This window comes from Clavibacter rahimiani, from assembly GCF_052654495.1.
Genome location: NZ_CP199790.1, coordinates 664,638 through 777,859, shown reverse-complemented (window position 1 = coordinate 777,859; position 113,222 = coordinate 664,638). Strand labels below are relative to the sequence as shown.

General features: G+C 74.1%; 103 protein-coding genes and 1 pseudogene (2 of these 104 cut by a window edge). 48 read left to right on the top strand and 56 right to left on the bottom strand.

The window, feature by feature from the left end; translation table 11 throughout:
* The 5 genes from ACT7CP_RS03880 to ACT7CP_RS03860 all read right to left on the bottom strand — a co-directional run.
* Window positions 1–387, bottom strand: the 5' end (the start) of a protein-coding gene (locus ACT7CP_RS03880; RefSeq protein ID WP_445443452.1) for a glycosyltransferase family 4 protein. 855 nt of this gene lie to the left of the window's left edge; the window shows 387 of its 1,242 coding nt (coding positions 1–387); the start codon lies at window positions 385–387; the stop codon falls past the left edge of the window.
* Complete coding sequence (locus ACT7CP_RS03875; RefSeq protein WP_445443451.1) at window positions 384–1,193, bottom strand: CDP-alcohol phosphatidyltransferase family protein; 810 nt, start codon at window positions 1,191–1,193, stop codon at window positions 384–386. The genes ACT7CP_RS03880 and ACT7CP_RS03875 overlap by 4 nt, the downstream gene beginning before the upstream one ends.
* The gene (locus ACT7CP_RS03870; RefSeq protein WP_413962566.1) at window positions 1,190–2,422 is read right to left on the bottom strand and encodes a DUF1972 domain-containing protein; all 1,233 of its coding nucleotides are present in this window, start codon (window positions 2,420–2,422) and stop codon (window positions 1,190–1,192) included. The genes ACT7CP_RS03875 and ACT7CP_RS03870 overlap by 4 nt, the downstream gene beginning before the upstream one ends.
* Window positions 2,423–2,424: 2 nt before the next feature.
* Entirely contained in the window at window positions 2,425–3,969 is a 1,545-nt protein-coding gene (locus ACT7CP_RS03865) for a sugar transferase (protein WP_445443450.1), read from the bottom strand.
* A gap of 403 nt (window positions 3,970–4,372) precedes the next feature.
* Window positions 4,373–7,012 (bottom strand): right-handed parallel beta-helix repeat-containing protein, encoded by a 2,640-nt coding sequence (locus tag ACT7CP_RS03860; RefSeq protein WP_445443449.1) that lies wholly within the window; start codon window positions 7,010–7,012, stop codon window positions 4,373–4,375.
* A gap of 376 nt (window positions 7,013–7,388) precedes the next feature.
* Here ACT7CP_RS03860 and ACT7CP_RS03855 point away from each other — a divergent pair, with 376 nt between their 5' ends.
* Together ACT7CP_RS03855 and ACT7CP_RS03850 are read left to right on the top strand one after the other, a co-directional pair.
* Window positions 7,389–7,877 carry an FAD synthase family protein gene (locus ACT7CP_RS03855; protein WP_445443448.1) on the top strand — a complete coding sequence of 163 codons (489 nt, stop codon included), beginning with the start codon at window positions 7,389–7,391 and terminating at the stop codon, window positions 7,875–7,877.
* Entirely contained in the window at window positions 7,874–8,950 is a 1,077-nt protein-coding gene (locus tag ACT7CP_RS03850) for an acyltransferase family protein (protein ID WP_445443447.1), read from the top strand. The genes ACT7CP_RS03855 and ACT7CP_RS03850 overlap by 4 nt, the downstream gene beginning before the upstream one ends.
* Here the strand turns inward: ACT7CP_RS03850 and pip are convergent.
* The gene (gene pip, locus ACT7CP_RS03845; RefSeq protein ID WP_445443446.1) at window positions 8,947–9,921 is read right to left on the bottom strand and encodes a prolyl aminopeptidase; all 975 of its coding nucleotides are present in this window, start codon (window positions 9,919–9,921) and stop codon (window positions 8,947–8,949) included. The two genes, ACT7CP_RS03850 and pip, sit on opposite strands and share 4 nt — an antisense overlap.
* 89 nt (window positions 9,922–10,010) lie before the next feature.
* Between pip and ACT7CP_RS03840 the strand changes: the two genes are divergently transcribed.
* The gene (locus ACT7CP_RS03840) at window positions 10,011–10,262 is read left to right on the top strand and encodes a ribbon-helix-helix domain-containing protein (protein WP_413962561.1); all 252 of its coding nucleotides are present in this window, start codon (window positions 10,011–10,013) and stop codon (window positions 10,260–10,262) included.
* Window positions 10,259–10,603: a type II toxin-antitoxin system PemK/MazF family toxin gene (locus ACT7CP_RS03835; RefSeq protein ID WP_445443445.1), complete on the top strand. Its 345-nt coding sequence runs from the start codon at window positions 10,259–10,261 to the stop codon at window positions 10,601–10,603. Before ACT7CP_RS03840 ends, ACT7CP_RS03835 begins: the two co-directional genes overlap by 4 nt.
* A 481-nt stretch (window positions 10,604–11,084) precedes the next feature.
* On the opposite strand, the gene ACT7CP_RS03830 is transcribed toward ACT7CP_RS03835, so the two are convergent.
* The 19 genes from ACT7CP_RS03830 to ACT7CP_RS03740 all read right to left on the bottom strand — a co-directional run bounded on the left by ACT7CP_RS03830 (window position 11,085) and on the right by ACT7CP_RS03740 (window position 36,506).
* Window positions 11,085–13,301, bottom strand: coding sequence for an acyl-CoA dehydrogenase family protein (locus ACT7CP_RS03830; protein WP_445443444.1), 2,217 nt, complete (start codon window positions 13,299–13,301; stop codon window positions 11,085–11,087).
* 182 nt (window positions 13,302–13,483) lie between these two features.
* Window positions 13,484–14,989, bottom strand: coding sequence for an aldehyde dehydrogenase (NADP(+)) (locus ACT7CP_RS03825; protein ID WP_445443443.1), 1,506 nt, complete (start codon window positions 14,987–14,989; stop codon window positions 13,484–13,486).
* A gap of 25 nt (window positions 14,990–15,014) precedes the next feature.
* Window positions 15,015–16,016 (bottom strand): proline racemase family protein, encoded by a 1,002-nt coding sequence (locus ACT7CP_RS03820; RefSeq protein WP_445443442.1) that lies wholly within the window; start codon window positions 16,014–16,016, stop codon window positions 15,015–15,017.
* Between the two features lie 7 nt (window positions 16,017–16,023).
* Window positions 16,024–16,941 carry a dihydrodipicolinate synthase family protein gene (locus ACT7CP_RS03815; protein ID WP_445443441.1) on the bottom strand — a complete coding sequence of 306 codons (918 nt, stop codon included), beginning with the start codon at window positions 16,939–16,941 and terminating at the stop codon, window positions 16,024–16,026.
* Window positions 16,938–18,578, bottom strand: coding sequence for an FAD/NAD(P)-dependent oxidoreductase (locus ACT7CP_RS03810; protein ID WP_445443440.1), 1,641 nt, complete (start codon window positions 18,576–18,578; stop codon window positions 16,938–16,940). Before ACT7CP_RS03810 ends, ACT7CP_RS03815 begins: the two co-directional genes overlap by 4 nt.
* Window positions 18,575–18,916, bottom strand: coding sequence for a (2Fe-2S)-binding protein (locus ACT7CP_RS03805; protein WP_445443439.1), 342 nt, complete (start codon window positions 18,914–18,916; stop codon window positions 18,575–18,577). Before ACT7CP_RS03805 ends, ACT7CP_RS03810 begins: the two co-directional genes overlap by 4 nt.
* On the bottom strand, window positions 18,913–20,157 hold the full coding sequence (locus ACT7CP_RS03800; RefSeq protein WP_445443438.1) for an NAD(P)/FAD-dependent oxidoreductase: 1,245 nt from the start codon (window positions 20,155–20,157) through the stop codon (window positions 18,913–18,915). The genes ACT7CP_RS03805 and ACT7CP_RS03800 overlap by 4 nt, the downstream gene beginning before the upstream one ends.
* Window positions 20,158–20,270: 113 nt before the next feature.
* Window positions 20,271–21,011, bottom strand: a complete 741-nt coding sequence (locus ACT7CP_RS03795; RefSeq protein ID WP_445443437.1) for a GntR family transcriptional regulator — start codon at window positions 21,009–21,011, stop codon at window positions 20,271–20,273.
* Between the two features lie 19 nt (window positions 21,012–21,030).
* A complete protein-coding gene (locus tag ACT7CP_RS03790) occupies window positions 21,031–22,503 on the bottom strand; it encodes an aminopeptidase P family protein (RefSeq protein ID WP_445443436.1) in 1,473 nt (490 codons plus the stop codon).
* Window positions 22,500–23,825 carry an alpha/beta fold hydrolase gene (locus tag ACT7CP_RS03785; protein WP_445443435.1) on the bottom strand — a complete coding sequence of 442 codons (1,326 nt, stop codon included), beginning with the start codon at window positions 23,823–23,825 and terminating at the stop codon, window positions 22,500–22,502. Before ACT7CP_RS03785 ends, ACT7CP_RS03790 begins: the two co-directional genes overlap by 4 nt.
* Complete coding sequence (locus ACT7CP_RS03780) at window positions 23,822–24,802, bottom strand: ATP-binding cassette domain-containing protein (protein WP_445443434.1); 981 nt, start codon at window positions 24,800–24,802, stop codon at window positions 23,822–23,824. Before ACT7CP_RS03780 ends, ACT7CP_RS03785 begins: the two co-directional genes overlap by 4 nt.
* Window positions 24,799–25,665, bottom strand: a complete 867-nt coding sequence (locus tag ACT7CP_RS03775) for an ABC transporter ATP-binding protein (protein ID WP_445443433.1) — start codon at window positions 25,663–25,665, stop codon at window positions 24,799–24,801. Before ACT7CP_RS03775 ends, ACT7CP_RS03780 begins: the two co-directional genes overlap by 4 nt.
* Complete coding sequence (locus ACT7CP_RS03770) at window positions 25,662–26,654, bottom strand: ABC transporter permease (protein ID WP_413962547.1); 993 nt, start codon at window positions 26,652–26,654, stop codon at window positions 25,662–25,664. Before ACT7CP_RS03770 ends, ACT7CP_RS03775 begins: the two co-directional genes overlap by 4 nt.
* Window positions 26,651–27,613, bottom strand: a complete 963-nt coding sequence (locus ACT7CP_RS03765; protein ID WP_413962546.1) for an ABC transporter permease — start codon at window positions 27,611–27,613, stop codon at window positions 26,651–26,653. Before ACT7CP_RS03765 ends, ACT7CP_RS03770 begins: the two co-directional genes overlap by 4 nt.
* A 3-nt stretch (window positions 27,614–27,616) precedes the next feature.
* Entirely contained in the window at window positions 27,617–29,302 is a 1,686-nt protein-coding gene (locus ACT7CP_RS03760; RefSeq protein ID WP_445443432.1) for an ABC transporter substrate-binding protein, read from the bottom strand.
* A 158-nt stretch (window positions 29,303–29,460) separates the two neighbouring features.
* Window positions 29,461–31,476 (bottom strand): glycoside hydrolase family 127 protein, encoded by a 2,016-nt coding sequence (locus tag ACT7CP_RS03755; RefSeq protein WP_445443431.1) that lies wholly within the window; start codon window positions 31,474–31,476, stop codon window positions 29,461–29,463.
* Between the two features lie 409 nt (window positions 31,477–31,885).
* Window positions 31,886–33,760 (bottom strand): DNA helicase RecQ, encoded by a 1,875-nt coding sequence (gene recQ, locus ACT7CP_RS03750; RefSeq protein ID WP_445443430.1) that lies wholly within the window; start codon window positions 33,758–33,760, stop codon window positions 31,886–31,888.
* A 113-nt stretch (window positions 33,761–33,873) separates the two neighbouring features.
* Window positions 33,874–34,275, bottom strand: a complete 402-nt coding sequence (gene trxA / locus ACT7CP_RS03745) for a thioredoxin (RefSeq protein ID WP_307503311.1) — start codon at window positions 34,273–34,275, stop codon at window positions 33,874–33,876.
* An 83-nt stretch (window positions 34,276–34,358) separates the two neighbouring features.
* Entirely contained in the window at window positions 34,359–36,506 is a 2,148-nt protein-coding gene (locus ACT7CP_RS03740; protein WP_445443429.1) for an ExeM/NucH family extracellular endonuclease, read from the bottom strand.
* 320 nt (window positions 36,507–36,826) lie between these two features.
* On the opposite strand from ACT7CP_RS03740, the gene ACT7CP_RS03735 reads away from it, so the two are divergent.
* The 14 genes from ACT7CP_RS03735 to ACT7CP_RS03670 all read left to right on the top strand — a co-directional run bounded on the left by ACT7CP_RS03735 (window position 36,827) and on the right by ACT7CP_RS03670 (window position 49,143).
* On the top strand, window positions 36,827–37,744 hold the full coding sequence (locus ACT7CP_RS03735) for a sugar phosphate isomerase/epimerase family protein (RefSeq protein WP_445443428.1): 918 nt from the start codon (window positions 36,827–36,829) through the stop codon (window positions 37,742–37,744).
* A 61-nt stretch (window positions 37,745–37,805) separates the two neighbouring features.
* Window positions 37,806–38,813, top strand: coding sequence for an inositol 2-dehydrogenase (iolG, locus tag ACT7CP_RS03730; protein ID WP_413962540.1), 1,008 nt, complete (start codon window positions 37,806–37,808; stop codon window positions 38,811–38,813).
* 250 nt (window positions 38,814–39,063) lie between these two features.
* Window positions 39,064–40,041 carry a sugar ABC transporter substrate-binding protein gene (locus ACT7CP_RS03725; protein WP_445443427.1) on the top strand — a complete coding sequence of 326 codons (978 nt, stop codon included), beginning with the start codon at window positions 39,064–39,066 and terminating at the stop codon, window positions 40,039–40,041.
* A gap of 82 nt (window positions 40,042–40,123) precedes the next feature.
* Window positions 40,124–41,167: an ABC transporter permease gene (locus ACT7CP_RS03720; RefSeq protein ID WP_307503324.1), complete on the top strand. Its 1,044-nt coding sequence runs from the start codon at window positions 40,124–40,126 to the stop codon at window positions 41,165–41,167.
* Window positions 41,164–42,081: an ATP-binding cassette domain-containing protein gene (locus tag ACT7CP_RS03715; RefSeq protein WP_445443426.1), complete on the top strand. Its 918-nt coding sequence runs from the start codon at window positions 41,164–41,166 to the stop codon at window positions 42,079–42,081. Before ACT7CP_RS03720 ends, ACT7CP_RS03715 begins: the two co-directional genes overlap by 4 nt.
* Window positions 42,082–42,134: 53 nt before the next feature.
* Window positions 42,135–42,896, top strand: a complete 762-nt coding sequence (locus ACT7CP_RS03710; protein WP_413962537.1) for a GntR family transcriptional regulator — start codon at window positions 42,135–42,137, stop codon at window positions 42,894–42,896.
* Between the two features lie 77 nt (window positions 42,897–42,973).
* Window positions 42,974–43,318: a hypothetical protein gene (locus ACT7CP_RS03705; RefSeq protein ID WP_445443425.1), complete on the top strand. Its 345-nt coding sequence runs from the start codon at window positions 42,974–42,976 to the stop codon at window positions 43,316–43,318.
* A gap of 485 nt (window positions 43,319–43,803) precedes the next feature.
* The gene (locus tag ACT7CP_RS03700) at window positions 43,804–44,148 is read left to right on the top strand and encodes a DUF7882 family protein (protein WP_413962535.1); all 345 of its coding nucleotides are present in this window, start codon (window positions 43,804–43,806) and stop codon (window positions 44,146–44,148) included.
* Window positions 44,149–44,210: 62 nt separating this feature from the next.
* The gene (locus ACT7CP_RS03695) at window positions 44,211–44,498 is read left to right on the top strand and encodes a hypothetical protein (protein ID WP_445443424.1); all 288 of its coding nucleotides are present in this window, start codon (window positions 44,211–44,213) and stop codon (window positions 44,496–44,498) included.
* A gap of 89 nt (window positions 44,499–44,587) precedes the next feature.
* Window positions 44,588–45,289 (top strand): ANTAR domain-containing protein, encoded by a 702-nt coding sequence (locus tag ACT7CP_RS03690; RefSeq protein WP_445443423.1) that lies wholly within the window; start codon window positions 44,588–44,590, stop codon window positions 45,287–45,289.
* 79 nt (window positions 45,290–45,368) lie between these two features.
* Window positions 45,369–47,105, top strand: a complete 1,737-nt coding sequence (locus ACT7CP_RS03685) for a dihydroxyacetone kinase family protein (RefSeq protein ID WP_445443422.1) — start codon at window positions 45,369–45,371, stop codon at window positions 47,103–47,105.
* 31 nt (window positions 47,106–47,136) lie between these two features.
* Window positions 47,137–47,598 carry a ribose-5-phosphate isomerase gene (locus ACT7CP_RS03680; protein WP_307503343.1) on the top strand — a complete coding sequence of 154 codons (462 nt, stop codon included), beginning with the start codon at window positions 47,137–47,139 and terminating at the stop codon, window positions 47,596–47,598.
* A gap of 3 nt (window positions 47,599–47,601) precedes the next feature.
* Window positions 47,602–48,414 carry a triose-phosphate isomerase family protein gene (locus tag ACT7CP_RS03675; RefSeq protein WP_445443421.1) on the top strand — a complete coding sequence of 271 codons (813 nt, stop codon included), beginning with the start codon at window positions 47,602–47,604 and terminating at the stop codon, window positions 48,412–48,414.
* 18 nt (window positions 48,415–48,432) lie between these two features.
* On the top strand, window positions 48,433–49,143 hold the full coding sequence (locus ACT7CP_RS03670) for a GntR family transcriptional regulator (protein WP_445443420.1): 711 nt from the start codon (window positions 48,433–48,435) through the stop codon (window positions 49,141–49,143).
* A gap of 30 nt (window positions 49,144–49,173) precedes the next feature.
* Here the strand turns inward: ACT7CP_RS03670 and ACT7CP_RS03665 are convergent, their stop codons facing one another.
* From ACT7CP_RS03665 to ACT7CP_RS03625, 9 genes are all read right to left on the bottom strand, one after another.
* Entirely contained in the window at window positions 49,174–50,127 is a 954-nt protein-coding gene (locus tag ACT7CP_RS03665) for a 3-hydroxyacyl-CoA dehydrogenase family protein (RefSeq protein WP_445443419.1), read from the bottom strand.
* On the bottom strand, window positions 50,124–51,140 hold the full coding sequence (locus ACT7CP_RS03660; RefSeq protein WP_445443418.1) for a sugar phosphate isomerase/epimerase family protein: 1,017 nt from the start codon (window positions 51,138–51,140) through the stop codon (window positions 50,124–50,126). Before ACT7CP_RS03660 ends, ACT7CP_RS03665 begins: the two co-directional genes overlap by 4 nt.
* Before the next feature lie 85 nt (window positions 51,141–51,225).
* Complete coding sequence (iolD, locus tag ACT7CP_RS03655) at window positions 51,226–53,142, bottom strand: 3D-(3,5/4)-trihydroxycyclohexane-1,2-dione acylhydrolase (decyclizing) (RefSeq protein WP_445443417.1); 1,917 nt, start codon at window positions 53,140–53,142, stop codon at window positions 51,226–51,228.
* A complete protein-coding gene (gene iolB / locus ACT7CP_RS03650) occupies window positions 53,139–54,113 on the bottom strand; it encodes a 5-deoxy-glucuronate isomerase (protein WP_445443416.1) in 975 nt (324 codons plus the stop codon). Before iolB ends, iolD begins: the two co-directional genes overlap by 4 nt.
* Window positions 54,114–54,168: 55 nt before the next feature.
* Complete coding sequence (locus ACT7CP_RS03645) at window positions 54,169–55,674, bottom strand: CoA-acylating methylmalonate-semialdehyde dehydrogenase (RefSeq protein WP_445443415.1); 1,506 nt, start codon at window positions 55,672–55,674, stop codon at window positions 54,169–54,171.
* Window positions 55,675–55,735: 61 nt separating this feature from the next.
* On the bottom strand, window positions 55,736–56,677 hold the full coding sequence (locus ACT7CP_RS03640) for a Cgl0159 family (beta/alpha)8-fold protein (protein ID WP_445443414.1): 942 nt from the start codon (window positions 56,675–56,677) through the stop codon (window positions 55,736–55,738).
* Window positions 56,674–57,612: a 5-dehydro-2-deoxygluconokinase gene (gene iolC, locus ACT7CP_RS03635; protein ID WP_445444010.1), complete on the bottom strand. Its 939-nt coding sequence runs from the start codon at window positions 57,610–57,612 to the stop codon at window positions 56,674–56,676. The genes ACT7CP_RS03640 and iolC overlap by 4 nt, the downstream gene beginning before the upstream one ends.
* Before the next feature lie 166 nt (window positions 57,613–57,778).
* The gene (locus ACT7CP_RS03630; RefSeq protein ID WP_445443413.1) at window positions 57,779–58,270 is read right to left on the bottom strand and encodes a GNAT family N-acetyltransferase; all 492 of its coding nucleotides are present in this window, start codon (window positions 58,268–58,270) and stop codon (window positions 57,779–57,781) included.
* 10 nt (window positions 58,271–58,280) lie between these two features.
* Entirely contained in the window at window positions 58,281–58,916 is a 636-nt protein-coding gene (locus ACT7CP_RS03625) for a TetR/AcrR family transcriptional regulator (protein ID WP_445443412.1), read from the bottom strand.
* Between the two features lie 90 nt (window positions 58,917–59,006).
* On the opposite strand from ACT7CP_RS03625, the gene ACT7CP_RS03620 reads away from it, so the two are divergent.
* Window positions 59,007–59,729, top strand: coding sequence for an SDR family oxidoreductase (locus ACT7CP_RS03620; protein WP_445443411.1), 723 nt, complete (start codon window positions 59,007–59,009; stop codon window positions 59,727–59,729).
* A gap of 75 nt (window positions 59,730–59,804) precedes the next feature.
* Here ACT7CP_RS03620 and ACT7CP_RS03615 read toward each other — a convergent pair whose 3' ends face one another.
* Together ACT7CP_RS03615 and ACT7CP_RS03610 are read right to left on the bottom strand one after the other, a co-directional pair.
* Window positions 59,805–62,027, bottom strand: a complete 2,223-nt coding sequence (locus ACT7CP_RS03615) for a DEAD/DEAH box helicase (protein WP_445443410.1) — start codon at window positions 62,025–62,027, stop codon at window positions 59,805–59,807.
* 316 nt (window positions 62,028–62,343) lie between these two features.
* The gene (locus tag ACT7CP_RS03610) at window positions 62,344–65,613 is read right to left on the bottom strand and encodes an efflux RND transporter permease subunit (RefSeq protein ID WP_445444009.1); all 3,270 of its coding nucleotides are present in this window, start codon (window positions 65,611–65,613) and stop codon (window positions 62,344–62,346) included.
* Between the two features lie 188 nt (window positions 65,614–65,801).
* Here ACT7CP_RS03610 and ACT7CP_RS03605 point away from each other — a divergent pair, with 188 nt between their 5' ends.
* Together ACT7CP_RS03605 and ACT7CP_RS03600 are read left to right on the top strand one after the other, a co-directional pair.
* Window positions 65,802–66,200, top strand: a complete 399-nt coding sequence (locus ACT7CP_RS03605; protein ID WP_445443409.1) for a DUF3253 domain-containing protein — start codon at window positions 65,802–65,804, stop codon at window positions 66,198–66,200.
* Window positions 66,201–66,217: 17 nt separating this feature from the next.
* Window positions 66,218–66,616, top strand: coding sequence for a hypothetical protein (locus tag ACT7CP_RS03600; protein ID WP_445443408.1), 399 nt, complete (start codon window positions 66,218–66,220; stop codon window positions 66,614–66,616).
* Window positions 66,617–66,669: 53 nt separating this feature from the next.
* Here the strand turns inward: ACT7CP_RS03600 and ACT7CP_RS03595 are convergent, their stop codons facing one another.
* From ACT7CP_RS03595 to yczR, 4 genes are all read right to left on the bottom strand, one after another.
* Entirely contained in the window at window positions 66,670–67,737 is a 1,068-nt protein-coding gene (locus tag ACT7CP_RS03595; protein WP_445443407.1) for an FUSC family protein, read from the bottom strand.
* A 133-nt stretch (window positions 67,738–67,870) separates the two neighbouring features.
* On the bottom strand, window positions 67,871–69,952 hold the full coding sequence (gene glgX, locus ACT7CP_RS03590) for a glycogen debranching protein GlgX (protein WP_445443406.1): 2,082 nt from the start codon (window positions 69,950–69,952) through the stop codon (window positions 67,871–67,873).
* 109 nt (window positions 69,953–70,061) lie between these two features.
* On the bottom strand, window positions 70,062–71,063 hold the full coding sequence (locus ACT7CP_RS03585) for a trypsin-like serine peptidase (protein WP_445443405.1): 1,002 nt from the start codon (window positions 71,061–71,063) through the stop codon (window positions 70,062–70,064).
* A gap of 170 nt (window positions 71,064–71,233) precedes the next feature.
* The gene (gene yczR, locus ACT7CP_RS03580; protein WP_445443404.1) at window positions 71,234–72,682 is read right to left on the bottom strand and encodes a MocR-like transcription factor YczR; all 1,449 of its coding nucleotides are present in this window, start codon (window positions 72,680–72,682) and stop codon (window positions 71,234–71,236) included.
* A 62-nt stretch (window positions 72,683–72,744) separates the two neighbouring features.
* Here yczR and yczE point away from each other — a divergent pair, with 62 nt between their 5' ends.
* From yczE to ACT7CP_RS03555, 5 genes are all read left to right on the top strand, one after another.
* Window positions 72,745–73,410 (top strand): membrane protein YczE, encoded by a 666-nt coding sequence (gene yczE / locus ACT7CP_RS03575; protein ID WP_445443403.1) that lies wholly within the window; start codon window positions 72,745–72,747, stop codon window positions 73,408–73,410.
* Window positions 73,411–73,498: 88 nt separating this feature from the next.
* Window positions 73,499–75,559: an APC family permease gene (locus ACT7CP_RS03570; RefSeq protein ID WP_445443402.1), complete on the top strand. Its 2,061-nt coding sequence runs from the start codon at window positions 73,499–73,501 to the stop codon at window positions 75,557–75,559.
* 157 nt (window positions 75,560–75,716) lie between these two features.
* Window positions 75,717–76,577: a hypothetical protein gene (locus ACT7CP_RS03565; RefSeq protein WP_413962509.1), complete on the top strand. Its 861-nt coding sequence runs from the start codon at window positions 75,717–75,719 to the stop codon at window positions 76,575–76,577.
* Complete coding sequence (locus ACT7CP_RS03560) at window positions 76,574–76,993, top strand: phage holin family protein (protein WP_413962508.1); 420 nt, start codon at window positions 76,574–76,576, stop codon at window positions 76,991–76,993. The genes ACT7CP_RS03565 and ACT7CP_RS03560 overlap by 4 nt, the downstream gene beginning before the upstream one ends.
* Window positions 76,990–77,553: a DUF3618 domain-containing protein gene (locus tag ACT7CP_RS03555; RefSeq protein ID WP_413962507.1), complete on the top strand. Its 564-nt coding sequence runs from the start codon at window positions 76,990–76,992 to the stop codon at window positions 77,551–77,553. The genes ACT7CP_RS03560 and ACT7CP_RS03555 overlap by 4 nt, the downstream gene beginning before the upstream one ends.
* Before the next feature lie 326 nt (window positions 77,554–77,879).
* On the opposite strand, the gene ACT7CP_RS03550 is transcribed toward ACT7CP_RS03555, so the two are convergent.
* Window positions 77,880–79,010: an FAD-dependent oxidoreductase gene (locus tag ACT7CP_RS03550; RefSeq protein ID WP_445443401.1), complete on the bottom strand. Its 1,131-nt coding sequence runs from the start codon at window positions 79,008–79,010 to the stop codon at window positions 77,880–77,882.
* A gap of 207 nt (window positions 79,011–79,217) precedes the next feature.
* Here ACT7CP_RS03550 and ACT7CP_RS03545 point away from each other — a divergent pair, with 207 nt between their 5' ends.
* A complete protein-coding gene (locus ACT7CP_RS03545) occupies window positions 79,218–79,427 on the top strand; it encodes a DUF3073 domain-containing protein (protein ID WP_012037444.1) in 210 nt (69 codons plus the stop codon).
* Between the two features lie 111 nt (window positions 79,428–79,538).
* Here the strand turns inward: ACT7CP_RS03545 and purM are convergent, their stop codons facing one another.
* Window positions 79,539–80,648, bottom strand: a complete 1,110-nt coding sequence (purM, locus tag ACT7CP_RS03540) for a phosphoribosylformylglycinamidine cyclo-ligase (RefSeq protein WP_413962505.1) — start codon at window positions 80,646–80,648, stop codon at window positions 79,539–79,541.
* A gap of 90 nt (window positions 80,649–80,738) precedes the next feature.
* Here purM and purF point away from each other — a divergent pair, with 90 nt between their 5' ends.
* The gene (purF, locus tag ACT7CP_RS03535; protein WP_413962504.1) at window positions 80,739–82,199 is read left to right on the top strand and encodes an amidophosphoribosyltransferase; all 1,461 of its coding nucleotides are present in this window, start codon (window positions 80,739–80,741) and stop codon (window positions 82,197–82,199) included.
* Window positions 82,200–82,235: 36 nt separating this feature from the next.
* On the opposite strand, the gene ACT7CP_RS03530 is transcribed toward purF, so the two are convergent.
* Both ACT7CP_RS03530 and ACT7CP_RS03525 read right to left on the bottom strand, forming a co-directional pair.
* Complete coding sequence (locus ACT7CP_RS03530) at window positions 82,236–82,544, bottom strand: hypothetical protein (protein ID WP_413962503.1); 309 nt, start codon at window positions 82,542–82,544, stop codon at window positions 82,236–82,238.
* A 94-nt stretch (window positions 82,545–82,638) separates the two neighbouring features.
* Window positions 82,639–83,019, bottom strand: coding sequence for a sterol carrier family protein (locus tag ACT7CP_RS03525; protein ID WP_445443400.1), 381 nt, complete (start codon window positions 83,017–83,019; stop codon window positions 82,639–82,641).
* Window positions 83,020–83,399: 380 nt separating this feature from the next.
* Here ACT7CP_RS03525 and purD point away from each other — a divergent pair, with 380 nt between their 5' ends.
* Window positions 83,400–84,650 carry a phosphoribosylamine--glycine ligase gene (gene purD / locus ACT7CP_RS03520; RefSeq protein WP_445443399.1) on the top strand — a complete coding sequence of 417 codons (1,251 nt, stop codon included), beginning with the start codon at window positions 83,400–83,402 and terminating at the stop codon, window positions 84,648–84,650.
* On the top strand, window positions 84,647–85,579 hold the full coding sequence (locus ACT7CP_RS03515) for a phosphoribosylaminoimidazolesuccinocarboxamide synthase (RefSeq protein WP_445443398.1): 933 nt from the start codon (window positions 84,647–84,649) through the stop codon (window positions 85,577–85,579). Before purD ends, ACT7CP_RS03515 begins: the two co-directional genes overlap by 4 nt.
* Before the next feature lie 75 nt (window positions 85,580–85,654).
* Here ACT7CP_RS03515 and ACT7CP_RS03510 read toward each other — a convergent pair whose 3' ends face one another.
* Window positions 85,655–85,945 (bottom strand): hypothetical protein, encoded by a 291-nt coding sequence (locus ACT7CP_RS03510; RefSeq protein WP_445443397.1) that lies wholly within the window; start codon window positions 85,943–85,945, stop codon window positions 85,655–85,657.
* Window positions 85,946–86,184: 239 nt separating this feature from the next.
* Here ACT7CP_RS03510 and ACT7CP_RS03505 point away from each other — a divergent pair, with 239 nt between their 5' ends.
* Together ACT7CP_RS03505 and ACT7CP_RS03500 are read left to right on the top strand one after the other, a co-directional pair.
* Window positions 86,185–88,827: a PIG-L family deacetylase gene (locus ACT7CP_RS03505; protein WP_445443396.1), complete on the top strand. Its 2,643-nt coding sequence runs from the start codon at window positions 86,185–86,187 to the stop codon at window positions 88,825–88,827.
* Complete coding sequence (locus ACT7CP_RS03500) at window positions 88,824–89,630, top strand: glycosyltransferase family 2 protein (protein WP_445443395.1); 807 nt, start codon at window positions 88,824–88,826, stop codon at window positions 89,628–89,630. The genes ACT7CP_RS03505 and ACT7CP_RS03500 overlap by 4 nt, the downstream gene beginning before the upstream one ends.
* 52 nt (window positions 89,631–89,682) lie before the next feature.
* Here the strand turns inward: ACT7CP_RS03500 and ACT7CP_RS03495 are convergent, their stop codons facing one another.
* Entirely contained in the window at window positions 89,683–90,102 is a 420-nt protein-coding gene (locus ACT7CP_RS03495) for a hypothetical protein (RefSeq protein WP_445443394.1), read from the bottom strand.
* A 75-nt stretch (window positions 90,103–90,177) separates the two neighbouring features.
* Between ACT7CP_RS03495 and ACT7CP_RS03490 the strand changes: the two genes are divergently transcribed.
* Window positions 90,178–90,378 carry a hypothetical protein gene (locus ACT7CP_RS03490; RefSeq protein WP_445443393.1) on the top strand — a complete coding sequence of 67 codons (201 nt, stop codon included), beginning with the start codon at window positions 90,178–90,180 and terminating at the stop codon, window positions 90,376–90,378.
* Complete coding sequence (locus ACT7CP_RS03485; RefSeq protein WP_445443392.1) at window positions 90,375–91,691, top strand: hemolysin family protein; 1,317 nt, start codon at window positions 90,375–90,377, stop codon at window positions 91,689–91,691. The genes ACT7CP_RS03490 and ACT7CP_RS03485 overlap by 4 nt, the downstream gene beginning before the upstream one ends.
* A 60-nt stretch (window positions 91,692–91,751) precedes the next feature.
* Here the strand turns inward: ACT7CP_RS03485 and ACT7CP_RS03480 are convergent, their stop codons facing one another.
* The 4 genes from ACT7CP_RS03480 to ACT7CP_RS03465 all read right to left on the bottom strand — a co-directional run bounded on the left by ACT7CP_RS03480 (window position 91,752) and on the right by ACT7CP_RS03465 (window position 95,156).
* Window positions 91,752–92,204, bottom strand: coding sequence for an HTH domain-containing protein (locus ACT7CP_RS03480; protein WP_445443391.1), 453 nt, complete (start codon window positions 92,202–92,204; stop codon window positions 91,752–91,754).
* Between the two features lie 245 nt (window positions 92,205–92,449).
* Window positions 92,450–93,190: a PhzF family phenazine biosynthesis protein gene (locus tag ACT7CP_RS03475; RefSeq protein ID WP_445443390.1), complete on the bottom strand. Its 741-nt coding sequence runs from the start codon at window positions 93,188–93,190 to the stop codon at window positions 92,450–92,452.
* On the bottom strand, window positions 93,187–93,987 hold the full coding sequence (locus ACT7CP_RS03470) for a DUF1206 domain-containing protein (protein ID WP_445443389.1): 801 nt from the start codon (window positions 93,985–93,987) through the stop codon (window positions 93,187–93,189). The genes ACT7CP_RS03475 and ACT7CP_RS03470 overlap by 4 nt, the downstream gene beginning before the upstream one ends.
* The gene (locus ACT7CP_RS03465; protein ID WP_445443388.1) at window positions 93,984–95,156 is read right to left on the bottom strand and encodes an AI-2E family transporter; all 1,173 of its coding nucleotides are present in this window, start codon (window positions 95,154–95,156) and stop codon (window positions 93,984–93,986) included. The genes ACT7CP_RS03470 and ACT7CP_RS03465 overlap by 4 nt, the downstream gene beginning before the upstream one ends.
* Window positions 95,157–95,253: 97 nt before the next feature.
* On the opposite strand from ACT7CP_RS03465, the gene ACT7CP_RS03460 reads away from it, so the two are divergent.
* Together ACT7CP_RS03460 and ACT7CP_RS03455 are read left to right on the top strand one after the other, a co-directional pair.
* Window positions 95,254–95,829: a GNAT family N-acetyltransferase gene (locus tag ACT7CP_RS03460; RefSeq protein WP_445443387.1), complete on the top strand. Its 576-nt coding sequence runs from the start codon at window positions 95,254–95,256 to the stop codon at window positions 95,827–95,829.
* Complete coding sequence (locus ACT7CP_RS03455; RefSeq protein ID WP_445443386.1) at window positions 95,826–96,347, top strand: GNAT family N-acetyltransferase; 522 nt, start codon at window positions 95,826–95,828, stop codon at window positions 96,345–96,347. Before ACT7CP_RS03460 ends, ACT7CP_RS03455 begins: the two co-directional genes overlap by 4 nt.
* Before the next feature lie 83 nt (window positions 96,348–96,430).
* On the opposite strand, the gene ACT7CP_RS03450 is transcribed toward ACT7CP_RS03455, so the two are convergent.
* Window positions 96,431–97,960, bottom strand: coding sequence for a catalase (locus ACT7CP_RS03450; RefSeq protein ID WP_413962487.1), 1,530 nt, complete (start codon window positions 97,958–97,960; stop codon window positions 96,431–96,433).
* A gap of 80 nt (window positions 97,961–98,040) precedes the next feature.
* Complete coding sequence (locus ACT7CP_RS03445) at window positions 98,041–98,526, bottom strand: Fur family transcriptional regulator (RefSeq protein ID WP_445443385.1); 486 nt, start codon at window positions 98,524–98,526, stop codon at window positions 98,041–98,043.
* A 124-nt stretch (window positions 98,527–98,650) separates the two neighbouring features.
* Here ACT7CP_RS03445 and ACT7CP_RS03440 point away from each other — a divergent pair, with 124 nt between their 5' ends.
* The 3 genes from ACT7CP_RS03440 to ACT7CP_RS03430 all read left to right on the top strand — a co-directional run bounded on the left by ACT7CP_RS03440 (window position 98,651) and on the right by ACT7CP_RS03430 (window position 100,485).
* Window positions 98,651–99,640, top strand: coding sequence for an aldo/keto reductase (locus ACT7CP_RS03440; RefSeq protein WP_445443384.1), 990 nt, complete (start codon window positions 98,651–98,653; stop codon window positions 99,638–99,640).
* 162 nt (window positions 99,641–99,802) lie between these two features.
* Window positions 99,803–100,279, top strand: coding sequence for a DUF2975 domain-containing protein (locus ACT7CP_RS03435; protein ID WP_445443383.1), 477 nt, complete (start codon window positions 99,803–99,805; stop codon window positions 100,277–100,279).
* Window positions 100,279–100,485, top strand: a complete 207-nt coding sequence (locus tag ACT7CP_RS03430; RefSeq protein ID WP_413962483.1) for a helix-turn-helix domain-containing protein — start codon at window positions 100,279–100,281, stop codon at window positions 100,483–100,485. Before ACT7CP_RS03435 ends, ACT7CP_RS03430 begins: the two co-directional genes overlap by 1 nt.
* 5 nt (window positions 100,486–100,490) lie before the next feature.
* Here ACT7CP_RS03430 and ACT7CP_RS03425 read toward each other — a convergent pair whose 3' ends face one another.
* The gene (locus tag ACT7CP_RS03425; protein WP_445443382.1) at window positions 100,491–101,330 is read right to left on the bottom strand and encodes a carbon-nitrogen hydrolase family protein; all 840 of its coding nucleotides are present in this window, start codon (window positions 101,328–101,330) and stop codon (window positions 100,491–100,493) included.
* A gap of 28 nt (window positions 101,331–101,358) precedes the next feature.
* On the opposite strand from ACT7CP_RS03425, the gene ACT7CP_RS03420 reads away from it, so the two are divergent.
* Window positions 101,359–102,033: a GntR family transcriptional regulator gene (locus ACT7CP_RS03420; protein WP_445443381.1), complete on the top strand. Its 675-nt coding sequence runs from the start codon at window positions 101,359–101,361 to the stop codon at window positions 102,031–102,033.
* Between the two features lie 108 nt (window positions 102,034–102,141).
* On the opposite strand, the gene ACT7CP_RS03415 is transcribed toward ACT7CP_RS03420, so the two are convergent.
* Window positions 102,142–103,530, bottom strand: coding sequence for an MFS transporter (locus ACT7CP_RS03415; protein WP_445443380.1), 1,389 nt, complete (start codon window positions 103,528–103,530; stop codon window positions 102,142–102,144).
* Between the two features lie 165 nt (window positions 103,531–103,695).
* Here ACT7CP_RS03415 and ACT7CP_RS03410 point away from each other — a divergent pair, with 165 nt between their 5' ends.
* The 8 genes and pseudogenes from ACT7CP_RS03410 (at window position 103,696) to ACT7CP_RS03375 (ending at window position 112,012) form a co-directional block, all read left to right on the top strand.
* The gene (locus tag ACT7CP_RS03410; RefSeq protein WP_445443379.1) at window positions 103,696–104,379 is read left to right on the top strand and encodes a DUF2848 domain-containing protein; all 684 of its coding nucleotides are present in this window, start codon (window positions 103,696–103,698) and stop codon (window positions 104,377–104,379) included.
* Window positions 104,380–104,474: 95 nt separating this feature from the next.
* Window positions 104,475–104,714 (top strand): annotated as a pseudogene (purS, locus tag ACT7CP_RS03405) (phosphoribosylformylglycinamidine synthase subunit PurS); the annotation flags it as partial.
* Between the two features lie 152 nt (window positions 104,715–104,866).
* Complete coding sequence (gene purQ / locus ACT7CP_RS03400; RefSeq protein WP_445443378.1) at window positions 104,867–105,562, top strand: phosphoribosylformylglycinamidine synthase subunit PurQ; 696 nt, start codon at window positions 104,867–104,869, stop codon at window positions 105,560–105,562.
* Window positions 105,559–107,922: a phosphoribosylformylglycinamidine synthase subunit PurL gene (purL, locus tag ACT7CP_RS03395; RefSeq protein WP_445443377.1), complete on the top strand. Its 2,364-nt coding sequence runs from the start codon at window positions 105,559–105,561 to the stop codon at window positions 107,920–107,922. The genes purQ and purL overlap by 4 nt, the downstream gene beginning before the upstream one ends.
* A 2-nt stretch (window positions 107,923–107,924) precedes the next feature.
* Window positions 107,925–108,722, top strand: a complete 798-nt coding sequence (locus ACT7CP_RS03390; RefSeq protein WP_445443376.1) for a dienelactone hydrolase family protein — start codon at window positions 107,925–107,927, stop codon at window positions 108,720–108,722.
* Between the two features lie 183 nt (window positions 108,723–108,905).
* Window positions 108,906–109,958, top strand: coding sequence for an endonuclease/exonuclease/phosphatase family protein (locus ACT7CP_RS03385; protein WP_445443375.1), 1,053 nt, complete (start codon window positions 108,906–108,908; stop codon window positions 109,956–109,958).
* 210 nt (window positions 109,959–110,168) lie between these two features.
* Entirely contained in the window at window positions 110,169–110,882 is a 714-nt protein-coding gene (locus ACT7CP_RS03380) for an SGNH/GDSL hydrolase family protein (protein ID WP_413962474.1), read from the top strand.
* Window positions 110,883–110,974: 92 nt separating this feature from the next.
* On the top strand, window positions 110,975–112,012 hold the full coding sequence (locus ACT7CP_RS03375) for an acyltransferase family protein (RefSeq protein ID WP_445443374.1): 1,038 nt from the start codon (window positions 110,975–110,977) through the stop codon (window positions 112,010–112,012).
* Window positions 112,013–112,034: 22 nt separating this feature from the next.
* On the opposite strand, the gene ACT7CP_RS03370 is transcribed toward ACT7CP_RS03375, so the two are convergent.
* Window positions 112,035–112,466: a MepB family protein gene (locus tag ACT7CP_RS03370; RefSeq protein WP_445443373.1), complete on the bottom strand. Its 432-nt coding sequence runs from the start codon at window positions 112,464–112,466 to the stop codon at window positions 112,035–112,037.
* A gap of 127 nt (window positions 112,467–112,593) precedes the next feature.
* Window positions 112,594–113,222, bottom strand: partial view of an acyltransferase family protein gene (locus ACT7CP_RS03365; protein WP_413962471.1) — the 3' end only. 1,606 nt of this gene lie beyond the right edge of the window; the window shows 629 of its 2,235 coding nt (coding positions 1,607–2,235); the start codon falls outside the window, past its right edge; its stop codon occupies window positions 112,594–112,596.

The window sequence follows — 113,222 nt, the reverse complement described above, 5'->3', positions numbered from 1 at the left end:
CGGGATGGTGACGGTGTTCACGTACACGGCGTCCGGGCGCGTGCGGCGCACGAGGCCGAGCCCGGCGGACAGGCCGCGGACCGACTGGCCGACGAGGGCCGCGAAGCCGCGCGGGCGCAGCATCGACTTCCGCAGCACGGGCGTGGGCGCGTGGTGCACGACCGCGCCGACGCCGACGAGCGCGTCGACGAGCGGGCCGTCGGACGGCAGGGTCACGACCGTGCGGGCGCCGGCGGCCACGAGGCCCGCGACGCTCTCGAGCAGCACGCGGTCGGATCCGTAGAGCTCGGCGCTCGGGTGCGCGACGAGGATCGTGCGGCCGCGGAGGTCCGCGCCGTCGTCGTCGGCCTGCACGAGCGCGCGCGCGGTGTCCGCGAACGCGGTCACGCGGTCACCCGCGCGGACTCGACGGCGGAAGCGGCGGCCTCGGCACGGCGCGCGTCGAGCGCGCCCATGTCGCGGAACCACTTGACCGACGCGAGCGCGAGGTGGCCGGCGTTCGCCAGCATCATCAGCGCGTAGACGGCGAGGAAGACGACGGGGGCGCCGAGCAGCGCGAACACGATGCAGAGGAAGCCGTAGTCGGTGGGGATCACGAGGAGCGAGCGCACGAGCGTCGAGCGGCCGGCCTCGGGCGCGGGGGCGCCGGAGACCTGGTGGACGCGCTTCAGCTGGTCGTTGAGGATCATCGCGAAGAAGCTCCCGGCGGCCACGATCGCGTAGACCACGGGCACGAGGAGCCATGCGTCGGAGTCCGTGGCGGGCCAGCGGAACATGGACACGAGCACCGCGAGGTGCAGCGACGAGATCTTGATGCAGTCGACGACGTGGTCGAGCCACTCGCCCGAGAGCGATCCGCCGCCGCGGAGGCGCGCGACCTGTCCGTCGGCCGAGTCGAACGCGTAGCCCACCGCGAGCAGCAGCCATACGGCGATGCCGACCCAGGCGGCCGGCTCCACGAGGGCGATGAGCGCGATGCCCGTGAACGTGAAGGCGGCGCTGATCGCGGTCACCTGGTTCGGGGTCAGCCCGGCGCGGTAGGCCCACGCGGCGAGCAGCCGACCCGCGGGCCGGTTGACGCGGATCGAGTACGCGGGCGCGCCCCGGGCCGCCTTCTTCTGCGCGGACGCCAGGCGGCGCACGACGTCGAGGTACGACTCCGTGCGCGCGTCGGCGGCGTTCGCGGCGCTCATCGGCTCTCCTCGAGGAGGAAGGAGGTGCGGCCGGCGTCGCTGGCGCGGAGCTCGGGCTCCCAGCGGGTGGCCGAGCGGACGCCGCGGCTCATGCCGCGCGTGGAGTAGCCGCGCGTCATGCGGGCGGCGAGCTCCTCGTAGCCGTCGGCGATGGCGTCCCAGTCGTAGGTCTCCTCGGCGCGCTCCTGCAGGCGGCGGCCGATCGCGACGGCCTCGTCGGCCGCGGCCTCCGCGCCCTCGACGAGCGCGGCGACGCCGGCGGCGTCCGACCAGAAGCGGCCGTCCTCGCCGAGCACGTCGCGGTTGAAGACGTTGTCGTTCGCGAGCGTCGCGGTCGCGGCGCCCATGGCGCGCAGCAGCGACGGGTTGGTGCCGCCGACCGAGTGGCCGTGCAGGTAGGTGAGCGCGTGGGCGTAGAGCTGGTCGAGCTGCTCCTGGTCCCACACCCCGCCGAGGCGCTGGATGCGCGGGTCGGCGGACGCGACCTGCTCGATGCGGTCGGTGTACGCGGCGCTGTACGGCGCGGATCCGACGACCACGAGCGGCAGGGTCGCACCGGAGGCCGTGTAGCCGTCGACGATGACGTCGACGTGGTTCTCCGGCTCGAAGCGCGCGACGACGAGGTGGTACTGGCCGGGCTCGAGGCCGAGCTCGGCGAGGCGGTCCGACGCGGGGTCGCGCAGGATGTTGGCGCCGTACGTGAGGAGCTCGGTGGGGATGCCGAACTCGTGGTCGTAGTAGTCGGCGATGCCCTGGGCGTCCGAGATCAGCGCGTCCGCGTTCTTCACGGCCATCTGCTCGGCGATGCGGTAGTACTTCTTGCCCATGCGGCCCCACTTGCCGCGCTTCCACTCGAGGCCGTCGACGTGCACGGCGGTCGCCGCGCCGCGAGAGCGGATGAGGGGGACGAACGGCGCGTTGGCGGCATTGAACACGAAGGCCGCGTCCTGGCGCTTGCCGAAGGCCAGGTGGATCGCGGACAGCGCGGTGTGGCTGAGCGTCTCGATCGACTTGGTCTTGAGCGCGGGCAGGTGCACGAGCGTCATGCCGAGGTGGGTGCGGGGACGCGAGCGGTTCGCGGAGCGGCAGTAGACGGTGACGTCGTGGCCGCGGGCGGCGAGGCGCTGCCCGATCTCCTCGATGGCGGTCTCGAATCCGCCGTACGCGGCGGGGACCCCCCGGGTCCCGACCATGGCGATGCGGAGTCGACGCGGTTCGATAGCAGACATTGTTAGTAGGCCCCCACGGGTCGGGTGAGCACACGGAAGGTGCGCCACATGATCATGACGTCGCCGGTCAGGGACCAGTTCTCGACGTAGTACAGGTCGAGCCGGACGCTCTCGTCCCAGCTCAGGTCGCTCCGGCCGTTCACCTGCCACATGCCGGTGAGGCCCGGCTTGATGAACAGACGGCGGTGCACGTGGCTCTCGTAGCCCTGCACCTCGCGGCGCAGCGGCGGGCGCGGCCCCACGAGGCTCATGTCGCCCACGAGGATGTTCCACAGCTGCGGCAGCTCGTCGAGCGAGTAGCGGCGGAGCACGGCGCCCACGCGGGTGACGCGCGGGTCGTTCCTCATCTTGAACAGCGGGCCGGAGCCCTCGTTCGCCGCCGTGAGCGCCTCGAGCTCCGCCTCGGCGGTGACCCGCATCGAGCGGAACTTGAGCATGTGGAACTCCTGGCCGCTCTTCCCGACGCGCTCCTGGCGGAAGATGGCGCCGCCCGGGCTGTCGAGGCGGACGACGACCGCGACGACGAGCATCACGGGCGAGAGGACCACCAGCGCGAGGCCGGCGACCGCGATGTCGAGGGCCCGCTTCATCACGTGCTTGCCGCCTTCGAACTGCGGGATCTCGACGTGGATGAGCGGGAGGCCCTCGACGGGGCGGAAGTGGATGCGCGGGCCGGCGACGTCGGTGAGCCGCGACGCGAGCACCAGCTCGATCGACGAGCCCTCGAGCTCCCAGCCGAGCGTGCGGACGGCGTTGCTGCCGGCGCGCGGCTGGCTCGCGACGATGACGGCGTCGGCCGCGGTGCGGGCAGCGGCCGCGGCGACGGATCCGAGGTCGGAGACGACGGGGATCGTGCGCCCGCCGACCTCGAGGCCGTCGAGGTGGTCGTCGATCGCGACGCCCACCACCGTGTAGCCGGAGGCGGGGCGCAGCAGGATCTGCGCCGCGACGTCCTCGACGTCGGCGCGGCTGCCCACGACGACGACGCGGGAGAGGTGCGCGCCCTGCATGCGGCGGCGGATGAGCCACCGGCGCCAGCTCCACCGGGCCAGGAGCAGCGCCACGACGCCGAGCGGGAAGGCGAGGACGACGTAGCCGCGGGCGATGTCGACCTTGAGGAGGAGGAAGCCGATGGCGAGCGCCCCGAAGGTGATGGCCGACGCGTTGACGACGCGCTTGTACTCGGCGACGCCGACGCCGACGATGCGGACGTCGCGGGTGCGGAATGCGCCGAGCACGGCGATCCAGACGCCCACGACGATCACCGAGACGACGCCGTAGTCGACCTGCACGGATGCGGCCTCGACCGCCGCGTCCCCCGTGCCGAAGCGCGTGAGCTGGGCGGCGAGGACGGTGGCGATGATGATCGCCCAGTCCGTCGCGATGAGGCGGGTGCGGTAGTCGCGGGCCCAGCGGCGGCCCGACGGGATGGCGGGGACGGCGGGTGCGATGCCGGATCCGATGATCGGGCGGTGCGCGGAGCGGCGCTCCGGGCGCACGCGGCTGCGCTCGCCCCGGGTCGCGGGGCGGTTCCTCGTGGTGCTCATCGCGTGCCGGGCAGCGCGTCGAGCGATCGCGGGGCGTCGTGGGGTCGGGTGGGTGCGGGGAGGCGCGGCCGACGGGTTCGGTCCAGCGCCGATGACGGGTTCATCGGGTGAGTGCCTGCGTTTCGGGTTACAGGTGGGTGATGCGGCGTGCGACGGGGTCCGGGTAGACCTCGTCCGGTTCACGGCTCCGTGGTGGACGCGGCTGGGTGGGCCGGTCCGGGAGTGACCGTCGCGGGTACGACGGGTGAACACCGGGTGGTGACGGTGGCAATGCTAGATGCTGCCCGTGCCCCCTCGCCCCTCCCCCTTCGGGGGGCGGACTGCCCCCCGCCGGTCGTGCGGGGCGCACGCGACGACGGGCCGGCCCCGGAGGGACCGACCCGTCGTGGTGACGCGAGGTGCTCTAGCCGATCGACGCCCCGAGGGGTCGCGCTCCGGTCGACGTGCCCAGGAGGGCGGCGACCGCGGCGGGGACGGCGACGGGGACCGTCGACGCGAGCGCCTGGACCTCCGCGGTCGGCCGGAAGCCCGCTCCGAGGACCTTCCTGCCGGTGACCTCGACGCTGGTGCGGTCCTGGCCGGTCGCCGCCGCGAAGGCCGCGACCGTCTTGTAGACCGCGGGATCCCCGACGCCGCGGGACCAGACGATGGACCAGCGCGGAGCTCCGGCTGCGTCCCTCTGGTAGACGTTCCCCGACGCGCGGATGCCCATCTGCGCCGCGGACCGCTGGTGCGAGTGGTCCTCGACGGCGAGCATGGCGTTGCCGGTCCCGCCCTCGAGCACGTTGTTGGAGACCGTGATGTCGGTCACGATCCAGGTCACGGTCGGGTCCGGCAGCTTCTGCCGCGGGTCGTGACCCGCCGTGGCGAGGTTCGAGGCCCGACGGTCGCCCTGCCCGATGTTGATGTTCCGGGTGTTGCCCGTGATCGTGTTGTTCCAGATGCTGATGTGGCCGCTGTCGCCCACGAGGATGCCGTCGAGCGCGTTGCGCGCCACGATGTTGTCGACCACCTGGATCGTCGCGGAGAGCTCCAGCACCATGCCGTGGCCCGTGCCGTCGATGATGTCGTTGCCCGACGCGACGATGTCGTACACGGACTCGTCGAACCAGAGCGAGTTGCCGCGGTTGCGGACGAAGGCGCTGTCCTTGACGTCCACGTCGCGGCTGCGCGTGATCTTCAGGCCGCCCGCGACGGGCGCGCGGTTGAAGCCCTCCACGTTGTTGTCCGCGACGAGGACCCGCGAGACGCGCAGGCCGTCGGCGTAGTTCGCGTGCATCCCCAGCATGCCGTTGCGGGCGACGGTGAGAGCGGTCGCGCGCACCCCGGTCCCGGTGAGCGAGATGCCCGTGGTGGCGTTGTCGGTGATGACGACGTTCTCGATCGTGATGTTCCGACCGGACACCGTGACGGCGCCCATGTCCGGCACCGACGGCGCGTACCGGCGGATGCCGATGCCCCGGACCGTGCTCCCGTCGCCGCGGACGCTGAGCGCCTTCACGAGGTCGCTGGAGCGCACGGGCTGGCTGCCCGGGTCGGCGCCGAGGTAGAGGCGGTCGGCCGCGGTGTCCACGAAGAACGTGCCGGCGACGAGCTGCGCCCGCGAGCCGACCTGCTTCTGGGCGACCGTGCCGACCCAGACCTGGTCCGGGTGCGCGGCCATGGGGTACGCGGGGTTCACGAAGGCCCATCCCACGGCGGTGTTGTCGGGCTTGCCGCGCGTGTAGGTGGGGCTGGTGTCGAAGGTCAGGTCCCAGCCGGTCGCGTAGCGGGTGGATCCGGAGGCGACCCAGGAGGACACCTGGCGGCTGCCGTCGAGCCAGACCTTCTCGCCCGGGTGGGACTGGAGCGTGATGGCCTTGCCCGCGGGCATGATCACGGACTCGTGGTACGTCCCGGCGCGCACGACGACCGTGCGTCCCGCGGGCGCCGCGTCGACGGCCTTCTGGATGGTGGCGTACGGCGCGGACCTCGACCCGGATCCGGCGTTCGAGCCGTTGGGGGCGACGAACACCGCGTCCGCGGGGACGGCGTAGCCCGTGGAGCCGACGGGGGCCGAGCCCGAGCCGGGGCGGGCGTCGCCGGAGGAGACGCCCTGCTCGGAGTCGGACGAGCCCGCGCCCGGCACGGGGGCAGGAGCCGGCGCGGGGGCCGGCGCGGGGGCCGGCGCGGGGGCCGGCGCGGGAGCCGGCGCGGGGGCCGGCGCGGGAGCGGGCGCAGGCACCGCCGCTGCCGTCAACGGACGGACCGCGACGTCGTCGAAGGCCACGGACTGCGGACCGGAGGACTTGGAGAGGTACGACCACAGCCGCGTTCCCGTGCCGGAGGAGAGGCGCTGCGCGCTGGTGTCGACGGCCGCCGCCTGCCACGCGGGGACGGCCTGGCCGTCCATCCACGCGCGCGCGTCGAGGGCGACCGCGCTCGAGCCGGAGACGCGGGACTGGATGTTCACGACGCGACCCGGGACGATCCCCCGGGCGATGACCGTGTCACCGACCACGGCGGTCTGGCTCGCCGTCGACCCGTTGACGCGGACGACCGAGAGGCGGGCGTCACCCGCGCTGTCGACCCGCACGCTCGACTGGTAATAGGACGTCGCGGTCACGCGCTGCTGGATGCCGGCGTAGATGCCGTTGCCCTGCGCGGGCACCCGCGGGATCATGACGCGGACCGTGGTCTCGCTGTCGAGGGGCGCCTTCACGGGCACGCCGGCCGAGGCCGCGGTGCCGGAGCGGGCGAGGTCGATGACCCCCTGCGCGCCGTTCGCGCGGAACGCCGAGACCCCGTCGTACGCGTAGGCCGCCGCGCCGGATGCGGTGCCCCAGCCCCCGGTCGCGGTGCGGGTGAAGGAGTCGGAGAAGACGGGGGTCCCTGCGGTCATGTCCTGCCCGGGCGCCGCGTGCGCGGCCTCCGGGGCGACGAGGACGGCCGGGACGGCGAGCCCGACGACGACCGCGAGCGCGATCAGGTGCCGGGCGGGCGAGGGGCGGGCGGGTGCGAGGTGCGTCGGGATTCGGCGGGAGACGGGCGTTGCGTGGCGCATGCGGGCGGGTCCTTGCTCGGATCGGTCCGTCAGACAGGCTGATGAAAACCCACCAGACAGGCGGGGTTCGATGAATGTAACCCAGAATCGTCCTGCGGTGTCCCCCGAAAGGAGGTCATGGAACCGGTAGCGGGACCAGTACCCCGGGATTCGGGGCGCTGCCCCCCGTTCGGGTATCCTCCTTCCGCCATCGGGCAGGAGGGCCGTAGGATCACCGGGAGTCCACCGCTCCCCGTCGCCCCCACCCAGGGCGGCCGACGTACCCGCGTCGCGTGAGCAGGTGGATCTCCGCCCGGCGTACCCGCACCGGGCTGCACCCGATCCCGCATCCGGCGTACCCGCGCCCGGACGCGGACTACACGAGACACGACGAGCCATGACCCGAATCGGCTACGCCGCTGGAGCATTCGACCTGTTCCACGTCGGCCACCTCAACATCCTCAAGCACGCCAAGAGCCAGTGCGACTTCCTCATCGCGGGGGTCGTCTCGGACGAGATGCTCGAGCGCAACAAGGGCATCACGCCCGTGGTGCCGCTCGCCGAGCGCCTCGAGATCGTGAGCCACATCAGCTACGTCGACGAGGCCCGCGCGGAGACGCTGCCGGACAAGCTCGACACCTGGCGCGACGTGCGCTTCGACGTCTTCTTCAAGGGCGACGACTGGCGCGGCACCCCGAAGGGCGAGCGCCTCGAGGCCGAGTTCGCCGCGGTCGGCGTGGAGGTCGTGTACTTCCCGTACACGATGCACACCTCGAGCACGCGGCTGCGTCGCGCGCTCGACGTCCTCAGCGGAGTGGGCGCGACCGCGGCGAGCCCGCTGGCGACGCTGCCGCAGCCCGTCCTCGCGCACCAGGGCCTGCAGTGACCGCGTCGACCCCTCGAGCCGCCGAGCGGCACGAGTGGGTCGACGCGGCCAAGGGCGCGGCGATCGTCCTCGTCGTCCTGTACCACGCCATCGTCTTCGCCGACGAGGCGGGCATCCCGTCGCGGTGGTCGACGATCGCCGCGACCCTCAGCACCTTCCGGATGCCCCTGTTCTTCTTCGCCGCCGGGCTGTTCGCGGCGAAGGCCCTGAGCTGGTCCCTCCCCGTCCTCCTCCGGCGCCGGCTCCTCCGCCTGCTGTGGATCTACGTCCTCTGGTCCGCGCTGTGGCTGGCCGTGGCCGCGCTCGTGCCCGCCGCCGACCTGGGGACGGGCGGCTCCGCGCTGCTCGACCTCGTCCTCCTGCCCGTGCGTCCGAACGCCAACACGTGGTTCGTGTACGCGCTCGCGGTCTACTTCGCCGTGGCCTGGCTGATCCGCCGACTGCCCGTCTGGGCGCAGCTCGCTCCGGCCGTGGTCCTCACGGTCCTGCTGCAGACCAACGCGCTCCGCTCGGGTGACGTCACCGTCGACAAGGTGGGCATGTACCTGACCTTCTTCCTGCTCGCCGTGCACCTCGGCGTCCGGGTGCTGGCCGTCGCCCCCCGGGTGCGCGCCGGGCACGCCGTCGCGCTCGCGCTCGCGTACGTCGTGCTGACCGGGATCGCCTCGGTGGCGTCGCTGTACTACGTCCCGGGGGTCCAGTTGCTCCTCAGCGTGGTCGCCGTGGCCGCCGGCACGGCCGTCGCCGTCGTGCTCGCCCGCGCCCGGTGGGCGCACGGGCTCGTGGCGCTCGGCTCCCGGACGCTGCCCGTCTACCTGCTCCACTTCGCCCCGGTGCTCGTGCTCACCGCGCTCGCGGCGCCGATCGCGGAGCAGCTCGCGCCCGTAGCCCTGGCCGTCCCCCCGGTGCTCACGGTGGTCGCGATCGCCGTCTCGCTCCTCGTCCACCGCGTCACGCGCGGCATCCCCGGGCTCTACGGCCTCCCCCGTCGGCTCGAACGGTGGACGCAGGACGCGCCGGTCGCGGACGCGGGTCGCAGACGCCGGCCGGTGGCGGGCGCGACCGCTCCCTAGCCCCTCGCGTCCAGCCGGTCCGCCGCGCGCTCCGTCGCCTCGAGCAGCGCGTCGAGGATGCCGGGCTCGTCGAACGCGTGCCCGGCGTCCGGCACCATCGTGAAGCGCGCCTCGGGCAGCGCCCGGTGCAGGTCCCACGCGGTCGCGGGCGGCGTGCACATGTCGTAGCGGCCCTGCACGATCTCCGTCGGGATCCCGCGGAGCAGGTGCGCGTCGCGGATCAGCTGGCCGTCCTCCATCCACCCGCCGTGCACGAAGTAGTGGTTCTCGATGCGCGCGAACGCGAGCGCGTAGGTCGGCTCGGCGAAGCGCGCCACCAGCTCGGGCCGCGGCAGCAGCGTGATCCCCGACGCCTCCCAGGTGGACCACGCGACCGCGGCCGGGCCGTGCACCGCCGGGTCGGGATCCGCGAGCAGCGCCGCGTAGGCCGCGATGATCCCGCCCCGGGCGACCCCGGGGACGGGCGCGGTGAACGCCTCCCAGCCGTCGGGGTACACCATGCCGGCGGGCCCCTCGTAGAACCAGTCGAGCTCGGACGCCCGCAGCGTGAAGATCCCGCGGAGGAGGAGGCCGGTCACCCGGCTCGGGTGCGTCTCGGCGTAGGCGAGCGCGAGGGTCGAGCCCCAGGAACCGCCGAAGACGAGCCACCGCTCGACGCCGAGGTGCTCCCGCAGGCGCTCGAGGTCGGCGACGAGGTGCCAGGTCGTGTTGACCGAGAGGTCCGCGTCGGGCGACGAGACGTGGGGCGTGCTCCGCCCGCAGCCGCGCTGGTCGACGAGCACGATGCGGTACCGGGCGGGATCGAAGAGGCGGCGGTGGGTCGGGCTCGTGCCGCCCCCGGGGCCGCCGTGCAGGAAGACGACGGGGATGCCGTCGGGGTTCCCCGACACCTCCCAGTAGAGGAGCTGGCCGTCCCCCACGTCGAGCATGCCGGTGTCGTGCGGGTCGATCTCGGGGAACAGGGTGCGCATGGATCGAGCCTAGGCGCGGGGCACCATGGCCTCTGCTTCGCGCCGAGGGAGGCCGGGCCCTCCTTGGTATGACCCGTCATACTCCCACCATGAAGACCGCGATCTCCGTCCCCGACGCCGACTTCGATAGGTTCGATCGGATCGCCAAGCAGCACGGCATGACCCGGAGCGAGTTCTACCGCACCGCCGGTCGGATGCTCGCCGACGAGCTGGAGGGGGCGGGCGAGGCGGAGCTGACGCGGCTCGCGGACGCGGCCATCGCCGAGGTCGGGCAGCCGATCGCGGACACCGACTTCCTCCGCGAGTCGGAGCGGATCGCGCGGACCGGCAGCGGCTGGTGATCGCGCGCGGCGACGTGGTGCGGGTCGACTTCGGGAGTCCCCGTGGCTCGGAGCCCGCCGAGGTCCGTCCCTCGGTGGTCATGCAGGCCGATTGGCTCAACGCCAGCGACATCGCCACCGTCATCATGGTCCCGCTCACCTCGAACCTGCGGCTGCAGGTCTTCCCCGGCAACGTCCTCGTCCCCGCGACCGCGACGGGCCTGGATCGGGACTTCGTCGCGATCGTCAGCCAGGTGGGACCCGTGAGCCGCGAGTTCGTCGAGCCCCATCCGGTCGGCACGCTGCCTGCGTACATCATCAGCGCCATCACCGCGGGAGTCCGCCTGACCCTCGCGGTGTGAGTCCGGGCGGAGGCGCGTGCAGGATCACCTCGCGGCCGGTCCCCTGGCTCACCCGCTGCCCGCTCACGTCCGCCGCGCACCGCGCGCGGACCGTCGATGCCATGCGCGGCATCCCCACGACGGACGCCCCCGGACCGAGAGGACATGGTCGCCGGGCTCGACACCCGACTGGCGCAGGACGCCACCTTCACGGATGCCGTCGCCACGGCGACGGCCGCGAAGGTGAGTGCATGACCCCGCGCATTCCGTGAGAGACCCGGGCCGCCTCCCGCGTGGTGGCCCGGGTCTCTTTCGCGGAATTCCGGAGGCTGGCTCCCCGCGGCTCCGCTTCCGCCCAGTCAGGACTCCGTCGACGCATTCGACGGCATCCGCTGCGCCGCGAACGCCGAGCACGCCCGCATTCACGCGCGGGAGGACGGCGAGACCGCCCGGACGCCGCGCGCCGACGCGGCGGAGACAGGCCCCGGCGTCCCGGCCGCCCCTACCGCCCCTTCTTCTCGGCCTTCTCCATCCGCGGCGCCGAGCCGTCCGCGAGGGCCGCGTCCCGGTAGGCGCGCGCCTCGTCCTGGCGCTCCCGCTCCTCGCCCGACGCGACGGCCGCCCGGACGTGCGCGGGCGTGTACCCGAAGGAGTCCACGAGGTCCTGCGCGTGCGGGCGGAGGCGCGCGACGAGCCGGTCGATGTAGGCCGTCACGGCCCGGGCCCGCGGCGCGCTGATGCGCCCGTGGATCAGGTACCAGGCGAGGTCCTCCTCGATGAGGCGCAGGCCGAAGAGGTCGCGGGTCCAGGTGAGGATGCGGCGGGTGCCGTCGTCCATCGCCCGGCCCGACGCCGACGCGGGGTCGAGCGCCTCCGTGAACGCCTCCCACTGCAGCAGCTGCGCGTGCGCGCGGGCCGCCTCGATGAGCGCGTCCTGGTGCCGGTTGAAGAGGGCCGCCGCCTCCGCGGGCGGCATCTTGCGGGCGCCGCGGAGGGCGGTCGCGATCTCGGCGACCATCGTCTCCACGCGGCCCGTCAGCAGGGCGCGCTGCGTGTCGGGCTCGCGGAGCTGGCCCACGGAGCGGGCGGTGGATCCGCGGTCGGCGAGCGCCTGCCCGAGCGTCCGGAGGCCGGTGGAGCGCAGCGTGCGGTCGGCGGCCTGCTCCACGGCGTAGCGCGCCAGGACGCCGAAGTCGGCCTTCGCGAACCGGCGGTTGACGTCGGTCAGGAGCCGCTTGGCGACGAGCTGGAGGAGCACGGTGTTGTCGCCCTCGAAGGTCGCGTAGACGTCGAGGTCGGCGCGGAGCCCCACGAGCCGGTTCTCCGCGAGGAAGCCCTGGCCGCCGCACGCCTCGCGCGCCTCCTGGATCGTGTCGAGGGCGTGCCACGTGCTGAGCGGCTTGAGCGCGGCCGCGAGGGTCTCGAGGTCCTGCCGGGCCTCGTCGGTGTCGGTCGCGCCGGAGAACACCGAGTCGAACTGCCCGAGGAGCTGCTCGTGCGCGAAGGAGGCCGCGTAGGTCGTCGCGATGCGCGGGATCAGGCGGCGCTGGTGGCGCTGGTAGTCGAGCAGCACCTCCTCGTCGGTGCCGCCGGCGACGAACTGGCGGCGCTGGTTGCCGTAGGTCACGGCGATCTGCAGGGCGATCTTCGCGGCCGCGGTCGCGGCGCCGTCGAGCGAGACGCGGCCCTGCACGAGCGTGCCGAGCATGGTGAAGAAGCGGCGGCCGGGGCTCCCGATGTCGGAGGAGTAGGTGCCGTCCTCGGCCACGTCGCCGTAGCGGTTGAGGAGGTTCGCACGCGGCACGCGCACGTGGTCGAAGTGCAGCCGGCCGTTGTCGATCCCGTTGAGGCCGCCCTTCAGGCCGTCGTCCTCGCCGCCGATGCCGGGCAGGAACGCGCCGTGCTCGTCGCGCAGGGGAACGAAGAAGCAGTGCACGCCGTGGTTCACGCCCTGCGTGATGAGCTGCGCGAACACGGTGGCGGCCCGCCCGTCGACCGCGGCGTTGCCGAGGTAGTCCTTCCACGCGGCGCGGAACGGGGTGTGCAGGACGAAGTCGCCCGTCGCGGGGTCGTAGGTCGCGGTGGTGCCGATGCTCGCGACGTCGGAGCCGTGGCCCGTCTCCGTCATGGCGAAGGCGCCGGGCGTCTCGAGCGTCATGATCCCGGGCAGGAGGTCGCGGTGGTGGCGCTCGGTGCCGAGGTGCATCACGGCGGAGCCGAACAGGCCCCACTGCACGCCGGCCTTGATCTGGAGCGACGGATCCGCCGCCACGAGCTCCTCGAAGCCCGCGATGTTGCCGCCGTGGTCGTCGAGCCCGCCGACGCTCGCGGGGAACGCGCGGTGCACGCCGCCGTGCTCGACGAGGACCCGGAGCTGCTCGGTGACGCGCGCCCGGTGCTGGTGCATGTCGAGGCCCTCGACGCGGTGCAGCTCGGGGCGGCTCGTGAGCTCGCGGGCGGAGACGCGGACGTCCGCCCAGCGACCGAGGAGGATCCGGCCGAGCGCCTCGACGTCGACGCGCGGGCCCGCCCCCGCGTCCGCGCGTCCGTCGGTGCGGTCGAGGTCGCGGGCGACCTCCGCGTCCACGTCGCTCGCGACGGGCACGTCCGCCTCGCGGAGCGCGCCCTCGTCGGGGGCGCCGGCGGGCTCCGGGACCGCGGCGGGGCCTCGTCCCCTCGTGCCGCGGGTGGTGCGTCCTCGTGCCGCCGTGTCGACCATGGATCCTCCGTGCCGTCGCCTGGGCCGGCGTCCCTGCCGGCACCGGCCACGCTATGCACGGATCCTCCACCCGCCGAATAACACGTCGCGGGCCTCCAACGCGCTCCCGCGGAGCGCCGCCGGGGGTTGTGGGAACCCTCAGCGCGGGCGGCCGGGCGGCGGGGCGCTGGGCGGCCGGTCGGCTACGCGCGGGCGCCGCGCGCGCTCACCCGCTGCGGGATGCCCCACGGGTTGGCGGTGCGGAGCGGCTCGGGGAGGAGCGCGTCGGGCACGCCCTGGAACGCGACGCCGCGGAGCAGCCGGTCGAGCGACGCCGTTCCCACGCTCGTGCCGCGGTCGAGCGTGGTGGCGGGCCAGGGCCCGCCGTGCTGCTGCGCGTCCGTGACGGAGACGCCCGTGGGCCAGGCGTCCACGAGCACGCGGCCGGCGCGGGCGGCGAGCACGCGGATCAGCTCGGCCGTCGCCGGCTCCCCCGCGTCGCCCTCCTCGGATCCCAGGTGGACGCTCGCGGTCAGCTCGCCCGCGAAGGTGCGGGACGCGAGCGCGGCGAGGTCCGTGCCCGCCGGGTACTCGACGAGGAGCGCGAACGGGCCGAACACCTCGTGCCGCAGCGCCTCGCCCGCGGCCTCGAACGCGTCGAGGGGCACGGCGGCGATGGTGGGGGTCACGGATCCGTCGTCGCCCGCGGGCGCGCGGCCCTCGGCGACCAGGCGCACGCCGTCGACCGCGATCGCGGCGGCCCGGCCGCCGGCGTACCCCTCCGCGATGCGCGCGTTGAGCATCCCGTGCGGCGCGACCTGCCCGGCCTCCTCCGCGAGGACGGCGTCGAGCCCGTGCCCCGCCGGGACGAGCACGATGCCGGGCGCGGTGCAGAGCTGCCCGGCGGATCCCGCGGCGCTCGCCACGAGGGCCCGCGCGATGTCGTCGCCGCGCTCGGCGGCGGCGCGCTCGGTGATCACGACCGGGTTGACGCTGCCGAGCTCGCCGAAGAACGGGATGGGGTCGGGGCGCGCGGCGGCGACGTCGGCGAGGAAGCGGCCGGCGCGGAGGGATCCGGTGAAGGTGGCGGCGCGGATCCGGGGGTCGCGAAGCATCGCGAGCCCGGCCTCCTCGCCCTCGACGAGCTGCAGCGCGCCCGCGGGGAGCCCGGCCGCGACGAGCGCGGCGGACGCGGCGGCGGCGACCCGGCGCGACAGCTCCGGGTGCCCCGGGTGCGCCTTGACGACCACCGGGCAGCCGACCGCGAGGGCGGACGCCGTGTCGCCGCCCGCGACGGAGAACGCGAACGGGAAGTTCGACGCCGCGAAGTTGAGCACGGGGCCGACCGGCACGAGGTACCGGCGGAGGTCCGGGCGCGGGGCGGGCGCGGCGTCGGGGTCGGCGTGGTCGATGCGCGCGTCGAGGTAGCGGCCGTCGCGCACGGCGGCCGCGATGATCCGCAGCTGCACGGTCGTGCGGGTCAGCTCCCCGGCGAGGCGGCCGGGCGCGAGCGCCGTCTCCCGCTCGGCGACGGGCAGCAGCTCGGGCCGGATCGCCTCGAGCGCGTCGGCGACGGCCTCCAGCGCCCGGGCGCGCGCGGCCGGGGCGAGGGCGGCGAGCGGGGCGGCGGCCTCCGCGGCGCGCGCGGCGATCGCCTCCACGGTCCGGGCGACGGTCGGGCCGGTCGGGTCGGTCTCGTGCGGGGTCATGTCTCTCCTCAGGATGCGCGCCGGCCTAGAACCGGAAGCCGCTCGGGAACGGGTCGGTGGGGTCGAGCAGGTACTGGCCCATGCCCGTGATCCAGGCGCGGCCCGTGATGGCGGGCACGATGGCGGGCCGGCCGGCGACGGTCGTCTCCCGGACGATCCTCCCCGAGAAGCGGCTGCCGATGAAGGACTCGTTGACGAACTCGTCCCCCACCCCCAGCTCGCCGCGCGCCCACAGCTCGGCCATGCGCGCGGACGTGCCGGTGCCGCAGGGCGACCGGTCGAACCAGCCGGGGTGGATCGCCATGGCGTGCCGGGACAGCCGGGCGTCCGATCCGGGGGCCAGGAACTCCACGTGGTGGCAGTGGTCGACGCCCGCGATCTCCGGGTGCGAGGGCGGCGCCTGATCGTTGACGGCCGCCATGATCGCGAGCCCGGCCGCGAGGATCTCCTGCTGCCGCTCCCGGTCGAAGGGCAGCCCCACGTCGTCCAGCTCGACGACCGCGTAGAAGTTGCCGCCGAACGCGAGGCTGTACGGCACGGTGCCGTAGCCCGGCACCTCGATCTCCGCGTCGAGCCGCTCCACGTAGGAGGGCACGTTCTCGATCGTCACCGACGCGGCGCGGCCGTCCTCCACGTCGACCCGCGCGATCACGAGCCCGGCGGGGGTGTCCAGCCGGATGGTCGTGACCGGCTCCTGCACCTCCACGAGCCCGGTCTCGACCAGCACCGTCGCGACGCCGATGGTGCCGTGGCCGCACATGGGCAGGCAGCCGGACACCTCGATGTAGAGGACGCCCCAGTCGCAGTCGTCGCGCGTGGGCGGCTGCAGGATCGCGCCGCTCATCGCGGCGTGCCCGCGCGGCTCCGTCATGAGGAGGAGCCGCAGGTGGTCGAGGTGCTCGATGAGGTGCAGGCGCCGCTCGTTCATGGTGGCGCCGGGGATCACGCCGAAGCCGCTCGTGATGACGCGGGTCGGCATGCCCTCGGTGTGCGAGTCGACGGCGTGGAAGACGCGGGAGGACCTCATCCGTCGATCATCGCCCGGCGAGGTGGTCGAGCGCGCGGCGGGTGTCGCGAGTGACCTGCTCGGCGACCGCGGCGGGCAGCGGGGCGCGCGGCGGACGCGTCGGGCCGCCCGTGCTCTCGCCGGCCACGTCGATCGAGAGCTTGATGGCCTGCACGAACTCGGTGCGCGAGTCCCAGCGGAAGACGGGGACGAGGTGACGGTACAGGTCCTTCGCCTCCTCGATGCGGCCGGCGGTCGCGAGCCCGTACAGCTCGACGGCCTCGCGCGGGAAGGCGTTCGGGTAGCCGGCGAACCAGCCGACCGCGCCCATCACGAGCGACTCGAGCAGCAGGTCGTCGGCGCCCGCGATGACGTCGAGGCCGGTGAGGTCCTGGATCTCCGTGACGCGGCGGACGTCGCCCGAGAACTCCTTGACGGCCACGACGTTCTCGAGCGCGTCGAGGCGCTGCAGGAGCTGCGGGGTCAGGTCGACCTTGGTGTCGAAGGGGTTGTTGTAGGCCATGATCGGCAGGCCCACCTCGTCGACGCGCGCGTAGTGCTCGACGACCTCGTCGTCGCTCGCCCGGTAGAGCGTCGGCGGCAGGAGGAGCACGCCGTCGGCGCCGTCCTCGGCCGCGATCTCCGCCCACTTCCGCGCCTGGTGCCAGCCGACGCCGTGCACGCCGGCCACGACGATCCCGCGCCCGCCGACCGCCTCGACCGCGACCTGCACGACCCTCCGGCGCTCGTCGTCGGTGAGCGAGGAGTACTCGCCGAGCGAGCCGTTGGGGCCGACGCCGCGGCAGCCGTTCGAGATGAGCCAGTCGCAGTGCGCGGCGTAGGCGTCGTAGTCGACGGCGAGGCCCGCGGGCGCGGACGCGTCCTCGCGGAACGGCAGCGTGGTGGCGACGACGACGCCTCCGAGGTCAAGGGCGGGTGCGGTCATGGCATGTCCTTCCGGTCGGTGGTGCGGGGCGGTGCGGGGGTGGTCGGGGGCGCGGGATGCGCTGTCGCCGCAGGATCCCGCGGGGCGTCGTCGACGCCGGGCGCGGCCGCCGCGAGGGACGGGGGTCCGGCGTCGCGGCGGTCGTACGCGGCGGCGAGCTCGCCCAGGCGCACGGGCGAGGCGATGGGGCGGCGGTCGGAGCCGGGGGCGGGGGGCGACGCGGGGGCGGATCCGGCGGCCGCGGATCCGGCGGTCGCGGATCCGGCGGTCGCGGATCCGCACGCTGGCCCCTCCCCCGCGAGCAGCTCCTCGACGGTCCGCCCGCACACGCGTCCCTGGCAGATGCCGAGGCCGGCGCGCGTGGCGAGCTTCATGGAGCGGAGGTCGGTGGAGGAGGCGGCGCGGGCGGTCGCGCGGATCCGGCCGACGGGCACCTCCTCGCAGCGGCAGGCGAGCGTGTCGTCCCGGAGCCAGCCGGTCCAGCCGGGGCGGATCCCGTGCGCGGCCTCGATGCGGCGGGCCACGTCGTGCGCGACCGCGCGGCGGCGGACCGCGGGGGCGCAGGCCGCGTCGGACGGGGATCCGCCCGCGGCGCAGTGCCCGGCCACCTCGCCCTCCGCGAGCGCCTGGTCCACTCCCCCGATGCCCGTGATCTCGCCCGCGGCGAAGACCCCGCGGGGCCCGGCGCCCTGCGCGGCGTCGACCTCGACGAACCGGTCGGACCCTATGCGGCAGCCCGCCGCGATCGGCAGCTCGAGCCGGGGCGTGAAGCCGTGGCCGACGGCGACCGCGTCGACGGCGACCCGCCGCTCGGTGCCCGGGATCGGCGCCCACGACGCGTCGAGGCGCTGCACCGTGACGGCCTCGACCCGGTCGACGCCGTGTGCCTGGACGACCGCGCTGCCGGTGGAGTACCCGATCCGCTCGCGCGCCAGCACGGACACGTAGCCGGCGAGCTCGGCGGCCTTGTGCGGCGCGCGGGCGAGGCCGAGCGGATCCCGCAGCCAGCCGCGGGCGAGGCCCGGCACGCGCGCGGCCTCGTGGATCCCGACGACGCGCGCCCCCGCCTGCACGAGCGAGACGGCGACGGGGAGGAGGAAGGGGCCGGCGCCCGCGACGATCACGCGGTCGCCTACGCGCACGCGCTCGCCCTTCGCGAGGGCCTGCGCGGCGCCCGCCGTGAAGACGCCCGGCAGGTCCCAGCCGGGGAACGGCAGCGTGCGGTCGTGGGCGCCGGTCGCGAGCACGAGCGCGTCCGGGTGGAGGGTCCGGGGCGCGCGACGGGATCCGTCGAACGGGCCGACGAGCGCGTGCACGACGGCGGCCGGGCCGTCGGCCGCGCCGTCCGCGAGCCGCTCGATGGCCCACACCTGCGCGCCGGTCACGATCTCGCAGCCGCCGTCGGCGGCGAGCCGCGCCCGGAGCGCGGTGAACGCGTCCCAGCCGTGGTGCAGGATCCGCTCGCGCGCGGCCGGCCGCGACGCCGGCAGGTGCCGCCAGTACTGGCCGCCCAGCTCGTCGGACGCGTCGAGCAGCGTGACGCGGGCGCCCCGGCCGCGCGCGGCGACCGCGGCGGCGAGCCCCGCGGGACCCGCGCCGATCACGACGACGTGGCGCCGGTCGTCCGCGGCGCTCACGGGGCCTCCCCCGCGCGCTCGCCATCCGGCACGGTGGCGCCGGGCCCGGTCTCGACGACGTCGCCCTCGACGGCCCGGCGCCGGCAGGCGCGGACGTCCGACAGCCCGTTGACCGTGACGGTGCAGTCGAAGCAGACGCCGATCCCGCAGAAGACGCCGCGCGGCCGCCCGGCGCTCGCGGTGGTCCGCCAGGCGAGCGTGCCGGAGGCGAGCAGCGCGCCCGCGATGGTCTGGCCGCGGACGCCCTCGACCGGATCCCCGTCCACCGTGAAGCGCACGGCCTCCGCGGGCCCGGGCCGCGCGGGGTCGCGCGCGGGGTCCACGCGCCGGGGCGTCATGCGCGCACCCGGGCAGCAGCGTCGGCGTCGGCGGCGGCGAGCGGAGGAGCCGGGGCGCCCGCGCCGTGCGGCATCGCGAGCCCGAGGGAGGCGCGCGCGACCGAGAAGGGCTGCACGTCGAGCGCGGGCGCGGATCCGGTCATCAGCGCGGCGATGAGGTCCGCGGTCGCGACGGACAGCCCGATGCCGGCGCCCTCGTGCCCGCTCGCGTGCCAGAGGCCCGGCAGCCGCGGATCCGGCCCGACGACGGGCAGGTGGTCGGGCAGGTAGGGGCGGAAGCCGCCGTAGGACCGCATGGCGCTCGCCTCGGCGAGGAAGGGGAAGAGCCGCACGGCCTTCGCGGCGAGCTCCTCGAGCACGGCCACGCGCAGCGACGCGTCGAAGCCCACGCGCTCGCGGCTGGATCCGATGAGCACGGTCCCCGAGGGAGTCGACTCCACGACGCCCGAGGTCTGCAGCGCCCCGTCGGCGGATCCGACCGCGCCCACGTAGTCGCCGTCGTAGACCTTGTGCAGGATGCGGTGCGGCATGCGCGTCGTGACGAGCACGACCCCCCGCCGCGGCAGCACGGGCAGCTCGACGCCGAGGGCGCGCGCCACCTCACCCGACCAGGGGCCGGCGGCGACGAGCACGTCGTCGGCCGCGATGTCGCCCACGGTCGTCCGCACGCCGCGGAGGGCGCCGTCGGGTCCGAGGATCGGGCCGGTGACCGCGACGCCCGTGCGCACGACGGCCCCGGCACGGCGGGCGGACGCGGCGAGCGCCTCCGTCGCGATGGCGGGCTGCACCTGGGCGTCCTCGGGGTAGTGCACGGCGGCGGTGATCGCGGGGTTCAGCCACGGCTCGAGCTCGAGCGCGCGGCGGACGTCGACGGGGACCGCCTGGACGCCCGCGGTGCGCTGCGCGGCGGCGAAGGCGAGGAGCGGATCCGCGCCCGCGTCGGTGGTCGTGACGACGAGCCCGCCCTTGGGCTCGTACTCGATGGAGGGGAGCGCGTCGCCCAGCTCGTCCGCGAGCTCGGCGGCCACCTCGGGCCAGCGGCGCGCGGCCAGCTGCGCGAGCTCCAACTCGGCGCCCGGTCCCTTGTCGGACACGAGGATGTTGCCCTCGCCCTGCGCGCTCGTGCCGGACGCGACCGCGGCCCGCTCGACGACCGTGACGCGGATCCCCGCGCGGGCGAGCGACCGGGCGCACGCCGCGCCCACGATGCCCCCGCCGACGACGACCACGTGACGCGTCATGCTGTCCTGCTCTCACGGGTCGGTGCGCCTCGGGAGGCGGGATGGTGGTCGGCCGTGTCAGTAATATGTCACACATCGTGGCGGAGCGGAAGTCCCCGTCCGCAAGGGGATGCTCAGGCGCCGGCGCCCACGGGATCCGAGTCCGACGCGGCACCGTCGACGGGCTCCGCGGTCGGATCCTCGCCCTCGCCCTCGCCGCGGCCGGCCCACCAGCCCGTGGCGTGCCGGATGTGCCGCACCATGAGCTCGTGGGCGGCCGGGCCGTCGCCCCGGACGAGCGCCCGCAGCAGCTCGTGGTGCTCCGCGGCGGAGGCGTCCAGCAGGCTGCTCTCCTTCATCGACGCGAGGCCGACGAGGCGCGTGCGCGAGCGGAGGTCGGCGATGGCCTCGGTGAGGACGGGGTTGCCGAGCATCCGCGTGAGGGAGAGGTGGAGCTCCTGGTCCGCCTGCAGGTAGGCCCGGAGGTCGCCCTCGCGCGCGCCCTGCTCGATGCGGTCGGCGAGCGCCTCGAGGCCCGGCAGCGCGCCCTCGGGCAGCTTCCCGGCGAGCCGCTCCATGGCGGGCGCCTCGAGGAGCTGGCGCACCTCCACCAGGTGGGCGAGCTCCTCGTCGCTCACCGCCGTGACCCGGAAGCCCTTGTTGCGCACGGTCTCGACGAACCCGCGCTTCTCGAGGTCGAGCACCGCCTCGCGCACGGGCGTGGCCGAGACGTCGAAGCGCACCGCGAGCGTGGGGACGGTGATCAGCGTGCCCGGCTCCAGCTCGCCGGAGACGATGGCGGCGGACAGGGCCTGGTGCACGTGCTCGCGCAGGCTCTCGCGCGGGGGTGCGGGACGCAGTGCGGAGAGGCTCACGCGGGTCCTCCTCCTGGGGTCAGGACGGGGACCGCTGCATGCTCATCCAGGACTCCAGGCCCCGGGCGTCGATCGGCAGCGCGTCCGACATCACGTCGGACCCCGTCTGCGTCACCACGATATCGTCTTCGATCCGCACGCCGATGCCCCGGAGCTCGGGCGGTACCATCCCGTCGTCCGGCGGGAAGTAGAGGCCCGGCTCGACCGTGAGCACCATGCCCGCCGCGACCCCGCGCCGGTACGCCGCGGTGCCGGCGCCCGAGCAGTCGTGCACGTCGAGGCCCAGGTGGTGCCCGATGCCGCAGACCAGCCAGCGCCGGTGGTGCTGCCCCGCCGGCGAGAGGGCCTCGTCGACCGAGACCGGCAGGATCCCCATGTCGTGCAGGCCCTGGGCGATGACCTCCATGGCGGCGTGGTGGAAGTCGACGAGCGGACGCCCGGGGGCGACGGCGTCGAGGCCCGCGCGGTGGGCGCGCTCCACCACGTCGTGCACGAGGCGCTGCTCGGGCGAGAAGGCGCCGGAGACGGGGATCGTGCGGGTGACGTCGGCCGTGTAGAGGCTCCGGGCCTCCACGCCCATGTCGAGGAGCACCAGCTCGCCGTCGCGGAGCGGCCCGTCGCAGCGGACCCAGTGCAGGGTCGTCGCGTGCCCGCCGCCGCCCACGATGGTGGCGTAGCCGGGCCCGTTGCCGACCGTGCGCGCGTGCCGGTCGAAGGTGCCCTGCAGCCAGCGCTCGCCGCCGTGCTCGCGGGCCCGCGGGATCTCCCGCACGACCTCGGCGAAGCCCGCGACCGTGTCGTCCACGGCGCGGCGGAGCTCCTGGATCTCCCACGCGTCCTTGATCACGCGCAGCTCGCCGAGCGCCGCCACGAGCGCCGCGTCGCGCGGCACGTCGGCGAGGGCCGACGGGACGCCCGTGACGGCGCCCGCGCGGCGCACGTCGCGGATGCCGGCGAGGTCGGGGGCGATGCGGTCGGGGCCGCGCACCGGGATCCCGAGCGCGGCCTGCCAGTCGGCGTGCGCGGGAGCGGGCCCGACCCAGAGCTCGCCGTGGTCGGCGTCGGAGAAGAAGCGCGGGTCGCCCGGGTGCGCGGGTGCCGGCACGTGCAGGACCGCGTCGTGGCCGCCCGGCACGGCGTGCATCACGAGCACGGCGCCCTCGATGCCGACGCCCGTGAGCCAGACGAAGTCGCTGTCGGGACGGAAGGCGTACCGGCAGTCGTCATTCCGGGTGGGCGCGTAGCCGCTCACGACCGCCAGCGTGACGCCGGGCATCGCGGCGCTCAGCCGGTCGCGGTGCTCCGCGGCGGCCTCGACGGCGCCGGGCACCGTCGTGGGCGTGCGGTCGGGCGTGATCCAGCCGCCGGCCATGAGCGCGCGGAACGCGGGCACCTCGGCGAGGCGGGGCGGGCGGCGGGCGGGGTCGTCGGCGGCGGCAGGCGCCGTCGGGGTCGCGTCGGAGGGCGTCGTGTCGGGGGTCGTGTCGGTCATCGGGGGATCCCTCCTCCATCGCGGGCGATCATGTCCATCAGCCGCCCGAGAACCCCGCCGTCATGTGATCTGGCGGGCGCTCCCAGGCCGTCGTGCTCGTGCTCGTTCGTGATCCACGCGCGGGCGCTCCCCACGCGCGCGACCGTCTCCTGCTGCAGCTGCGCGTCCACGAACATGTCGTCGTGGTAGATCGCGGCGGCGAGCGGCACCTCGTTGGCGGCGAGCCGCGCGGGGTCGTAGAGCTCCGGCCAGCCCTCGCGTCGGGCGAGCGCCTCGACCGCGCCGCGGAAGGGGCGGAGGAGCCGGATCTCCTCGAACATCCAGGGGTACATCATCTCGCCGGTGAGCAGCAGCGGCCGGGCGGTGGGCGCGAAGGCCGGGTGCCGGCCGCGCTCCCGCTCGGCGGCCCAGGCGGTGGCGGGCCGGTTCCCCGACGCGTAGATGCTCTCCTGGAGGGCGGCGAACAGCGGGTTCCCCGCGTACGACGTGAGGCGCAGCGCCTCGGCGAGCAGCAGGTCGGTGGGCTCGCCGCGGTCGTCGAGCGCCTCGTCGAGGAGCGCGTGGATCCGCTCCCGCCCCGGCCCCATGCCGAGGTCGATCCCGATGGTCTGCAGGCGCCGCACCGTCAGCACGTCGCCGTCGGGCAGCGCGACGTCGCCGACCGCGAGCCGGTCGGCGAGGCGCGACAGGATGCCGACGTCGCCCGGGTAGCGCGCGTGGTAGCCGGCGTTCTTCGCGACCGTCCGCGGGTAGGTCCGGCGGTAGACCTCCTCCGCGTCCGGGTCGAGGGAGGCGAGGCCGCCCGTCACGTAGCAGGCGGTGAGGGCCTCGGGCGCGAGCGACAGGTAGGTGAGCGTGAGGAAGCCGCCGTAGCTCTGGCCGAGCGTCGACCAGCGGCGCCCGCCCTCGAGGTGCTGCCGCAGCGCCTCCGCGTCCCGCACGATCGAGTCCGCGCGGAACAGCGCCAGGTGCGCGGCCGCGGCGGCGTGGTCGTCGCCGAAGCGGAGCATCGTGCGCGCCGTGACGGGCGTGCTCCGCCCCGTGCCGCGCTGGTCGAGGAGGACGACGCGGTGGGTGCGGAGGGCGTGGCCGATCCAGCCGCCGTCGTCCATCACGCGCGGCGACTTCCCGCCCGGCCCGCCCTGCAGGTAGAGGAGCGCGGGCAGGTCGTCGGCCCGGCGTCCGGGGGCGACGAGCTCCCGGGCGAAGACGGTGATCGACGGGCTCGGCTCGCCGGCGCGCGCGGCCGCCCAGTCGAGCGGGACCTCGATCTCGTGGTCGGTGACGTGGACGCCCGGCACGGTGGCCGATCCGACGATCACGCGGCCGACCCGTCCGCTGCGTCGCGGGTGTCCGGGCGGGACGAGCCCGCGTCGAGCGCGCCCGCGTCGAGCCCGGCGGCCCGACGCGCGGCCGACCGCCTGCGGTCCCACTCGGAGTCGATGCGCGGCACGGCGTCGAGCAGCGATCGCGTGTACGGGTGCTGCGGGCGCTCGAATACGTCGTCGCGCGTCCCCTCCTCCACCACCTTCCCGGCGCTCATCACGGCCACGCGGTCGGAGAGCTGCCGCACGACGGCGAGGTCGTGCGCGATGAAGACGTAGCTGAGGCCGCGCTCGCGCTGGAGGTCGCGGAGGAGCGCGATGACGCGCGCCTGCACCGTCACGTCGAGCGCGGACACCGCCTCGTCGCACACGATGAGGCCCGGGCTCACGGCGAGCGCCCGCGCGATCCCGATGCGCTGGCACTGGCCGCCCGAGAACTGCGCCGGGTAGCGCTGCGCGTGGTCGGGATCGAGGCCCACCCGGTCGAGCAGGTCGCGGACGAGCCGCCCGTGCCCGCCCGGCGTCGTGATGCCCTGGTACCGCAGCGGCGCGCTGATGATCTGCTCCACCGTGTGCCGCGGGTTCAGCGACGACGCCGGATCCTGGAACACGACCTGCACCTGCCGCCGGAACTCCCGCAGGAGGGCGCCGGACGCGTGCGTCATGTCCTCGCCCCTGAGCGCGAAGGTGCCGGAGGTGGGGTCGAGCAGGTGCGCGATGATCCGCGCGGTCGTCGACTTGCCGGATCCGGACTCCCCCACGATGGAGAGCGTCTGCCCGGTCGGCACGTCGATGCTCACGCCGTCGACGGCCAGGAACCGGCGCGCGGACGGACGCAGCCCGCGGCCGCCGCGCGTCACGTACTCCTTCGTGAGGTCGCGCGCGGAGAGGAACGGCTCGGGCGACGGCGCGGGCGCGGGCGCGGGCCCGGCGGCGGCCTCGGGGGCGGTGGGCGATGCGGCGTGCTGGCTCATGAGGCGGATCCCGTCGTGAGGCGGTCGTAGGCGGCGTCGATGCGGGGGATCGCCTCGAGCAGGGCGTGCGTGTACGGGTCCTCCGGCGCGGTGAAGACGCGCTCGGTGGTCCCGCTCTCGACGCGGTGCCCGCCCCGCATGACGAGAACCTCGTCGGCGAGGGAGGAGACCACGGCGAGGTCGTGGGTGATGACGAGCATGCCCATCCCCGTCTCGGCGCGGATGGAGCGCAGCAGGTCGAGGATCTGCGCCTGCACCGTCACGTCGAGCGCGGTGGTCGGCTCGTCGGCGATGAGGAGCTCGGGCTCGAGGCAGAGCGCCATGGCGATCATGATCCGCTGCCGCATGCCGCCCGAGAACTGGTGCGGGTAGTGGTCGACGCGCGTGCCGGCCTCGCGGATGCCCACGCGCTCGAGCGCGTCCACGACGCGCGTCCGCACGGCCCGCCGGGACCCGGGGCGATGCGCCCGGTACGCCTCCTCGATCTGCAGCCCCACCGAGTAGTAGGGGTTGAGCGAGGAGAGCGGGTCCTGGAACACCATCGCCATGCGGTCGCCGCGCATCGCGCGGAGCTCCCGGTCGCTGCGGCCGACGAGCTCCTCGCCCGCCAGCCGGATGCTCCCGGTGACCGTCCCGCCGCGGGGCACGAGGCCCATCACGGCGAGCGAGGTCATCGACTTGCCCGAGCCGGACTCCCCCACGATCCCGAGGGTGCTGTCCGGCTCCACCCGGAACGAGAGGTCCTCCACGACCCGGACTGGCCCGCGCGAGGTCGGGAAGGCGATGGTGAGCCCCTCGACCTCGAGCAGCGGCGTCCCGGGGACGGCGCGGGCGGGCGGCTGGTGCGGTGCGGTGGCGGTCACGCGGTGATCCTCACTCGGGGGTCGAGCACGGTGTACAGCACGTCGACGACCACGTTCCCGACGACCACGAAGGCCGCGGCGAGGAGCGTGACGCCCATGATGACGGGCTGGTCGTTCTTGGCGATGGAGTCGGCCGCGAGCTTGCCGACGCCGTTGAGGCCGAAGACCGTCTCGGTGATCACGGCGCCGCCGAGCAGCCCGGCGAAGTCCATGCCGAACAGGGTGACGACGGGCGTGAGCGACGGCCGGAGCGCGTGGCGGCGGATCACGAGCCCCGCCGACAGGCCCTTCGCGCGGGCGGTCCGCAGGTAGTCCTCCTGCAGCGTGTCGATCACGTTGGCCCGCACGATGCGCGCGTACACCGACGCGTAGCCGAGCGCGAGCACCAGCCACGGCATGATGTACGACTGCAGCCAGGCGACCGGGTCCTCCGTGAACGGCACCGACTGCGGGAACGGCAGGATCTGCAGCTGCACCACGAGCACGTACTGGAGGAGCAGCGCCGCGAAGGAGATCGGCACGCTGATCCCGGTGAGCGCCCCCGCCATCGCGGCCCGGTCCCACACGGTGCCCTGCCGGATGGCGCTGACGAGGCCGCCGACGACGCCGAACACGACCCAGAGGACCGCCGCGCCGACCGCGATCGTGACGCTCACGGGGAGGCGGGACAGCATCAGGTCGAGCACCGGCTGCTGCGTCTGGAAGCTGAAGCCCAGGCAGGGCGCGGCGCACTGGATCGCCGTCGGGCCGTCCCCGTAGGTGCGGCCCGTGAAGATACCCGTCACGAAGTCCCCGTACTGCGCCCAGAACGGGCGGTCGAGGCCGAGGAGCGCGCGGATGGAGTCGATCTTGTCCGGCGTGCAGGTCTTGCCGCAGATGGTGACGGCGGGGTCCGGCTGGAGCAGGAAGAAGATCATGTAGGTGAACAGGCTGATGAGCGCGAGCACGATCAGCGCGGATCCGGCCCGGCGGGCGAGGTAGCCGATCATGCCGCCTCCCCCTGCTCGAGCGCGGTGCGGAGGTGGTCGCCGAAGACCGTGAACGACAGCACCGTGAGGAAGAGGAACGAGCCCGGCACGATGAAGTACGCGGGATCGACCGTGTACCAGGTCACCGAGTCGGCGATCATCTGGCCCCACGACGGCGTCGGCGGCAGCACGCCCACCCCGAGGAACGACAGGCTCGCCTCGGTGCCGATGTAGCTCGGCACCGAGAGCGTGGCCAGCACGATCACGGTGCCGCGCAGGTTCGGCAGCACCTCCCGGAAGATCACGCGCATCGAGGAGGCGCCGGACGCGCGCGCGGCCTCCACGAAGTCGCGCGTGCGGATCGTCATGGTCTGGCCCCGCACGATGCGCGCGGTGTACGGCCAGCCGAAGACGCTGAGCACCAGGACGAGCAGCACCGGGCGGTTGCCCGCGGGCAGCGCCGACAGGATCGCGATCATGAAGATCAGCGCCGGGAAGGCCATGAGGAAGTCCATGACCCGCGACACGACCTGGTCGACGATCCCGCCGAAGTAGCCGGCGACCATGCCCGCGACCACGCCGATCGTCGTGGTGACGACCGTGGCGGAGACCGCGATGAGCAGGGACACCCGGGCGCCGTACGCGATCCGGGCGAAGAGGTCGCGCCCGTTCTGCGGCTCGACGCCGAACCAGTGCGAGCCGCTGACGCCGCCGAACGGGCCGATGGGCAGGCCGCCGAGGACGGGATCCACGGCCGTCGCGTCGAAGGTCGTCGGTCCCCAGCCGGTGATCCCGGACAGGAGCGGCGCGAACACCGCGAGGACCATCACGAGCACCACGAACGCGGTGCTGAGGACCACGGACGGCGTCGACCGGAGGGCCTGGACCACGCGCTTCGCCGGCGTGACGGCGGGCGGCCGCCCCGTCGGGTAGGCGGAGGCCGAGTCGGGCGCCGACGCGCCCTGCAGGGTGGCGGTCACCGCCTACTCCCCCGTGGCGAGGCCGATGGTGGCGTAGTCGATGCCGCCGGCGAACAGCGGGCTCGAGTAGGCGTTCCGCACGTTCTCCCCCACCACGAGCACCGACTGCGCGAACAGCAGCGGCACGGTCGGCGCGAGCTCCTGGATCTGCTCGTCCAGGTCGCCCCACGCCGTCTTCGCGGCGTCGAGGTCGGTCATCGCGGAGACCTCGTCGATCTTGGCGTTCACCGCCGGGTCGTCCAGCTGGGCGATGTTGTTGTTGCCCTTCTCGCTGATCTGGCGGCCGTCGAACAGGGTCGGCAGCACGGTGCTGGCCGACAGCCAGTCCGGGCACCAGCCGGTGACCGCGGCGTCGTGCTGCTGCGTGGTGGTGCCGATGGTCTCGTAGTAGGTCGAGGTGTCGATGATGTTGAGCTCGAGCGTGATCCCGACCTTCGCGAGCGACTGCTGCAGCGCCTCGGCCTGCTTCTGCGACGAGGGCAGGTTCCGCACGTCGAGCGTCATGGAGAAGCCGTCGGCCAGGCCCGCCTCGGCGAGCAGGGCCTTCGCCTTGTCGACGTCGCCCGCGCTGTCGGCGCTCGGGTACAGGTCGAAGTCCTTGTGCCCGGGGATCGAGGGGGTCAGCATCGTCGAGGCCGGCGCGGCGATGGACGGGCCGCCGGCGACGTCGGCGAGGGACTTCTTGTCCACGGCGTAGGCGATCGCCTGGCGGACGCGGACGTCGTCGAGGTGCGGCTTCGTCGTGTTGAGGCCGAGGTACGTCGTGCAGGCCTGGTCGCCGCTCACCGTGCGGGCCTTGATCTGCGGGGTCTGGATCCGGGAGACGCTCGCCGCCGTGATCGTGTACGCGATCGCGTCCTTGTCGTCGCCCTGGCCGGCGAGCATGCGCTCGTCGATGGTGGCCTGGTCGAGGCCCACGGTGAACTGCCACCCGTCCGGCTTGGCGGTGCGGACCTCGTCGGTCGCCTGGTCCCACTCGGGGTTGCGCTCGAGGGTGAGGGAGGATCCGGGCGTCCGTGCGGTGACGCGGTAGGGACCGGAGGCGATCGGCTGCTGGTCGACGCTCGTCGTCGTGACCTTCGCGGTGTCCGCCGGGAAGGGCGTGAACGTGCTCTGCGCGGCGACGCTCGCGAACTCCGGCACGGAGCGGTTGAGGTGGAACACGATGGTCCTCTCATCCGGCGTCTCGATGGAGGACAGGTCACCCGACTCGTACGGCCCCTTGTAATCCTCGCCGCCGGCGAGGTAGAGCCGCGTGTACGGCGTCCCGATCGCGAGCGCGGGGTCGAACGAGCGCTCCACGCCGAACTTCACCGACTCGCTCGTGATGGGCGACCCGTCCTCGAACTTCAGGCCGTCCTTCAGCGTGAAGGTCCAGACCGTCGCGTCGGCGTTCGGCGTGCCCGTGTCGGTCGCGAGGTCGGGGGCGATAGTGGCGCCGTCCTTCCCCGAGGGGGTGGTGAGCGTGCGGTAGATGAGCCGGTAGAGGTCGGCGACGCCGGTGTCGTAGCCCATCGTCGGGTCGAGGTGGGAGAAGTCGGTGCTGGCGAGCACCTGCATGGTGCCGCCCGTGTCCGCGGGGCCGGTGACGCCGCCCGCTGCGGCGCCGCCTCCCCCCGCTCCGGCGCAGGACGTGAGGGCGAGGCTGGCCGCGAGGGCCAGCCCGATGGCGGTGGTTCGTCTGTTCATCGGACTCTCGATTCGTGGAGGGCGGCCGAGGCGCACCGGGTGGGGAGTGACGGACGGGTCGTGCGATGGGGAAGGGGAAGCGGGACGGGTGCGCGCGTCCGTCCCGGCCGGGTCGGCCGGGTGCGGGCGTGCGCGCGGGGCGGGTCGGGGGTGCCGCGTCAGCCGGTGTCGGCGGCGCGGATCCAGACCCGCATGGCGCCCGCGCCCCGGTTGCCCCAGAGGGCGTACGGGACGAGGACCGCGTCGACGGGATCGGCCGACGCGGCCGGGGCGGTGGTGCCGGGGACGACCTCGGGGTAGAGCTCGTCGGGTGCGGCGACGGCGCGGCGGAGGCGCACGGCGAGCGCGACGCCGGAGCCGGGGCGGGCGGGGCCCGCGGCGACACCCGTGCCCCACGGGTCGGCGAGCGGCAGCGGCACGGGTCGCGCGGTCGCGAGGTCGCGCGGGTCGAGGAGGAGGTCGTCGACGGGCGCGCCGGCGTCCTGCTGCTCGACCGCGTACACGATCGGCCCGCGCGCCACCGCGAGGGTCCCCCGGGTGGCGTCGAGGTGGGGGTGGGATCCGAGGGCGCGCACGGGCATGTCGAGCTCGACCACGAGCGCGTCGCCCACGGCCCAGGGGCGGGTGACGCGGATCCACCCGTCGTCGGCCGTCGCGTCCACCTCGACCGGGGCGCCGCCGTCGGCGTCCTGCACGACGGCGGTCGCGGAGCGGCACCAGCCGGGGCGGCGGACCACGAGGCCGGACGCGGCGCCCGACGCGCGCAGCACCTCGACGCGCACGGTCCCGTCCCACGGGTACGCGGTGGTGACGCGGACGTCGAGGGCGTCGGTGCGGAGGACGCACGCGGTCGGGTGCGCGATCACGAGGTCGTCGCCGTCCTGCACCGCCACGTGGTCCTGCAGCTCGCTCATCCAGCGCACGATGTTCGGCGGGCAGCACGGGCAGGTGAACCAGGGCCGGCGCAGCAGCTCGCCGTCGGTCTCCGCGCCCGACCGCGCGTGGTGGTCCGGGCGGCGCTGCAGCGGGTTGTCGTAGAAGAAGCCCGTGCCGTCGGCGGACAGCCCCACCGCGTAGGCGTTCAAGAGCACCGTCTCGTAGGCGTCGAGGAAGCGCGCCTCGCCGGTCGCGAGGTGCAGGCGCCAGGCCCACTGCATCACGGCGATGGCGGCGCACGTCTCGCTGTAGGACCGCTCGCTCGGCAGCTCGTACGCGTCGCCGATCGCCTCGTCCGAGTGGCGGCTGCCGAGCCCGCCCGTGACGTAGAGGCGCGTGCGCACGGCGTCGTCGAACAGGCGGACGGAGGCGGCGAGCAGACCCGCATCGCCCGTCTCCGTCGCGACGTCGGTGGCCCCCGCCGCGAGGTACGCCATCCGCACCGCGTGACCCGTGACGGCGGGCATCTCGCGGAAGGGGTCGGCGTCCTGGAAGTACTCGGCCGGGAAGATCCGCGTCGCCACGGTGCCGTGTCCGCGTCGGTCCACGAAGGCGGCCGCGAGGTCGAGGTACGCGCGCTCCCCCGTCTCGCGGGCGAGCTCGACGAGCGCCATCTCCACCTCGGGGTGGCCGCACACCTCCGCGCGGCCGGCGGGTCCGAATTCCCGCACCGCGGCGTCGGCGAAGCGGCGGGCGACGGCGAGGAGGCGGCCCTCGCCGCCCTGGCGGGAGTCCGCGACGGCGGCCTGGATCAGGTGCCCGAGGTTGTACAGCTCGTGGCCCCAGGCGAGGTCCGACCAGGGCTCGCGGCCGGATCCCGGCCGCTGCACGTACGAGCCGATGTAGCCGCCCTCCGCCTGGACGCGCTCGAGGACGTCGGTGGCCTCCGCGAGGAAGGCGCGCATCTCGGCCGAGGCGGATCCCCGGCCGACCTCGTACGCGATCCCCTCGAGCGTCTTGTAGACGTCGGTGTCGAGGAACGGGTAGCGCGGCACGGGGCGCTCGCCCGGCCCGTCGACGGCCGCGCACAGGTCGTCGAGGTTGCCCGCGGCGGCGAGGGAGGCGAGGGCGTGCGGGATGGTCCGGGCGCGGTTGCGCTCCTGCCAGTCGGCGAGGAGGCCGCCCTCGAGGGTGACCGCGCCGGCGCCGAGCGGGCGACGCGATCCCGTGCTCGGGAGGACGGCGGGGCGCCGGGCCTCGCCGCGGATCGCGTCCGCATCCGCTCGTGTGACTGCCATGCCGCCCCCTCGTCCGGTCTCGGGTGACCGGTGATAGGTGACATATTACAAATACGCGCACGGGTGTTGGCAAGGGCGTCGACCCGATTCCCGCGTCCTGTTACACGCTGTTCACACGCGTCGGCCGGAGGGACGGCGGACGCGCGGGCGCGCACCCCGCGCGATGCCGGCTCCTCACAGCTCGCATGGGGCGCACGGTCGGACCAGTACGATCGTGGGCAACGGCGACAGCTCTTCGGGTGAGCTGTCCCGCCAGCGCCGGGCCGGTCTTCGGGTAAAAGTCGGCCGTGTGCGCGGCCCGGTCCCGCAGCCCTCGAGGCTCGGGGCCGGGTCCCTCTCCCCTCCGCGCGAGCGCGGACGCCGGCGTCCGCACCGGGATCGGCCGACGCGGGACCCGTCGACGCGGGCGCTATCCGACGGCCGCGCCCTCCGCGGCGACGACGCCCAGCAGGCCCTCGCCGTAGGTGTCGAGCTTCTTCTGGCCGACGCCCGTGATCCCCGCGAGCTGCCCGAGGTCCTGCGGGCGGACGGTGGCGACCTCGCGCAGGGTGACGTCGGCGAACACGACGTAGGCGGGCACGCCCTGCTCCTTCGCCTGCTCCGAGCGCCACGCGCGCAGCGCCTCGAACAGGCCCTGCGCCTCCTCCGGGAGGTCGACGACCTGCCCGCCCTTGGCCCGGGTGGTGCGGGTGCCCCGGCCGCGCACGAGGCGCTCGGGCTCCTGCCGCATGGGCACCTGCCGGGCGCCCGTGAGCACGTCGCCGCTGCCCGCCGTGATGACGAGGGTGCCGTAGCCGTCGTCGCTCACGCCGAGGAGCCCCTGCGCGAGGAGCTGGCGGACGACGCCGCGCCACTGCACGTCGGTGAGCTCGGTGCCGATGCCGAAGGTGGCGAGCTGGTCGTGCCCCTGCTGCCGCACGCGGTCGGTCTCGTTGCCGAGCAGGATGTCGATGAGGTGCGCCGCGCCGAAGCGCTGGTTCCGCTCGCGCTGCAGTCGCACGATGGTGGACAGCAGCTTCTGCGACGGGACGGTCGCGTCCCACGTGGCGACCGGCTCGAGGCACGTGTCGCAGTTGCCGCAGGGGCCCGTCTCCTCGCCGAAGTAGCGGAGGAGCTGCACGCGCCGGCAGCCGACGGTCTCGCAGAGCGCGAGCATCGCGTCGAGGTGCTGCGAGAGCCGGCGGCGGTGCTGCGCGTCGCCCTCGGACTGGTCGATCATGCGGCGCTGCTGCACCACGTCCTGCAGGCCGTAGGCGAGCCAGGCGGTGGACGGCAGGCCGTCGCGGCCCGCGCGGCCGGTCTCCTGGTAGTAGCCCTCGATGGACTTGGGCAGGTCGACGTGGGCGACGAAGCGCACGTCGGGCTTGTCGATGCCCATGCCGAACGCGATGGTCGCGCACATGACGATGCCGTCCTCGCGGAGGAAGCGCGCCTGGTTGCGCTGGCGCACGGCGGCGTCGAGGCCGGCGTGGTACGGGAGCGCCGTGATCCCCTGCTTGTTCAGCGCCTCGGCCGTCTGCTCGACGGTCTTGCGGCTCAGGCAGTAGACGATGCCGGCGTCGCCCGCGTGCTCGGTGCGGATGAGGTCGATGAGCTGCTTGCGCGGCTCGGCCTTCGGCACGATGCGGTACCGGATGTTCGGCCGGTCGAACGAGGAGACGAAGTGGCGCGCGTCCTGCAGGCCGAGTCGCGCCGTGATGTCGGCGTGCGTGGCCTCGTTGGCCGTGGCCGTGAGGGCGATGCGCGGCACGTCGGGCCAGCGCTCCTCGAGCATGGACAGCGCGAGGTAGTCCTTGCGGAAGTCGTGGCCCCACTGGGAGACGCAGTGCGCCTCGTCGATGGCGAACAGCGCGATGCGGGCCTCGTCGAGGAGGCGGCCCATGCGGTCGAGGATGAGGCGCTCGGGCGCGAGGTAGAGCAGGTCGAGGTCGCCCGCGAGGAGCGCCCGCTCGACCTCGCGGCTCTCCTCGAGGTCCTGCGTGGAGTTGAGGAACGCGGCGCGGACGCCGACGGCCCGCAGCGCGTCGACCTGGTCCTGCATGAGCGCGATGAGCGGCGAGATGACGACGCCGGTGCCCTCGCGGACGAGGCTCGGGATCTGGTAGCAGAGCGACTTGCCGCCGCCGGTGGGCATGAGCACGAGGGCGTCGCCGCCGCCGATGACGTGCTCGACGATCTCCTGCTGGTCGCCCCGGAAGGCGTCGTACCCGAAGACCGTGCCGAGGCGCTCGAGGGCGGGGGCCAGCGCGGTGCCGCCGGCGGGAGCGGGAGGGGTGGAGGTCATCGGGGCAATCGTATCCGCCGGCCGCGCGGGGCGACGGGGCGGTGCGGGCGGTGGGGACGCGGACGGCCCCTCCCCGGGTGGGGAGGGGCCGTCCGTCGCGGTGCGGGTGCGGATCAGACGGCGGTCGGGTCCGCGCTCGCGCCGGGCGTCGCCGCCGCGGCCTCGGCGGCCGCCTGCTCCTTGAGGGCGGCCACGTCGACGGCGCGCACCTCCTGGATCAGCGACTCGAGCGCCGGGGCGGGCAGCGCGCCGGCCTGGCTGAAGATGAGCGTCTGGTCCTTGAAGATCATCAGCGTCGGGATGGCGGAGATGTTCGCCTGCTGCGCCAGGAACTGCTGCGCCTCGGTGTCGACCTTGCCGTGGACGATGTCGGCGTGCTTCTCGCTCGACTGGTCGAAGACGGGGGCGAACTGCTTGCACGGGCCGCACCAGTCGGCCCAGAAGTCGACGACGACGATGCCGTTCTGGTCGACGATGCTCTCGAAGTTCTCGGCGGTGAGCTCGGTGGTGGCCATGGTGCGTCCTCTTCTCGTGTCGCTCGTGCGGTCACGGGGTGCAACCGGGACGCGCCCCCGCGCATTCCACGCGGGGGCGGCGGCTACCAGACGAGGACGATGGACGGCCAGACCGTGCTCGACCCGCGGGCCTGGTCGCCGCCGGCGTACGACGCGGTGAGCAGGTGGATGCCGCGGGAGAGCTTCGGGAGCGTCACGGTGGCGCGGCCCGCGTCGGCCGCGGTGAGGTCGACGGAGGCGATGGCGCGACCCCGGTCGAGGATCTGCACGCGGCCCGTGGGCACGGCGCCGCCCGCGGTGAGCCGCACGGAGTACTTGACGGGCTGACCGCTCCGGACGAGCAGGCGGTCGGCGTACCCGACGAGCGTCGACGCGTCGCGGACGGTGTCGAGGCCCACCTTCACGGGGTCGTGGTCGCTCGAGCGGAAGGCGCTGGATCCGTCCGTCGCCCAGCCGGAGTACTCGCGCTCGGCCCACTCCGGCGCGTTGACGTCCCACACGCCCACGCCCGTCACGCTGGCGGCGCCCGCGCCGGTCGCGAGGACGTGGTCGAGGGATCCGACCTCGCCGTCGAACGAGTACGTGCGCTCGCCCGGCGCGCGGTCGGCGACGAGGTCGACGAAGCCCGCATCGCGGAGCACCTGGATCGGGTCCTCCTGCGCGTAGGCGTTGAAGTCGCCGAGGAGGTAGAGGAGGTCGGATCCGCTCGAGGCCTGCAGCTCGACGGCGAGGCGCGCGACGGCCGTCGCCTGCGCCACGCGGTCGGCGTTGAAGAAGCCCTGGCCGTCGGCCGGCTGCGTGCCCGAGCCGGACTTCGACTTGAAGTGGTTCGCGACCACCGTGAACGTGCGGTCGTCCCCGCGGAACGACTGCGCGATCGGCTCGCGGGCGTTGCCCCACACCGTCTCGTCGACCTGCGTGGCGGCGGCGCCGACGGGCGTCACGGCGTCCGCGCGGTAGATGATCGCGTTCTGGATCTCGTCGGTCGGCGTGGTCGCGAGCACCGCGGGGGTGCGCACGTAGTCCCACACCGCGGATCCCGCGGCGTCGTTGAGGCCGCGCACGAGGTCGGCCGTCGCGGTGTCGGCCGGCTCGCCGAACCGGGTCGAGTTCTCGATCTCCATGAGCGTCACCACCTGCGCGTCGAGCCCGGTGATGGCCGTCACGATCTTGGCGCGCTGGGACCGGAGCTCCTCGGCGGTCTGCGCGCCGCGCTCCCCCAGCGTCGTGAAGTAGTTGAGGACGTTGAAGCCGGCGATGCGGACGTCGCCGCCGACCTCGGGCGAGGACGCGGGGCGCGGGTTCCCGCTCGTGAAGGTCGGCACGCGGCCGGCGGCGCCGAGCGAGGTGAGGGGCGTCGTGGGTTGGAGGCGCCAGTCGTCGAAGCCGTAGGCGAGCACGTAGGGCGTCTGCGGGAAGACCGGGACGTCGCCGTTCCGGACCACCTGCTCGGCCGTGTAGTACGGCTGCGTCGCGCCGGCCGGGTAGGCCGCGTTCGACAGCTGGATGTTGAAGCCGTCATCGAGGAGGAGCCGGCGAGCGCGGTTGTCGGCGGCGATGCGGTCGGCCTCGGCGCCGGGGCGCACCTGGTCGGTGGACTTGACGGGCAGCTCGGCGCCCGCGCTCAGCCACAGGGTGCCGAAGTTCTCGAGCTGGTGCGCGGATACGACGCGGTACTCGCCCGTGGGCGTGACGAGCATGCTCTCGAGCGACTCGCGGTCGGCGCCGCGGAGCGTGTCGGGCAGCGGGGTGGCGGCGGGGACGCCGACGGCGGCCTGGACGAGCTCGGTGGCGGTCGCGGCGACCTGGGTCTGGCCCTGGCGCTCGGAGGCGGTGCCCGTGACGCGCACGAGGTCGCCGATCGCGACGGCGGGGGCGGCGCTGCCGAGGTAGACGAAGACGCCGTCGGAGGCGCCCGGCGTCGCGTCGGCCGCGCCGCCGCTGCCCGCGGTCTGGATCACGATGCCCGCGTAGCCGCTGACGCCGCGGTAGTCGGCGGTGACGACGCCCTCGACGGTCACGACCTGGCCGGCCAGCGGCGTCGCGCTGCCCGTGCCCTGCACGTCGGCGATGGAGACGGTCGCGGCCTCGGCGGGCGACGCGACGAGCGCGGACAGGCCGAGGGCCAGGGCGGTGGCGACGGCGAGCGGGCGGGCGGCGCGGCGGGCCGTGCGGGATCCGGGCCCCCGGCCGGCGGATGCGCGTGCGGTCTCGGTGTCAGTGTCGGTCATGGCGTCGGCCCCCTCGGCGTCGCGGGTTCCCCCGTATGGGGGATCACCGGTCGAGCGTAGGCCGGGCCGTACCCCGGACGACGGGCCGCAACCGGATCGTCACCGGCCGGACATGCGATGGCCGCGCCGACGCGCGGCCCGGGCGAGGCCGTGGCGGAGGGCGTCAGCCACGTACTATCGTCAGGACAAACATCCGCCCCGGCCCGAGGAGCAGTGCGACGCCGCATGGTCCAGACCCGCATGATCCCCGACTCCCGCGCCGCCGCCGGCACCGCCGCCCGCGCCGCCTCGACCGCCGCCCGCGCGACCGGATCCGCCGCGTGAGGGCCACCGTCGCCGGCGCCCCCGTGAGCTTCGGCGTGTTCGAGCTCACGCCCGAGGGCGCCGAGGTGGTCGGCCCCGACGACATGGTGGAGGCGCTGGCGGAGGCCGGCTACGCGGGCATCGACCTGGGACCGGTCGGCTACCTCGGCCGCGGCCGGGAGCTCCGCGACCGGCTCGCCGGCGCCGGCCTCGAGCTCGCGGGCGGCTGGATCCAGCTCCCCCTCTCCGACGACGAGGCCTTCGAGGCGTCCCTCCCCGAGCTGCACGCGTCGCTCCGCGTGTTCCAGGAGGCCGCGGAGGCCGGGCCCGCGCGCCTGCCGCTGCCGACGCTCGCCGACGCCGGATCCGCGGTGCGCGCCGCCGCCCCCGGCCGCGGCGCCGAGGCCGACCCGCTCGACGACGCCGCCTGGTCGCGCCTCGTCCGCAACACGGCGCGCGCCGCCGCGATCACGCGCGCCGCCGGCTTCGAGCCGACCTTCCACCACCACGCGGGCACGTTCGTCGAGTCCCCGGCGGAGGTCGACCGGTTCCTCGACGCCGTCGACGTGGGGCTGACGCTCGACACCGGCCACCTCGTGATCGCGGGCGGCGACCCGGTCGAGGCGATCGCGCGGTGGGGGTCGCGCATCACCCACCTGCACCTCAAGGACGTCGACGGCGCGGAGCTCCGGCGCGTGCTCGCCGCGGGCGGCGGCATGCGCGAGGTGTGGTCGTCGGGCGCGTTCGCGGCGTTCGGCCGCGGCGACGTCGACCTCGCGAGCGTGATGACCGCGGTCGACGCGCTGGACTACGACGGCTGGGTGGTCGTGGAGCAGGACGTGCTCAACGCCCCCGACGCCGACATCGGCGCCTTCCGCGCCGAGCGCACGGAGGACCAGCGCGTCAACCGCGAGGCCCTCTGCGCGTGGGCCTGAGCCGCACACGCACCCGCACCCGCACGACCCCCGCACCACCACGAGACACGAGGACGGCGACATGACCACCACCCCCCTGCGCTTCGGCCTGATCGGCACCGGCCGCATCGGCCAGGTCCACGCCGCCAACATCGCCGCGGACCCGGACGCCGAGCTCGCGTGGATCTGCGACCCGTTCGCCGACGGCGCCCTCGCCCTCCAGGCGCGCTTCGGCGGCACGGTCACCGAGGACGCCGTCCGGATGATGGCGTCCGGCGAGATCGACGCGGTCCTCATCGCGTCGCCCACGCCCACGCACGTCGACCTCATCGCCGCCGCCATCGACCACGGCCTGCCGGTGCTGTGCGAGAAGCCCATCGACCTCGACATCGCGCGCGTCGACGCCCTCCTCCCCCGCGTCCGCTCCTCCGGCGTGCCCGTCGCGCTCGGCTTCAACCGGCGCTTCGACCCCGCGTTCGCGGAGGCGCGCGCCCGGGTGGCCGCGGGCGAGATCGGCGAGCTGGAGCAGCTGTCGATCGTGAGCCGCGACCCGGCCGCGCCGCCGGCCGCCTACGTGGCCGTCTCCGGCGGGATCTTCCGCGACATGACCATCCACGACCTCGACATGGCGCGCTCCTTCCTGCCCGACATCGTCGAGGTGCAGGCGACGGGATCCACGACCTTCGATCCGGGCGCCCGCGAGCACGGCGACTTCGACACCGCGGTCGTGACCCTCCGCGCGTCGAGCGGCGCGCTCGTCGTCATCACGAACTCGCGGCACAGCGCGGTGGGCTACGACCAGCGGATCGAGGCGTTCGGCGCGCGCGGGTCCCTGCAGGTCGCGAACGCGCTCACGAGCCTCGTCAGCGTCTCGACGGCCGTGAGCGTCGAGGGCAAGCCGCCGTACCAGGACTTCTTCCTGGAGCGCTACGCCGCGGCGTACGTGGCGGAGCTGCGTGCCTTCATCCGGTTGGCGCGCGGCGAGGCGTCCGACAGCCCGACGTTCGAAGACGGCCGCGCGGCGCTCGTCCTCGCGGACGCGGCGCAGCGCTCGGCCGTCGAGCGGGTGGCGGTGCCCGTCTCCCTCTGACGCCGATCCGGTCCCTCCGACGACGCCCTCCCGCGCGACCGCGGGCCGGGCGTCGTCGTCGCGCGCGGACGCGGGCCTGCGGCAGGGCAGACTGGCAAGTCGGACCGGTCGAGCCGGCCGGACGACGCGGGTCACGACACGGACTCGTCTTGTCAGTATGTATTGACAATCGGCACGGCCGGGGCGAGGATCGCCCCGACGACGACGTCCAGGACCCCCCTGCGGGCGTCCGCCCGACAAGGAGCATTCGATGAAGAACAGATCCCTGGCCTCCCTCGGCCTCGTGGCCGCGGCCGGCCTCCTCCTCACCTCGTGCGCGGGCACCGGCCAGGAGGCCGCGCCCACGGCCGGCGGCGGCAGCGGAGGCGGCGACCTCACCTTCGCGGTCGTCACGCACTCGGGCCCCGGCGACGCGTTCTGGGACCGCGTGAAGTCCGGCGCCGAGAAGGCGGGCGCCGACTACGGCGCGACGATCACCTACAACGCGGACCCGGATCCGGCGAAGCAGTCCCAGCTCATCGACAACGCGGTCGCGCAGCAGGTCGACGGCATCGTGGTCTCGATGGCCAACCCGGACGGCCTGAAGGACAGCATCGAGAAGGCGGTGGCCGCGGGCATCGCCGTCGTCACCATCAACTCCGGCATCGAGCGGTCGGCGGAGTTCGGCGCGATCACCCACATCGGCCAGAGCGAGACGGTCGCCGGCGAGGCGGTCGGGAAGCGCCTCGGCGACGCGGGGCTGACGAACGCGCTGTGCGTCATCCAGGAGGCCGGCAACGTCGGCCTCGAGGAGCGCTGCTCCTCCGCGGCGAGCGCCTTCCCCGGCCAGATGGCGAACCTCCAGGTCGACGGCACGAACGACGCCGAGGTGAAGGCGACCATCAAGTCGAAGCTGCAGGCCGATCCCTCCATCGACGGCGTGCTCACGCTCGGCGGCCAGTACGCCATCGACGCGGTCGGCGCGGTGGAGGAGTCGGGCAGCGACGCGCAGGTCGGCACGTTCGACCTCTCGGAGGACGTCGTCAGCGCGGTCGAGGCCGGCACGATCCTCTTCGCGGTCGACCAGCAGCCGTACGTGCAGGGCTTCCTCGGCATCACGGCGCTCGACCTGAACGCCACCAACGGCAACGTGATCGGCGGCGGCCAGCCCGTCTACTCCGGCCCCGCGTTCGTCACGAAGGACGACGCGGCCCAGGTCGCCGAGTTCGCGAAGAACGGCACCCGCTAGGCGACCGGGCCGGTCGCACCCGACGCGACCGGCCCGCCCCACCCGCACCGCCCTCCCCCACGCTCACCGAAGGAGCCCCACGTTGACCACGACGGACATCGTGACGATCGCCACGAGGCCGCGCCTCGAGAACAGGCCGATCCGCAAGATCCTCGCCCGGCCGGAGATCGGCGCCCTCGTGGCCGCCCTCGCCGTGCTGGTGTTCTTCTCCCTCTACACGCCGCAGTTCCTCACGCTCGCCGGCGCGGGCGTGTGGCTCGAGTCGGCCTCGACGTTCGGGATCATGGCGGTCGCCGTCGCGATGCTCATGATCGGCGGCGAGTTCGACCTCTCCGCCGGCGTCATGACGGGCTTCTCGGCCCTGGTGGTCGGCATCCTCACGTCGCACTACGGGCTCAGCATCTGGGTGGCCGTGGTCGTCTCGCTCGCCGCAGCCCTCGCGGTCGGCGCGCTCAACGGCTTCCTCGTGATGAAGACCGGCCTGCCGAGCTTCATCGTGACGCTCGGCACGTTCTTCGCCCTCGCCGGCGTCGACCTCGCGGTGACGAAGCTCATCACCGGCCAGGTCGCGATCCAGGGCATGACGAAGGTGCCGTCCTACGACGCCATACAGCCGGTCTTCGGCTCGTCGCTGCAGATCGGCGGCGGCACGTTCTACGTCTCCGTGCTGTGGTGGTTCCTCGTCGCGGCGGTCGCCACCTGGATCCTGCTGCGCACGCGCGCCGGCAACTGGATCTTCGCGGTCGGCGGCGCCAAGGAGTCCGCCCGCCAGGTGGGCGTCCCGGTCTTCAAGACGAAGGTCGGCCTCTTCATGGGCACCGCGGGCGCGGCCTGGCTCGTCGGCATGATCTCGCTGTTCCGCACCTCGACGGTGCAGGCGAACACGGGCGTCGGCCAGGAGTTCATCTACATCATCTGCGCGGTCGTCGGCGGGTGCCTGCTCACGGGCGGCTTCGGCTCGGCCATCGGCGCCGCGCTCGGCGCCCTCATCTACGGCATGGTCTTCCAGGGCATCACCTTCGCCCAGTGGGACACCAACTGGCTGCGCACGGTGCTCGGCGGCATGCTGCTCGCCGCGGTGCTCCTCAACAACCTCGTGCGGACGCGGGCGGGAGGCGGACGATGAGCACCGACGTCGATCCCGCCGCCGCCTCCGCGCCCCTCGCCGGCGCCGTCCCCGGTGCGGCGGAGCAGGCCGGCGGACGCCCGACCCCGGCGCTGCCGCCCGTCGGCGCGACGATCCTCGAGGTCCGCGACATCGGCAAGAGCTACGGCGCCGTCAACGCGCTGACCGGCGTCTCGACCGTGGTCAACGCCGGCCAGGTCACCTGCGTGCTCGGCGACAACGGCGCCGGCAAGTCGACCTTCATCAAGATGCTCGCGGGCGTGCACGCGCCGAGCGAGGGGACGATGCTCCTCGACGGCGAGCCGGTCGTGCTGGGCTCCCCGCGCGCCGCCCTCCAGGCCGGCATCGCGACCGTCTACCAGGACCTCGCGGTCGTGCCGCTCATGCCCGTCTGGCGGAACTTCTTCCTGGGCTCCGAGATCACCAAGGGGAAGGGGCCGTTCCGCCGGCTCGACGTGGCGGCCATGAAGGCCATCACGCACGAGCAGCTCGCCCAGATGGGCATCGACCTCCGCGACGTCGACCAGCCCATCGGCACGCTGTCCGGCGGCGAGCGCCAGTGCGTCGCCATCGCCCGGGCGGTGCACTTCGGCGCCCGCGTGCTGATCCTCGACGAGCCGACCGCGGCACTCGGCGTCAAGCAGTCGGGCGTCGTGCTCCGCTACATCGCGCGCTCCCGGGATCAGGGGCTCGGCGTGGTCTTCATCACCCACAACCCGCACCACGCGTTCCCGGTGGGCGACCGGTTCCTGCTGCTCAACCGCGGATCCAGCCTCGGCACGTTCGAGAAGGACGAGATCACGCTCGGCGAGCTCACGAGCCTCATGGCCGGCGGCGCGGAGCTCGACTCGCTGGCCCACGAGCTCGCGCGCGACGCCGGCCCGGACGGGGGCCGGGGACCGGCGGTCGCCTGAGCCGCCCCGTGGAAGGATGAGACGTTGACCTGACCAGCGAGGGAGCGATCCACGTGACGCAACCGGAGCAGATCCTGCCCCCCGACCTGTTCCTCGCGCTCGACCGCTCGGGCCCGGTGCCGCTCTACTACCAGGTGGCCAACCTGCTGGAGACGGCGATCCACGACGGCACGCTGCCGGCGGGCGCCCGGCTCGAGAACGAGATCGCGCTCGGCAACCGGCTCGGGCTCTCGCGCCCCACCATCCGCCGGGCGATCCAGGACCTCGTCGACAAGGGCCTGCTCGTGCGCCGCCGCGGCATCGGCACGCAGGTCGTGCACGGCCGCGTCACCCGCAACGTCGAGCTCACGAGCCTCTACGAGGACCTCGAGCGCCAGGGGCAGACGCCGCGCACCGAGATGCTGTCGTCCTCGCGCGGCACGGCCGACGACCGGATCGCGGAGTCGCTCGGCGTCGAGGTCGGCAGCCCCGTGCTGCACCTCACGAGGCTCCGCACGGCCGACGGCGTGCCGCTCGCGATCCTCGACAACGTGCTCCCCGAGCCCTTCGTCGACCTGGATCCCGCGGACCTCGCCACCCACGGCCTCTACCAGCTGCTGCGCGGGCGCGGCGTGATCATGCGGGTCGCCAAGCAGCGCATCGGCGCCCGCGCGGCGACCGCGTCGGAGGCCCGCCTCCTCGACCTCCCGCGCGGCGGCGCCGTGCTCACCATGTCGCGCACGGCGTTTGACAGCTCGGGCCGCGCGGTGGAGCACGGGCAGCACTGCTACCGGCCCGACCTGTACTCGTTCGAGATCACGCTCGTCGACCGGTAGGCGCCCCGCCGCCCTGCTCCTCCCCCCGGGAGTCAAGGCCCGATGCGATCCGCGGACCCGCGTCTAGCCTCGCGCCCATGAAGCACATCACCTACGCCGAGAAGTCCCTCCTGCTGGGCGACGACGCCGCCGATGCCCTCATCGCGTACGCCGCCCTCCTCGCCACCCACGGCCGCGGCGACAGCGTCACCCTCCGCGCCCTCAGCTCCGACGGGGACGAGGTCGACGCGACCTTCCTCCTCACCGCGGGAGCGCCGCTCATGGCCGAGACCGCGTCGACCCGGTTGCCCGAGCCCGAGAACGCCGACGCCGTCGCGCGCATGCGGGCGCAGATCGACCGCATGGAGTCGCCGGACCCCGTGGTCGCCGGGGACGCGGACTGGAACGCGGAGATGGACCGGGAGGTCTTCTCGCTGGAGTGAGGCTTGTACCCGGTCGCGGGTTCGCGAGTCAAGGGTCGACCCCATACCGGCAGGATCACGTCACCGCGGCTACCTTCGGTCTCAGGATCGTGTACCCGCACGAACCCGATCGGAGACCGTGACCGCCCTCCTCCCCCGAGGGCCATCGTCGCGCGATCCTGCCTGCGGCGTACCCGGATGACGCCGCGGGACGAGCCCGGGACGACGCCCCCCCCCCCGCGTCGCCCCGGGCTCCCTCTCCCATCGCGCCCGGGCTCCCGCTCGCGCGACCCGGATGGATCCGGACCCGCGGTCGGGATGTCAAGGGTCGGGACCGGATGCGGCGTCCCGGGAAGGGCGTGATTAGGCTCGATCCACGCCCTGGAGCAGCGCCCTGCGCCCTCATCGCGTCGACGCGTCCGGGCACATCCGTCCCGGGATGCAGGGTGCACCGTGCTCCCACGTGGGACGTCCCCGCGGAACGAGACCCCGAGAGAGAGCCGCGCATGGGCCACCTCATCTACGACTCCCGCACCCGCACCGAGCTGGACGACCGCGCGCTCGCGCACCTGCAGATCGTGATCGTCAACAAGCTCCGTCGTCGGGAGTCCTTCACCTTCTCGTGGAAGAACCCCGCCTCGGAGGGCGACGGCCGCCGCACCATCTGGATCGCGCCGGAGATCCCCCTCGAGTTCGTGTACCTCGGCGGGCGCGCGCCCGCCATCAACATGGCGTGGGTCGAGGCCATGATGCTCGCGGCCAACACCTCCGCCGGGCTCCACCTCGTGCGGGAGCCCGCGGCGGCGCCCGCATCCTCCTCCCCACCCGCGTCGCCGCACGCCTCCAGCTGACCCCTCCACCCGCCGGCGCGCCGCGTCCGGCCGGACACGAACGACCCATAAGAAAGGCCTCCATGGCCCTCACCAACCTGCCGTACGACGACGAGCGGATCGTCGAGGGCGTCACCGCGGCCACGGCCCGGCACACCGAGACGCGCGACGTGAAGGTCGACTTCACGGGCGTCGGGGTCACGGCGGACGACACGGCCACCATCACCGCGACGCTCACCTGGACGGTCTCCGCGGCGGACGCCGTGCGGATCCTCGACGCCGCGCGCGTCGGGCCGGAGGAGGTCGCCGGCTCGGACGCCGACGACCACGCCGTCGCGCTCGACCCGTCGGCCGCGGCCGGCACCGCCTAGGAGCACGCGTGGGGCGGATCGGCGGCCCGCCCCGCCTCGTCGCGATGCCGCCGGAGCCGCACCGGCCTGACCTGGATGGAGTGACCCCCATGCCCGACGACATCTTCAGCACCCTGGCCGACTCCCTCGCGGGGGCCGACGTCCTCGACGTCCTGGCCGACCTCGTGCACGCGAGCACGCGGCTCACCTCCGCCAGCGAGGGCGGCATCGTGCTCGTCGACGGCGCCGGCGACCTGCACGTCGTGGCCTCCACCAGCGAGCGCGCGGCCGACGTCGAGGAGGCGCAGCTCGGCACCCTCGAGGGCCCGTGCCTCGACTGCGTGCGGGACGGCGTGGTCGTGGAGGTGCCGGACCTCGACGACCGCCTCGAGTCCTGGCCGCGCTTCTCCCGCATCGCGGAGGAGAGCGGCTTCCGGGCCGTGCACGCGACGCCCCTGCAGCTCCGCGGCCGCACCCTCGGATCCATCTGCCTGTTCTCGTCGGAGCCCGGCGCGCTCAGCGACCGGGACGCCGCGCTGGTCCAGACGCTCGCCGACATGGCGACCTTGAGCATCCTGCAGCAGCACGCGCTCGACCGCAGCACGGCCCTCGGCGACCAGCTGCAGCGCGCGCTCGACAGCCGCGTCGTCATCGAGCAGGCCAAGGGCGCGATCGCGCAGCGGCTGGGGATCTCGGTGGACCAGGCGTTCGGCCTGCTCCGTCGGCAGGCCCGGTCGACGTCGCGCCGGCTCCACGACGTGGCCGAGGAGGCTCTCCGATCCGAGGGCCGCGTCGAGGGTCGCACCGGCTGAGACGGGTCCCGCGCCCTTCCGGTGCGGATCCAATATCCTATAGGATCTCCTCACGTGCTCGACGAGGAGGACATGGCGGATGACCCGACTGTGGAACGACCCGGCGGACTTCGCCGACGACATGACGGCCGGCTTCGTCCGCGCCAACGGCCGCTGGGTGCGGCGGGTGCACGGCGGCGTCTCGCGCTCGACCCGCTCCGCCGAGCCCGAGGTGGCGGTCGTCATCGGCGGCGGCTCGGGCCACTACCCCGCGTTCGGCGGGCTCGTGGGCCCCGGCCTCGCGCACGGCGCCGCGATGGGCAACCTCTTCGCCTCGCCCTCCGCGCACCAGGTCGAGTCGGTGATCCGCACCAGCGAGCAGGGCCGCGGCGCGCTCCTCCTCTACGGCAACTACGCCGGCGACGTGCTGCACTTCGACGACGCCCAGGAGCGCGTGCGGGCTGACGGGATCGACTGCCGCACCGTCGTCGTCACGGACGACATCTTCAGCGCCGGGCCCGACGAGCAGGCGAAGCGCCGCGGGATCGCGGGCGATCTCACCGTCTTCAAGGCGGCGGGCGCCGCGTCCGCCGCGGGTTACGACCTCGACGGCGCCGAGCGCGTCGCCCGGCTCGCGAACGAGCGCACCCGGTCGATGGGCGTCGCCTTCACGGGCTGCACGCTGCCGGGCGCCGACGAGCCGCTGTTCTCCGTGCCCGAGGGGCGGATGGCGATCGGGCTCGGGATCCACGGCGAGCCCGGCATCGACGAGACCGACATCCCCTCCGCCGACGGCCTGGCCGAGCTCTTCGTGCGGCACCTGCTCGCCGAGGCCGAGGTGCCGGACGGCGTGGAGGTGCGCGGCGCCCGGGTGGTCCCCGTGCTCAACGGCCTCGGATCCGTGAAGAACGAGGAGCTGTACGTCGTGTTCACGCGCGTCGCGGACCTGCTGGAGGAGGCGGGGATCACCCTCGTGGACCCGCAGGTCGGCGAGTTCTGCACCAGCTTCGACATGGCCGGCGCCTCCCTCACGCTCTTCTGGCTCGACGAGGAGCTGGAGCGGCTGTGGAGCGCGCCCGCCGACACCCCCGCCTTCCGCAGCGGCGCGTTCGACGGATCCGCGCTGCAGCCCGTCGACGCCCGCGAGGACGACGAGGTGGACGCGGCCATCCCGGACGCGACCGAGGCGTCCCGGCGCACCGCCGCCCGCGTGGCTCAGGCCCTCGACGCCGTGCACCGGGTCGTCGCCGAGCACGCCGACGAGCTCGGTCGCCTCGACGCGGTCGCGGGTGACGGCGACCACGGCATCGGCATGCTGCGCGGATCCCGCGCGGCGTCCGAGAAGGCCGCCACGGCAGTCGAGGCGGGCGCCGGCGCGCGCACCGCCCTCCGGCTGGCCGGCGACGCCTGGTCGGACAAGGGCGGCGGCACGTCCGGCGCGCTGTGGGGGCTGATCCTCCAGGCGCTCGGGGACGCGCTCGACGACCAGGCTGCGGACGCCGCCTCGGGCGAGGCGGTCTCCCGCGGCGTGGGCGACGCGCGCGACGCCGTCATGGGCCACGGCAAGGCGTCCGTGGGCGACAAGACCATGGTCGACGCGCTCGTGCCGTTCGCGGACGTGCTCGCCGCTCGGGTCGCCGCGGGCGCGCCCCTCGCGGACGCGTGGGCCGACGCGAGCGCGGCGGCGCAGGAGGCCGCGGACGCGACCTCTGCGCTGAAGCCCGGCATGGGACGCGCGCGATCGCACGGCGAGCGCTCGGTCGGCACGCCCGACCCCGGCGCCGTGTCGCTCGCGCTCATCACCGCGGCCGTGGGCCGCACCCTCGCCGACCGGTGAGGGACATCGCACGAGACACCAGGAGGACCGGATGACCAGGACATGGCGCATCGTCGTCGGCTCGGACGACGCGGGCTACCAGCACAAGGAGGCGCTCAAGGCTGACCTCGAGGCGAGCGACCTCGTGGAGTCGGTGGTCGACGTGGGCGTCGACGCGGACGGGCACACCGCCTACCCGACCGTCGCCACCACAGCGGCGGAGATGGTCGCGCGCGGCGAGGCCGACCGGGCGCTGCTCGTGTGCGGCACCGGGCTGGGCGTCGCGATCGCGGCGAACAAGGTGCCGGGGATCCGCGCCGTCACGGCCCATGACTCGTACTCGGTGGAGCGCAGCGTGCTCTCCAACGACGCGCAGGTGCTGTGCATGGGCCAGCGCGTCATCGGGCTGGAGCTCGCGCGGCGGAACGTGCGCGAGTGGCTGACGTACGAGTTCGACACCTCGAGCGCGTCGGCCGAGAAGGTCGAGGAGATCCGCGCGTACGAGGCGCGGTAGGCCGTGGCCGAGCCCGCGTCGCCCGCCGCGCCCCCGACCGTCGTCGGCGTGAGCCTGAAGATGTACTTCGGGCACGCGCGGACGCTCGCGTGGTGCCGGGACGTCGCGGGCCTCGCGCGCACGCATCCGGCGGTCGCGTCGGGCGCGGCCGAGCTCGTGGTGCTGCCGTCGTACCTGGCGGTGCCCGCGGCCGTCGGGATCCTCGACGGCGTCGCCCGGGTGGGCGCGCAGGACCTCGCGACCGAGGACGCCGGCGCCTTCACGGGCGAGGTGTCCGGCGCGCAGATCCGCGAGGTGGGCGGATCCTTCGTGGAGGTCGGGCACGCCGAGCGGCGGCGCCTGTTCGGCGAGACGGACGAGGTCGTGCGGCGGAAGGCCGACGCGGCGCTGCGGGCCGGGCTCGTGCCGATCCTGTGCCTCGGCGAGGAGGCCGTGCAGGAGCCGGCCGATGCCGCGCGGGAGTGCGTCCGGCAGCTCGACGACGCGCTCGCGCTCGCGCAGGAGGCCGGGCACGGCGGACGGATCGTCGTCGCGTACGAGCCGCAGTGGGCGATCGGCGCGGACGAGCCCGCGTCGGACGCGCACATCCGCGCCGTGTGCCGGGAGCTGCGCGCGCACGTGCGGGGGCTCGGGGCGCACCCGGGATCCGCGGTCATCTACGGCGGCACCGCCGGACCCGGGCTCCTCACCCGCATCGGGGACGACGTCGACGGGCTCTTCCTCGGCCGCCGGGCCCATGACCCCGCGGGCGTCGCGGCCGTCCTCGACGAGGTGCACGCGCGCGCGACCGGACGGGCGGCGCCCCCGGGCGCCTGAGACCGGCAGACTGTCCTGGTGACCTCCGGCCTCCCCCTCGACGCGACCTCGATGACCGCGCGGCAGGGCCTCCGCGACCGCGTCTACGACCTCGTGCTCGACATGCTCATGGGATCCCAGATGGAGCCCGGCTCCCGGCTCGCCATCGACCAGATCGCCCGCGACCTCCACGTCTCGCCGACGCCCGTCCGCGAGGCGCTCGTGCAGCTGGAGCGCACGGGGCTCGTCGCGCGCGAGGCGCACAAGGGCTACCGGGTCGCGCCGCCCATCGCGGGCGAGCAGCTGGAGGCGCTCTTCGACGCGCGCATCGTGCTCGAGGGCGGGGCGACGGCCCTCGCCGCGGCGGATCCCGGGCGCCTCGTGCCCGCGCTCGAGGAGGCCCTCGCCGCGCACGAGGAGACGACCGCCCGGATCCGCGCCGCGGGCGACGGCGCCGACATGCCCGTGGGCCTCATCCGCGAGTACTTCGTCGTCGACTGGGACTTCCACCACCGCGTCTTCGAGGCGACGGGCAACCCGTTCCTCCTCGACATGTCCGAGGCGATCTCCACGCGCGTCCACCGCATGCGCCAGACGATGCGCACGGGCGTGCACGACGCCCACGACGCCGTGCACGAGCACCGCGCGGTCATCGACGCGGTCGCCGAGGGCCCGGAGGCCGCGGCCGCCGCGATGCGCGCCCACATCGAGCGCGTCCGGGAGCGGTCGCGGCGCGACGCTGACGGGTGACCGGACCCGGGGATCCGGCCGCCGCCGGGATCACCCGATCGGCGCCGGCCCCAGCTCGTCCATCAGCTTCTTGATCGCCACGTACGCCTTGTTCCGGTACGCCACGAGCGCCTCGGTGCGCTCGGCGGGCACGTCGAGGTAGCCGGCGCCCGTCTTGGTGCCGTACTCCCCCGCGTCCACGTGGGCCTGGAGCGACGCCGGCGTCGCGAAGCGCTCAGGCCAGCGGGTCTGCAGGGACGCGTAGCAGGACGCGTACACGTCGAGCCCGGCCATGTCGGCGATCGCGAACGGGCCGAACACCGGCAGGCGGAAGCCGAACGTGGTGCGGACGATCGTGTCGATGTCCTCGGGCGTCGCGATGCCCTCCTCCACGATCTGCGTCGCCTCGTGGAAGAGCGCGTACTGGAGCCGGTTGAGCACGAAGCCCGTCGAGTCCGTCACGCGCGCGGTCTCCTTGCCCGTGGCGGCCACGAGCTCCTCCACGATCGCGATGGCCGACTCGGCCGTGCCCGCGTGCGGGATCAGCTCGACGCCCGGGATGAAGGGCGCGGGGTTCGAGAAGTGCACGCCGAGGAAGCGCTCCGGGTTCGTCACGGCCTCGGCGAGCGAGGAGATGAGGATGGTGGAGGTGTTGGATCCGATGACGGCGTCGGGGCGCGCGGCCGCCGAGATCCGACGCAGCGTCGCGTGCTTGATCTCGAGCTTCTCCGGGACGGCCTCCTCGATGAGGTCGGCGTCGGCGACGGCCTCCTCGATGGACGCGGCCGGCGTCACGTTCGCGGCGATCCGCTCCACGGCGTCGGCCGGGAAGAGCCCGTCCGCGACGAACCGCTCCGCCTCCTGGAGGAGCCGCGCGTGGTTGGCGACGGCGATCTCCTCCGAGATGTCGGCGATGCGCACCTGCGCGCCCGCCAGCGCGAGCACCTGCGCGATGCCGCCGCCCATGTAGCCGGATCCGACGATGGCGATCTTCCTGGCGGTCATGACGACCCCTCCTGTCCTCGTGCGCCCTGCGGGAGCAGGGTGCGGATGTAGTCGCGGTTCTCCGCGCAGACGCCGAGGCTGTCGCCGCCGTACTGCTCGGTGAGGATGATCCCGTCGAAGCCGAGCTCGACCGCGTCGCGGATCACCTGCCGGTAGTCGATGAGGCCCGACCGCATGGTGGTGGGCACCGAGGTGGCCCAGCTCCCGTCGGCGGCCTCGTCGCGCATGTAGTTCTTCACGTGCCAGTAGTTCGCGTACGGCAGCGTCTTCGCGTACAGCTCGCGCCAGCTCTCGACCGGGCGGTGCAGGCGGATGAGGTTCGCGACGTCGGGGTTCAGCCCGACGTTGTCGAGCCCGATCTCCTCGACGAGCCGCACGGCGCTGTCGGCCGTGCCGAGGTAGGTGTCCTCGTACATCTCGAGCGCCATCCGGAGTCCGAGGTCGGCGGCGTGCCGGCCGAGCTCGCGGAGGCGCGTGACGGCGGCGTCCCACACCTCGGGGTCGTCGGGGTCCTTCGGGCCCTCGGCCGTCCAGAACCACAGGGCCTTCCGCTGCGCGTCGCTGAACGGCTGGTGCAGGCCGGTGGAGAAGACGTCCATGCCCATCTCGGCGATCGCGTCGATGGTGCGGTGCGCGTAGGCGAGGTTCCGCTCCTCGTGCCCCGGCATGATCACGCTCTGCCGCTGCAGGTGCACCGACGGGATGCCGACGCCGTGCGCGCGGGCGACGGAGACGAGCTCCTCGCGGCGGGACGGCTCGAGGTCGGCGGGGCGGATGTGGCTGTCGGCCAGCTCGGCGAGCGTGAAGCCCTCGCGCGCGATGTCGGCGAACATGCGGTCCCAGACGGCCGCGTCGGCGTCGTGGAGGGCGGTGCCGTCGCGTCCCACGGTGGCGAAGGAGTGGAGGCAGGTGGCGATGGGCCAGTCCTCGGCGGTGAACGCCGGTCCGCCGGAGGATCCCGGGGTCGTCGCGCTCGGCGCGCTCGGCGCGGGGGTGGCGGGGTTCTCCGGCATGCTGCTCCATCGCGGTCGTCGGGTCCCGGATGCCCGGGATCCAGATCCTATAGGAAATAGCATCCTGACGGCCAGGCCCGCCGCGTCACCCCAGCAGCGGCCGCTGCGCCTTCCTCTTCTCCACGTACTCGGCGTGCGCGGCCTGCGTCGACGGCATCTCGGAGACGCCGGGCACGGGCACGTCCCACCAGCCCTCGCCGTCGGGGCCGTAGACGAGCGGGTCGCTCTCGATGTGGATCACGGTCGTGCGGTCGGACGCCTTCGCGCGCCGCACGGCCTCGCCGAGCTCGCGGGTGGCGTCGTGCCCGGGCGCGATCTCGATGACGTCGACGCCGTAGCTGCGGGCGTTCGCCGCGAGGTCCACGGGGAGCGGCTCGCGGCCCTCGAAGGCGCGCGTCGCGGGGTCGAGCGAGCGGTAGCGGGTGCCGAAGCGCTCCGTCCCGACCGTCTCGGACAGGTGGCCGATGGAGGCGTAGCCGTGGTTCTGGATCACCACGACGATGATCTTGAGGCCCTCGGCCACCGCGGTCACGAGCTCCGTGTGGAGCATGAGGTACGAGCCGTCGCCGACCATGACGATCACGTCGCGGTCGTCGCCGAGCGCCTCCGCGCCGCGCTTGACGCCGAGGCCGCCGGGGATCTCGTAGCCCATGCACGAGAACGCGTACTCCACGTGGTAGCCGAGCGCGTCCCGCACCCGCCAGAGCTTGTGGAGGTCGCCGGGCAGGGATCCGGCCGCCTGCACGACGACGTCGCGCGGGTCGCTCGCGGCCTGGACCGCGCCGATGATCTCGGGCTGGCCGGGCAGCACGGCGCCCGTGGGGGCGAGCGCGCGGTCGACCGCGGCGTCCCACTCGCGCTTCTCGCGGGCGATGCGCTCCGCGTACGCGGGGTCGACGCGCGTGCCGGCGAGCGCCGCGGTCAGCGCCTCCAGCGTCTCGCGCGCGTCGGCCACGACGGGCAGCTGCGTGCCGTGCTTGTAGGCGTCGAAGGGGGCGACGTTGACGTTGACGAAGGTCACGTCCGGGCGCTGGAACGCCGTGCGGCTCGCGGTCGTGAAGTCGGAGTAGCGCGTGCCGATGCCGATGACGACGTCGGCCTCGGCGGCGAGGCGATTGGCGGCGGTGGATCCGGTCGCGCCGATGCCGCCGAGGTACTGCGGGTGGTCCCACGCGAGCGCGCCGCCGCCGGCCTGCGTCGTGCCGACGGGGATCCCCGTGGCCTCGGCGAAGCGGAGGAGGGCCTCCTCGGCCGCGGAGTAGATCACGCCGCCGCCCGCGACGATGAGCGGGGTCCGGGCGTCGCGGATCGCCTGCACGGCGCGCGCCAGCGGCCCGCGCTCCGGCAGCGGCCGGCGCAGGTGCCACTCGCGCGGCGCGAGGAACGCGTCGGGCACGTCGAGCGCCTCGGCCTGCACGTCCTCGGGCAGCGCGATGGTCACGGCGCCCGTCTCGGCGGGGTCGACGAGGACGCGCATGGCCGCGAGCGCGATCGAGTACAGCTGCTCGGGCCGCTGGACGCGGTCGAAGAAGCGCGACAGCGGGCGGAACGCGTCGTTCACGGTGATGCCGATGTCGTGCGGCATCTCGAGCTGCTGCAGCACCGGATCCGCGACCCGGGTCGCGAAGGTGTCGCTCGGCAGGAGGAGCGCGGGCAGCCGGTTCGCCGTGGCGAGGGCCGCGCCCGTCAGCATGTTCGCCGCTCCCGGCCCGACCGACGCGGCGCTCGCGTAGGTCGCGAGCCGGCGGTGCATGCGCGCGTAGCCGACCGACTGGTGCACCATCGCCTGCTCGTTGCGGGCCTGGTGGTACGGCATGAGGTCGGGATCCTGCGCGTGGGCCTGCATGAGCGCCTGGCCGATCCCGGCGACGTTGCCGTGGCCGAAGATCCCGAAGACGCCGGGGATGGTGCGCTCGCGGTGGTCGCCGTCGACCGTCCACTGGTTCGCCAGGAACGCGACGAGCGCCTGGCTGACGGTCATGCGGGTGGTGGGCTCGGTCATCGGCTCGGGGCTTCCTGGTCGGGGGCGGACGCGGCGGGGGCCTCGGCGGCGGCCGCCGCGGCGGGCTCGGCCGTGAACGGCAGGCGCGGGTCGATCCCCTGCCCGGCCCACGTGCCGCGGATCCAGCCGTGCGCGGGGTGGTCGGCGATGAGCCAGGCGCGGTCCGCGCCGGGGCCCGCCATGACGTTGAGGTAGTAGAGGTCGTAGCCGGGCGCCGCGACCGCGGGCCCGTGGTAGCCGTACGGCACGAGCGCGACGTCGCCCGTGCGCACCACGGCGTCGATCGCGATCTCGCCCGCGGGCGAGGACGACGTGTGGAAGAGGCCGAAGGGATCCGCCCCGGCGGGCGCGTCCAGCCCGCGGCCGACCGCGGACTCGAAGTAGTAGACCTCCTCGAGCCGCGACTCCTCCCCTGGCCGGTCCTCGTCGTGCTTGTGCGCCGGGTAGCTCGACCAGTTCTCGGCCGGCGTGACGACCTCGCAGACGATGAGGCGGTCGGCGTCGAGGGACCCCGGCGTGCCGGGCGTCCCGAAGTTGTGGACCTGCCGGCTCGACCGCCCGGCGCCGCGCAGCTCCACGGACACGTCCTCGCGGGCGATCCGGCGGCTCGGCACCACGCGCGTCGCGGGCGCCTCGGCGACGGCGACGCGGCCGGATCCGGTGAGCACCGCGCTCGACGCGCACGACAGGTAGAGCACGTCCGTCGGCCCGGCGAACACCGAGGCGCGCCCGTCGAGGTCGGTGACGCGCTCGTCGCCGTCGCCCTCCCGGTGCCGCACGGCGAAGGATCCCGCGAGCGGCACGACCATGCGCTCGACGCCCGCGGCGGGCAGCTCCAGCGCGTCCCCGTCGCCGAGCACCGCGACCCGGAGGCCCGTGTGCTCCCAGCCGGGCAGGGTCGCGTCGACCACCGTCTCCCAGCCGTCCCGGCCGAGGCTCCCGCGGGGGTGCAGCCACTCGTTCGTCGTCATGCTCGTCTCCGTCGTCGTCGTCGTCGGTGCCGCCGGGCGGCCGGGTCGTGCGGGATCAGTTCTGCGGGAAGCCGAGGTCGACGCCGCCGTGCGACGGGTCGAGCCAGCGGCTGGTGATCGCCTTCTGCTGGGTGAAGAACCGCACGCCCTCCGCGCCGTGGGCCTTGGTGTCGCCGAAGAGGCTCGACCGCCAGCCGCCGAACGAGAAGGTGGCGACGGGCACGGGGATGGGCACGTTGATCCCGATCATGCCGACCTGCACCTCGTTCTGGAAGCGCCGCGCGGCCCCGCCGTCGTTGGTGAAGATCGCGGTGCCGTTGCCGAACGCGCCGCCGTTGATGAGCGCGACGCCCTCCTCGTACGTGCGCACGCGGACGACGCCGAGCACGGGCCCGAAGATCTCCTCCGTGTACGCGCGCGAGCTCGTGGGCAGCGCGTCGATGAGGGTCGGGCCGAGCCAGAAGCCGTCCGGCTCGCCGTCGACCTCGATGCCGCGGCCGTCGACCACGATCCGCGCGCCGTCCTCCTCCGCGATCGCGATGTACGAGGCGACCTTGTCGCGGTGCGCCTCGGTGACGAGCGGGCCCATGTCGCAGCCGCGGCGTCCGTCGCCGACGCGCAGGGTCGACATGCGCGACGAGATCCGCTCGATGAGCGCGTCCGCCACGGGCTCGACCGCGACGACCACGGAGATCGCCATGCAGCGCTCGCCCGCCGAGCCGAAGCCCGCGTTGACGGCCGAGTCGGCGACCAGGTCGAGGTCGGCGTCGGGCAGCACGAGCATGTGGTTCTTGGCGCCGCCCAGCGCCTGCACGCGCTTGCCGTGCTGGGTGCCCGTCTCGTAGACGTACTGGGCGATGGGCGTGGATCCGACGAACGAGATCGCGCGCACGTCCGGGTGGGTGAGCAGCCCGTCCACCGCCTCCTTGTCGCCGTGGAGCACGGTGAAGACGCCGTCCGGGAGCCCGGCGCGCTTCCACAGCTCGGCCATCCAGATGGCCGAGCTCGGGTCCTTCTCGCTGGGCTTCAGCACCACGGTGTTGCCGGCCGCGATCGCGATGGGGAAGAACCACATCGGCACCATGGCCGGGAAGTTGAAGGGCGAGATGATGCCGACCACGCCGAGCGGCTGCTTGGTCGAGTACACGTCCACGCCCGTGGACACCTGCTCCGAGTACTCGCCCTTGAGGTGGTGCGCGAGGCCGGTCGCGAACTCCACGACCTCCTGCCCGCGCGTGATCTCGCCGAGCGCGTCGCTCACGACCTTGCCGTGCTCCGACGTGATGATCTCCGCCAGCTCGCCCTTCTCGGCCTCCAGCAGCTCGCGGAAGCGGAAGAGGATCGCCTGCCGCTTGGCGAGCGAGAGGTCGCGCCAGGCCGGGAAGGCCGCGTGCGCCGAGGCGATGGCGCGCTGGATCTCGTCCTGGCCCGCGAGCGCGACCTCCTTCGTGACGACGCCGCGGGCGGGGTCGTAGACGGGGGCGGTGCGGCCGGAGGTCGAGGGCGAGCGGGCGCCGTCGATCCAGTGCGGGACGACGGGGAGCGGGGCGGTGTCGGTCATGGTGTCCTTCGTCGTTCGGGGTCGGCAGGTGGTGCGGGCGGGGTGGGCGGAGCGGGCGTCGTCAGGGGCGGCCGTGCACGAGCGCGGCGGCCTGGTCGACCGCGCGGGCCACGTCGCCGTCCGCCGGGTGGAGGAGGGTGCGGCCGACGACCAGCCCGCGGACGCCGGGCAGGGCGAGCGCGTGCTCCCAGCGGGCCCAGGCGTCCTCGGCGGCGCCCTGCGGATCGCCGCCGAGCAGGAGCGTCGGCAGGGTCGTGGCGGCCATGACGCGCTCCATGTCGTCGACCACGGGCAGCTTCATCCACGTGCGGGCGGACGAGGAGCCGAGGCCGGACGCGATGGCGATCGACGTGATGACGGCGTCGGGCGACAGGTCGTTGACGATCCGGCCGTCGCGCCACTCGCTCATGAACGGCTCCAGCATGATCGGCAGGCCGGCCCGCGCCGCAGCGTCGACGGCGCGCGCGTTGGCCTCCAGGGTCCGGGCGGTGCCGGCGTCGCCGAGGGCCACGCGCACGAGCGTCTTCGCGAAGTCGAGGCCGTCGCGGACGATCCCCTGCACGTCGTAGGCGGTGAAGCGGTCGTCCATCTCGAAGGCGGCGCCGCGGAGGCCGCCGCGGTTCATGGATCCGACCACGACCTTGTCGTCGAGGAGACCGAGGAGCGCGAGGTCGTCGACGATGTCGGGCGTGCCGAGCACGCCGTCGACGCCGTCGCGGGTGAGGGCCGTGGCGAGGCCCGCGAGCAGCTCGTAGCGGTCGGCCAGCGCCATCGGGTCGTCGCCGACGCCGAGGGCGCCGCGGGCGGGGTGGTCGGCGGCGACGATGAGCAGGCGGCCGTCGCCGCGGATGATCGGGCGGCGAGCGCGGGCGGCGAGCGCGCGGGCGACGGCCTCGGGATCCGTGGCGCGCAGGTCGCGGAGCGCGGCGAACGCGGCCGGGAGGTCGCCCGCGCGGACGGCCTCGGCGGGCGCGGCCACGGCGGCGGCGCGGGCGGCGGTCATCGGATCCCCGCGAGCACCGCGTCGACCTCGGCGGTCGTCGGCATGGCCGTCGAGCACTCGCGGCGGGACGCGACGATGGCGCCCGCGACGTTGGCGAAGCGCAGGATCCGCTCCAGGTCCCAGCCGGCGAGCAGCCCGTGCACGAGCGCGCCGCCGAAGCCGTCGCCCGCGCCGAGCCCGTTGACGACCTCCACCGGGTACGGCGGGACCTCGACGGTCTCCTCGCGGGTCCGGGCGAGCACGCCCTTCGGCCCCTGCTTCACGATCGCGAGCTCGACGCCGCGGTCGAGCAGCGCGTCGGCGGCCCGCAGCGGATCCGTCTCCCCCACCGCGATCTCGCACTCCTCGCGGTTGCCGACGGCGACGGTCACGTGCTCGAGCGCACGGCCGACCTCGCGGGTCGCGTCCTCGGGGGACGACCAGAACATCGGCCGGTAATCGAGGTCGAGCACGGTGAGCGGCCGGCGGGCGCGGGCGGCCCACGCGGCGTGATGCGCGGTGCGGCTGGGATCCTCGCTGAGGCCCGTGACGGTCGACCAGTGGACGCGCGCGTCGCGGATCGCGTCGAGGTCGAGGTCGTCGGCCTCGATACAGAGGTCGGGCGCCTTCGGGCGTCGGTAGAAGTACAGCGGGAAGTCGTCCGGCGGGAAGATCTCGCAGAAGGTGACGGGCGTCGGCAGGTCGTCGACGGGCGTCACGAAGCGCGCGGAGACGCCGAGGCGCTCGAGCTCGCGCGTCACGTAGCGGCCGAACGGGTCGTCGCCCACGCGCGAGACGAGCGCGGCGGATCGGCCGTGCCGGGCGGCGGCGACCGCCACGTTGGCCGCGCTCCCGCCGAGGTACTTGCCGAACGTCTCGACGTCCTCGAGGCCCACGCCGTCCTGGAGCGGGTAGAGGTCGACGCCGACGCGGCCGAGGGCGATCACGTCGAGGATCGGGGTCGGGGCGGGGACCGTGGTCTCGGGAGGGCGAATGCGTCGGCGCTGCTTTCTCTCCGGCTGGGGAGGGGCGTTGGGCGGGTGCTGCTGTCCGTTCACCGTACCCCATGTGCTGACATGTGCACATGGGCCATCCCCATCCCGAGTGGCGGTCGCGGTCGCGTCAGCGGAGCGGCAGGTGCATCACGTGCAGGCCGACGAACCCTTCCTCGGCGTCGTCGAACGCCTCGGGGACGGTGCCGACGATCCGGAAGCCGAGCGACTGCCAGAGGTGCACGGCCGCGCGGTTCGTCTCGACGACGGCGTTGAACTGGATCGCCCGGTAGCCCTGCGCGCGCGCCCATGCGATCACGTGCTCGCCGAGCGCCCGGCCGATGCCGCGACCGCCGTGCGCGGGATCCACGAGGAAGGACCCGGTGGCGACGTGCGCGCCGCGGCCGGGCCGGTTCGGGCCGGCCTTCGCGGATCCGAGCACGGTGCCGTCGTCGTCCACCGCGACGACGGTGCGGCCCGGCGCCTCGGCCATCCAGTTCGGCCGCGCCTCGTCGAGCGACTGCCCGGCGGGGAGCGCGTAGGTGCGGCCGGCGTCGACGATCGCACGGTAGAAGGGGTGGATCAGGGGCCAGTCGGCGTCGACGGCGGGGCGGATCTCCATGCGGTCGAGGCTAGCCGCCCGCCGCTCGGCGCTCCCGGATCCCGAGCGCGGGCAGCAGCACGTCGTCGATCACGGCGACGAAGAAGTCCCGCGTCACGGGTGCGCGCCCGGCGACGAGGCGGTGCGTGCTCATCGCGGGGACGACCTCGGCGAGCACGGCGACCTGGGCGTCCGAGCGCGCGGACGCCTCGCCGCGCTCGACCGCGCGGCCGATGAGCCGCCCGTAGACCTCGACGTACGGATCCGTGACCTCGGCCCGGATCGCCGCGGCCAGCCGCTCGGATCCGCGCAGGGCCGACGCGAGGCCCGCGAACACGGCGGCCCGGCGGTCGGCGCCGCCGAGCCAGCCGGAGTCGACGACGGCCAGGAGGTCGTCGCGGAGCGACCCGGTGTCGGGCAGGAGCTGGGCCTCCGGCGGGCGGCCGACGGCGCGGAGGGCGGCGAGCACGAGGTCCTCCTTCGTCGCCCAGCGCCGGTAGATCGTGGTCTTGGCGCGGCCGGTGCGGGCCGCCACCTCGTCGAGAGCCATGCCGTCGTAGCCGCGCTCGGCGACGAGGTCGAGGGCGGCGGCGAGGATCGCGGCGTCCCCGGAGCGGTCGACGGGTCGGCCGACGCGGGGTCGGGGGGCGGCGTCCGGCGTGTCCATCCGGTCCAGGATAGGCCCGTCATGGAGTTCCGCTACTCGGGAGTAGCGTTAGTGCGAGCAGGTCGCGTCGCGACCGCAGGAGGAGGAGCCATGCAGGTACGGGACGCGGTCGTCGTCATCACGGGGGCGTCGTCGGGGATCGGCGCGGCCACGGCGCGCGCGGCCTCGGCGGCCGGAGCGCGCGTCGTACTCGCGGCAAGGCGGGAGGAGCGGATCCGCGAGCTCGCGGCCGAGCTCGGCGGCGGCGCGATCGCCGTCCGCTGCGACGTGACCGACCGCGCGCAGGTGGACGCGCTCGCGCGGGCCGCCCTCGACGCCTTCGGCCGCATCGACGTGCTGGTCAACAACGCCGGCCAGGGCCTGCAGGCATCGATCGAGGACCTCGCGCTCGACGACCTCCGCGCCGTCCTCGAGCTGAACCTCGTGGCGCCGCTCGCCATGATGCAGGCGGTCCTCCCGGCCATGCGCGCGCAGGGATCCGGCGCGATCGTCAACGTCAGCTCGGGCACCACGTTCGCCGACGTGCCGGGCACCGGCGGCTACGTCGCCTCGAAGATCGCCCTCGAACGTCTCTCCGCCATCGCCCGCGCGGAGCTGGAGGGCGCGGGGATCGCCGTGTCGACGCTGATCCCCTTCGCCACGTCCACGGAGTTCATGACCTCGATCCGCGCGGGCCGTGCCGAGGCCGAGGCGATGACCGCGGGCGCGACCTTCGACACCCCGGAGACGGTCGCCGACGCGGTCCTCGCCCTCATCGCGAGCGGCGACGCGCGCATGGACCTGGTGCCGGCCGCGTACGGCGGGTCGCGCTGATCGGCTGACGCCGGAGACGACGACGGCCGCACCACCCGCGAGGGGAGGGACGGCCGTCGGGTCGTGCGTCGGGCGCTAGGCGCGCGCGAGGTCCGCGATGACGCGGTCCCCGGCGGCGGCCATGACCGTCTTGGCCTTGATCTCCGCGCGCTCGAGGAGCTCGTCCATGCGGCGACGGCGGGCCTTCGTGATCAGCGTCACGACGGTGCCCTGCTTGCCCGCGCGGCCCGTGCGGCCGGCGCGGTGGAGGTAGCTCTTGTACTCATCCGGCGCGTCGGCCTGGATGACCAGCCCGATGTCGTCCACGTGGATGCCGCGGGCGGCCACGTCGGTCGCCACGAGGACGCGGACCTTGCCGCTCGTGAGGAGCTGCAGGTTGCGCGTGCGGCGCGCCTGGTTGAGGTCGCCGTGCAGCGACGTGGCCGGGATGCCGGCGTCCTCGAGCTGGTCGGCGAGCTGCTCGGCGAACGCGCGGGTGCGGGCGAAGATCAGCGTCTTGCCCTCGCCGGAGCTGAGCTGCTCGATGATCGCGGCCTTGTCGCGCTGCTCGATGAGGAGAACGCGGTGGTCGATGGTCGACGACGCCTGGTCCTCGCCCGCGACCTCGTGGACGCTCGGCGACGGCAGGAACTCGTTGACGAGCGTCGCGACGCCCTTGTCGAGCGTGGCGGAGAAGAGCAGGCGCTGGCCGTCCTTCTTCACCTGGCGGAGGATCCGCTGGACGGGCTCGAGGAAGCCGAGGTCGCACATGTGGTCGGCCTCGTCGAGGACGGTGACCACGATCTCGGAGAGGTCGAGGCGGCCCTGGTCGATGAGGTCCTCGAGGCGGCCGGGGGTCGCGATGAGGATGTCGACGCCGCGCTGCAGCGCACCCACCTGCTTGAACTGCGGCACGCCGCCGAAGATCGTGGTGGTGAACAGGCCGACCGAGCGGGCGATGGGCTGCACGGTGCGGTCGATCTGCATGGCGAGCTCGCGCGTCGGGGCGAGGATCAGCGCGCGGGGCTTGCGGCCCATCTTGCGGTTCTTCGCGCCGTCGTTCTCGAGCAGGCGCTCCACGAGGGGCGCGCCGAACGCGATGGTCTTGCCGGATCCGGTGCGGCCGCGGCCGAGCACGTCGCGACCCGCGAGCACGTCGGGGATCGTGGCGGCCTGGATCGGGAACGGGCTGGCCGCTCCCAGCTCCTCGAGCACGCGGACGATGTTCTGGCCGAGGCCGAGCGCGGCGAAGGTCACGCCGTCGACGTCCTTGGCCGTGGTGGCCTGGGCCTCGAGGCGCTCGAGGACGACGTCCTCGGCGGGAGCGTGGCGCGGGGCGCCCTCCTTGCTCGGGTAGAAGTCGCTGTCGCGCTTGGGGCGGGCGTCGTCGTAGGACGGGCGCTCGGACCGCTGGGGGCGGTCGCCGTAGGAGGGGCGCTCGGAGCGCTGCGGGCGGTCGTTGTACGCGGGACGCTCGGCGCGAGCCGGGCGGTCGTTGTACGCGGGTCGCTCGGCGCGATCGTTGTACGACGGACGCTCGGCGCGGGCCGGACGGTCGTTGTACGCGGGACGCTCCGTGCGAGCCGGACGGTCGTTGTACGCGGGACGCTCGGCGCGGTCGTTGTACGACGGACGCTCGGCACGAGCCGGACGGTCGTTGTAGGCCGGGCGCTCGGACCGCTGGGCGCGGTCACCGTACGAGGGACGCTCGGCGCGGTCGTTGTACGCAGGACGCTCGGTGCGAGCGGCCCGTCCGTCGTACGACGGACGCTCGGACCGCTGCGGGCGGTCGTTCCCGTACGACGGACGCTCGGTGCGAGCCGGGCGGTCGTTGTACGACGGACGCTCGGACCGCTGGGGGCGGTCGTTCCCGTAGGACGGACGCTCGGAGCGCTCGCCGCCGCGGGCGGGACGCTCGTTGCCGTAGGACGGACGCTCGGAGCGCTGGCCGCGCTCGGCGCCGTACGTGGGGCGCTCGCTGCGCTGGCCGCGGTCGTTGCCGCCGCCGTACGAGGGGCGCTCGCCGCGCTCGGGGCGCGCGTTCGCGCGGTTGGGGCGGTCGCCGTACGCGGGACGCTCGCCGCGGCCGGCGGGACGCTCGGCGCGGGGCTCCCAGTTGGGGCGGTCGCCGCCGCGCGCGGGGCGGGCTGCGCCGCCGCGCTGGGGGCGGTCGTCCTGGCCGGAGCGCTGGGCGCGCTCGTCGGCGTTCCAGCGCTGCTTCTTGGGCGCCGGGTCGGAGTTGTAGCCGCGGTGGTTCGGGCTGCGCGATCCCGCGGGGGCGCGCTTGGCGCCGCGCGGGGAGTCGTTGTTGTAGGGCATGAGGGATTCCTCGTTCTGCTCGAGTGCATGACAATGCTCATTCGAAGCAGCGCGCTACAGGATCAGGGTGCGCAGAGCTGCTCTCAACCCGGGCAGTCGTCGACCGGGGGCCGTGTCATCGCGTGACAACCCCTCTGCGGAACGAGAGGGGGGAACCGGCCCACCTGACTGACAAATCCATCCGCCCGGATGGATGGTCCGGTAGCGGTGTCAAGAGCCGACTGGACGACACTACAGGATCGCCCCTCCCCGCACCAGGGCAGGCCGCCGCCCGGGCGCGCCTCGCGGCGGCCCGGGCGGGATCACGAGCGGGAGGTCAGCGCGCCGCGCCCTCCCCCGCCGTCGTCGCGGAACCGGCGACCGGCAGCCCGCGCTCGGCCCGGCGGCGCTCGCCGCGCGCCCGGAGCCGGAGGCCCGCCCGCTCGACGATCGAGTAGAGCGACGGCAGCACGAGGAGCGTCAGCACGGTCGACGACAGCAGGCCGCCGATCACGACGATCGCGAGCGGCTGCGAGATGAACCCGCCGTGCCCGGTGAGGCCGATCGCGAGCGGCAGCAGCGCGAAGATCGTCGCGAGCGCCGTCATGAGGATGGGCCGGAGCCGTCGCCCGGCGCCCTGCAGGATCGCCTCGCGGAGCTCCATCCCCCGCGTCCGGTACTGGTTCACGAGGTCGATGAGCACGATGGCGTTGGTCACCACGATGCCCACCAGCATCAGCAGGCCGATGATCGACGCGACGCCGAGCGGCACGCCCGTCACCACCTGCAGGAGCACCGCGCCGGTCGCCGCGAAGGGCACCGAGACGAGCAGCACGAGCGGCTGCACGAGGCTCCGGAACGTCGCCACCATGATGATGTAGACGATCAGGATGGCCGCCAGCACCGCGAGCCCGAGCTGCCCGAACGCGTCGGACTGCTGAGAGGCCACGCCGCCGAGCGAGGCCTGCGCGCCGGCCGGCAGCTCGACGTCGGCGACGGCCTGCGACACCTCGGACGAGGCGAACCCCACGTCATCGCTGCCGGGCGTCGCGCTCACGGTGGCGCTGCGGAAGCCGCCCGTGGTGGTCACGGTCGCGGGGCCGTCGGCGACCTCGACGGTCGCGAGGTCGCTGAGCGGCACGAGGCCGCGGGCCGTCGGGATCCGGAAGTCGCGCAGCCCCTGCAGGCTCTGCGCCGCGTCCGGGTCCTGGATGTAGATCGACAGCGTCTTCTCGTCGATGACCACCTGGCCGACGGCGGCCGGCAGCCGGCTCGCCGTCACGATGCCGCCCACGGCCTGCTCGCTGAGCCCCGCCGCCGCGGCCTTCGCCCGGTCGACGGTCACCGCGATGTACGGCTGCGTCTCGGAGAGGTTGCTCGTGGCCTGCTCGATGGAGGGGACGTCCTGCACGGCGGCGAGCACCGCGTCGGCCGAGGCCTTCAGGTCGTCGCCGTCGTTCGCGGTGATCTCCACCGTGATGTCGCTGGACGAGAACCCGCCGGACGCGGCCGCGAGCGACACGTCGCCCACGTCGGTGAGCCCGTCCACGGCCGTCCGCACGCGGTCGCGGATGGCGTCCTGGTCGGCGTCGGAGTCGGTCGTGAGCGAGAAGGTGATCCCGCCGCCGCCGCTGAACGCCGCCGTGAGGGAGGTGCTGTCCGAGCCGATCGAGGTCTGCACGGTGTCCACGCCCTCGACGCCGATGAGCGCCTCCTCCACCTTCGTCGCGGCCGTGTCCTGCGCCTCGAGGCTGGTGTCGCTCGGCAGCTCCTGCGAGACGGTGAGCGTGTTCTGCCCGCTGTCGCCGAGGAAGTTGGTCTTCATGCTCGGGATGAGCGCGACCGTGCCGCCGAGCACGAGGACCGCGAGGATCAGCGTCACCGCCGAGTGCTTGAGCGTCCAGGCGAGGATCGGCAGGTAGCCGCGCTGGAGGAACGGCGTCGTGCCCGACCCCTCGTCGTGCGCGGCGTGGGATCCGCGGGCCGGCCGGTCGGCGAGCTCGCGGTCGTCGACGGGGCCGGCCACCGCGGCGTGCGCGCCCGTGCGGGCGGTGCCGTCAGCAGCGGTCGCGGATGCGGCGGCAGCGGCCGCGGCAGCGGCAGCCTTGCGGCGGGCCCGGCGCGACTCCCCCTCGGGCCGCAGGAACCAGTACGCGAGCACCGGCACGATCGTCAGCGAGACGAACAGCGAGGCGGCGAGGGCGATGGTCACCGTGAGCGCGAACGGCCGGAACAGCTCGCCCGTGATGTCGCCGACGAGCGCGATCGGCAGGAACACCGCGACGGTCGTGGCAGTCGACGCCGTGACCGCGCCCGCGACCTCCCGCACGGCCGCGCGGATCGCGTCCAGCCGGTCGGCCGTGAAGGAGAGGTGCCGCTTGATGTTCTCGATCACCACGATCGAGTCGTCCACCACGCGCCCGACCGCGATCGTCAGCGCGCCGAGCGTGATGATGTTGAGCGTGTAGCCCGAGGCGAGCATCCCGATGAAGGTGATGAGCACGGAGGCCGGGATCGAGATCGCGGTCACGATGGTGGAGCGGATCGACAGCAGGAACACGAGGATCACGAGCACCGCGAACACGAGGCCGAGCAGGCCCTCGGTCGTGAGGCTCGAGATGGACTGCTCGATGAACGGCGCCTGGTCGAACACGACCGTGAACTCCGTGCCGTTCCCGAGGTCGTCGGCGAGCTGCGGCAGGAGCTCGGTCACGAGGTGCGACACGTCGACCGTGTTGCCCGCGGGCGTCTTGGTCACGGCGATGGTGAGCGACGGCTGGCCGTCGACGCGCGAGATGCCGGTCGTCGGATCCTGGCCGAGCTCGACCGTGGCGACGTCGCCGAGGGTGAGCTGGCGGCCGCCCGCCGCGCCGATGAGCGGCAGGCTCGCGAGGTCCTCCGTGGATCCGAGGCGCGTGCCCGACTGCACGGACAGCGTGGTGCCGTCCTCGGTCACCGCGCCGGCGGGCAGCAGTGAGCCGTTGGCGTCGAGCGCGTCGCGGATGGCCTGGTTCGTGAGGCCCGCGGCCTGCACCTCGGCCGGATCCGGCGTGATGACCACGCGCTGGCCGACCGTGCCGAGCAGGCTCGCGTCGCGCACGCCCGCGAGCTTGCGGATGTCCGCGAGCGTCGAGCGCTCGAGCGCGGCCGTGAGGTCCTGCGGGCTGAGGTCGCTCGTCACGGCGATCTGGATCACCGGCAGGTCGTCGATGCTGCCCGCGATGACCACGGGGTCGATGCCGTCGGGCAGCGTCGTGCGGATCCGGTTGATGGCCTGGTCGATCTTCTGCTCGGCCGTCGCGAGGTCGGTGCCGTACGTGAACGACGCGGAGATGACGGAGGAGTCCGTGCGCGAGGTCGCGGTGGAGGACTCGAGGCCCGGCACCGCCTGGATCGCGCGTTCGATGGGCGTCGACACGTCGGAGTCGACGACCGCGGGCGAGGCGCCCGGGTACGCCGTGACGACCGCGAGCTGCGGGAACGACACCGACGGGATGAGCTCCTGCTTGAGGGTCGTCAGCGCGATGCCGCCGAACACCCCGATGACGATCGTGATGAGCGCGATCAGCGCCCGGTTGCGGAGGCTGAAGACGGAGAGGAGATGCAGGGGGTGCTCCTTGTGCGATGCGGGCCGCGGGTGCGGCGGTCGCTCGGACCGCTGATCGCCCGCACCGGGAACCCGCCCCGTGCGGGCAGTATCGCACCCGCGGCCGGGAAACCCCCGCTCGCGCCGGGTTTTCGAACGGCTCGCCGTGGACCCGCCCGACCGCCCTCCGCGCGGGGCATGCTGGAGGGATGGCGCACCGGGCACCGACGACGACGGACCGCGTCCCGGAGCCCAAGACCTGCGTCTCGTGCGGTCGCACGATCGAGTGGCGCCGGAAGTGGGAGCGCGACTGGGACGAGGTCCGCTACTGCAGCGACGCGTGCCGGCGCCGCGGGGTGTCGGACGTCGACGCGTCGCTCGAGCGGCGGATCCTCGACCTCCTCGCGCACCGCGCGGGCGGCGCCACCATCTGCCCGTCCGAGGCCGCGCGCGCCGAGTCGCCGGACGACTGGCGCGACCTGATGGAGCCCGCCCGGCGCGCGGCCCGGCGGCTGGTGGAGGCGGGCGAGGTGGAGATCACCCAGAAGGGGTCGGTCGTCGACCCGTCCACCGCCCGAGGCCCCATCCGCATCCGCCGCCGTCGCTGACGAGGCACACTAGGGGGATGCATCGACCGACCCTCACCGTCCTGGCCGCCGTCGCGAGCGCGGCGCTCCTGTCCGGATGCGGGGTCCAGTCGCAGTTCGAGACGCCCACGACCACCATCTACGCGACCACCGCGGACGCGCAGACGGCCCTGGGCTCGTCGATGCCGACCTGGATCCCGGAGGACGGCACCCTCATCCGCACCAAGTCGGAGCCGAAGGCCGGCTCCATCGTGGCCGTGCAGACCGCGCAGCCCGCGCCCGCACCCGGCGGCTGCACCGACCTGCAGATGACCACCGTGCAGGACACGTGGTGGCCGCCGGAGATCGACCCCGCCCAGGTCACCTGCGCCGACGGCTGGAACCTCTTCGGCGCGGACGGCCGCATCTACGGCTGGAGCACCGCGACCCTCGGCTAGGCCGCCGTCGCCGTGCTCGCGTTGGCCGGCGGCGTCGCCTGCGCCGTGCTGCGTCAGGCCGGCCCGGCGGCTCCCGCGCCCCGCTGACGCCGCGCCGCCAGCGCCCGCAGCACGAGGATCACGGCGACGCCCACCGCCGCGCCCACGACCGTGTCGACCACCCGGTCGGCCACGAGCGGCAGCACCGGCAGCGTCCGGCCGAGGCCGCCCATCACGAGCGCGAGCGGCGTGATGAAGACGAGCGCCAGCCCGTAGTGCCGCCCCACCGCGAGCTCCGCCGCGAACTGGCAGGCCACGGCCACGGCGATCACGGCGAGCGCGGGCAGGTGAAGCGCGAGGATCCCCGCGGCCACGACCGAACCGGCCAGCGTGCCGAGCACACGGTGCGCCACGCGCGTGTACGACAGCGGCCCGCGCACCACCGGCAGCACGGCGACGAGCGTCACGACCGCCCAGTAGTGGTGCCCGAGGCCGAGCGCCACGGCGATCGCGCCCGCGACGAGCGCGCCGACGACGTTCGCGACCACCGCGGTCCACGCGGCCGGGTCGCGGTGCACGGCCGCGTCCCGGACCGGGATCCGCGGCAGCGCCCGGAAGCGGTGGGCGTGCGCGTCCGGCGCCCACCTCCGCAGCACCCAGCCGGACATGCAGACGCCGGCCGAGAACAGGATCGCGGCCACGGCCGTCACGAGCGCGTCGCGCGCCTGCCCGGCATCGACCGGCACGGCCGCGCACACCACGAGACCGAACACGGGGAACAGCGGATGCGGCGGCACGAGGCTCATCGCCGTCGACACGAGCGACGCCCCGCCCAGCACGATCGCGAGCCCCACGGCCTCGAGCGCGAGCGGCGCGTCGGCGAGCGACAGGAGGACGCCGGTGGTGATCGCGACGAGCATCATGGCGGCGGCCGCGCCCACGCTCGCGAGCCGGAGCCGGTAGCGCTCGTTCCGCCCGTAGAGCCCGGTGAAGGCGCCGAAGGACGCGTAGAGCGCGAGGTCGAGGCGGTCGATCGCGAGCAGCACCAGGAGCGGCACCAGGAGGCCCACGCTCGCGCGGGCGGCGGCCTCGAGGTCGAGCGTGCGCGTCGACGGCGGGCGGGCTGCGGGCGATGCGGTCACGCGGGGGCCTCCGACTGCCCGGGGGTGCGGATCCGGACGACCCTCCACGCTACGCCCGCGCGCCGTCCCCCTCCGCACGCGACGACGCGCCCCCGGTCTCCCGGGGGCGCGTCGGCCGGTCGTGCGGGTGCGGCTAGGAGCGCGCGGCCCGCAGCACCGTGAAGGAGCGGTCGCGCACGAGGATGCTGGTGGCGTCCTCGTCCGTGTTCTGCTCCGCGTCGGAGGAGATGGCGAGGTGCCACGAGACGCCGAGGCCCTCGGGCAGCTGGAACTCGACGGGGCCCTCGGCCGCGTTGAACGCCACGAAGAACGCGTCGCTGTCGCGGCCCTTCATGATCACGCCGATGCTGAAGGCGTTCGGGTCCTCCCAGTCCTCGGGCTCGAGCGTCGCGCCGTCGGCCCGGATGAAGCGCACGGCCTCCTCCGCGCCCTCGACGTCGTCGCCGCGGAACCAGATGGGGCGCAGCGCCCGGTTGCCGCGGCGCAGGCGGATGAGCTTCCGCGTGAAGTCCTGCAGCTCGCGGTCCGCGTTCTCCCAGTCGAACCACGAGATGTCGTTGTCCTGGCAGTAGGCGTTGTTGTTGCCGCCCTGCGTGCGGGCGATCTCGTCGCCGCCGAGCAGCATCGGGACGCCCGAGGACAGCAGCAGCGTGCCGAGCATGTTGCGGCGCTGGCGGTCGCGGATCGCGGTGATCTCGGGGTCGTCCGTCGGGCCCTCGACGCCGGCGTTGGAGGAGCGGTTGTCGCTCTCGCCGTCGTTGTTGTCCTCGCCGTTCGCCTCGTTGTGCTTCTCGTCGTAGGAGGTGAGGTCGGCGAGCGTGAAGCCGTCGTGCGCCGTGATGAAGTTCACGCTGCACAGCGGCGAGCGGCGGTCGGACTCGTACACGTCCGGGCTGCCGGTGATCCGCTGGGCGAGGGCGCCGAGCACGTTCTGCCCGCTGTGCCAGAAGTCGCGCACGTCGTCGCGGTACTTCCCGTTCCACTCCGACCAGTCCGCGGGGAAGCCGCCGACCTGGTAGCCCTGGGTGTCCCACGGCTCGGCGATCATCTTCACGGGCGCGAGCACCGGGTCCTGGTGGATGAGGGTGAGGAACGCGCTGTGGAGCTCCGCGGAGCCGTCCTGGCGCGTGAGCGTCGTGGCGAGGTCGAAGCGGAAGCCGTCGACGTGCATCTCCTCCACCCAGTAGCGGAGCGAGTCCATGACCAGCGCGAGCGCGGCCGGGTGACCGACGTTCAGGCTGTTGCCGGTGCCGGTGGTGTCGAAGTACGACGCCTCGTCGCCCTCCACGAGCCGGTAGTAGGAGGCGTTGTCGATGCCCTTGAGCGACAGCGACGGGCCCATGTGGTTGCCCTCGGCGGTGTGGTTGTAGACCACGTCGAGGATGACCTCGAGGCCGGCGGCGTGCAGCGCCTTCACCATCTCCTTGAACTCGGCGACCTGCTGGCCGCCGTCGCCCGCGGAGCTGTAGTCGGAGTACGGGGCGAGGAACCCGATGGAGTTGTAGCCCCAGTAGTTGCGGAGGCCCTTCTCCTCGAGGTGCGAGTCCTGCATGAAGTGGTGCACCGGCAGGAGCTCGACGCTCGTGACGCCGAGGTCGGTGAGGTACTCGATGGCGCTGGGGTGCGCGAGGCCCGCGTACGTGCCGCGGATCTCCTCGGGCACCGACTCGAGCTTCTCGGTGAAGCCCTTCACATGGACCTCGTAGACGACGGTCTCGTCGAGCGGCGTGCGCGGGGCCTCGTCGTCCTCCCAGTCGAAGCGGCGGTCGGCCACGACGGAGCGGGGCATGGAGGCGGCGGAGTCGGCCTCGTTGATCGCGTTCGGGTCGTCGAAGGTGTGCGCGAAGACGTCCTCGCCCCAGGTGGGGTGGCCCTCGATCGCGATGGCGTAGGGGTCGAGCAGGAGCTTCGCGGCGTTGTGGCGGAGACCGCGGGACGGGTCCCACTCGCCGTGCACGCGGAGGCCGTAGCGGGTGCCGATGCCGGCGCCCTCGACGAGGCCGTGGAAGACGTGGCCGGTGCGCTCGGAGAGCCGCGTGCGGGTCTCGGTGCCGGCGTCGTCGAACACGCAGACCTCGACGGCCTCCGCGGTCTCGGAGTACACGGCGACGTTGAGTCCGCTGGGCAGGCCCCCGTCGCGGGTGACGACGGTCGCGCCGAGCGGGTACGGGCGGCTGATGTAGGAGCGGCTGATGGGAGGCAGGTCGATGGTCACCGGTTCAGTATGCTCGCGCCCGTCCGACCCGTTCGTGCACGAAGCGGATTCCCCAGGCAGCGGTCCGAGACCGGCGTCGAGCGGCTACGCACCGCTGCCCGGGAGGCGGTCACCGCCCGCGGAGCGCGGCGAGCGCGCGTTCGGCGTCGGCACCCCAGGTCGCGAGCAGCACGCCGCGGCCCGCCGAGGGGCGCGCGACGACCGCCCGCTGCTCGCCCGCCGCGGTGACGACCGGGGATCCGGCCGCGCCCGTGCCCAGCGCGCACGGCAGCGCGACCTGGCCGCCCGCGTCGCGGTGCGGGCGGCCGGCGCAGGCCTCGAGCGTCGCGGTCGCGGATCCCGCCGTCGGGTACCCGAGCACCGCCAGCCGCGGCGCGAGGCCCGTCGCGGGCACCAGCGTGGATCCGAACACCGGCCGGGCGGCGCCCACCGACGCCGCGAGCCCCTCGCCCGCGGGGCCGCTCACGCGCGCGAAGCCGGCGTCGTCGGACGGGCGACCGGTGGCCGTCCATGCGGCGGACACCGTCGAGATCCGGACGGGCCAGATGCCGTGCGGGGCGGTAGCGCCCTGCGCTCCGGGCACGAAGGTGGCGAGCGAGACGGCGCGATGCGTCCGCCGGTCGACGAGGCAGTGGGCGGCGGTCGCGATGGCGCCGCCGTCCGGGGTGTCCACGACGCTCGCGGTGCACGCGCGGTCGCGGCCCCCGTCGACGTAGAAGAGGACGCCGACGAACGGCTGGTCCGCGCGCGGGACCGATGCCGCGGAGGCGCCCCGGTCGTCGGAGGCGGAGTCCGGGGAGGCCGTCGCGGCCGACGCCGACAGGGATGGGGACGCGGACGCGCTCGGGGCGTCGGCCGCGAGGGCCGCGGCACGGCGCTCGGGCGTCCAGTGCCCGGCGGCCGCCGCGGGATCGACGGGCGCGGGCGCGACGACGACGGCCGCGTCCGACGGGGACGAGGGGGCGGCCGGCGCCGCCGACGCCGCGGCGGGCACCGCGAGGACGGCCGAGGCCAGGCCGCCGGCGAGCGCCAGCGCGGTGACCGCGCGGCGGGCACGCGGACGGGAGGCGGCGGGGGCCGGGGCGGGGGTGGATCGCGGACGGATGCGCATGGTGGTTCCTCCAGGCTCGTGCGGCTCGCGCCCCGTCGGGACGGCGCTCGCCGACGCGGACGTCGGGACGGACACCCGGAGGGGACGCGCGGATCCTGGGACGGTAGCCGCATGCGCCTCCCGCCCGTCGGCGGCGTCCCCAGGCCGAGCGCGCCCGCGCCCCGCGCCCCTCAGACCAGCACCGACCGGTCCACCACGTCGTGCTCCCGGCCGGCTTCGGGGGCGAGGCCGCGCCACGCGTCCTCGAGGATGTCGAGCGCGCGGTCGGTCGCGGCCGGCGGCGACGTGATGGGGATCCGGAGGAACCGCTCGAACGCGCCGTCGTGCCCGAACCGGCTCCCGCCCGTGATCGCGAGCCCGCGCGTGCGGGCGGCGAGCGCCAGCTCGGTGCTGACGGGCGCCCCGATCCCGGCCCACACCGCGAGCCCGCCGTCGACGTGCGGCACCTCCCACCCGGGGAAGCGCCGCGCCAGCTCCGCCTCCACGTGGTCGCGCGTCTCGCGGAGGCGGGCGCGACGCTCGGCGAGGATCCCGTCCATCCCGCCCAGCACGTCCGCCACCACGAGCTGCTCGAGCACGGGCGTCCCGAGGTCGCGGGCCGAGCGCGCCCGGGCGAGCTCCCGGAGGAGCGGCCGGCCGGCGCGGATCCACCCCACCCGGAGCCCTCCCCACACCGTCTTGCCCACCGACCCGACGAGCACGACCGCGCCGGGCGACCCGTGCACGGCGAGCGGCGGATGCGCCTCGGCGCGGTCGATGTCGAGCTCGGCCGTCGTCTCGTCCGCGATCACGGTCACGCCGTGCGCCTCGGCGAGCGCCACGATCCGCGCGCGCTGGTCCTCGGGCATGGTCCGGCCCGTCGGGTTGTGGAAGTCGGGCATCAGGTAGGCGAGCGCGGGCCGCGTGCGCCGGATCGTCTGCTCGAGCACGTCCTCGTCCCAGCCGCCCACGCCCACGCCGACCCCCACGAGGCGCGCGCCCGCGTCGCGGAGGGCCTGGATCGCGTGCGGGTAGCTCGGCTGCTCGACGAGCGCCCGGTCGCCGCGGTGCACGAGCACGGACGAGAGGAGCCCGATCGCGTGCTGCGCGCCGACCGTCACGAGCACGTCCTCGGCCTCGGTCGGCAGGCCGCGCGCCCGGTACCGGGCCGCGATCGCCTCCCGCAGCTCCGGCAGCCCGTCGACGTCGTACCCGTGCCCGTCGAGGTGCGTGGGCAGGCGGGCGGCCGCGCGCACCGCGGCCTCGGCGAGCCCGGGGGCGGCGGGCACGGCGGCGCGGCTCATGTCGGCCACCTCGCGCCCCTCCCCCTCCGCGGCGGGCTCGCGCCGCGGGATCCGCGTCACGCTCCCCGAGCCCCGTCGGCTCGCGAGGTGGCCGGTGCCGCGCAGCGCCGCGTAGGCCGCCGCGACCGTGGTGCGGCTGAGGCCGAGCGCGGTGGCGAGCTCCCGCTCGGCGGGCAGGCGGGCGCCCGCGGGCACGCGGCCGTCGAGCACGAGCCGCCGGATCCCGTCGGCGAGCGCCTGGTACGCCGGGCTGCCCGGCCGGGTCCACTCCCCCAGCAGCGCGGTGAGGGCGACGGGGCCGAGCACGGCGGCGGGGACGGATCCGGAGAGGCTCATGAGGCCACAGCCTGCCGATTGGCACCTTGTCCCGCAAGACGGAGCGCGATTGGATCTCCCTCATGCTCCGTCGCTCAGTCCAGTTCGCCATCGGCATCTTCCTCTACGGCTTCGCCATCGGGATGATGCTCCAGGCGGCCGTCGGTGTCTCCCCGTGGGACGTCCTCAGCCAGGGCGTGACGCTGCGGACCGGCCTCCCCTTCGGGCTCGTGACGAACATCATCGGCGCCCTCGTGCTCCTCCTCTGGATCCCCATCCGCCAGCGTCCCGGCTGGGGCACCGTCCTCAACGTCCTCTTCGTCGGCTACAGCGCGCAGTTCGCGCTCGCCGTCGTGCCGGCCGTCGCGACCCTCTGGATCCGGATCCCCCTCTTCGCCGCCGGCCTCGTGCTGCTGGGCGTCGCGACGGGCCTTTACATCGGCGCGCACTTCGGGCCCGGCCCGCGCGACGGGCTCATGACGGGGATCCACCGCCGCACCGGCTGGCCCGTCTGGCGGGTGCGCGTCGGCATCGAGCTGGTCGTGCTCGCGATCGGCTGGGCCCTCGGCGGGGACGTGGGACTCGGCACGCTCGCGTTCGCCCTGCTGATCGGCCCGATCGTGCAGCGCACGCTCCCCCTGTTCGACCTGCCCGCGCCCGTGCGCGATCAGCCCCGACGACGCGGGGGCGACACCGCCGCCGACCCCGCCGGCACGCTCCCGACCGGACCCGTCGCGACGGTCGGCTAGTCCGCGGGGCGACGCGGATCCCGCCCGGTCCCGGCCGCCTCCCGGCGCCGTCGCGGCCCGGGCGCGTCGCGGGGTATCGTTGCCGCTCGTGACCCAGGACCCCCAGGCTCCCGGGAGCAGCCCCGCCAAGCGGCTGCTCATCGGCGAGAAGCTCGCCAGCGACAAGCTCGAGGGCCAGCTGCTCCCCAAGCACCTGGCGCTCCCCATCTTCGCGAGCGACCCGCTCAGCTCGGTCGCCTACGCGCCGCAGGAGCTGCTCCTCATCCTCACGCTGGGGGGCCTCGCGTTCCTCAGCTTCGCGCCGTGGGTGGCGGCCTGCGTCGTGATCCTGCTCGTCGTCGTCGTGCTCAGCTACCGCCAGCTCATCAAGGCCTACCCGTCCGGCGGCGGCGACTACGAGGTGGCGCACAAGAACCTCGGCGAGAAGGCCGGCCTCGTCGTCGCCTCGGCGCTGCTCGTCGACTACATCCTCACCGTCGCCGTGTCGGTCGCCTCGGGCGTCGACAACATCATCAGCGCGATCCCCGAGATCGCGCCGTTCCGCGTCGAGATCGCGGTCTTCTTCGTCGCGCTCCTCGCGGCGGTCAACCTCCGGGGCGTCCGCGAGTCGAGCAAGGCGTTCGCGGTGCCCACCTACCTCTTCATCGCGAGCGTCGGCGTGATGATCGTGGTCGGCCTCACGCGCACCGCGCTCGGGGATCCGCCCGTCGCCGAGTCCGCCGCCTACACGGTCGACACCCCGACCCTGTCGCAGGTGGCCTTCATCCTCCTGCTGCTCCGCGCGTTCTCGAGCGGCTGCTCCGCGCTCACGGGCGTCGAGGCCATCTCGAACGGCGTGCCCGCGTTCCGCACCCCGAAGGTCAAGAACGCGCAGGCGACCCTCGTGATCATGGGCGGCACGGCCATCGTCCTGTTCGTCGGCCTCACGACCCTCGCGCTCATCGCGCGCGTGCACTACGGCGAGCACCCGTGCGATCTCATCGGCTGGGCCGAGTGCGCCACGGAGCCGCAGAAGAGCCTCATGGCGCAGGTCGCGGCGGCCACCTTCGGGAACGGCAGCCTGATGTTCTACCTGCTGCAGGCCACCACGGCGGCTGTGCTCCTCCTCGCGGCCAACACCGCGTTCAACGGCTTCCCGCTGCTCGGCTCCGTGCTCGCGAAGGACGCGTACGCGCCCAAGTCGCTCCTCACGCGCGGCGACCGCCTCGTCTACAGCAACGGCATGCTGCTGCTGGCGCTCGGCGCGACGGTCATCCTCGTCGTCTACCAGGCGAACCTCACGCAGCTCATCCAGCTCTACATCATCGGCGTCTTCGTCTCGTTCACCCTCGGCCAGACGGGCATGGTCGTGCACTGGATCCGCATGCTCCGGGCCGGCTGCGCGAACCGCGGCGAGGTGATCCGCGGGCTCAGCATCAACGCGTTCGGCGCGCTGCTCACGGCGCTCGTCCTCATCGTCGTCACCATCACCAAGTTCACGCACGGCGCCTGGCTCGTCTTCGCGATCATGCCGGTGCTGTTCCTCCTCATGCTCGGCGTCAACCGCTACTACCGGGACGTCGAGAAGGAGATCGAGGTCGACCCGATCACGGTCTTCGGCTCCACGGGCGACCACGCGGTCGTGCTCGTCGGCCGGATGCAGAAGCCCGTCCTCAAGGCGCTCGACTACGCGATCGCGGCCAACCACGACAGCATCGAGGCGGTGCACGTCTCCATCGACGACGAGGCCACCCGGCTCCTCGAGCGGCAGTGGATGGAGATGGAGATCGACATGCCGCTGCGCGTCGTCGCCTCCCCGTACCGCGACATCAGCTTCCCCCTCATCAAGTACCTGAAGTCGCGTCGGGCGGAGCACGGCAGCGAGATCATCACCGTCTACACGCCCGTCTACATCGTCGGGCACTGGTGGGAGACGCTGCTGCACAACCACAAGGCCCGGCGGATCCGCCAGAAGCTGCTGCTCGTGCACGGCGTCACGCTCGCCCTCGTGCCGTGGCTGCTCGACTCGTCGGAGCTCATCTACGGCCGGCGCTCCCGCCCCGTCCCCGGCCAGGACCGCCGCGGCGAGCCGGTGCGTCCGGTCACGCGCCGCCCGGGACCGCCGCCGACCACCCCGGTGAAGCACACGAGCGGCCGCGAGACCCCCTAGCGAGCCCTCCGGAAGATTGAACCTGTACACGAACGGTTAGTACGCCCCCATTTTCGACGGGGGGCTAGGCAGTGCCCTCCACTCGGAGTTTCGTAAGAGATCGCAGGACCCGAGTCCTGCGTCAACTCGAACACCACGAGCACCGAGAGGGAACCACATGTCGAACGACCTCACACCGGCATCGCCCGCGAGCGGCGGATTCGGCTCCGACGACGCGTACGCGGCCGTCGTCCCCGCGTCCACGCTGGGCACGACCGGCAGCACGGACAGCAGCACCGGCAGCACCAGCAGCACCAAGGACACCGCGAAGGAGCAGGCCGCCAACGTGGCCGGCGACGCGAAGGCCGGCACGCAGCACGTCGCCGGCGTCACCAAGGGCGAGGCCAAGAAGGTCGCGTCCGAGGTCAAGTCGCAGGCCCAGGACCTCCTCAGCGAGACCACCGGCCAGCTCCGCGAGCAGGCGGGCACGCAGCAGAAGCGCGCCGCCGGCAGCCTCCGCACGCTCAGCGACGAGCTCCGCGACATGGGCGACAAGTCCGAGAGCACCGGCATCGCGAGCGAGCTCGTCTCGCAGGTCTCGAGCCGCGCCGGCAGCGCGGCCGACTACCTCGAGGGCCGCGACCCGGGCACGCTCCTCCAGGACGTGACCGACTTCGCGCGCCGCCGTCCGGGCCTGTTCGTCGGCCTCGCGGTCATCGCGGGCGTCGCCGCCGGTCGCCTGACCCGCTCGCTCACGAGCGAGGCGCACGACCAGAAGGTCGCCGACGAGGCCGCCACCACGGGCACCTCCACCACCGGCACCTCGACGACCGGCACCGCCGGCTACGTCACGCCCGCGGTCCCCACCGGCAGCGCCTTCGCGCCCACCGAGCTCAGCGCCGACGAGCCGATCGGCGTGGGCCCGTACGACGCCCCGGCCACCGGCGCGTCCACGCCGCTCTACGACCAGACGCGCTCGACCGACCCGCTGACCGACACCTTCGGCACGGGCGATCGCGCCGACGGATCGCGCGCATGACCGACGAACGCACCCCCAGCGAGGAGAAGGCCGCGACGAACAGCCTCGGCGACCTCCTCGGCAACGTCACGAAGGACGTCTCCACGCTCATGCGCCAGGAGATCGCCCTCGCCAAGGCGGAGATCAGCGACTCGGCCAAGAAGGCCGGGAAGGGTGCCGGCCTCCTGGGCGGCGCCGGGTACGCGGGCATCATGGCCGTGTTCTTCCTCTCCGTCGCCCTGATGTACGCGCTGTCGTACTGGTTCGACAACCTGGCCTGGGCCGCGGTCGTCGTGGCCGTGATCTGGGCCGTCATCGGCCTGGTGATGTACCTCCAGGGCCGCAAGCAGCTGAAGACCGTGCAGGGAGCCCCCCGCACGGCCGACAGCGTCAAGAAGATCCCCGAAGCGATGAAGAGGAACGAGGCAGACCGATGAGCGACAACCCCGACCAGATCCGCGCCGACATCGAGCGCACCCGCAACGAGCTGAGCATCGACGTGGACGCCGTGGCCGACAAGGTCACCCCCGCGAAGGTGGCCCAGCGCCAGACCGAGAAGGTGCGCGGCGCCTTCTCGAACGTCAAGGACAGCGTCCTCGGCTCCGCGAGCGACGCCCGCGCGAACGTGGGCGACGCCGTCTCCGGCACCGCCGGCGGCGCGAAGGCCAAGGCGAAGGGCAACCCCGTCGGCCTCGGCCTCGTGGCGTTCGGCGCCGGCCTCCTCATCGCCTCGCTGATCCCGGCGAGCGACAAGGAGAAGGAGCTCGCCTCGACCGTCAAGGACAAGGCGCAGCCCCTCGTCGAGAAGGCGACCGACGCCGCCAAGGACGTCGCGTCCGAGCTGAAGGAGCCCGCGCAGCAGGCCGCCCAGTCGGTCGCGAGCACCGCGAGCGAGTCGGCCGGGACGGTCAAGTCGGAGGCGCAGTCCACCGCGCAGGACGTCAAGGGCAGCGCCCAGGACGCCAAGCAGACCGTGCAGGACGACGTCCGCAGCTGATCCACCGCACCCCGGAGGGGAGTCGGCCCATCGGGCCGGCTCCCCTCCGTCGTCCCCGCGACGCGCCGATCATGTCCCCGAGAAGGAGGACACGGCGGTACAGTTGTTAGTGCACGAACTCTTTCCCCCGGGAGCTCGTGCGGCGCGACCGGAACGTGCGGTTCTCCGACGATGGAGCCCCTGCGTGCCGGTCGAACGGCGTCCGGGCCGACCCGTGAGGTCCGGACCGATGCGGGGGTCCGCGTCACGAGTTCCCGCGAAGGACGTCGGCCCCCGCGTCCCCCTGCGCCCTGCGCCCTGCGCCCCGCGCCCCGCGAGCGGGCGCCTCAGCCGAGCGCCGCGACGACCTGCCGGGCCACGCGCCGCCCCGCCCGGTTCGCGCCGATGGTGGACGCCTGCGGCCCGTAGCCCGCGAGGAACAGCCGCGGGTCCCGCGCCGACACCCCGGACTCGACGCGCACCCCGCCCTCCTTCTCCCGGAGGCCGAGGGGCGCCAGGTGGCGGATCTCCGGGCGGAAGCCCGTGGCCCAGATCACCGCGTCCACCTGGTCCCGCCCGCCGTCGGCCCAGACGACGCCGTCCTCCTCGAAGCGCGCGATGGCGCCCCGGCTCGCGAGCACGCCGCGGCGGATGCCCGCCGCGATGCGCCGGGTCCGCGGCACGCCGGTGCCGCTGACGATGCTCGGCAGCGCCTCGCCCGCCCGCGCCGCCCGGTCCTGCAGGTCGACGGCGCGCACGGCGGCCTCGACGTCGAGCTGGCCCGCCTCGAGGAAGTCCACGGGGCGCCGGGTCGACCACAGCGTGCGCGCGGCGACGCCCTCGAGCTCCAGGAGGAAGCCGATCGCCGACGTGCCGCCGCCGACCACGAGCACGCGGAGGCCGCGGAGGTCCGCCGCCGACCGGTAGCCGGAGGTGTGCAGCTGCCGCCCGCGGAAGGTCGCGAGGCCCGGGTACGACGGGATGAAGGGCGCGCCCCAGGTGCCCGTGGCGTTGACGACGAGGCGCGCGACGCGGTCGCCGTCGCTGGCCCGCACGAGGAGCGGCGTGGCGGAGTCGGAGGGGTGCGCGGCCCGGCGACGCGACGCGGCGGGCGGCGGCACGTCCGCGTCGAGCACGGCGCGGACCTCGACCGGGCGGGCGACCCGCAGGTCGAAGTGCTCCTCGTAGCGCGCGTAGTGGTCCCGGACGACGTCGCGCGCGGGGAGTCGGCGGTCGGCCGTCTCGAACGAGATGCCGAGCTCCGCCATGCCGGGGAGGTCGGCGACGCGGTGGGCGGACCCGAGGCGGAGCGCGGCCCACCGGTGCTGCCAGGCGCCGCCCGTGGTGGGACCCCGGTCGAGCACGACCGCGTCGGTCCCCATCCGGAGCCCGAGCCGCTGCAGGTGGTACGCGACCGAGAGGCCGGCCTGTCCGGCACCGATGACCACGACCTGGGTGTCGGCGGGCTCGGGGGTCATGGGACGACCAGGCTAGTGCCCGGCCCCGCGTGGATCCCGAGCGCCGGGACGAGCACGTACGATGCCCGTGGCACCTCCCGCCGGGGAGGACACGCCCGGGACGCCGAAGGGCACATGTTAGGGTAGCCCCTAGGTTTTCTCCAACCCTGTCCGCTGCATCCAGCGTTGTCACCGCCCGTCGGGGCCTGAGTCGTGAGGGGGTCTCGCATGGGGCGCGGCCGTCAAAAAGCTAAGCACACCAAGATCGCGCGAGAGCTGAAGTCGTTCAGTCCCAATGTGGACTACACGCAGCTGGAGCGCGAGCTGACCACCCACGGGGCGGTCGACGAGCAGTACGCGGCCGAGGCCGCGAAGTGGGACGAGTACGCCGACGAGCCGGACGCCTACGTCCCGGGCGACGAGCAGAAGCGCGCCTGATCCATGACCGGCTGAGGCCGGTCGAGCAGCGGACCCGTCCTCGTCTCGAGGCGGGTCCGTCTCCGTGTGGGCGGCGTACGTCGCCCCGCCGGAGCGGCCCTGCGCCGCGGGTCAGTCGCGGTAGCGGCCGGTGAGGCGCACGGCCCCGCCGTCGACGCCCTTGGCGCCCTGCTCGAAGCCCGCGCCCGCCGGGGCCTCGCCCATGGCCACCCGCCCGGCCTCCCACGTCGGGATGCCGGCGGTCGTCAGCGCGCGCGCGATGCCGTCGGCGGCCGCGGCGTCGACCACGGCGATCATGCCGATGCCGAGGTTCCAGGTGCCCTCGGCGCTCTCGAGGGTCGACCCGGCGATGCCGGCCAGCGCGCGGAACACCGCGGGCGGCGACCACGTGGACCGCTCGACCTCGCTGTAGGAGCCGCGGGGCAGCACGCGCGCCAGGTTGGCCGCGATGCCGCCGCCCGTCACGTGGCTGAGGGAGTGCACGCCCGGGCCGAGGTCCGGCTGCCCGAGCACGTCGAGGAGCGGCGTCGTGTAGAGGCGCGTCGGCTCGAGGAGCACCTCGCCGACCAGGCCGCCGAGCTCCGCGGAGGTGTCGCCGAAGCCGATGCCGGCGCCCTGCAGGATGTGGCGGACGAGCGAGAAGCCGTTGCTGTGGAGGCCGCTGGAGGCGAGCGCCAGCACGACGTCGCCGTCGCGCACGCGCTCGGATCCGAGGACGGAGTCGGCCTCGACCGCGCCGACCGCGGCGCCCGCCACGTCGTAGTCGTCCGGCCCGAGGAGGCCCGGGTGCTCGGCGGTCTCGCCGCCGACGAGCGCGGTCCCGGTGTCCGAGCAGGCGCGCGCGATGCCGGCGACGATGTCGGCGATGCGCGCGGGCACGACCCGGCCGCAGGCGATGTAGTCCGTCATGAAGAGGGGGCGCGCGCCGACCACGACGATGTCGTCGACGACCATGCCCACGAGGTCCTGGCCGATCGTGTCGTGCTTGTCGATCGCCTGGGCGATGGCGACCTTGGTGCCCACGCCGTCGGTGGAGGTCGCGAGCAGCGGGTGGCGGAAGCGCGTGAGAGCGCTGGCATCGAAGAGCCCCGCGAACCCGCCGAAGCCGCCGATGACCTCGGGGCCGTGCGTGCGGGAGACGGCCTCCTTCATCAGCTGGACCGCGAGATCGCCGGCCTCCGTGTCGACGCCGGCCTCTGCATACGAGCTCTTGGTGGTCACCTGAGACAGAGTAGCGGCCGGGCGCGTCGCTCCCGTGTGGGAGACTGGCCGCTCCCCCACCTCTTCTACTCTTCAGGAGTCAGCCGAAGCATGTGCGGCATCGTCGGCGTCGTATCGTCCGAACCCGTCAACCAACTCGTCTACGACAGCCTCCTGCTCCTGCAGCACCGCGGTCAGGACTCCACCGGCATCGCCACGGCCGAGGGCAACACCTTCCACGTGAAGAAGCTCAGCGGCCAGGTCCGCGAGGCCTTCCGCACGCGCGACATGCGCTCGCTCCTCGGCACCATGGGCCTCGGCCACGTGCGCTACGCCACGCGCGGCAGCGCCGCCGACGAGGACGAGGCGCAGCCGTTCTACGTGAACGCGCCCTACGGCATCGTCCTCGTGCACAACGGCAACCTCACGAACACGCGCGAGCTCGCGCAGGAGCTCTTCCACGTGGATCGCCGCCACACGAACACGAGCTCCGACACCGAGCTGCTCGTCAACGTGCTCGCCCACGAGCTGCAGTCGCAGGTGTCCGGCCTGGCGCTCGATCCCGACCAGGTGTTCACGGCCGTCGAGCGCGTGCACGAGCGCGTGCAGGGCTCGTACGCGTCCATCGCGATGATCGCCGGGCACGGCATGCTCGCGTTCCGGGACCCGTTCGGGATCCGTCCGCTGACGCTCGGCCGCCGCGAGATCGCGGGCGGGCGCATGGAGTGGGTCGTGGCGAGCGAGTCGCTCGTCATGGAGTCGCTCGGCTACGAGATCGTGCGCGACGTCGCGCCCGGCGAGGCCGTCTTCATCACCATGGACGGCGTGATGCACTCCCGCCAGTGCCACCCGACGCCGCGCCTCATCCCCTGCGCGTTCGAGTTCGTCTACCTCGCGCGGCCCGACTCGGTCATGTCCGGCATCAGCGTCTACGACGCGCGCCTGCGCATGGGCAACCGGCTCGCGGCGACCATCGCGGAGCACAGCCCCGCGGGCGACATCGACGTCGTCATGCCGATCCCGGACTCGTCCCGACCCTCGGCCATGCAGGTCGCGCAGACGCTCGGGATCGAGTACCGCGAGGGGTTCTACAAGAACCGCTACGTCGGCCGGACCTTCATCATGCCGGGGCAGGCGCAGCGCAAGAAGTCGGTGCGGCAGAAGCTCAACGCCATGAGCTCCGAGTTCAAGGGCAAGAACATCCTCATCGTCGACGACTCCATCGTGCGCGGCACGACGAGCCGCGAGATCGTCGACATGGCCCGGCAGGCCGGCGCCAACAAGGTGACGTTCACGTCGGCCGCTCCCCCGGTGCGCTACCCGCACGTGTACGGGATCAACATGCCGTCGCGGCAGGAGCTCATCGCGCACGGGCGCAAGATCCCCGAGATCGCGCAGGAGCTCGGGGCGGACCACCTCATCTACCAGGAGGTCGCCGACATGCGCGACGCCATCGTCGAGGGCTCGACGGGCGTCGAGGACCTCGAGATGAGCTGCTTCACGGGCGAGTACATCACCGGCAACGTGACGCCCGAGTACCTGTCCTGGCTGGAGCGCACGCAGCTCAGCTGACCGGCGGCCGACGCGGGTCGCGGCGGCCGGGACCGGTCAGGCGTCCGGCTCGCCGGGCTCGCGCTCGGCCGTGAGCACGCGGGAGCGGCGCGAGGCCGCGCGGTCGAGCGCCAGCGCGAGGAGGGCCGCGAGGCCGCCGAAGAGGACGACCGCGAACAGCGCGAGGAACGCGAGGACCTGCGCCTCCGAGAACTCGGGGTTCGGCGGGAACGTGAGCGTGAGGACCATCGCCACGATGAGGCCGAGCACGGCGCCGACGCCCATGAAGCGGAAGTAGCGGGGGGACCGCCGCACGAGGACCTCGGTGCGGCGCTCGTCGTCGGGCTGGGGGCGGGCGTCGGTCATGGATCCATTCTCTCCCGGGCCGCGGACGGGCGGCGCACCGGGAGCCCGGCGCACAGGCGCGCGTGAGGTCGTCGGCCGAGCGGTCGGAGTCGCCTCAGCGGCCGGCGGGCAGCTGCCACGGCACGGGCAGCAGGCCGCGGAGGTCGGCGCGGAGGCCCGACGCGCGGACGGCGCCCGCCTCGACGCCGGCGTCCCAGGTCGTGCCCCCCGTCGCGAGCGCGATCCACGTGGCGGGATCGGTCTCGATCACGTTCGGGGGCGTGCCGCGCGTGTGCCCCGGCCCCTCGATGCACTGCACGGCCCCGAACGGCGGGACGCGGACCTCGACCGTGCCGCCGGGCGCGAGGTCCGCCAGCGACTGCAGGAGGAACCGGACGGCGGTGGCGCGCGTCTCGCGGTCGGCGTCGGCGCCCTGGGCGAGCGCGGCCCGCACGGCCGGCTGTCCGACGGTGGGGTGGATGCGCGCCTTGGCCATCGTCCCAGGATGCCAGAGCGCGGGACCCCCGGCCGCCGGATCCCGCGCGCGGCACCCCTCCAAATGGGGCGTCACCGGGTGTCCGCATTTAGGGGGACATCCATTACCGTTCATGGAAGTGCCCCGCGGTGACACGCCCCGCTCGGCACGGCAGGACGTCCCGGTCCTCCTGCTGCCTCCCGGGCGGCGGGAGGACCGGGGCGATGCGCCTCCCGGCGGACCCGAAGAACGCCGGACGAGGCAGGGAGCCGACCCATCCCGTTCCCGCGGAGGGTCGGCCTCCCGCCCTCGCGCCCCCTCCCCAGGGGCGCGGATGCGGCACGGCCGCAGCCCGTCCCCGGGGCCCGGCCCGGCGGGGTCCGCGTCGATAGGGTGGGGGCGTGAAGATCCTGGTACTCGGTTCCGGTGCGCGCGAGCACGCCATCGTCACGGCCCTGCTCCGGGAGGACGCCGGGCACGACATCGTCGCCGCCCCCGGCAACGCGGGCATCGCCCGGGCGGTCCCCGTCGTCACGATGGACATCGACGATCCCGCGGTCGTCGCCGAGCACGCGCTGACCGAGGGCGTCGAGCTGGTCGTCGTCGGCCCCGAGGCGCCCCTCGTCGCGGGTGTCGCGGACGCGCTGCGCACCCGCGGGATCCCGGTCTTCGGGCCGGGCCAGGCGGCCGCCGCCCTCGAGGGGTCCAAGACCTTCGCCAAGCGCATCATGGAGGAGGCGGGCGTCCCCACGGGCCGCGCCGCGCAGGCCGGCACGCTCGACGAGGTCGAGGCCGCGCTCGACGCGTACGGCGCCCCCTACGTGATCAAGGCCGACGGCCTCGCCGCGGGCAAGGGCGTGCTCGTCACGGGCGACCGCGGCCTCGCGCTCGAGCACGCGCGCCACTACCTCGGCCAGGGAACCGTGCTCGTCGAGGAGTTCCTCGCCGGGCAGGAGGTGTCGCTGTTCCTCCTCTCCGACGGCCACGACGTGCTCCCCCTCTCCCCCGCGCAGGACTACAAGCGGCTCGGCGACGGGGACGCGGGACCGAACACGGGCGGCATGGGCGCGTACTCGCCGCTGCCGTGGCTGCCCGCCGGCTTCGTCGACGAGGTCATCGACACCATCGCGCTGCCCACCGTGCGGAAGCTCGCCGAGGAGCAGACGCCGTTCATCGGGCTGCTGTACTGCGGGCTCATCCTCACCTCGGACGGGATCCGCGTCATCGAGTTCAACGCGCGCTTCGGGGATCCGGAGACACAGGTCGTGCTGCCCCGCCTCGTCACCCCGCTGTCGCAGCTGCTGCTGGCCGCCGCGTCCGGCGAGCTCGGCGGCGTGCCGCGGCCGGAGTTCTCGGACGACGTGGCCGTCACCGTGGTCCTCGCGAGCGAGGGCTACCCGGAGTCGCCCCGGACGGGACGGGTCATCTCGGGCCTCGAGGACGCCGAGCGCGTCCCCGGCGTGAGCATCGCCCACGCCGCCACGGCCGAGTCGGAGGGCGGCCTCGTCGCCACCGGCGGTCGCGTGCTGAGCGTCGTCGCCACGGGCGCCTCCTTCGAGGAGGCGCGGTCCCGGGTCTACGAGGCCGTGGACCGGATCCGGCTCGACGGGTCGCAGCACCGCACCGACATCGCCGCGCAGGTCATCCGATGAGCGCCGCGGGCACGGGCGCCGCCCCCGCCGGGCACGCCTCGGAGTGGGAGCTGCCGGGCTGGGAGCACGCCTACTCGGGCAAGGTCCGGGAGCTGTTCAGCCCCGCGATCGACGACACGGAGGACCGCGCCCTCGAGGGCGAGCCGCACGTGCTGGTCGTCGCGACCGACCGGGTGAGCGCCTACGACTTCGCGCTCGAGCCGGGCATCCCCGGCAAGGGCGAGCTCCTCACGCAGCTCAGCCTGTGGTGGTTCGACCGGCTCGACGTCCCGAACCACCTGGTCGACCGCGCCACGCTCGACCGCATCGGCATCCCCGAGCAGGTGCGGGGGCGCGCCATGCTCTGCCGCGTGCTCGAGATGCTGCCCATCGAGTGCGTCGTGCGGGGCTACCTGGCCGGATCCGGCTGGGAGGAGTACCGGGAGCACGGCACCGTGTGCGGCATCCCGCTCCCCGCGGGCCTGCAGCAGGGCGACCGCCTGCCGGAGCCCATCTACACGCCGGCCTGGAAGGCGCCGCAGGGCGAGCACGACGAGAACATCACGTTCGCGCGCACCGAGGAGCTCGTGGGGCACGAGGAGGCTGCGCGGCTGCGCGACCTGTCGCTCGACGTCTACCGTCGGGCGTCGGCGGTCGCCGAGGAGCGCGGCGTGATCCTCGCGGACACGAAGTTCGAGTTCGGCATCGACCCGCAGACGGGCATCACGACGCTGGCCGACGAGGTGCTCACGAGCGACTCGTCCCGTTACTGGGATGCCGAGGCGTACGCGACCGGCAACCGCACGGACAGCTTCGACAAGCAGATCGTGCGGGACTGGCTCGCGGCGAACTGGGACCGCACGGGCACGCCGCCGGTGCTCCCGCCCGAGATCGTGGAGCGCACGGCGGAGCGGTACCGGGAGCTCATCGCGCGGCTCACCGGGCGCTAGGCGCTCCGGGCTGCAAGTGCTCCGGCCGCCGACTCCGCGGTCGGCCGTCGGCGGCGCAGTGGCCGCTGCGTTCCGCTACAGGTGGTCGTAGCCGCGGACGACGCGGTCGATCGCGATCTCGGCGACCTCGCGCGCGTCCTCCTCGGGCAGCTGCTCGAGGGCACCCTCGATGTCCTGGCCGCCCATGCGGAGGACGGCGAGCCGCTCGAACTCCTCCACGGCCTCGGGGGACGGCTCGTGGTCCGGGGCGGCGGCGCCGTCGGGCTCCGTCGTCGCGGGCGCCTCGTCGGCGTGGTCCGCGTGCTCCGCGTGCTCCGCGTGGTCGGCGTGGTCGGCGTGCTCCGCGTGGTCGTCGTGCTCGTGCATGGGGGTCCCCTCCGGTCGCGCGTGGGCGGTGCGGATCACGCTCCGGCCCTGCCGCCAGGGTCCCACACCCGCGCGGCCGGGGGATCCGATGGCGACAGGCTGCCACATCGCCGCGCCGCCGGAGGAGCGCTCTCACGAAGGCGTTCGATCCGTCCCGCGTCGCGGTGAGGACGGAGGGGCGCGGCGCTTGTAGGTTCGACAGGCAGACCGGACACCGTCCGGTCAACCCCCTTGACGAAGTGGCTCCCCTCACCGTGATCTCCGGCACCCTGCCCGCCTCTCCCCTCGACCCGGCGTGCTCGGCGCGCGTGCGGTCGGCGTCGACCGCGGTGCCGCTCGCGGAGGATCCGCCCGGGCCCGCGACCGCACGCGTCCTGGACGCGCTGGCCGCGCCGGAGGCCGTGCTCGGCTGGTCGACGGAGCAGGCGCTGGCGCTCGGCGTCGCGCTCGGCGACGCCGGGGCCCGACCCGGTGAGGGCCGCACGGCCGACCTCTGGGAGGCGCTGGCGACGCTCGCCGCGGCCGACCTGGGGCTCACCCGCACGATCGAGCCGCACCTCGACGCGATCGCCATCCTCGCGCAGGAGCGCGCGGCCGGCGGCGCGGACGCCGACGGGAGCGCGGACGCGGTCGCCGGGACCTGGGGCGTGTTCGCCGCGGAGGGCGGCGGGGATCCGCTGAAGGCCGTGCCCGATCCCGCGTCGCCCGACGGCGTGCGGCTCTCGGGCACGAAGCCGTGGTGCTCGCTCGCCGGGTCGCTGACGCACGCGCTCATCACCGCGGCCCGACCGGACGGAACGCGCGGCCTGTTCGCGCTCGACCTGCGGCACCCCGGCGTCGAGGTCGTGCCGGGCGCCTGGGTCGCGCGCGGGCTGGTCGAGGTCCCGAGCGGACCGCTGCGCCTGCGGGACGTGCCGGCGCGGCGCGTGGGAGCGCCCGGCTGGTACCTCGAGCGCCCGGGCTTCCACTGGGGCGGGATCGGCGTCGCGGCCTGCTGGTACGGCGGCGCGGTGGGGCTCGCGCGCACGCTCCTCGCCGCGGCGTCCCGCGCGGGCGCCGACCGCCTCCTCCTCATGCACCTCGGCGCCGTGGACGCGGCGCTCGACGGCGCGCGCGCCTCCCTCGCGGAGGCGGCCGCCCTCGTCGACCGCGGTCGCGCCGAGGGCGAGGAGGGGCGCCTGCTCGCCAAGCGGGTGCGCTCCGTCGTCGCGCGGGCGGTGGAGGAGACGCTGACGCACGTCGCGCACGCGCTCGGGCCCGCCCCGCTCGCGCAGGACGCGGATCACGCCAAGCGCGTCGCGGACCTGCAGCTGTACGTGCGGCAGCACCACGCCGAGCGCGACGACGCCTCCCTCGGCGGGGCGCTCGCGGAGGCCGGGCGGCGGGCGGCGGACGCGGCGAGCGCGGCGACGGTCGCGGCGACAGCTGCACCGGCAGCGGCACCGACGGCCCTCGCCGCTCCGGCCATGTCCCCCGTGCGCGCCGTCGCCTTCGACGCGCGCGAGCCCGGCATCGACGCGGACGACTGGCCCGCGGATCCGCGCTGGGACGCGCTTCCCGCCCCCGACCTCGCCGGGATGACCGCACTCCTCGTGGTCTCCGCGCACGCCGACGACGAGTCGATCGGCGCCGCCGGCCTCATGGCGACGGCGGCCGCGCTCGGCGTCCCGGTGACCCTCGCGATCGTCACGGACGGCGCCGCCTCGCACCCCGGATCCCCCACGCGCACACCCGCCGAGCTCGTCGCGGTCCGCCGGGACGAGGCCCGCGCGGCCCTCGACGCCGTCGCCCCCGACGCCGGGCTCGTGCTCCTCGCCCACCCCGACGGCGGGATCCGCGAGCGGCGCGACGCCGTGCGGGACGACCTGGCCGCGCTCCTCGCCGATGCCGTGCCCGGCACGTGGGTCGCGGCCCCCTGGCGCGGCGACGGCCACCGGGACCACCGCGTCACGGGCGAGGTCGTCGCCGAGCTCGTGCTCGCGATGCCCGCCGAGCGCGGGATCCGGCTGGTCGAGTACCCCGTGTGGATGTGGCACTGGGCCGCGCCCGGCGACCCGCGCGTGCCGTGGGCCCAGATGCGCGCCCTGCCGCTGGATCCGGGGATGCGCGCCGCCAAGTCCTCCGCCGTGCGGGCCCACGCCAGCCAGGTGGTCGCGCTGTCGGACGCGCCCGAGGACCGGGCCGTGCTCCAGCCCGGCTTCCTGCGGCACGCCGACCGCGACCGGGAGGTCGTGATCCTGGCGGACGCTGCCCCGGACCGGCCTGCGGTCGACGCCACCGCCGCCCCCACCGCCGCCGAGCGCTTCGACGCGGCGTACGCCCGCGCCGAGGATCCGTGGCGCGTCACGACGAGGTGGTACGAGCGCCGCAAGCGCCTCGCGACCCTCGCCGCCCTGCCCGACGAGCGCTACGGCCGGGCGCTCGAGATCGGCTGCTCGATCGGCGTGACGACCGCGGGCCTCGCCGAGCGCGTGGACGCGCTGCTCGCGGTCGACGTCGCGCCCACCGCGGTCGAGCGGGCCCGCGCCCGGCTCGCGGACGTGCCGCACGTGCGCGTCGAGGTCCGCGACGTCGGCGACGACTGGCCGGACGGGTCCTTCGACCTCGTCGTGATGAGCGAGGTCGGCTACTACCTCGACGACGCCGCCTTCGACCGGGTCCTCGCCGCCCTCCCCGGCGCGCTCGGCGCCGCCGGCACGCTCGTCGCGTGCCACTGGCGGCACCCCGAGGGCGACTTCCGGCGGACGGGCGACGAGGTGCACGCGCGCCTCGCCGCCGTCCCCGGGCTGCACCGCCTCATGCGGCACGAGGAGGACGACTTCGTGCTCGAGGTGCTGTCCGCGGATCCCCGCTCGGTCGCCGTGCGCACGGGCCTCCGATGACGGTCGACCAGGGGATGCTCGCGGCCGCGCGCCTCGACGAGCCGGCGGCGCGGATCCGCTCGGTCGCCGTCGTGATCCCCGCCCGCGACGAGGAGGCCCTGGTCGGCCGGTGCCTCGCCTCCGTCGAGGCGGCCGCGGTGCGCGCCCGGGCCCGCGGGATCCGTGTGCACGTGGTGCTCGTCGCCGACGACTGCCGCGACCGCACGGCCGAGGTCGCGCGCGCGGCCGGCGTCGAGGTGATCGAGAGCGCGGCGGGCCGGGTCGGCGCGGCCCGCGCACGCGGTGTCGCGGCGGCGCTCGCCGTGTGGGACGGCGCGGACGACGAGTTGTGGATCGCGTGCACCGACGCGGACTCCGTGGTGCCGCGCGCGTGGATCACCAGCCAGCTGGCCCTCGCGGACGCGGGCGCGGACGTGGTCGTCGGCACCGTGCGCCCCGAGCTCGACGCCCTCAGCCCCGCGCAGATCGCGGCGTGGCGGGCGACCCGCGTCCCCGGCGCGGCCAACGGCCACGTGCACGGCGCGAACCTCGGCGTGCGCGCCGACGCCTACGTGCGCGCGGGCGGCTTCCCCGAGGTGGCGGAGCACGAGGACGTGGACCTGGTGGCGCGGCTGCGCGGGACCGGCGTCACGATCACGGCGTCGGCCGCGGGCGAGGTGCTCACCTCGGGTCGCCGCGACGGCCGGACGCCCGGCGGGTACGCGGGGTACCTGCACGTGTCGCTGCTCGCGCGGGCGGCGGAACGGGCGGCGGCGAGCGCCGACGACGTCGGCTGCGACCGCCCCTGCGTCCCCGTGGGCTGACCGGCAGCACGCGCGCGGACCCGGGACCGGCCCCCGGGACGGGACCCCGGGATCAGCGCGGCTCGTCGGACGCGGCCGCGCGCGTCTCGGCCGCCCGCTGCATCGCGTCCCACCGGCGGTGCGCCAGGACGTGCAGCACGATCGCCACGACGGCCCCGGCGGTGAGCCCGCCCGCGAGGATCCCGAGGCCCGTGTCGTCGCTGGCCAGCCCGACGACCCCGCTCGCGACGGCCAGCCCGAGGAGCCCGAGGCCGACCGCGAGGAGCCCGCGCGTCGGGGCGGCGAGGGGCCGCGGCGCGGTGCCGGCGGCCGGCACGCGCTCCCACGTCACGATGAAGAGGGTCGCGACCGGACCGAGGAGGAGGGACACGAGGAACCAGGTCCACCGGGATCGCCCCTTCTGCTCCGCGAGCCCCGCGTTCACGAGGGCGAGCGTGACCCACCCGTAGCTGCCGATCCATCTGTCGTCCACGCCCCGACCGTAGGGCACGGCCGCCGCCGACAGGGGGCCCGGCTATTTCCCCACCTGCTCCGCTACTCTCGGCCCATGCACAGAACCGCGCGGGAGCCCGCTCCCGACAGCCACAGTCCCGGCGCCCGGACGACCCCGGGCACGCCCCGCACCCTCCGCGCCACCGCCCCCCTCCCCGGGATCCGCGCCGCCGACCCGACCGGCACCCGCCCCACCGGATCCCGCCCGACCGGCACCCGCTCGACCGGCACCCGCCCGACCGGCACCCGCTCGTGAACGGCGACCTCGTCCTCAACATCGTCCTGGTCGTGGTCTTCGTCCTCGTCGGGGGCGTCTTCGCCGCGACGGAGATGGCCCTCGTCACGCTCCGCGAAGGGCAGCTGAACGCCCTCGCCGCCCGCGGCCGCCGCGGCGAGAAGGTCGCCGCCCTCGCCCGGAACCCCAACACCTTCCTCGCGGCGGTGCAGATCGGCGTGACCGTCGCCGGCTTCGCGTCCGCCGCGTACGGCGCCTCGTCGATCGCGCCGTCCGTCGTGCCGCTCCTGGTGTCGTGGGGTCTCGAGACCGGCGTCGCGTCCACGGTCGCGACGCTCCTGCTCACGCTCGTGATCGCCTACCTCTCGCTGGTGCTCGGCGAGCTCGCGCCCAAGCGCCTCGCCATCCAGCGGAACGCGGGCTTCGCGTACGGCGTCGCGCCCGTGCTCAACGGCTTCGCGATCCTCATGCGGCCCGTGATCTGGCTGCTCTCCGTCTCGACGAACGTGGTCGTCCGCCTCCTCGGCGGCGACCCGCACAAGACCGGCGAGGAGATGAGCGAGGAGGAGCTCCGCGACATCGTCTCCAGCCACGAGGGTCTCCCGGACGACGAGCGCCGGATCCTCGACGACGTGCTCTCCCTCCGCCACCGCCAGCTCAGCGAGGTCATGAAGCCGCGGCCGGAGATCGCCGCGCTCGACGGCACCGGCACGGTCCGTGAGGCGGGGCTGGACGTGCAGGACCGGCCCTACTCGCGCTACCCGGTGATGGACAAGAGCATCGACGACGTCATCGGCTTCGTCCACGTGCGCGACCTGTACCAGGCGATCGCGGCGGATCCGGAGCGGCCCGTGTCCGAGATCCTCCGGCCGATCCCCTACCTGCCGGCGACCGCGCGCGTGCTGCCGACGCTCACGATGATGCGCGCCGAGGGCCACCAGATCGCCGTGATCGTGGACGAGTACGGCGGCACCGACGGCATCGTCACGCTCGAGGACCTCGTGGAGGAGGTCGTCGGCGAGATCTTCGACGAGTACGACACCGACTCCGCCGCGCGCGACCTCGCGGAGGACGGCGGCACGATCGACGGCCGCCTCAACTTCCAGGACTTCGAGGAGGCGACGGGCGTCAAGCTCCCCGACTCCGCGTCGGACACGGTCGCGGGCTTCGTCATCGAGAACCTCGGACGGCTCGCGCAGGTGGGCGACACGGTCGAGGTCGACGGCGTCACGCTCCAGGTGACCGCTCTCGACCGGCGCCGGATCGCCGAGATCCTCGTGATCCCGCGGGAGGAGCCGGTGGGCGAGGACGCGGCGGACGCCGGCACCGCTTAGCCGCGTGGGAGCGGACGCCCGTTCACCCGCTCCCACGCGGCTGGACGGGCGTCACCTGACCTAGGGTGACGGTGCAGCGTCGCCCATCGCGTGGAGGAGGTAGGACGCTCGGACAGCGAGCGCGTACCTGGTCTCCATCGCGACGTCCCGAGGATCGTGGAGCGCGGCGTCCACGGCGGCGACGTCGATCCCCGTGAGTCCGGCGATGTTCGTCGGGGTCAGCTCCAGCGTGCACGTCAGCGTCTCGAGGATCGATCGCAATCGGATGTCGTCATCGACGTCCGTGCCCGCGGTCAGGCGTGCCACGAGTCCGCTCACGCGGACCGTCTCCTCGGACGTGAGGAGCCCCGCGTGGGCGTTGATGCCCGATCCGTCGTCGACCGACTCGCTCGTGAGTCGCAGGAGCAGCGTGCTCGAGATGCCGGTCGCCGCGGACAGCGAGCCGATGGTGATCCGACCCTCTGCCACGACGCGACGCAGCTCCCTCATCGTGTCCAGCGAGTCAGCGCTCACGTGATCTCCTTCCGAACCGGGCCCGGCGTCGACGCCGCGGCCCGGCGTCGACGCTACGGCTCCGCGCAGGACCGCTCGCGGTCCATGCACATGACGACGAGGTCGACGCCGTGCGGGTCGTCACACCCCTCGACGATCCGTGGCCGTGGCACGGCACGGGAGGCCCTGATCCGACGGCAGCAGACCTCGGACGCCCTCCGGTGGTGAGGATCCGGCCCCCTGCGGACCTCGAGCAGGAGCGACCGTCAGGGCAGCGGGATCACGCGGTCCGCGACGGTCCGCCCGCCGACCTCGGCGCAGCCGTCGTCGAGCAGCCGCGTGACCAGCTCGCTGCCGCGGCCCTGCGTGATGCGGAGGTCGCGGCCGAGGTGCGCGGTGACGCGGAGGGCGGCGGATCCCGTCGCCTCGTCCTCGGGGATGCCGAGCGCGGGAGCGGACATGCGCGCGCGGATCCATCCGGCGGCCTCGTCGATCCACGCCCACGCGTAGAGGTGCTCGACGCCGGCCCTCTGCGCGAGCGCCGGCAGGTCGAGGGCGAGCAGCTCGGCGACGGAGCCCACAGGGTGCCAGGCGAACTCCGGGCCCAACGCCGGATCCGCCGTGACGCGCACGACATCGGCCGCGTGCGTCACCGCGACGACGCCCGCCGGCACGCGCAGGTGGTCGACCAGCGCCCCGCGCGACGCCAGCCACCAGGCCGTGCCGACCGTGGGGTGCCCGGCGAAGGGCAGCTCGCGCGCGGGGGTGAGGATGCGGATCGCGGCGCCCCGGAGATCCGCGCCGGGCGCGCCCACCGCGTCGACGAACACCGTCTCGCTGAACCCGAGCGCCTGCGCGACCGCGAGCTCACGGCCGTCGGTGCGCGGCGAGGCGAGCACGATCCCGAGCTCGTTGCCGTGGCGCCCGTCCGCGTCCGTGAACACGCGGACGACGTGGACCTCGTCCGGCCGCACGCCGTCGAGGCCCGCGACCGGACGCGCCGTCACAGCTTCGCGTAGCGCGCGCGGGCGCCGCAGTACAGGCCGTACGCGATGAGGCCGAGCCCGGTGATCGCGAGCACGGCGACGCCCGCGGGCAGGTCGGCGAGCGCCTGCAGCGCGCCGTCGAGGCCCGTGGCGCGGCTCGGGTCGGCCGTCACGGCGCCGACGACGAACAGCACGCCGACCGCGACGAGCGCGACGCCCTTGGCGACGTAGCCGGCGACGCCGAGACCGGTGATCGCGCGGCCGAGCGACCCCGACGGCACGGCGAGGTCCTCGCGGAACCGCTGGGTGACGCCCTTGACGCCGAAGTACGCGCCGATGGCCATGACCGCGAGGCCGAGCACCACGAGGAGCGCCACGCCGCCGGGTGCCGCGAGGATCCGCGCGCTGAGCGACTGGGACTGCTCGGAGGAGTCGCTGGATCCCCCCGTGGCGAAGCGCAGCGCCGTGGCCGCGATCGCGAGGTAGGCGACAGCCTTGCCGAACTCCTTGGCGCGGGCGGCCCAGGTGCGCTTCGCGTCCTCGCCGCGGGCGAGCACGGTCTCGAATAGCTGCCAGAGGCCGAGCCCGACGAGCCCGACCACGATGACCCAGAGGAGCACACGGCCGCCGGGCGTGCCGGCGATGGAGCCGAGCGCGCCGGACTGGTCGGCCTCGCCGCCCCCGCCGCCGGTGGCGAGGCGGAACGCGATGACGCCGATGAGGAGGTGCAGGAGGCCGTTGACCGCGTGCCCGAGGCGCGCGGCGACGGCGAAGCCGGGCGAGCGCTGGAGGCTCGACGCGGCGCCGGTGGCGCTCATCGGTCGGCGCGGGTGGCGGTGGCGGGCGTCGAGGCGCGGCCGGTGAGCAGCGAGGTGAGGCCGCGCACGCCGCGCTTCCCGGGCGGCGCGTGCGGGCTCGGCGGGGGCGACGGCTGCGCCTCCTCCTCGTCCGGCTCCATCACGATCTTCCAGGCGGTCCAGGCGACGGCGGTGAGCGGCACCGAGAGGATCGCGCCGACGATGCCGCCGAGGATCGTGCCGGCGGTGAGGGCCAGCAGCACCACGAGGCCGTGCAGCTTGAGCGCGTTGCCGAGCACGACGGGCTGGAGGAGGTTGCCCTCGAGCTGGTTCACGAGCACCACGATGGCGACCACCCAGATCGCGGTGCCCAGGTCGTTGGTGACGAGCGCGACGAGCGCCGCGAGGATGCCCGCGGCGGTCGCTCCGACGATCGGGACGAACGCGCCGATGAAGACGATGAGCGACAGCGGCAGCGCCAGCGGCACGCCCAGGATCACGAGGCCGGCCCCGATGAAGACGGTGTCGACGAGCGCGACGGTCGCGGTGCCGCGGATGTAGCCGCCGAGCACACGCGCGCCCTCGTGGCCGACGCGCACGGCGCGCTTGCGGCCGCGGCCGCGGAAGGGCCGGATGAAGAAGGACCAGATCTGCGGGCCGTCCTTGACGAAGTAGAAGAACACGACGAGCCCCAGCACGGCGCCCGTGATGACCTCGGCGGCGGCCGAGACGCCCGCGATGGCGCCGGATCCGAACTGGCTGCTCGTGAGGAAGTCGACCGCCGACTGGCGGAACGCGTCGATCTGCGCCGTGTCGACGGGCAGACCGCCCTCCTCGACGACGCGCTGCAGCTCGTCGATGCCCTCGCTGGTGGCCTTCACGAGGGTCGGCCACTGGTTCTGCACCCCGAAGACGACGAGCGTGATCGCGCCGCCGAAGAGCACGAGGCCGGTGAGGAGCGCGATGGCCGCGGCGAGCGCGTCGGGGAGGCCGCGGCGCTCCATCCAGAGCACGATCGGACGGACGGCGCACGCGAGGATCAGCGCGATGATCACCGGGATCACGACGAGCTTGAGCGAGATGGCGGCGTACACGATCGCGATGGCGACCACGAGGACCGCCAGGATCTGCACGCAGCGGATGGAGAGGCGGCCGAGCTTGTCCTGCCAGACGGACTGCGGGGTGGTCATGCGCTCAACCCTACGGGCGCGCGGGCCGCGCGACCGGGCCGCGGGCGGGGCCGGACACGCCCCGGTCGGCCGCGCGACCGGCCGCTAGCCTCGACCCATGGGACCCCGCCTCACCGTCGTCCGCGAGGGCGCGCTCGACGTCGCCGGCCACACGTCGATCGCGGCGCTCCTCGCGCTCGCCTTCCCCGACTTCCGCGAGGGCTACGCGGGGTCGCGCAGCTGGGCGGGCGCGCAGCCGGAGCTGCGGGTCCTCGCGCACGACGGCGACGAGCTCGTCGCGCACGCGGGCATCCGCCGCATGTTCGTGGCCGTGGGCGACGACGCGGGCGGCCCCGCCGACGACGTGCTCGTCGGATCCACCGGCATGGTCGCCGTGCACCCGGGGCGCCAGGGGCAGGGCCTCGGCACGCTGCTCGCCGACGGGATCCGCGGCGCCCTCGCCCGCCTCGCCGTCCCCTTCGGCCTCCTGGAGACGGGCGACGCGACCACCGGCTACTACACGCGGCACGGCTGGATCCCCCTCGACGGCCGCACCGGCCACTACAACGGCTTCACGCTCCGCGGCGCCGCCGAGGTCGTGCACCAGGACCACGGCTGGCTGATGCTCCCGGTCACCGCCCCCGCCGACGCGTTCCCCGCGGGCGACCTGCACGTGAACGGGCAGCTGGTGTGACCGCGCTCGACCCCGTGATCCACCGGATCCGCGCCGAGGACTGGCGCGAGTACCGCACGCTCCGCCTCGAGATGCTCGAGGACACCCCGCTCGCCTACCTCGAGACGCTGGAGCACGCCCGGACCCTGCCGGACTCCGACTGGCGCGGCCGCACTGCACGCGTGGCGCTCCCCGGCAACACGGCCTACGCGGCCGTCGACCGCGTGTCCGGCCGCTGGCTCGGCGCGATGAACGCGTACGTCGCGACCGACCCGACCCGCGTGATGCTCGTGAGCGTCTACATCACCCCCGACGCCCGGGGCCGCGCGGTGGGCGTCACCGACCTGCTGCTCGACGCCGTGATCGCCTGGGCCCGCGAGCGCCCGGACGCCCGGACGCTCCGCCTCGAGGTGCACGAGGACAACGCGCGGGCCCGCGCCTACTACGAGCGCCGCGGCTTCCGCCTCACGGGCCGCAGCGTCCCGTACGCGCTCGACCGCGCGCAGCGCGACCTGGAGATGGACCTGCCGCTCGGCTGAACCGCGCCCCGCACGCGACGACGCCCGCCCCCTGCATCAGGGGGCGGGCGTCGTCGTCTCAGGCGTTCAGCGGATCACCGCGGTCAGTGCGTGGCGATGGCCACGTCCTCCGCGTCGCGCGTCGGGCCGGGGGTGGCCTCGGCGACGGGCGCGGATCCGGCCAGCGGCGGCAGGCCCGCGGCGACGCGCGCGCCGAGCCAGGCGTCGACGTTCGTCCAGTACTGGATGACGCGGGCGCGGAGCTCGGCCGTGGTGACCTTGCTCACGTGGCCGACGATGTTGCCCACGAGGCGCTCGCGGGCGGCGTCGTCGAGCACGTCGCGGACGAGCATGCCCGCCTGCACGAAGTCGTCGTCCTCGGCGTGCAGGGTCGCGGCTGAGCGGACGAGCTCGCCGTCGTGCTCCCAGCCGGCGCTCTCCGCGGCGCGGGCGGGGTCGGCGTGCGCGCCGCCGTGCGAGTTGGGCGCGTAGACGGGCGTGCCGGCCGACTCGAAGGAGTAGCGCGCGGCGCCGTCCTTCGAGTAGCTGTGCACGGGCGACTTCGGCGCGTTCACCGGCAGCTGCGCGTGGTTGGTGCCCACGCGGTAGCGGTGCGCGTCGGCGTAGCTGAAGATGCGCGCGAGGAGCATCTTGTCGGGGCTCGTCTGGATCCCCGGCACGAAGTTCGAGGGCGCGAACGCGGCCTGCTCGATCTGCGCGAAGTAGTTCTCCGGGTTGCGGTTCAGGGTCATGGTGCCGACCTCGATGCGCGGGTAGTCCTTCTGCGACCAGACCTTGGTGAGGTCGAACGGGTTGAAGCGGTACGACTTGGCGTCCTCGTAGGGCATGATCTGCACCTCGAGCTTCCACTCCGGGTAGTCCCCGCGGTCGATGGCGTCGGTGAGGTCGCGGATGTGGAAGTCGGCGTCCTCGCCCGCGATCTGGTCGGCCTGCTCCTGCGACAGGATCTCGATGCCCTGCTGCGTCTTGAAGTGGTACTTCACCCAGAAGCGCTCGCCGGCCGCGTTCACCCACTGGTACGTGTGCGAGCCGAAGCCGTCCATGTGGCGCCACGAGCTCGGGAGGCCCCGGTCGCCCATGAGCCAGGTGACCTGGTGGGCGGACTCGGGCGAGAGGGTCCAGAAGTCCCACTGCATGTCGTGGTCGCGGAGGTGCGAGCCCGGCAGGCGCTTCTGCGAGTGGATGAAGTCGGGGAACTTGATCCCGTCGCGGATGAAGAAGACGGGGGTGTTGTTGCCGACGAGGTCGTAGTTGCCCTCGTCCGTGTAGAACTTCAGCGCGAAGCCGCGGGGGTCGCGCCAGGTGTCGGGGCTCCCCTGCTCGCCGGCGACGGTGGAGAAGCGCGCGAGCATCTCGACCTCGGCGCCGGGCTGGAAGAGGGAGGCGCGGGTGTACGCGCTCACGTCGCCCGTGGTGCGGAAGGTGCCGAACGCGCCGCCGCCCTTGGCGTGGACGACGCGCTCCGGGATCCGCTCGCGGTTGAACTGCGCCAGCTTCTCGACGAGGTAGTGGTCGTGCAGCGGGATGGAGCCGTCGGGGCCGACGGACAGCGAGTGCTCGTCGCTGGCGACGGGGGCGCCCTGGTTGGTGGTCGTGTGCTTCTGATCCGTCATGCGGTTCTCCTGTCAGCGGTGGAACGGGGAGGTGCTGGCTCGAGGTGGACCGGCCGCGGGTGCGCGGCCGGTGGCGACCCTCAGGTCGCGGCGGTGGCACCGGGGTCCGCGGACGCGGCCCGGCAGGCGGGGCACAGGCCCCAGTACGTCACCTCGGCGCTCGCCACGAGGAAGCCCGCCGCGTCGGACGGCACGAGGCAGGGGGACTCCCCCACCGCGCAGTCCACGTCGACGATCGTCCGGCAGGACGTGCACACGAGGTGATGGTGATTGTCGCCCGTCCGCCGCTCGTAGCGCGCGGATGATCCCGCGGGCTCGATGCGGCGCACGAGACCGGCGGCCGCGAGCGCGCCGAGCACGCCGTAGACCGCCTGGATGCTCGTGCGCGGCAGCGCGCCCTCCACCACGCGGAGCACCTGGTCGGCGTCCGAGTGGGGGTGGGCGTCGACCGCCTCGAGGACGGCCAGGCGCGGCCGGGTCACGCGGAGACCGGCCTCCCGGAGCACGGCGCGCAGGGCGTCGGCGTCGAGGGGCGGCGCGTGGTGGTGCGCATGGTCGTCGGGCATGCGGAGGAGTCAAGCACACTTCCCTTGAATGATTCAAAAGAAGCGGACGGGCGGCGCGTCGCGCGGCCGACCGTGCCTAGGTTGGAGAGGCGGCCCATCCGGCCGCAGGAGATCGGAGCACCGCATGAAGCACATCCACACCGGCACGGGCCTCGACGTCGGCCGCATCGGCCTCGGCTGCATGGGCATGAGCGCGTTCTACGACGGCGCCGGCCAGGACGACGCCGAGTCGATCCGCACCATCCACCGCGCGGTCGAGCAGGGCGTCACGCTGTTCGACACCGCCGAGGGCTACGGCCCCTTCACCAACGAGCGGCTGGTCGGATCCGCCCTCCGCGACCACCGCGACGGCGTCGTCATCGCGACCAAGTTCGGGATCATGACGCACGCCCCGGGCAAGGACCCCGAGGACTCCACGCGCGGCATCGACAGCTCCCCCACCAGCATCCGCATCGCCGTCGAGGCGATGCTGCAGCGCCTCGGGACCGACCGCATCGACGTGCTCTACCAGCACCGCGTCGACCCGGCCGTGCCGATCGAGGAGGTCGTCGGCGTGATGGCGGAGCTCGTGCAGGAGGGCAAGGTCGTGCACCTCGGCCTGTCCGAGGCGGGGACCGACACGATCCGCCGCGCGCACGCCGTGCACCCCATCTCGGTGCTGCAGAGCGAGTACTCCATCTGGACGCGCGACCCCGAGCAGGACGTGCTCGCCGTGCTGCGCGAGCTCGGCATCGGGCTCGTGGCGTACTCGCCGCTCGGCCGCGGGTTCCTCACGGGTTCCATCACGAGCCCGGCCGACCTGTCGACCAGCGACTACCGGGCCTCGAACCCGCGCTTCGCGGAGGAGGCGTTCGCGCAGAACATGCGCATCGTCGACGCCGTGAAGGCCGTCGCGGGCGAGCTCGACGCGACGCCCGCGCAGGTCGCGCTCGCGTGGATCCTCGCCCAGGGCGACGACATCGCGGTGATCCCGGGCACGAAGCGCGTCGCGCGCCTCGACGAGAACGTCGCGGCGTACGCCCTGACGCTCTCCGCCGACCAGCTCGCGCGCCTCTCGTCGCTGCCCACCCCGGTCGGCGACCGCTACGAGGACATGACGCCCCTCGGGCGCTGATCCCCGGCACGGCAGCGGGCCTGGTCGCCTCGGCGGCCGGGCCCGCGGTGCGCGCGGTGCGCGGCGGACGCGGGGATGCGACCTGCGGATGACGCTGCCGCCCCCGCCCCGCTGTATCGTCTTTCGATGGATCGACATTCGATGCACGAAGGAGGACGGGACATGGCGACGGCGACGAGGAACGGCGTGAAGGCGCTCGTGGCGCTGCTGGTGGCGCTCGGGATCGTGGTGGAGGCGCTCATGGTGTCCGCGGCGACGGGGCCGCTGCGCGAGAGCCAGGCCGACCTCGACGGGCTCGTGGTGCCGGTCGCGGTGTGGATCATCGCCGTCACGCTGTGCGCGCAGGCGGTCCTCGTGATCATCTGGCGCCTCACGTCCATGACCGCGAGCGACGCCATCTTCGACCGGCGGGCGTTCGCGCTGGTGCGGGTGATGATCATCCTGGGCGCCGTCGCGACGGCGCTCGCGGTCGCCGCGTTCCTCGGGCTCGCGGCAGCGGGCATCACCCCGCCGGCCGTCATGATCGCCCTGGTCGGGGTGGCGGCCCTCTGCGCCGCCTTCTGCCTCGTGCTCGTGGCGATGCTCGGCCTCCTGCGCCGCGCCGCCGCGTCGCACGCCGAGCTGGCGGAGGTCGTCTGATGCCGATCGAGGTCGACCTCGACTCGCACCTCGCCGCGCGCGGCATGACGGTCGCCGAGCTGGCGACCGCCATCGGCATCACGCCCGCCAACGTCTTCGTGCTGAAGAACGGGCGCGCGAAGGCCGTGCGGTTCTCGACCCTCGAGGCGATCTGCCGCGTGCTCGGCTGCCAGCCGGGCGACGTGCTGTCGTTCCGCGAGGGCTGACGGCGTCAGGCCTGCTGCTCGAGCCCCCGGCGCCGGTTGGCGAGCACGGGCAGCGTGCCGCGCGCGGCCTCGACCGCGGAGGTGTCGAGGTCCACGACGAGCAGCTCCTCGTCGCCGCCGAGGCGGTGCAGCACCTCGCCGAGCGGGGAGATCACCGCGCTCCGGCCGATGCCCGTGGGCGCGCCGCTCGCGGGGTCGTGGCCGCGGGATCCGGCCGGCAGCGTCGCCGGGTCGCCCTGGCCGACCGCGACCACGAAGGTGGTGGAGTCGAGCGCGCGGGCCCGGAGCAGGAGGTCCCACTGGTCGGCCTTGCCCGGGCCGGCGCCCCAGCTCGCGCAGACGATGCTCACCACGGCGCCGCGGTCGGCGCCCGCGAGGAACAGCGCGGGGAAGCGCACGTCGTAGCAGGTGGCGAGCGATGCGCGCGTACCGCCGACCTCGATCACGGCGACGCCGTCGCCCGGGTCGACCGCGTCGGACTCGCGGAACCCGAACGCGTCGAAGAGGTGGATCTTGTCGTACGAGGCCGCACCCGCCGCCTCCGCGCCCGCGGGCCGGGCGACGAGGAGCGTGTTGCGCACGCGGCCGTCGGCGCCGGGCGTGAACATGCCCGCGACGATCACGACGCCGAGCCGGTCGGCCACCGCCCGGACCCCGGACGCCCAGGGTCCGTCGAGCGGCTCGGCGACCTCCGGGAGCGGGTTGCCGAAGGCGCGCTGCGCCGCCTCCGGGAACACCACGAGCTCGGCGCCCTGCCGCGCGGCGTCCTCCGCGAAGCGCTCGATCCGTGCGAGGTTCTCCGCGGGTTCCGGGGAGCTGATGATCTGGGCAAGCGCGACTCTCATGGTCCTCCTCGTGATGTATACATAGCGTATGCGAGAACGGGCGGGTGATCCAGGGGCCCCGACCGGCGCCCTCTCGGGCCGCGCCCGGGCCTACGAGTTCCTGCACGCGCACGTGCTCACGGACCCCGACCAGCAGGGAGCGTTCCTCAACGAGCAGGAGCTGGCGGAGCGCATCGGCGTCTCCCGCACACCCGTCCGCGAGGCCCTGCTGCTGCTCGCGGCCGACGACCTGGTGGAGATGATCCCCAAGCGCGGCGCCCGCATCCCCGTCATCACCGGCCGCGAGATCGGCGAGCTGATGGAGCTGCGCGGCGTGCTCGAGCGGCACGCGGCCACGAGCGCCGTCGAGCACGACCGGACCCCGCTCGAGGCGATGCGCGAGGTGCTCGAGCACCAGCGCGCGATGGTGGCGACGCCGCCGCGCGAGAGCGGACGCGAGTTCATCGAGCACGACCGCCGCTTCCACCAGCTGCTCATCGACGCGGCGGGCAGCGAGCTGATGAGCCGCACCTACGCGAAGCTCCGCGCCCGCCAGATCCTCGTGGGCGTCGAGGCCCTCTACCGGGCGACCGACCGGCAGGACCGGGTCTGCGAGGAGCACGCCGTCATCGTCGAGGCGCTGGCCGCGCGCGACGCCGAGGCGGCCCGCGACGCGATCGACCGGCACCTCGCCGTCACGCTCGACGTCCTGCTGCGCGCCTGACGCTCCCCCTCGATCAGGCCGGCGCGGCGGACCCGCCGGCCGGCCCGCACGCGACGACGCCCGGACCCCCGCGTCGGGGATCCGGGCGTCGCCGGCGGAGCGGGTGCGTCAGATGCGCGGCGCGGCCACGCCCTCGGCGCCGAGGCGCACGTACTCCTCGTCCTCGGCCACGTCGGAGTCGCGGCCCATCGCGAGGCCCACGAGCGTGAGGACGACCGCGGCGGTGAGGTACAGCGCGATGCCGACCCAGCTGCCGGTCTCCTCGTAGATGATCGTGAACATCAGCGGCGCGATGGCCCCGCCGATGACGCCGGCGATCGTGTACGCGAGCGAGGCGCCCGTGTAGCGGAGCCGCGGCGAGAACTGCTCGATGATGTACGCCGCCTGCGGCCCGTACATGAAGGAGTGGAAGAAGAGGCCGAGCACGATGCCCACGCCGAGCACGAAGGTCGACGAGCCGTCGGTGATCGCGAAGAACACGTAGGCCCAGACCGCGGCGCCCACCGCGGCGGCGGCGTAGACCGCGCGGCGGTTGATGCGGTCGCTCACGGCGCCCGCGAACGGGATCGTGAACAGCTGCACGGCGGATCCGACGAGCACCGCCACGAGCACCTGGCTGCGCTCGAAGCCGAGCGAGTTCACGCCGTAGGTCAGCGTGAAGACGGTGAAGAGCGCGTAGAGGACGTCGGGTCCGACGCGGGAGAGGATCGCCGCGACGAGCGGGCGGCCCTGCGTGCGGAACACCTCGGAGATGGGCGCGCTCGGGCGGTCGCCGCGCTCCTGCAGCGCCTTGAACACGGGGGTGTCCTCGAGCTTCAGGCGGATCCAGAGGCCGAAGGCGACGAGCACCGCGGAGAGGAGGAAGGCGATGCGCCAGCCCCAGTCGAGGAAGTCCTCCTCGCTGAGGAGCACGGTCAGCAGCGCGAGCGCGCCGTTGGCCATCAGGTTGCCCGCGGGCGGGCCGACCTGCGCGGCCGATGACCAGAACCCGCGCTTGCGTGGATCCCCGAACTCGCTCGAGAGCAGCACCGCGCCGCCCCACTCGCCGCCGACGCCCACGCCCTGCGCGAAGCGGAGGAGCACCAGGATGATCGGCGCCGCGAGCCCGATGGTCGCGTAGCCCGGCAGGACGCCGATGAGGAAGGTCGCGATGCCGATGAGCAGAAGCGTGAGCACGAGGACCGGCTTCCGGCCGATCTTGTCGCCGAGCCGCCCGAAGACGAACCCGCCGATGGGGCGCGAGACGTAGCCGACGGCGTAGGTGGAGAAGGCGAGGATCGTCGCGGTGTACGGGTCGGAGGCGGGGAAGAACACGACGGGGAACACGACGGCGCTGGCCGCGGAGTAGACGGCGAAGTCGTACCACTCGAGCGAGGTGCCGGTGAGGCTCGCGGTGAAGGCCTTCACGAGGTCGCGCTTGGACGGCTTCTCGGTCGTGGCGGGTGCGCCGGGTGCGGGCGCGGGCGTCGCCCTGACGGCGGAGGGGTCGTCGGCCATGGGAGCTCCTGGGTGGGTCATCCGGGCGGCGGATCCCGGGGGTCGGATCCCGCCGGGCGTCCGGTCGGTGTGCTGTATACAGTAGGCATACCGAAGCCCCGGCACCACGGCCGGGAGGCTCGGACCGCATTTCTTCACACGCTCGAAACACACACCGGAGGACCGATGACCACCCTGCGCTTCCAGCTGCCCGACGGATCCACCACGAGCGTCGAGGTCGTGAGCCTCCTCAACGCCGGCTACGCGGGTCGCGACCAGGCGGAGGTGCAGGCGCACATCGCCGAGCTCGCCGAGCTGGGCGTCCCCGGCCCCGAGGTCACCCCCGCGCTCTACCCCGTCGCGCCGTACCTCGCGTCGCAGGCCGACGCGGTGCCGGCGCAGCACGGCCGCACCTCCGGCGAGGCCGAGTGGGCCCTCGTCATCACCGACGACGACGTGCTCCTCACCGTCGCCTGCGACCACACCGACCGCGCGCTCGAGGTGCACGGCGTCGCCTGGAGCAAGAACGCGGGCCCCGACGTCCTCGGCCGCCGCGCCTGGCGCCTCGCCGACGTGCGCGACCGCCTCGACGCGATCCGCCTGCGCGGCTGGGTCGGCGAGGAGGGCGCCGAGGAGCTCATCCAGGACTCCACCCTCGGCGCGCTCCTCACGCCCGACCACTGGCTCGAGGTGCTCGAGCAGCGCGGCCTCCGCGTCCCCGGCACGGTGCTCATCTCCGGCACCGTCGCCATGGTCCCGGGCGTCGACCAGTTCGCGTCGCGCTGGCGCGTGCAGCTCGAGGACCCGGCGACCGGCGAGACCATCGACGCCGCCTACCGCGTGGAGCTGCTGCCCGCGGCGATCGGCTGATCCCGGCGCCGTCCGCCCCGCCGACCGCCCGGCGGGGCGCGGCGGTCCGGTACGCTGAGCGCATCCACCCGCCTCCAGGAAGCCGGAGATCCATCGTGCCCACGATCGTCGTCGAAGTGATGCCCAAGGCCGAGCTGCTCGACCCCCAGGGGAAGGCCGTGGCCGGCGCCCTGTCCCGCCTCGGCAAGGACCGCTTCACCGGCGTCCGCATCGGCAAGCGCTTCGAGCTCACCGTCGAGGGCGAGGTGGACGACGCGCTGCTCGCCGACGTCCAGGCCCTCGCCGCCGACATGCTCTCCAACTCCGTCATCGAGGACGTCATCAGCGTCCACGTCGCCGGGCTCGACGGGTTCGGCGCGTTCGCCGAGGCCGACATGGCCACCGGCAACGTCACCGACGAGCACACGATCGCGGAGGGCGGCACGGCCGACACCGACGTCGCCGCGCACCCGCTCCCCCACGGTTCCGCCGCGGCGGAGCAGCGCTGATGCGCGTCGGGGTCATCACCTTCCCGGGATCCCTCGACGACCGCGACGCCCAGCGCGCCGTCCGTCTCGCGGGTGCCACCCCGGTGGCGCTCTGGCACGGCGACCACGACCTCCAGGGCGTCGACGCGATCGTGCTCCCCGGCGGGTTCAGCTACGGCGACTACCTGCGTGCGGGCGCCATCGCGGCCTTCGCGCCGATCATGCGCGAGGTCGTCGACGCGGCCGAGCGCGGCGTCCCCGTGCTCGGCATCTGCAACGGCTTCCAGATGCTCACCGAGGCGCACCTGCTGCCCGGCGGGCTCATCCGCAACGAGGCCGGCAACTTCGTCTGCAAGGACCAGCGCCTCCGCGTCGAGGCCACGGCCACCGCGTGGACGAGCGCGTTCGAGCCGGGCGAGGAGATCACCATCCCGTTGAAGAACGGCGAGGGCGGCTTCATCGCCGACGCCGACACGCTCGACCGCCTCGAGGGCGAGGGCCGCGTGGCCTTCCGCTACCTCAGCGGCAACCCGAACGGATCCCTGCGCGACATCGCCGGGATCACCAACGCCCGCGGCAACGTCGTCGGCCTCATGCCCCACCCCGAGCACGCCGTCGAGGAGGGCTTCGGACCGGACACCCCGGCCGCCATGCGCTCCGGTGTCGACGGCCTCCGCCTCTTCACGTCCGTCCTCGAAGGAGTCCTCGCGCAGTGAGCGTCCACCCCGATCCCGCATCCGTCCCCACCGAGGCCCCCGCGGGAGAGGGGCAGGGCGCGCGCCGCCACGTCGCCGACACCGTCGCGATGGCCGAGCGCACCCCCGAGAAGGAGCAGCCGTACGCGGCGCTCGGGCTCACGGAGGGCGAGTACCTCAAGATCCGCGAGATCCTCGGCCGCCGCCCCACGAGCGGCGAGCTCGCCATGTACTCGGTCATGTGGAGCGAGCACTGCTCCTACAAGTCCTCGAAGAAGTACCTCCGCCAGTTCGGGCAGAAGGTGTCCGAGTCCATGAAGAAGGACCTCATGGTCGGCATGGGCGAGAACGCCGGCGTCGTCGACGTGGGCGAGGGCTGGGCCGTCACCTTCAAGATCGAGAGCCACAACCACCCCTCCTACATCGAGCCGTTCCAGGGCGCCGCGACCGGCGTCGGCGGCATCGTCCGCGACATCATCTCGATGGGCGCCCGCCCGGTCGCCGTGATGGACGCGCTCCGCTTCGGCGACATCGACGACCCCGACACCGCGCGCGTCGTGCACGGCGTGGTCGCGGGCATCAGCTTCTACGGCAACTGCCTGGGGCTCCCGAACATCGGCGGCGAGACCTACTTCGACCGCGTGTACCAGGGCAACCCGCTCGTCAACGCGCTCGCGGTCGGCGTCCTCCGCCACGAGGACCTCCACCTCGCGAACGCGCGCGGCGTCGGCAACAAGGTCGTGCTGTTCGGCGCCCGCACGGGCGGCGACGGCATCGGCGGCGCCTCCATCCTCGCGAGCGACACCTTCGCCGACGGCGGCCCCACCAAGCGCCCCGCGGTCCAGGTGGGCGACCCGTTCGCCGAGAAGGTGCTCATCGAGTGCTGCCTCGAGCTGTTCGCGAAGGACCTCGTCGAGGGCATCCAGGACCTCGGCGCCGCCGGCATCTCCTGCGCCACGAGCGAGCTCGCCTCGAACGGCGACGGCGGCATGCACATCCGGCTCGAGGAGGTGCTGCTGCGCGACCCGTCGCTCACGGCCGAGGAGATCCTCATGTCGGAGAGCCAGGAGCGCATGATGGCGGTCGTCACGCCGGAGAAGCTCGAGGGCTTCCTCGAGGTCGTCCGCAAGTGGGACGTCGAGACGAGCGTGCTCGGCGAGGTCACCGACACCGGCCGCCTCGTCATCGACCACCACGGTGAGCGCATCGTCGACGTCGAGCCGCGCACGGTCGCGGTCGACGGCCCCGTCTACGACCGGCCCGTCGCCTACCCCACCTGGATCGACGCCCTCCAGGCCGACTCCGCCTCGCGCCTCGCGCGCCCCACCGCGCCCGACGACATCCGCGACCAGTTCCTGCAGCTGCTCGGCAGCCCGAACCTCGCGGACCCGTCGTGGATCACCGACCAGTACGACCGCTACGTCATGGGCAACACCGCCCTGTCGTTCCCCGACGACGCGGGCATGGTGCGCGTGGATGAGGAGAGCGGCCTCGGCTTCTCCGTCGCGACCGACGCCAACGGCCGCTTCTGCCAGCTCGACCCGTACCGCGGCGCGCAGCTCGCCCTCGCGGAGGCGTACCGCAACGTCGCCGGGTCCGGCGCGACGCCCGTCGCCGTCAGCGACTGCCTCAACTTCGGCAGCCCCGAGGACCCCGAGGTCATGTGGCAGTTCAGCCGCACGGTCGAGGGCCTCGCGGACGGCTGCCTCGAGCTCGAGATCCCCGTCACCGGCGGCAACGTCTCCCTCTACAACCAGACGGGCACGCAGGCCATCCACCCCACGCCCGTCGTGGGCGTGCTCGGCGTGATCGACGACGTCGCGCGCCGCATCCCGTCCGGCTGGCAGGACGAGGGCGACAACATCTACCTCCTCGGCGTCACGCGCGAGGAGCTCGACGGATCCGCCTGGGCCGGCACGGTGCACGACCACCTCGGCGGCGTCCCGCCCGTGGTCGACCTCTCCGCGGAGAAGGACCTCGCCTCGCTCGTCGCCGCGGGCGCCACCCAGTCGCTCATCGCGAGCGCGCACGACCTCTCGGACGGCGGCCTCGGCCAGGCGCTCGCGGAGTGCGTGATGCGCTTCGGCGTCGGCGCGCGCGTCTGGCTCGACGGCATCGTCCAGCGCGACGGCGTCGACGCGGCCACCGCGCTCTTCTCCGAGTCCACCGGCCGCATGCTCGTCACGGTGCCCCGCGAGGACGACGTGAAGTTCCAGGGCCTCTGCGAGGGCCGCGGCTACCCGGTGCTCCGCATCGGCGTCACGGACGCGCAGGCGCCCGGCCTCGAGCTGCAGGGCCTGTTCACCCTGTCCGTGGACGAGCTGCGCGGGATCCACCGCGCGACGCTCCCCGCGCGCTTCGGCACCGCCGTGGAGGCATGAGCATGACCGACCCCGCATCGACCCCCGTCTGGTCCCCGTCCCTCGCCGAGCTCACCGAGCGCGTGCCGCTGCCCGAGGGCGCGGACATCCGGATGGGCCCCGTGCTCTACGACCACGAGGGCACCGAGCTCGAGGGCCTGCTCGCCCGCGACGCCGCCCTGGGCGGCCGCCGCCCGGCGGTGCTGGTGGTCCACGACTGGTACGGCGTCGGCGGGCACGTGGCCGCGCGGATCCAGATGCTCGCCCGCCTCGGCTACGTCGCGTTCGCCGCGGACGTGTACGGCCGCGACGTGCGACCCGGCCCGGAGGAGGCCGCGGGCGTCGCCGGCGCCTACTACGCCGACCTCCCGCTGATGCGCGCCCGCGTGCAGGCCGGCATCGACCGCCTGGCCGCGGAGCCCGACGTCGACCCGTCGCGCATCGCCGTCATGGGCTACTGCTTCGGCGGCAGCGCGTCCCTCGAGGTCGCCCGCGCGGGCGCCGAGATCAAGGCCGCGATCTCGCTGCACGGCAGCCTCGTGGTGCACGAGCCCGCCGACGTCGAGCACGTGAAGGCCGCGATCCTCGTCCTCACGGGCGCCGACGACCCGGTGGTCCCCGATAAGAGGGTCGCCGCGTTCCAGGCCGAGATGCGCACGCGTCCCGCGATCGACTGGCAGGTCGTCAGCTACAGCGGCGCGATGCACGCGTTCTCCGTGCCGGGCGTCGACGCGCCGGACCACGGCGCCCAGTACCAGGACCGCGCCGAGCGCCGCTCGTGGCGTGCGCTCACGGACTTCCTCGCCGAGCACCTGGGCTGATCCGGCTGCCTGGCGGATCCCTACACGGATCCACGACACGCCGCCACCGGGTTGCCATGCCGGATCGCCTCACGTAGACCTGAGCATGCAGTTCACGCGTCCGCCACGTGCCGTTGGTGCCCCGACGGGGCTCCTGCGCGCAGGCTGATCACGCGAGAACACGTGCGACCCGAGGAGATCTCCATGATGGCCAGCGGCGGATTCAGCCGACGCGACCTGTTCGACGGTGCCGGATCCTCGGATCCGGGCGTCGGACGCCCCACCCGCGGTTCCGGCACGGCGCTCCTCGAGCGGCCGCGCGCGGACGAGACGACCACCACGACGGACGGCCCCGACGGCACCGCGGAGGCGGACCCCCCTCCGTCTCGGCCGGCGGCAGCGACGCGCGTCGCTCCCGCCCCGCCCCAGCAGGCGACCATCGGCTCGGCCGAGGGCGACCTCGTGCACGTGATGACCTGCAACATCCGCCTGGCCCGCGCCTCCACCGAGCCGGGCGACCCCGACCACTGGGCCGACCGCGAGCCTGTGCTCGCCCGCTTCCTCCAGCTCGAGCAGCCCACCGTGCTCGGCGTGCAGGAGGCCCTCGCGGCCCAGCTGCCCGCCATCGCCCGGGCGCTCCCCCACCACCGCATGCTCGGCTACGGCCGCGACGGCGGGTCCGGCGGCGAGTACAGCGCCATCTTCTACGACGACCGCCGCCTCGACGTCGTCGCGTGGGACCAGTTCTGGCTGTCCGACCTGCCGGAGCTCATCGGATCCCGATCCTGGGGCTGCAGCACCACCCGCATCGCGACGTGGGCGCGCTTCCGCGACCGCCGCAGCGGCGCCGAGTTCGTGCACCTCAACACGCACCTCGACCACGAGTCCGAGCTCGCGCGCGTGAAGAGCGCCGACCTCATCACCGAGCGGCTGCAGGAGGTCGCCTCCGGCGCCCCCGTCGTCGTCACGGGCGACTTCAACGCGCCGGCCGAGGAGTCCGCGGCGTACGACATCCTCACGCGCGACGCGGGCCTCGCCGACACCTGGACCACGGCCGCGCACCACGCCACCCCCGGCATCGGCACGTTCACGGCGTACGGCGCGCCCGTGCCCGAGGGCGAGCGCATCGACTGGATCCTCGCGGGCGACGGCGTCGAGGTGGTCGACTCGGCCATCAACCCCTACACGTTCGAGGGCCGCTCCCCCTCGGATCACGCCGCCGTGCAGGCGCTCGTCCGCCTCGCCCGCACCGCCTGATCCTCGTCGCCACGCGGTCCCGGAGCCGCGGGCGACGGGTGCCGGGGAACCGCCGCGCGCTCCGCGGAGGGCCGCCGCGCCGCCCGCGGCCCGCCGGGTCCCCGAACACCGCATGTCATGATGGTGTTCGAGCGGCCCCGTGATCGCAGCGGCTGACGGGGTCACCGGCTCGCCGCTGCCGCGGACCCCACCACGATTGGATCCACCCCTATGCCCGCACGTCGCATGGCCCGGGGCGCCGTCAGCGCCCTCGCCGCCGTCCTCCTGCTCGCCGGGTGCACCAGCGCCGACCCGAAGCCCACGCCCACCGCGACCGACGGCGCCCCGGCGCCCACCGCGTCCGCGTCGACCGCGCCCGAGGACCTGGTGCGCATCGTCGTCATGGGCGACTCGAACACCAACGGCTTCGTGGGCACCCTGCCGCAGGGCATCGACCAGGGCATGGCCTACGTCGACTACGTCGTGGGCGACCCGCTGACCTTCGCGGGCGGCTGGGGCAACGACGGCGCGACGAGCACCTTCATGGCGTCGAACACGCCGACCGTCGAGGACGTCGACGTGGCGCTCATCATGATCGGCACCAACAACCGCCTGGCCGGCGTCCCGGACACGCAGCTCGACGCCGACATCCTGCAGACCGTGGAGAAGCTCGCGCCGAAGGACACGGTGATCCTCGGGATCCCGCCCCAGAACGCCTCGCCCGAGACGCCGCCCGAGGTCAACGCGCACCTCGAGGAGTTCGCCGACGCGCAGGGCTTCCACTTCTTCGACCCCTGGAAGAACCTCACGAACAAGGACCGCAAGTGGCGGACCGAGTTCTTCCGCGACGGGATCCACACGAACATGGCCGGCTACAAGCTGATGGGCGCGGAGGTGCGCAAGTACGTGCGCACCGAGGTCCTCGACGAGCCCGCCCAGAAGTAGGGGCATCCCCCCGCCCTCCCGCCGACGACCCGGCGGTTAGGGTCGAAGCGGTGCGTCCCGCGCGTCGCGCCCGCACCAGAGGAGAGCCCCGCGTGACCAGCACCGTGACAGTGAAGAGCGAGACCGGTCGGAAGATCGAGTTCCTCGAGGCGGTCCGCGGCGTCGCGTCGTTCGTCGTGGTGCTGCAGCACCTCATCGCCGCGGAGTACCCGGCGTTCGAGGACTTCAGCCGCCAGTGGGTGGACGCCGGCCGCGTGGGCGTCGTGGCGTTCTTCCTCGTCAGCGGCTACGTGATCCCCCTCAGCCTGCAGCGCCAGGACACCCGCACGTTCCTCGTGCGCCGCGTGTACCGCCTCTTCCCCCTCTACTGGCTCGTGCTCGGCCTCATGATGCTGTGGGTCGCGACGACCGGCGAGGGCGAGCTCGGCGGCCCGCTGACGATCATGGCGAACGTGCTCATGGTGCAGGGCGCCGTGGGCATCTTCACCATCGTGCCGACGGCCTGGACCCTCGGCATCGAGCTGATCTTCTACGGCCAGTCCCTCGTCGCCAAGCTCATCGGCCGGCTCGACCGCAGCGTGGTGCTCGGCTACGTGTGGCTCGCCGGCTTCGTCGCCGCCGCGATCGCCGGCCGGGTGCTCGAGCGCGAGCTGCCCTGGACCCTGCCGCTCCTGCTCTACACGGCCTCCCTCGGCCACGCGATCCACCTCCGCGACCGCGACGGGTCCACCGCCTGGCGCGGCCTCCTCATCGCCGGCGTCGTGGGCGTGCCGCTGTTCGCGTACCTCAACGGCGGGCAGGACCCGACGTGGCCGCCCTTCGACTACTCCGTGTCCTTCCTCCTGGGGCTCGGCCTCTTCTTCGCCTTCTACGCGTCGCGGCAGGCCGCCCACTCGCGCGTGCTCATCTGGCTGGGCGCGATCTCGTACGCCGCGTACCTGCTGCACCCGCTCGCGTACCGCGTGATGCGCGCCGTCGACGTGCCCGAGGGCATCGTGCGCGTCGCCGCCGCCATCGCCGTGACCCTCGTGGCCTCGTGGCTCGTGCACCGGTTCGTGGAGGTGCCGTTCATCGGCGTCGCCCGCCGCCTCACCAGCCGCTCGGCGGCGGAGAAGGCCCCGCGGCACTAGCCCGGCGCCTGGCGGCGGAGCGTCAGTGCTCCGTGAAGGCGGGCGCCTGTGCGCGCTGCGTGGCCGTGGCCTGGGCGTTCAGCTCCGCGCACCAGCTCGGGTAGACGCGGAACCCGCGCTTGCCGGGCTTCCTCCCGGACGTGATCCCGAGCTCGGCGAGATGCGCGCGGGTGAACCGGAACGCGCCGCGCCTGCCCCCGTGCGCCACGAACACGAGCAGGCCGCGGGCGGGATCGTCGTCGGTGAACGGCTTGGTGGTGCCGTCCTCGGCACGCCGCCAGAAGGCCGTGTACGCGCCCGGCTTGGTCGGCGTGTTCCGTGCCGTGCGGATGTGCCAGGCCTCGCCGTCGATCCGGGCGATGCCCGACTCGTACTCCCCGCCCTGGGTCTCCGGGGTCACCTCGCCCGTCACCCCCACCGCGGCCGCGTAGGTCTCGAAGGCGGGGAACGGCACCCGGCCACGCTACCGCCCCGACTGGGTCGCGCGGCTGCGGCGGTCGGAGCCCGCCCGCCGCACGACGACGGGCGCCCCTCCGTGAGGAGGAGCGCCCGTCGTGGCGTGCGGTGATGCGGGAGGCGCGTCAGCCGGCCGCCGGAGCGACGATGCCGAGCGGCGCGAGGACGTCCGACATGATCGGCGCGAGGTCCTGGGACTGGCGGGCCGTGAGGTGCGACGTGTCGCCGCGCACGGGGATCCCGTTCACGAACGCCGGGCAGTTGCCCTGGCTGCAGAACCAGCCCTGCGTGTTGATGAACTGGACCGGCGCGCCGACCTCCTCGGCCGCCGCCGCCATGGTGCGGGCGTGGCTGATGAAGGACGGCGACACCTCGGCGCGGCAGTCGTTCGGCGAGCTGGTCGGCGTCTTGCACTCCACGAGCGCCGTGGCCGCCGGCGGGCGGGACAGGACGATCACGTTCGACGCGGCGCCCTTGAGGCTGTTCATGGTGGCGAGCGCACCGTCCTGCCACTCGCGGTCGGCGGCGCCGCCCACGGCCTTGCTCGACAGGTAGGAGTTGTCGACGGCCTCGCTCATGACGACGAGCGCGGGCTTCGTGGCGCCGATCTCGCCGAGCGCCCAGGTGCGGAAGTCGCCGCACTCGGTGTACTCGGATCCGTCGGTGTCGGTGCTCGAGACGGTGGACGCGGGGCAGCGGGCCATCGTCAGCACGCGGACCTTCCACTCCTCGCCGAGGCTGGCGCGCAGCATGG

Coding starts and splice junctions, on each gene's coding strand:
- ACT7CP_RS03425 (WP_445443382.1), bottom strand. CDS start 101,330: ATGAGAGTCGCGCTTGCCCAGATCATCAGCTCCCCGGAACCCGCGGAG.
- iolD (WP_445443417.1), bottom strand. CDS start 53,142: ATGACCGAGCCCACCACCCGCATGACCGTCAGCCAGGCGCTCGTCGCG.
- ACT7CP_RS03805 (WP_445443439.1), bottom strand. CDS start 18,916: ATGACGCCCCGGCGCGTGGACCCCGCGCGCGACCCCGCGCGGCCCGGG.
- ACT7CP_RS03870 (WP_413962566.1), bottom strand. CDS start 2,422: ATGTCTGCTATCGAACCGCGTCGACTCCGCATCGCCATGGTCGGGACC.
- ACT7CP_RS03585 (WP_445443405.1), bottom strand. CDS start 71,063: ATGCGCATCCGTCCGCGATCCACCCCCGCCCCGGCCCCCGCCGCCTCC.
- ACT7CP_RS03550 (WP_445443401.1), bottom strand. CDS start 79,010: ATGACCCCCGAGCCCGCCGACACCCAGGTCGTGGTCATCGGTGCCGGA.
- ACT7CP_RS03515 (WP_445443398.1), top strand. CDS start 84,647: ATGAGCGCCGCGGGCACGGGCGCCGCCCCCGCCGGGCACGCCTCGGAG.
- ACT7CP_RS03450 (WP_413962487.1), bottom strand. CDS start 97,960: ATGACGGATCAGAAGCACACGACCACCAACCAGGGCGCCCCCGTCGCC.
- ACT7CP_RS03855 (WP_445443448.1), top strand. CDS start 7,389: ATGACCCGAATCGGCTACGCCGCTGGAGCATTCGACCTGTTCCACGTC.
- ACT7CP_RS03685 (WP_445443422.1), top strand. CDS start 45,369: ATGACCCGACTGTGGAACGACCCGGCGGACTTCGCCGACGACATGACG.
- purQ (WP_445443378.1), top strand. CDS start 104,867: ATGCGCGTCGGGGTCATCACCTTCCCGGGATCCCTCGACGACCGCGAC.
- ACT7CP_RS03435 (WP_445443383.1), top strand. CDS start 99,803: ATGGCGACGGCGACGAGGAACGGCGTGAAGGCGCTCGTGGCGCTGCTG.
- ACT7CP_RS03680 (WP_307503343.1), top strand. CDS start 47,137: ATGACCAGGACATGGCGCATCGTCGTCGGCTCGGACGACGCGGGCTAC.
- ACT7CP_RS03700 (WP_413962535.1), top strand. CDS start 43,804: ATGGGCCACCTCATCTACGACTCCCGCACCCGCACCGAGCTGGACGAC.
- ACT7CP_RS03565 (WP_413962509.1), top strand. CDS start 75,717: ATGTCGAACGACCTCACACCGGCATCGCCCGCGAGCGGCGGATTCGGC.
- ACT7CP_RS03465 (WP_445443388.1), bottom strand. CDS start 95,156: ATGACCACCCCGCAGTCCGTCTGGCAGGACAAGCTCGGCCGCCTCTCC.
- ACT7CP_RS03625 (WP_445443412.1), bottom strand. CDS start 58,916: ATGGACACGCCGGACGCCGCCCCCCGACCCCGCGTCGGCCGACCCGTC.
- ACT7CP_RS03490 (WP_445443393.1), top strand. CDS start 90,178: ATGCACAGAACCGCGCGGGAGCCCGCTCCCGACAGCCACAGTCCCGGC.
- ACT7CP_RS03410 (WP_445443379.1), top strand. CDS start 103,696: ATGACCACCCTGCGCTTCCAGCTGCCCGACGGATCCACCACGAGCGTC.
- ACT7CP_RS03755 (WP_445443431.1), bottom strand. CDS start 31,476: ATGGCAGTCACACGAGCGGATGCGGACGCGATCCGCGGCGAGGCCCGG.
- ACT7CP_RS03820 (WP_445443442.1), bottom strand. CDS start 16,016: ATGAGGTCCTCCCGCGTCTTCCACGCCGTCGACTCGCACACCGAGGGC.
- ACT7CP_RS03840 (WP_413962561.1), top strand. CDS start 10,011: ATGAAGACCGCGATCTCCGTCCCCGACGCCGACTTCGATAGGTTCGAT.
- ACT7CP_RS03390 (WP_445443376.1), top strand. CDS start 107,925: ATGACCGACCCCGCATCGACCCCCGTCTGGTCCCCGTCCCTCGCCGAG.
- ACT7CP_RS03445 (WP_445443385.1), bottom strand. CDS start 98,526: ATGCCCGACGACCATGCGCACCACCACGCGCCGCCCCTCGACGCCGAC.
- ACT7CP_RS03545 (WP_012037444.1), top strand. CDS start 79,218: ATGGGGCGCGGCCGTCAAAAAGCTAAGCACACCAAGATCGCGCGAGAG.
- ACT7CP_RS03440 (WP_445443384.1), top strand. CDS start 98,651: ATGAAGCACATCCACACCGGCACGGGCCTCGACGTCGGCCGCATCGGC.
- ACT7CP_RS03875 (WP_445443451.1), bottom strand. CDS start 1,193: ATGAGCGCCGCGAACGCCGCCGACGCGCGCACGGAGTCGTACCTCGAC.
- recQ (WP_445443430.1), bottom strand. CDS start 33,760: ATGACCTCCACCCCTCCCGCTCCCGCCGGCGGCACCGCGCTGGCCCCC.
- ACT7CP_RS03645 (WP_445443415.1), bottom strand. CDS start 55,674: ATGACCGACACCGCCCCGCTCCCCGTCGTCCCGCACTGGATCGACGGC.
- ACT7CP_RS03560 (WP_413962508.1), top strand. CDS start 76,574: ATGACCGACGAACGCACCCCCAGCGAGGAGAAGGCCGCGACGAACAGC.
- ACT7CP_RS03380 (WP_413962474.1), top strand. CDS start 110,169: ATGCCCGCACGTCGCATGGCCCGGGGCGCCGTCAGCGCCCTCGCCGCC.
- ACT7CP_RS03865 (WP_445443450.1), bottom strand. CDS start 3,969: ATGAGCACCACGAGGAACCGCCCCGCGACCCGGGGCGAGCGCAGCCGC.
- ACT7CP_RS03615 (WP_445443410.1), bottom strand. CDS start 62,027: ATGCCCTACAACAACGACTCCCCGCGCGGCGCCAAGCGCGCCCCCGCG.
- ACT7CP_RS03555 (WP_413962507.1), top strand. CDS start 76,990: ATGAGCGACAACCCCGACCAGATCCGCGCCGACATCGAGCGCACCCGC.
- ACT7CP_RS03430 (WP_413962483.1), top strand. CDS start 100,279: ATGCCGATCGAGGTCGACCTCGACTCGCACCTCGCCGCGCGCGGCATG.
- ACT7CP_RS03660 (WP_445443418.1), bottom strand. CDS start 51,140: ATGCCGGAGAACCCCGCCACCCCCGCGCCGAGCGCGCCGAGCGCGACG.
- ACT7CP_RS03665 (WP_445443419.1), bottom strand. CDS start 50,127: ATGACCGCCAGGAAGATCGCCATCGTCGGATCCGGCTACATGGGCGGC.
- ACT7CP_RS03695 (WP_445443424.1), top strand. CDS start 44,211: ATGGCCCTCACCAACCTGCCGTACGACGACGAGCGGATCGTCGAGGGC.
- ACT7CP_RS03760 (WP_445443432.1), bottom strand. CDS start 29,302: ATGAACAGACGAACCACCGCCATCGGGCTGGCCCTCGCGGCCAGCCTC.
- ACT7CP_RS03770 (WP_413962547.1), bottom strand. CDS start 26,654: ATGATCGGCTACCTCGCCCGCCGGGCCGGATCCGCGCTGATCGTGCTC.
- ACT7CP_RS03530 (WP_413962503.1), bottom strand. CDS start 82,544: ATGACCGACGCCCGCCCCCAGCCCGACGACGAGCGCCGCACCGAGGTC.
- ACT7CP_RS03500 (WP_445443395.1), top strand. CDS start 88,824: ATGACGGTCGACCAGGGGATGCTCGCGGCCGCGCGCCTCGACGAGCCG.
- ACT7CP_RS03605 (WP_445443409.1), top strand. CDS start 65,802: ATGGCGCACCGGGCACCGACGACGACGGACCGCGTCCCGGAGCCCAAG.
- trxA (WP_307503311.1), bottom strand. CDS start 34,275: ATGGCCACCACCGAGCTCACCGCCGAGAACTTCGAGAGCATCGTCGAC.
- ACT7CP_RS03800 (WP_445443438.1), bottom strand. CDS start 20,157: ATGACGCGTCACGTGGTCGTCGTCGGCGGGGGCATCGTGGGCGCGGCG.
- purF (WP_413962504.1), top strand. CDS start 80,739: ATGTGCGGCATCGTCGGCGTCGTATCGTCCGAACCCGTCAACCAACTC.
- yczE (WP_445443403.1), top strand. CDS start 72,745: ATGCTCCGTCGCTCAGTCCAGTTCGCCATCGGCATCTTCCTCTACGGC.
- ACT7CP_RS03640 (WP_445443414.1), bottom strand. CDS start 56,677: ATGACCGCCGCCCGCGCCGCCGCCGTGGCCGCGCCCGCCGAGGCCGTC.
- ACT7CP_RS03630 (WP_445443413.1), bottom strand. CDS start 58,270: ATGGAGATCCGCCCCGCCGTCGACGCCGACTGGCCCCTGATCCACCCC.
- ACT7CP_RS03825 (WP_445443443.1), bottom strand. CDS start 14,989: ATGACCCCGCACGAGACCGACCCGACCGGCCCGACCGTCGCCCGGACC.
- ACT7CP_RS03620 (WP_445443411.1), top strand. CDS start 59,007: ATGCAGGTACGGGACGCGGTCGTCGTCATCACGGGGGCGTCGTCGGGG.
- ACT7CP_RS03525 (WP_445443400.1), bottom strand. CDS start 83,019: ATGGCCAAGGCGCGCATCCACCCCACCGTCGGACAGCCGGCCGTGCGG.
- ACT7CP_RS03725 (WP_445443427.1), top strand. CDS start 39,064: ATGAAGAACAGATCCCTGGCCTCCCTCGGCCTCGTGGCCGCGGCCGGC.
- iolB (WP_445443416.1), bottom strand. CDS start 54,113: ATGACGACGAACGAGTGGCTGCACCCCCGCGGGAGCCTCGGCCGGGAC.
- ACT7CP_RS03780 (WP_445443434.1), bottom strand. CDS start 24,802: ATGAGCCAGCACGCCGCATCGCCCACCGCCCCCGAGGCCGCCGCCGGG.
- ACT7CP_RS03420 (WP_445443381.1), top strand. CDS start 101,359: ATGCGAGAACGGGCGGGTGATCCAGGGGCCCCGACCGGCGCCCTCTCG.
- ACT7CP_RS03860 (WP_445443449.1), bottom strand. CDS start 7,012: ATGCGCCACGCAACGCCCGTCTCCCGCCGAATCCCGACGCACCTCGCA.
- ACT7CP_RS03600 (WP_445443408.1), top strand. CDS start 66,218: ATGCATCGACCGACCCTCACCGTCCTGGCCGCCGTCGCGAGCGCGGCG.
- pip (WP_445443446.1), bottom strand. CDS start 9,921: ATGCGCACCCTGTTCCCCGAGATCGACCCGCACGACACCGGCATGCTC.
- ACT7CP_RS03460 (WP_445443387.1), top strand. CDS start 95,254: ATGGGACCCCGCCTCACCGTCGTCCGCGAGGGCGCGCTCGACGTCGCC.
- ACT7CP_RS03385 (WP_445443375.1), top strand. CDS start 108,906: ATGATGGCCAGCGGCGGATTCAGCCGACGCGACCTGTTCGACGGTGCC.
- ACT7CP_RS03715 (WP_445443426.1), top strand. CDS start 41,164: ATGAGCACCGACGTCGATCCCGCCGCCGCCTCCGCGCCCCTCGCCGGC.
- ACT7CP_RS03690 (WP_445443423.1), top strand. CDS start 44,588: ATGCCCGACGACATCTTCAGCACCCTGGCCGACTCCCTCGCGGGGGCC.
- ACT7CP_RS03815 (WP_445443441.1), bottom strand. CDS start 16,941: ATGACCGCACCCGCCCTTGACCTCGGAGGCGTCGTCGTCGCCACCACG.
- ACT7CP_RS03830 (WP_445443444.1), bottom strand. CDS start 13,301: ATGGTCGACACGGCGGCACGAGGACGCACCACCCGCGGCACGAGGGGA.
- ACT7CP_RS03790 (WP_445443436.1), bottom strand. CDS start 22,503: ATGACCGACACGACCCCCGACACGACGCCCTCCGACGCGACCCCGACG.
- ACT7CP_RS03740 (WP_445443429.1), bottom strand. CDS start 36,506: ATGACCGACACTGACACCGAGACCGCACGCGCATCCGCCGGCCGGGGG.
- ACT7CP_RS03705 (WP_445443425.1), top strand. CDS start 42,974: ATGAAGCACATCACCTACGCCGAGAAGTCCCTCCTGCTGGGCGACGAC.
- iolG (WP_413962540.1), top strand. CDS start 37,806: ATGACCACCACCCCCCTGCGCTTCGGCCTGATCGGCACCGGCCGCATC.
- ACT7CP_RS03415 (WP_445443380.1), bottom strand. CDS start 103,530: ATGGCCGACGACCCCTCCGCCGTCAGGGCGACGCCCGCGCCCGCACCC.
- yczR (WP_445443404.1), bottom strand. CDS start 72,682: ATGAGCCTCTCCGGATCCGTCCCCGCCGCCGTGCTCGGCCCCGTCGCC.
- ACT7CP_RS03470 (WP_445443389.1), bottom strand. CDS start 93,987: ATGAGCGCCACCGGCGCCGCGTCGAGCCTCCAGCGCTCGCCCGGCTTC.
- ACT7CP_RS03510 (WP_445443397.1), bottom strand. CDS start 85,945: ATGCACGAGCACGACGACCACGCGGAGCACGCCGACCACGCCGACCAC.